Here is a 98,793-nt window from a genome sequence, read left to right as displayed (position 1 = left end):
AGGACCCCAAGCCGTTCACATGGACCAAGAGCGCCGATGAAATCCTGAACTCGTTATCGAAATATATTGCCAGGATTTCAGGCGCAGGACACTAGTGTGATGCGCCAGAACTCCTGAGGGTTAGTTCTGCTCTGTTTTCTGGCCGGTGGTTCCGACCTTGGTGAGGTAGTCGGCGAGAGAGTTGAGGATCTCGTCGGCTGTCTTGGTCCAGGTGAAGGGCCGTGGGTTCTCGTTCCAGGTGTCGATCCACGCAGTGATGTCGTCCTCCAGGGCCTTCACGGACCTGTGGACGCCTCGGCGGATGAGCTTGTCGGTCAGCAGGCCGAACCACCGCTCCACCTGGTTCATCCACGAGGAGCCGGTGGGGGTGAAATGGACGTGGAAACGGGGGTGCTTGCCGAGCCACGTCCTGATGTCGGCGGTGTTGTGGGTGGCGTAGTTGTCGCAGACGAGATGCACGTCGAGTCCGGCGGGCACCGCCTTGTCGATCCGGATCAGGAACTTCTTGAACTCGATCGCCCGGTGGCGGCGGTGCAGTGCTGATATGACGGTGCCGTCGGCGATGTTGAAGGCGGCGAACAGGCTGGTGATGCCGTGCCTCAGATAGTCGTGGGTGCGGCGTTCGGGCATACCCGGCATCATCGGCAGCACCGGCTGGGACCGGTCCAGAGCCTGGATCTGGCTCTTCTCGTCCACGCAGAGCACGACCGCCTTCTCGGGCGGGTGGTGGTACAGGCCGACAACGTCGACGACCTTGGCGACGAACTGCGGATCGGTGGACAGCTTGAAGGAGTCCTGCAGGTGGGGCTTGAGGTCGAACCGTTTCCAGATGCGCCCGACCGTCGACTTCGACAGGCCGGTGTGCTGGGCCATCGAGGCCCGCGACCAGTGCGTGTCCTGGCCCGGGACCGACTCCAGGGTGGCCACGACGACCTCCTCGACCTGGTCGAGGAGGATCGAGGGCGGCCGGCCCGAGCGCGGCTCGTCATGCAGACCATCGAGGCGCTTCGCGATGAACCGGGCCCGCCAGCGGTCCACGGTCGACCTGTCGATTCCGAGGTCGGCCGCGGCCTGCTGATTCGTCCCGCCCTCCGCGCAGCGCAGCACGATCCTGGCACGCAACGCGAGGAACTGAGCGGTCTTCGCCCGCCGCGCCCACTGCTGCAGCTGCCTGCGCTCGGTCTCGTCGAGGATCAGGTCGGGCTTCGGCCGGCCAATCCACCCGGCGTCCTCAAGCCCGGCCATCCGCTCCGCCGCGAAAGCCCGACGCCACTTGCCGACCGTCTTGGCCTGGACACCCACGAGCCGTGCGACTCCAGCGTTTGACATGCCCTCAGCGCACGCCAGGATGATGCGGGCCTTCTCAGCCGAGCGCCGGTGCGGTACCTCTGTCCGGCGCAACAACTCGGCACGCTCGGCCTCGGACAACGTGATCGCCACAGCAGAAGGCCCCGAATGCGACATGACAACAGGGTACTTACTAACCCTCAGGAGTTCTGGCGCATCACACTAGTGCCGTGGCAGGCAATGTTTGCCCGTGAAGGAGCGGCGTCCGGTGCGTGCTCTCGGTGCGCCGGCCGGAAGCCCTAGTACTGGACGTACTTGGGTTTTCGGCCGGTGCGGCGAGAGGACGTGCCGGGCGTCGCGACGGGGCGAACATTGCCTGCTGCGGCACTAGCCGCCCGCGCCGTCCGCCCGGACGCCGGCCCTCCGCCACAGCACGACGGCGGTGCGGTCGGCGTCGGCCGTCGTGGCGGGGACGCGGTGCTGGACCTGGCGCAGCAGCTCCGCCGGTTCGGGCACCGGGCCCTCGCCCCAGGCCGTCGCGAGGTACTCGCGGGTGAGCCGGTCGCCGTCGAGCGCCTCGGTGCCCAGGGCCAGGACGTCGCCGGGGCGCAGCGGCTCCAGCAGCCGGGCCACCGGCGGCCGGGCCCCGCCCCGCCCGTACGGCAGGCTCCCGGTGCCGGCGCCCGCCCCGGCACCGGCGTCCCAGATCCCTTCGCGCAGCCGTGCCGTGCCGCCCTCGCCGACGGCGATGAGCCCCGGGCCGCCGCCGTCCGGCTCCAGCGGTACGAGGAGCAGCCGCAGCGCCGTCGCGTACGCGCCAGGGGCGTGGCCGGCGCCGTGCGCGGTGTGTTCGAGGAGGGCGCCGACGGAGGTGACGGCGCGGTCCGCGAAGGCGCTGAAGGCGTGCGCGTCGCCCGCGCGCAGGGCGGCCGAGACGGTCGCGGCCTCGCGGACGACGTGGGCGAGGGCGAGGCGGCACGCCTGTTCGGCGCCGAGGTGCGCGCGGGCCGCCGTGCCCTGGCCCCGGGCCACGGCGAGCAGCAGCCCCGGGCCGTACCGCGCGACGCACACCGCGTCCCTGCGGGGCAGTCCGCGGCGGCGGGAGCGCTCGGCGCGCACCGACACGGCGCGGACGCTGAGCGCGCCGCTCTCGGCGGCGTCGAGCACGGTGTCGGGCAGCAGCGCGCCCTCGAAGTCCTCGGCGGCGTCCGTGAGGGTGCCGCGCGCGGGCAGCGGCGGGCGCTCGGGCCGGACAGGCCGCCGGGCGGGGGCGGCCGGGGGCGGTCCCAGGCGCAGGTCGAGGTCGACCTCCTGTCCGGCGGCCGGGTGGACGACGGCGATGGCGGAGTCGGCGAACGCGTCGAAGCCGCCGGCGGCGGGGCGGGCGCCGACGCCCCCCACGTACCCGGCCGCCCGGTCGCCCTTCCCCGCCGGGGCCCGGGCGGCCACGGGTTCCCTGGCGGGCGGCAGCAGCGCGTCGAGCGCGGCGTTGCGGCGTCCGGCGGGCGGGCGGCGGGCGTCGAACGCGGCCTGCCGTACGGCGACGGCCCTGGCCTGGCGACGCTCGCGCCGCAGCCGTTCCTCGTGCCGGGCCAGCGCCTCGTAACGGTCGGCGGGCCGGGTGGTGATGTCGTCCATCGGGACCTTCCGCAAGACGTGGGCGCCCCGGCGGACGCGCGCGGGGCGGGCCGGCCGGGGCGGGGCGAAGCGGGGTGCGGGGCGGGCGTCAGCCGAGCGGCGAGCTGATGGGCAGGGCGCTGAGCGGCAGCCCGCCGACCATCGGCGCGTTGCCCTGGCCGTGGCCCCCGGCGCGGGCCGCCATGAGCTGGCCGACGAGCGCGCCGCCGGTCTGCTCGACGGAGTGCACGACCTTGCCGACCTGCGGGTCGTCCAGCGGGGTCTCGTGCACCTCCCCACCGGAGAGCCCGCCGAGGGTCCCGCCGAGGACGGGCAGCGACTGGACGGGGGACGGGGCGGCGAACGCGGGGGCGGCGACGCCCGCCGCGAGCACCGCGCCGGTGACGACGGCGGCGGCCTTGGCGTACTGCGCGGTGTGCGAGCGCTTGGCGTGCTTGGCGTGCTTCACGGGGTTCCCTCTCTGCGACGGTCCGTACGGAGTGGACAACGCCGCGGCGGGCGCCTTGGACACGCGGCACCGGCGGGCAACCGGGACGAAGACGTGTGTACGGGGGTGGGACGGTGACCGGCGGGGCCTCACGCGGGCGGTGGACCGGGGCGGCCGGGAGCTGGTCGTGACGCCGAGGCGGCCGGGCCTGCGGCGGCTCGCGGCGTTCGCGTACGTCGCGGAGCTCCTCCTGTACGTGGCCTCGGGCCTCGCCCCCCCAAGTGGCCCTGGCGAGCGGCGGTGTGACGGCCGTCCTGGGACGGTCCTGTCGGCGGCCGCTCAGCGAGCGGTGGTCCCGGGCGCGCCCGGGGCCACCGCTTCACCACTCGGTCGTCGCGCCGTCGGTCAGGGCAGGTTGCGGGCCATGACGATGCGCTGGACCTGGTTGGTGCCCTCGTAGATCTGGGTGATCTTGGCGTCGCGCATCATGCGTTCGACGGGGTAGTCGCGGGTGTAGCCGTAGCCGCCCAGGAGCTGGACGGCGTCGGTGGTGATGTCCATCGCGGCGTCGGAGGCGTAGCACTTGGCGGCGGCCCCGAAGAAGGTCAGGTCCCCGTCCACACGCTCGGACTTGGCGGCGGCGGCGTAGGTGAGCTGGCGGGCGGCCTCCAGTTTCATGGCCATGTCGGCGAGCATGAACTGCACGCCCTGGAAGTCACCGACCGGCTTGCCGAACTGCTTGCGCTCGCGCACGTAGCCCTTGGCGTAGTCCAGTGCGCCTTGTGCGATGCCCAGGGCCTGGGCGGCGATGGTGATGCGGGTGTGGTCGAGGGTCTTCATCGCGGTGGCGAAGCCGGTGCCCTCGGCGCCGATCATGCGGTCGGCGGGGATACGCACGTTGTCGAGGTAGACCTCGCGGGTCGGGGAGCCCTTGATACCGAGCTTCTTCTCCGGGGCGCCGAAGGAGACGCCCTCGTCGCTCTTCTCCACGACGAACGCGGAGATGCCCCGGGAGCGCTGGGCGGGGTCGGTGACGGCCATGACGGTGTAGTAGTCGGAGACCCCGGCGTTGGTGATCCAGCGCTTGACGCCGTTGAGCACCCAGGTGTCGCCCTCGCGTACGGCTTTGGTCTTCATGCCCGCGGCGTCCGAGCCGGCGTCGGGTTCGGACAGGGCGTAGGAGAACATGGCCTCGCCCCGGGCCAGGGGGCCCAGGTACTTCGCCTTCAGTTCCTCGGAGCCGGAGAGGATCACGGGCAGGGAGCCGAGTTTGTTGACGGCCGGGATCAGCGAGGAGGAGGCGCACACGCGGGCGACCTCCTCGATCACGATGACGGTGGCCAGCGCGTCGGCGCCCGCACCGCCGTAGGACTCGGGCACGTGCACGGCGTGCAGGTCGGCGGCGGTCAGCGCGTCCCGCGCCTCCTGCGGGAAACGGCCCTGCTCGTCCACCTCGGCAGCGAACGGGGCGATCTTCGCCTCGGCCAGCGCACGGACCGTCTCCCGGAGCATGTCGTGCTCCTCCGCCGGACGGTACAGATCGAAGTCGGACACAGCTGTCTCCCTTGGCGCCGAGGTCTTCCCAGGTCTTCCCACGTGCTCACCGCGCGTACCGCGCAGCTGACTACCGTTGAGTAACCCCGATGATAGGCGGCCCGGCCCGCCCGGCCTACGGCCTCGGGACGATCGGCGCGTGAGCTTCCCGACAGCCCCTCGACGGCTGGGCCCCGGGCGCGGCGGGGGCGCACGGATATGCTCGGGCAGCGCACTTCGCCGTCCGATCAGGAGTACCCGTATGGCCACCCCGCCCAGGATCACCGTCATCGGCACCGGCTACCTCGGCGCGACCCACGCCGCCTCGATGGCGGAACTGGGTTTCGAGGTGCTGGGGCTCGACGTGGTGCCCGAGAAGGTCGAGCTGCTGAGCCGCGGCGAGGTCCCGATGTACGAACCGGGGCTGGAGGAGGTGCTGCGGCGGCACGTGCCCGGCATCGAGGGCTCGACGGGACGGCTGCGGTTCACCACCTCGTTCGAGGAGGTCGCGGACTTCGGTGACGTGCACTTCCTGTGCGTCAACACCCCGCAGAAGCACGGCGAGTACGCGTGCGACATGAGTTACGTCGACGCGGCCGTCTCCTCGCTGGCCCCGCACCTGAAGCGGCCCGCGCTGGTGGTCGGCAAGTCCACGGTCCCGGTCGGTTCGGCCGCCCGGCTGGCCGCGCTGCTGCGTGAGAAGGCCCCGGCGGGCGCCGACGCGGAACTCGCCTGGAACCCGGAGTTCCTGCGCGAGGGCTACGCGGTCAAGGACACGCTGCACCCGGACCGCATCGTCGTCGGCGTGGGCAGCGAGCGGGCCGAGGCCCTGCTGCGCGAGGTGTACGCCACGGCGCTCGCGGACGGCACCCCGTTCCTGGTGACCGACTACCCGACGGCCGAGCTGGTCAAGGTCTCCGCCAACTCCTTCCTCGCCACGAAGATCTCCTTCATCAACGCGATGGCCGAGGTGTGCGAGGCGGCGGGCGGCGACGTGGCGCGGCTCGCCGAGGCCCTCGGGTACGACGACCGGATCGGCCCCAAGTTCCTGCGCGCCGGGATCGGCTTCGGCGGCGGCTGTCTGCCGAAGGACATCCGGGCCTTCATGGCGCGCGCCGGTGAGCTGGGCGCGGACCAGGCGCTGACCTTCCTGCGCGAGATCGACTCGATCAACATGCGGCGCCGGGGCCAGATGGTCGACATGGCCCGCGAGATCGCCGGCGGCAGCTTCCTCGGCGTACGGGTCGGGGTCCTGGGCGCCGCCTTCAAGCCGGACTCCGACGACGTACGGGACTCCCCCGCGCTCAACGTGGCCGGGCAGATCCACCTCCAGGGCGGCCAGGTCACGGTGTACGACCCCCGGGGCATGGACAACGCGGCCCGGCTCTTCCCGACCCTCGGGTACGCCGACTCGGCGCTGGAGGCGGTGCGGGGCGCCGATGTCGTCCTGCACCTGACCGAGTGGCGCGAGTTCCGCGACCTCGACCCGGCCGCGCTCGGCGAGGTGGTGGGGAGCCGGATCCTGCTCGACGGCCGCAACGCCCTGGACCCGGACCGCTGGCGCAAGGCCGGCTGGACGTACCGGGCGATGGGGCGCCCGGGGGCCTGAGAGCCGAAGGCCGTCCGCCGCGACGGGCACTCACGCGAAGAGGCGACCGGGGCCGGGCCCCGGTCGCCTTCCGTGTGTGCGGGGAGGTCAGCTGGTCAGGAGGGTCAGCCCGTAGCGGCCGAGGATCTCGTTGACCGGCTGGAACCAGGTCTCACCGCCCGAGGCGCAGTCGCCCCAGCCGCCGGAGGTGACGCCCTGCGCCTGGTCGCCGCTGATGAACGAGCCGCCGGAGTCGCCGGGTTCGGCGCACACGTTGGTGCGGGTCGCCTCGTAGACCGCTCCGTCGGCGTAGTTGATGGTCTCGTTGAGGCCGAGCACGGTGCCGCAGTGCCAGTGCGAGGTGGAGCCGGAACGGCAGATCGAGGAGCCGGCCGGGGCCACGTTGGAGCCGCGTACGAGCTGGTCGGAGACGGTGCCCCAGCCGATCACGACGGGCGTGGTCCACCAGCCGCTGCCGACGTTGACCCAGGCCATGTCGTCACCGGGGAAGGTCGAGCCCTGGATGTTGCCGACGTAGCTGTTGTCCCAGCCGCGCACCTCCTGGCCGGGCCGGCCGCAGTGCCCGGCGGTGACGAAGCCGCCGACCACCGAGAAGCCTATGGAACAGCGGACGTTGCCGGTGTAGAAGGGGTCGCCGCCGACCGTGCCGGCCGCGAGCGGCCGGGGTCGTTCGGCGGCGCCCTTCGCCTCGGCGACGGTGACCGGGCCCGCGTCCTTCGCCTTCGCGAGGAAGGCGTGGACATCGTTGTCCGACTGCCGGGCGGGGAGCACTTCGACCACGACGCGGCTGGTACGGGGGTCGATGTGCCAGCCGGTGACTGCGGCGGGCGCCTTGAGCTTGTCGATGCGGGACTTGACGGCGTCGAGCTGCCGGGCGCTGTGCTCGGCGGTGGTGACGCGCGCCCCGGTGGCGCGTACGGCGGAGGCCGCGGCGCCCTTCGTGACGGCGACGGTGAGCTTCCCGCTGTCCGCGTCGAACCACGAGCCCGCGTACGCCCCTCCGGCCGCCTTGCGGGCGGCGAGGTCCACGCGGGCGGCGCTCTTCTCGGCCGCGAGCCTGGCCTCGGCCTGCGGGGCGGTGAGCTTGAAGTCCCGCTGCATGGCGGCGAGTACGCCGTCGGAGGCGGGCTTCGCGGACGGCTTCACGGCGGGGGAGGTGCTGGGGGTGTCGGAGGCGGCGGCGGTGGCCGCGCCGGTACCGGCGAGAGCGCCGAACAGGAGGAGGGCGGAGAGGCCGGAGCGCACAACTCTACTGCGGTGCATAGGGGTTGGCCCTTCGTTGTTCCAGAAGTGGGGGCGGAACAGTGGAGCCCCGAAGCCCTGCTGGGGCGCCGTGAAGGGGAGCCTAACGACGGTCGGGTCATAGGTACAGGCCAATGCGCGCCCGGGTTTACGGGCCGGGCGGAATTCGGCCAGCGCGACGATCAACCGGTCAGCTCACGCCGGAGGCCGGGCGCTTGACGGTGCAAGTGCCCGGCCTCCGGGGGAGGGTGGGGCGGGCGCTGCGGCCCGCTCCGGCCTCGGTGGTTCAGTCGCGCGGGCCGTCGAGCTGTTCGATGGTCGCGTTGGACGGGCCGCGGTGCTCCTGGATGGCGCGGGCGGCGGAGGCCGCGTCCCGCAGCACCCGGACCGGGTTCTGCCAGGTGAGCCTGGCGAGGTCGGCGCGCGACCAGCCCCGGCCGAGGAGTTCCGCGATCAGGTGCGGGTAGCCCGAGACGTCGTCGAGTCCCTTGGGGGTGAACGCCGTTCCGTCGTAGTCCCCGCCGATGCCGATGTGTTCCACGCCGGCGACCTCGCGCATGTGGTCGAGGTGGTCGGCGACGGTCGCGGCCGTCGCGAAGGGGCGCGGGTGCTCGGCCTCGAAGGCGCGGTGCGCGGCCATCGCGGCGGGCGTCGTGTCGAGGTGGTGGAAGCCCTGCGCGCGCAGGTTCTCGTCGGCGCGCAGCGTCCACTCCCCCGCCTCGGGCAGGATGAACTTCGGCACGAAGGTGGCCATCGCGACCCCGCCGTTGGCGGGCAGCCGCTCCAGGACGTCGTCGGGGATGTTGCGCACGTGGTCGCAGACCGCGCGGGCCGAGGAGTGCGAGAAGACGACCGGGGCCTCGCTCGCGTCGAGCGCGGCGTGCATCGTGCTGGGCGCGACGTGCGAGAGGTCGACGAGCATCCCGAGCCGGTTCATCTCGCGGACCACCTCGACGCCGAAGGCCGACAGGCCCCCGACCCCCGGCTTGTCGGTCGCGGAGTCCGCCCAGTCGGTGTTGTCGTTGTGGGTGAGCGTCATGTAGCGCACGCCGAGCGCGTAGAACGCGCGCAGCGTGGCGAGGGAGTTGGCGATCGAGTGGCCGCCCTCGGCGCCCTTGAGGGAGGCGACCCGGCCGGAGGTGCGGGCCCGCTCGATGTCGTCGGCGGTCCTGGCCTCGGCGAGGGCCTCGGGGTAGCGGGCCAGCAACTGGTCGACGAAGTCGATCTGTTCGAGGGTCGCGGCGACCGCGGCGTCCCCGCTGAGCGAGCTCTCGACGTACACGGACCAGAACTGTCCGCCGACCCCGCCCTGCCGCAGCCGGGCGAGGTCGGTGTGCAGGTACGTCCGCTGGTCCTCGGCGATGTCCCGTGCGCCGAGGTCGTAGCGGACCTGTTCGCGCATCGCCCAGGGCAGGTCGTTGTGCCCGTCGATCACGGGGTGGTCGGCGAGCAGCGCACGCGCCTCTTCGAGACGGTCGGTCGTCATCGTGTCCTCAACTTACCGGGCCCGCGCGGGGCCCTCGCGGCCTGCTGATGTACCCGGCGGCTCAGGGGTGTCCGGAGCGGGTCCCGCACGGCACGCGCGCGAGGCTCCGGACGCCCACTACCGCCGCCCTGTGTGCCCCGGCCTCACTTGCCGAAGCCGAAGCGGTCGCCCTCGCCCTGCGCCTTGGCGCGCAGCCGCTTGCCCTTCTCGGTGGCCTGGGCGTTCAGGTCCTGCTGGAAGTCGCGCATCCGGCCGAGCAGTTCCTCGTCGTGGGCGGCGAGGATCCGGGCGGCGAGCAGTCCGGCGTTGCGGGCGCCGCCGACCGAGACGGCCGCGACCGGCACCCCGGCGGGCATCTGCACGATGGACAGCAGGGAGTCCATGCCGTCGAGGTACTTGAGCGGTACGGGCACGCCGATGACGGGCAGCGGGGTGACGGAGGCGAGCATGCCGGGCAGGTGGGCGGCGCCCCCGGCCCCGGCGATGATCGCCTTCAGGCCCCGGTCGGCCGCGTCCTCGCCGTACGCGATCATCTCGCGCGGCATGCGGTGCGCGGAGACGACGTCCACCTCGTAGGGGATCCCGAACTCGTCGAGGGCCTTCGCGGCGGCCTCCATGACGGGCCAGTCCGAGTCGGAGCCCATGACGACGCCGACGAGAGGTCCGGTGGTGGTGCTCATTCGGTGATCGTCCCTCGGAGGTAGCCGGCTGCGTGACGGGCGCGCTCCAGCACCTCGTCCAGGTCGTCGCCGTAGGTGTTCACGTGGCCGACCTTACGGCCGGGCTTCACGTCCTTGCCGTACATATGGATCTTGAGCTGCGGGTCGCGGGCCATGCAGTGCAGGTACGCGGAGTACATGTCGGGGAAGTCGCCGCCGAGGACGTTGCCCATGACCGTCCAGCGGGCGCGCGGGCGCGGGTCGCCGAGCGGGAGGTCGAGGACGGCCCGCAGGTGGTTGGCGAACTGCGAGGTGATCGCTCCGTCCTGCGTCCAGTGCCCGGAGTTGTGCGGGCGCATCGCGAGTTCGTTGACGAGGATGCGGCCGTCCTCGGTCTCGAACAGCTCGACCGCGAGGTGGCCGACGACGCCGAGTTCGCGCGCGATGCGCAGCGCGAGGTCCTGGGCCTGCCCGGAGAGTTCCTCGGACAGCCCGGGCGCGGGCGCGATCACGGTGTCGCACACGCCGTCGACCTGCTGGGACTCGACGACCGGGTAGGCGACGGCCTGCCCGTGCGGGGAGCGCACGACGTTGGCGGCCAGTTCCCGGCGGAAGGGGACCAGTTCCTCGGCGAGCACCGGGACCCCGGCGTGGAAGGGCGGTTCGGCGTCCTCTACGGAGCGCACGACCCACACGCCCTTGCCGTCGTAGCCGCCGCGCACGGTCTTGAGGACGACGGGGAAGCCGTCGCCCTCCGCGGCGAAGGCGGCCACGTCCGCCGGGTCGCTCACGAGACGGTGGCGCGGGCAGGGCGCTCCGATCTCGGTGAGCCTGGCCCGCATGACGCCCTTGTCCTGGGCGTGCACGAGCGCGTCCGGGCCCGGCCGCACGGGGATACCGGCCGCCTCCAGGGCGCGCAGGTGCTCCGTGGGCACGTGCTCGTGGTCGAAAGTGATCACGTCGCAGCCCTGGGCGAAGGCGCGCAGGGTGTCGAGGTCGCGGTAGTCGCCGACCACCACCTCGTTCACCACCTGTGCCGCCGAGTCCTGGGGGGTGTCACTGAGGAGCTTGAACCTGATGCCAAGCGGGATGCCCGCCTCGTGCGTCATGCGCGCGAGCTGGCCACCGCCGACCATGCCGACTACCGGAAATGTCACCGCTCCAGGGTATCGGCCCGGCGCGGTGGGACGGGACGCGCCGGTGTCCGGCCGGGACCGGGCGTACTTTCCTCTCTTCCGGTTACCCGCGTCACACCTGCGCGTTCCCTCCGAGAGTGATCGGCCGTTGACCGAGTGCGTTCGTTCTTTGCCGTGGTGCCCGGGCGACGGGGGGCGGCGCTGGTTAGCATGGCGGGTATTCCATCGCCCAGACAGGGACCGAGCGCCATATGACGAACGACAGTGCCCTGCCCCACTCCTCGCGCCTGAGACGACTGGGCGCGGAGGTGGCCAAGTTCGGCGCGGTCGGCGGTGCGGGCGTCCTCGTCAATCTGCTGACCTTCAACATCGTGCGCCACGCGACCTCGGTGCCGGTGGTCCGGGCCAGCATCATCGCGACCATCGTCGCGATCGTCTTCAACTACATCGGGTTCCGTTACTTCACCTACCGCGACCGCGAGAAGACCGGACGGACCCGGGAACTGATCCTTTTCGCCGCGTTCAGCGTCGTGGGCCTGGTCATCGAGAACGGGGTGCTCTACCTGGGCACCTACGGCTTCGGGCTCGACACCCCGCTCCAGTCGAACGTCATGAAGTTCGTCGGGATCGGCGTCGCGACCCTGTTCCGGTTCTGGTCGTACCGCTCGTGGGTGTTCCGTACGCTGCCCGCCCCGGACCCGGTGGCGCAGGCCGAGTCCGTCCTGACCGTCGCCGAGCCGCACCGGGGGCTCGTGCACGGTTCGCTGACCCCTTCGCCGGTCGTCGCACGCGGCGGCGCCCCCGAGGGCCGCACCCCCGGCCGCCCCGGCGCGGGCCCCGGCCACGGCAGGAACGGCCGCCACCGCGCGGCCCGGCACGCGCGCGTCGACTGAGACGACTGAGCCGGCCGAGACGGCACGGCGGGCCGGACGGCGACGGCCCCGGCCGTCTACCGCACCGTCCCCGCCCCGCCCCCCTCGTTCCCCTCGTCCTCGCTCGTGGCCCGGCGCGGCTGGGTGCGGGCGAGGAACAGGGCGAAGACGGGCGGGCTGGACTGGATGAGTTCGAGGCGCCCGCCGTCCGCCTCGGCGAGGTCGCGGGCCACCGCGAGGCCGATTCCGGTGGAGTTGCGGCCGGAGATGGCGCGCTCGAAGATGCGGGCGCCGAGGTCGGCGGGGACTCCGGCCCCCTCGTCGGTGACCTCGATGACGGCCTGGTTGCCGATGACGCGGGTGCGCAGCGCGACGGTGCCGCCCCCGTGCATCAGGGAGTTCTCGATGAGCGCGGCCAGCACCTGGGCGACCGCGCCGGGGGTGCCCACGGCGCGCAGCCGCTGCCGGCCCGAGCGCACGATCGCGCGGCCCTCGTTGCGGTAGGCGGGCAGCCACTCCTCGACCTGCTGTTTGACGACCTCGTCGAGGTCGAAGGAGACGGCGGAGCCGGTGCGCGGGTCGCGGGAGTTGGTGAGCAGCCGCTCGACGACGTCGGTGAGGCGCTCGACCTGGGTGAGGGCGATCGTCGCCTCGTCCTTCACGGTGTCGAGGTCGTCGGTGAGGGTGATCTCCTCCAGCCGCATCGACAGCGCGGTGAGCGGGGTGCGCAGTTGGTGGGAGGCGTCGGCGGCGAGCCTGCGTTCGGCGGTGAGCATGCGGGCGATGCGTTCGGCGGAGGCGTCGAGGACGTCGGCGACCCGGTCGAGTTCCTGCACCCCGTACCGCTTGTGGCGCGGGCGCGGGTCTCCTGAGCCGAGGCGTACGGCGGTCTCGGCGAGGTCGGTGAGGGGGGCGGCGAGGCGGTTGGCCTGGCGGACGGCGAGCAGGACGGCGGCGACGATGGCGAGCAGCGCGACCAGCGCGATGATCAGCAGGGTCCGGCCGACCTCGCGGGTGACCTCGGAGCGCGGTTCCTGGACGGTGACGGACTCCCCGGCCTCGCCGTGCTCGGTCGCCTCGATCACCTCGCCCCGGGGTTTGTCGCCGATGGCGAGGGGCTCGCGGTTCCTGAGCCGTACGACGGCGTAGCGCTCGGGGTCGACCTGGTCGCGCAGGATCTCCGCGCTGATCCGTTCCTCTCCTATGAGCCGGCTGTCCACGATGGAGACGAGGCGGACCGCCTCGGACTCGACCCGTTCCTGGGCGGTGCTCGTGATGGTCTGGGTCTCCACGATGACGAGGGAGACGCCGAAGACGGCGATCACGACGAGCACCACGGCGAGGGTGGACTGGATCAGTCGTCGGCGCATGGACCCATTGTGCGGGGGCGCGGCGCCGGCCCCGGCCGATGCCCCGGCCCCGGCGGGGCGGTCCACCGGGGCCGCGGGCGCGGCGCCGGTGCCGGAGGCCGCCGTGGCTCAGCTCTTCTCGAAGCGGAAGCCGACGCCGCGCACGGTGGCGATGTAGCGCGGGTTCGCGGCGTCGTCGCCGAGTTTCTTGCGCAGCCAGGAGATGTGCATGTCGAGGGTCTTGGTGGAGGACCACCAGGTGGTGTCCCACACCTCGCGCATGAGCTGGTCGCGGGTCACCACGCGGCCCGCGTCACGCACCAGGACCCGCAGCAGGTCGAACTCCTTGGCGGTGAGCTGCAACTCCTCGTCGCCCATCCAGGCGCGGTGCGACTCGACGTCGATGCGCACGCCGTGCGTGGCGGGCGGCTGCGCGGGCTCGGAGGCGCCGCGCCGCAGCAGGGCCCGGACCCGGGCGAGCAGTTCGGCGAGGCGGAAGGGCTTGGTGACGTAGTCGTCGGCGCCCGCGTCCAGGCCGACGACGGTGTCCACCTCGTCGGCGCGGGCGGTGAGGATGAGGATGGGTACCGCGAGGCCCTCGGCGCGCAGCCGGCGGGCGACCTCCAGTCCGTCCATCCCGGGCAGCCCGAGGTCGAGGACGACGAGGTCGATGGTGCCCTGCACGCCCGCGTCGAGTGCGGTGGGGCCGTCCTCGCGCACCTCCACCTCGTAGCCCTCGCGGCGCAGGGCGCGGGCCAGGGGCTCCGAGATGGACGCGTCATCCTCAGCGAGCAGTACACGGGTCATGGACTGATGGTAGACCGCGCGTCAGCCCCCTCGCGGGCTGACGCCGCAGGCCGTGGGGCCGCTCGGGGGCCCCTGTGGATCTTCTGTGTGCCGCCGGGACGGGGCTGGGCCGGACCCACTGGAAAGCACGGAGAAAAGGGCGTGCGGCCTTGGAAAGAAGGCAGAGTTCCCTTGCTCACCTGTGATCGATGTCTCAAACGCTTCCTTGTCGCCCGGTTTCATGCCGTAGGGTGATTCGAGTCTGACGCACTTTTCCCGGACCTTTCGTGTGCTCTGCCCGCGAACAGGTCCTTTTGTGTCCGTGCCCGCCGGGAGGTCCGGGGGCCGGCACGTCCGGGCCGTCTCCTCATGGGCGGCCCTCTGTCAACGACCTGTGGCCGGGCCCCGCGCGCGAGGAAGCGCACAGGGCGTGGTTCCCGGGGCGCCGGTACTTCCTCGCCACCCTCCCCAACGGGGTGGACCGCGTCGGACGTGGGAAGTCTCCCGGTGTGCCGGTGCCGGCTGCCCCCCACCGCAAGGAACGACCATGGCGCCCAGCCTGACGAAGGACGCCGCCGGTACCGCCGGCGGCCAGAAGACCTTCTTCGGCCATCCCCGCGGACTGGCCACCCTCTTCATGACCGAGATGTGGGAGCGCTTCAGCTTCTACGGCATGAGGGCCCTGCTCCCGCTGTACCTCGTCGCCCCCGGCGGCCTGCACATGAACGCGGGCACGGCCACGGCGATCTACTCCATCTACCTGGCGATGGTGTACCTCCTCGCCCTGCCGGGCGGCTGGATAGCCGACCGGTTCTGGGGCCCGCGGAAGACGACCGCCGTGGCCTCGGGCGTGATCATGCTCGGCCACCTCACGCTGGCCCTGCCCGGCGAAGGCACCTTCTTCGGGGGCCTGGTCCTGGTCGCGATCGGTTCCGGCCTGCTGAAGTCCACGATCTCGACGATGGTCGGTCACCTCTACCAGGGGCCGGACGACCCGCGTCGTGACGGCGGCTTCACGGTGTTCTACATGGGCATCAACGTGGGCTCCTTCGCCGCACCGCTGATCATCGGCACCGTCGGCGAGAACGTGAACTGGCACCTGGGCTTCGGGATCGCCGCGCTCGGCATGGCGCTGGGCCTCGTCCAGTTCCTGCTGGGCAGCCGGCACCTGGACCCGGTCAGCAGCGTCGTACCGAAGCCGATCTCCGCCGAGGAGAAGCGGTCGGTCCTGCGCAAGGGCCTGACCTGGCTGATCGTGGCCGCCGTGGTCTACGGCGTGCTCGTGGCCACCGGCGTCTACACGCTGAACTGGGCGCTGGTCCCGATCACCGTGGCCGGTCTGGTCATCCCCGTGTGGGTGCTCGCCCGGATCAAGCGCGACAAGGACCTCTCGCAGGCCGAGCAGTCGAAGATGTCGGCGTACATCTGGTTCTTCGTGGCCGCCGCCCTGTTCTGGATGATCTACGACCAGGGCGGTTCCACGATGTCCCTGTTCGGGGACGAGAGGACCACCAACAGCCTGCTGGGCTTCCACTTCCCGACCTCCTGGTACCAGTCGGTCAACCCGGTCCTCGTCATGGCGCTGGCCCCGGTCACCGCCTGGATCTGGCTCGCGCTGAACCGGCGCGGCAAGGAGCCGAGCACGGTCACGAAGTTCGCCTCCGGCCTCTTCCTGATCGGCGTCTCCTTCTTCGTCTTCATGATCCCGCTCATGCAGACGACGGACGGCGGCCGGGTCAGCCCGATGTGGATGGTCGCCATCTACTTCGTGCAGACCGTCGGTGAGCTGTGCCTGTCCCCGGTGGGCCTGTCGGTGACGACGAAGATGTCCCCGGAGAAGTACAGCTCGCAGATGATGGGCGTGTGGTTCCTCGCCGTGACGGCGGGCGACTGCGTGACGAGCCTGATGTCGCTGGCCGGGGCCGACCTCAACAAGACGGGCATCGTGGCCGCCGAGGCGGCGCTCGCGGCGCTCGCCGGTCTCGCGGTCTTCATGTACCGCAGGCAGGTCAAGGCGCAGATGGGCGAGGTGCACTGAGCACCCTCGCCGACCGCGTCCGACGCGGTGCGCGACAACGCCGAAGGGGCGGGTCCCGGAACTCCGGGGCCCGCCCCTTCGGCGTCGGCGTACGGGCGGGGCCGGGCCCTCGCGGGCCCCTGCTCCTCCGCATCGGTCAGTCGGCCGGTTCCTCGACCGTGCGGGAGTTGGTGAGGCTCAGCGCGCCGCCCGCCGCGATGAGTCCGACGACGACCGCGAGCAGGGCGTAGGTGACCCGCTCGCCGTGGAAGAAGGACGCGACGAGGCCGCCGCTCCAGGTGCCCGCCGGGAGCTGGGTGGTGACCAGAGCGGCGATCAGGGTGCCGACCAGAGCGGTACCGACGCTGGAACCGACCTCCTGCGCGGTGTCGTTGAGGGCCGCGCCGATCGAGGTGCGGTTGCTGGGCATCGCGTCGACGAGGGCGACCGCGCAGATCGTCATCACGGTGCGCAGCCCCACGGTCATGAGCACCATGCAGGTGGCGATGGCGGCGTAGCCGTGGTCGACGCCCCACGAGAGACCCGCGAGCGAACCGGCCAGGCAGGCCGCGCCGACCAGGCAGGCGACGCGGTGGCCGAACCGGCGCCCGAGCCACTCGGACAGGGGGGTCGCGACGAGCATCGTCACGATGATCGGCAGGTTGGCGAGGCCGGCCCGCACCGGGCTCCATCCGTAGGCGTACTGGAAGTGGAGGATCAGCCCGAACATCACGCCGGCCATCGCGATGGAGGTCCCGGTCTGCGCGATGGCGGCGCCCCGGACCGTGCCGTTGGAGAAGAGCTTCAGGTCCAGCATGGGTGCCGCGCTGCGCCGCTCGTGCCACACGAAGGCGAGCGCGGCCGCGACGGCGCCGACGACGGACGCGAGGGTGGCCGCGGAGGCCCAGCCGTGGTCGACACCGCTGGTCAGCGAGTAGCAGGCGAGGCCGATGGCGCTCACGCTCAGGACGGAGCCCGGCAGGTCGAGCCGGTCCTTGGTCAGGTCCTCGGGCCGGTCGGCCGGGACGCCGAGCCGGACGCCTATGCACGCGATCACCGCGATCGGCGCGTTGACGACGAGCAGCCACTCCCACCGCACATGGGCCAGCGCGGTGCCGCCGAGCAGCGGCCCGAGGACGAAGCCGGACATGCCGACGACGATCATCACCGTCATGGCCCGCATCCGCAGGGCCTTGTCCTCGAACAGGCGGAAGACCAGCGAGTTGGTGATCGGGGCCATCGCCGCGGCGGCGACCCCGAGCGCGGCCCGCAGGGCGATGAGCTGGCCCGCCGTGGTGACGAGGACGACGCACAGGCTCAGCGCGCCGAACACGGCGAGCCCGACCAGCAGCACGCGACGGCGGCCGAGCCGGTCGGCCATCGAGCCCGCGGTGAGCAACAGGCCGCCGAAGGTCAGCGAGTAGGCCCCGGTGACCCACTGGAGCGCGGTCGTCCCGCTGCCGAGGTCGCGGCCGATCGTGGGCAGCGCGATCGACAGCAGCGTGTTGTCGACCATCTCGACGAAGAAGGCCAGGCACAGCGCCGCCAGCGGAATCCACGCCGCGCTCAGGGACGTGTAGGTGCGTGACGGGGTGGTGTGCGGCGTGGCGGTAGTAGTCATGAAAGCCCTCCAGTCGAACGCGGTTCGACTATCGAACAACGTACGATGAGTTAAGATAGAACAACGTTCGATACTGCGCAAGACGCACAGGGATGTGAGCCATGGCACGCGTGCAGAAACGTCCGGGCGAGGGGCGCCGACGCGCTTCGCACTCGATGGAGTCGGTGCTCACCGAGGCGGTGGCCCTGCTCGACGAGGCCGGTGCTCCGGCGCTGACGTTCCGGGCGCTCGCGCAGCGCCTCGGCGGCGGCGTCGCCAGCATCTACTGGTACGTCTCAAGCAAGGAGGAACTGCTCGACCGCGCCACCGACCACGTGATCGGCGAGGTGCTGGCCGACGTCGAGGCGCTGCCGGACAGCGCCGACCCGATCGACGACCTGCGCGCGATGGCCCTGACGCTCTTCGACGCGATCGTCGACCGGCCGTGGCTGGGCGCCTACTTCATGCGCAACACCAACGTCCAGGGCAACTCCCTGCGCCTGTACGACCGGCTCGGCCGGCAGACCCTCCGTCTCGAACTCAGCGCGCGCCAGCGGTTCCACGCCGTGTCCGCGATCATCGGGGTCGTCGTCGGCTCCGCCGTCGACATGGGCCAGGAGCCGCCCCAGGAGATCCTCGACGGCGCCACGGACCGCGACGAGTTCCTCGGCCGCTTCGTCAAGGCCTGGCGGGAGCTGGACGCGGAGGAGTTCCCCTTCGTGCACGAGATCGTCGACGAGTTCGAAGGCCACGACGACGTCGAGCAGTTCCGCTCCGCGCTGGAGCTGACCCTGACGGGCCTGCGCCTGGAGGCCGGGGCCTGAACGGGGCGGCCCTCGCGAGGACGGCGGCGGGCGGGCCGTCCGCGCGGCCGTCAGGGGCCACAGGGCAACGCCGAAGGGCACCACGGAACGAGTCCGTGGTGCCCTTCGGCGTCAGGGCGTGCGCTCGGCCACTCGGTCACCCGGCGTCACGGACGCCCGGGCCCGGTCGCCTCAGACGGGTGCGGCGACCTCGGCCCACACGCGCTTCCCGGCCTCTCCGGGGACGCGCAGGACGCCCCAGTCGGTGGAGAGCCGCTGCACGATGAACATGCCGTGGCCGCCGGGGCGCCCGGCCCGGTGCGGGGTGCGGGGGGCGGGTTCGCCGCTGCCGAGGTCGGAGACCTCGATGCGCAGGGTCTTGCCGTCGGTGGAGACGAGGATCTCCTCGGGCCCCTCCGCGTGCAGGCAGGCGTTGGTGACCAGCTCGGAGACGACGAGCAGGACGTCCTCGGCGGCCGCTTTGCGGTCGGCGCCCGTCGCCGGGGTCCAGCCCCACGCGCGCAACGCCTCGCGGGCGAAGTCGCGGGCCAACGGCACGACTCCGCTGGCGCCCACGAGGGTGAGCCTGCGGGTCTGCCGCCCGACGGCGGCGGCCGGCCCGGCCCCGTCGTCAACGCCGGAACCGCCCTGTTCCGGGCGGTCGTCCGGCAGTTGCGGCCGGGTGGTGCTCATCAGCGCTTCACCTCACCGATTCGCCAGTTCTGAGTGCACACACTTCGACAATTCGTGTTGTCGGGCCCGCGTGGGGTGCGGGCCCGGGTTCTGCCAGGGGCCTGGGTACTGCTTGGTCCGGTCCGCGGGACCCTCCGCCCGTGGGACGGGTGCGGTCCGTGGGGGCCGGGGTATCGGGGCCTCGGGGGTCTCCTGCCCGGCTGCTCGCCCGGGACACCTGCGGATCAGCCGCCGCGCGACCGGGCGCGCCGGGCCTGCCGCAGAGCGTGACCGTGCGTGTCCGCCGGGCGCGGGGCGGGCCCCGGGGCCGGGTTCAGCCGGTGAGCGCGTCCTCGACGGTGGCGTGCACCGTGAAGACGGCGTCCGCGCCGGTGATCTCGAACACCCTCGCCACCACGGGCTGCATGCCCGCAAGATGGATGCCGCCGCCCGCCGCCTCCGCCTTGAGGCGGGCGCCGAGCAGGACGTTGAGCCCGGTGGAGTCGCAGAACTCCAGACCGGAGCAGTCGATGGCGATCTTGGCCTTGCCCTCGTCGAGGGCGGCCTCCAGTGGCTCGCGCAGCAGCTCGGCCGTGTGGTGATCCAGCTCACCGGCCGGCGTCACGACGGCCCAGGGCCCTTCGGTGCGCACCTCGACGCGAAGCCGTCCCCGGTTCGCGCTGCCGACCGTCCCGCGGTCCATGCCGTATGTCTCCCGACCGTTGTCACGGCGGCCGGCGCACTGCCGCGCCCGCCGCTTCTCCACCTTCTCGCCGCCGCCCGTACGGGCGGCGGCGGCTCTGACTCGCGTGCTCACCGAGCGCTGACCCGGTGTCGACTCAGGGCCGACTCAGTGCTGACTCAGTGCTGACTCAGCGCTCATCCCAGCTGACTAACCGCTGTTGAGCGCACACCGCCGCCCTCGAACACTACGCCTTCGTTACCTGTCTCGGTACCCGAACATCACCCCGAAAAGGGACATTTGGCAACAATTGGCACTTGCGGCTGGTCAGTGCGAACCGGTAGGGCTAGAAGCACAGCATTCGACACGGCCGGCTTTGGAGGCGCCGCACACCGCAGTGCACGTATTGGCATCGGCAGCCATATGCCGAGAACGATGGAGGACATCATGTCACCCCAGCTCGACGCATCGCAGGCGAAACCGGCGACGTCGACCATCCCCACGCAACGCACGGAGAGCGCGGACACGGGGCCCCTCGCCCCCGCCGCCGGACCCCTCGCGGAGCTGCCCGGACTGGCAGACCTGCCGACGATCCCGCCGTTCGACCGGGTGGGGCCGCTGGACGCACGGGCCCTTTCCAAGACCCTTTTCGAGCGGCTGGAGCTGCTGGAGGAGGGCACGCACGCCCATTCCTACGTACGCAACACCCTGGTCGAGCTGAACCTGGCCCTGGTCAAGTTCGCCGCCTCCCGGTTCCGCTCCCGCAGTGAGCCGATGGAGGACATCGTCCAGGTCGGCACGATCGGGCTCATCAAGGCGATCGACCGGTTCGAGCTGACGCGCGGTGTGGAGTTCCCCACCTTCGCGATGCCGACGATCATCGGTGAGATCAAGCGTTTCTTCCGTGACACCTCGTGGTCCGTGCGGGTTCCGCGCCGGCTCCAGGAGCTGCGGCTCGACCTCGCGAAGGCGGGTGACGAGCTGGCGCAGCGCCTCGACCGGGCGCCGACGCCGAGCGAGCTGGCCGAGAAGCTCGGCATCGCCCGCGAGGAGGTCGTGGAGGGCATGGCGGCGAGCAACGCGTACACCGCCAGCTCGCTGGACGCGCAGCCCGAGGACGACGACTCGGAGGGCGCCCTCGCCGACCGGATCGGTTACGAGGACCACGGCCTGGAGGGGATCGAGTACATCGAGTCCCTGAAGCCGATGATCGCCCGGCTGCCGCAGCGCGACCGGCAGATCCTCAGCCTGCGGTTCGTGGCCAACATGACGCAGTCGGAGATCGGCGAGGAACTGGGCATCTCGCAGATGCACGTGTCCCGCCTGCTGTCGCGCACGCTGGTGAAGCTGCGCAGGGGCCTGACGCTCGACGAGTAGCCCACGCCCCGCTCTTTTTCCGTGCACTGCTGCTGTGCGTGAAGGGCCCGCCCCGAATGGTCTCGGGACGGGCCCTTCCGTGTACCCGGTACCCGCACGTGCCATGGGCATGTCCCGCGCGGCCGGAATTCTTCCCGGCCCTTCCCGTCGCCCCCTTTTTTGTTGACGCCGTCGCCGTCTCAGACCTCGCGGACTCCGGCGCGCCACACCTCGGTCACCAGCGGCACCCCGGGCCGGTAGGCGAAGTGGACGTGGCTGGGCGCGTCGAGGACGGCGAGGTCGGCGCGGGCCCCCGGGGAGAGCCGTCCGACGTCGGTGCGGCGCAGGGCGCGGGCACCGCCGGCCGTCGCGGACCACAGCGCCTCGTCGGGCGTCATCCCCATGTCCCGTACGGCGAGGGCGATGCAGAAGGGCATCGAGGACGTGTACGAGGAGCCGGGGTTGCAGTCGGTGGACAGCGCGACGCTCGCCCCGGCGTCCAGCAGCCGCCGGGCGTCGGGCCACGGGGCGCGGGTGGAGAACTCGGCGCCGGGCAGCAGGGTCGCGACGGTCGTGCCCTGGGCGAGGGCGTCGACGTCGGCCTCGGTGAGGTGGGTGCAGTGGTCGGCGCTCGCGGCGCCGAGTTCCACGGCGAGCTGGACCCCGGGCCCGTAGGTGAGCTGGTTGGCGTGCACGCGCGGGGTGAGGCCCTTCGCCGCTCCGGCGGTGAGGATCGCGCGGGCCTGGTCGCCGTCGAAGGCGCCCTGTTCGCAGAACACGTCGATCCAGCGGGCGTACGGGGCGCAGGCGTCGAGCATGGGCCCGGTGACGAGGCCGACGTAGCCGGCCGGGTCCTCGGCGTACTCGGGGGCCGGGATGTGCGCGCCGAGGTAGGTGACCTCGTCGGTGTGGCGGGCGGCGAGGCGCAGCGCGCGGGACTCGTCCGCGACGGTGAGGCCGTAGCCGGACTTGGTCTCCTGGGTCGTGGTGCCCTGGCGCAGCCCTTCGCGCAGGTGGCGCCGCAGGTTGGCCTCCAGCTCGGCGTCGGTGGCGGCGCGGGTCGCGGCGACGGTCGTCCGGATGCCGCCGGCCTGGTAACTCTCGCCGGACATGCGGGCGTTGAACTCGGCGGTGCGGTCCCCGGCGAAGACGAGGTGGGAGTGGGAGTCCACGAACCCGGGGACGACGGCGCGGCCTTCGAGCGCGTGGACGGTGTCGGCGGCGGGCGCGGCGGCGGCCGGTCCGGCCCAGGCGACGTGCCCGTCCTCGACGAGCAGCGCGGCGTTCGTGAGCAGCCCGAGCCGGCTGCCGTCGCCGTACTCCGGGTCGTTGGTGACGAGGCTGCCGATGCCGGTGAGGAGGGTCGTGCGGCTCATACGGGGTGGTCCTCCTGGGCGTACAGCGCGGTGATCGCTTCGGTGAGGGCGCGGGCGGGGTCCTCGACGCGGGTGTGGCGGCCGTCGCGGACGAGGTGGCGGCCGCCGACCACGGTGTGCCGGACGTCGGCCCCGGTCGCGGCGAACACGGCGGTCTCGGCGCCGAGCCGGGGCGGGGCCCCGGCGGTGCGGACGGTGTCGAGGGCGATGGTGGTGAGGTCGGCGAGGGCGCCGGGGCTGAGGCGGCCCGCGTCGTCCCGGCCGAGGGCGGCGTGCCCGTCGGCGGAGGCGGCGGTCAGGAGGGCGGCGGCCGGCCAGTGGCCCCGGGTGCGGGTGCGCAGGCGTTCGTCGAGTTCGAGGGCGCGGGCCTCTTCGAACAGGTCGATGACGGCGTGGCTGTCGCTGCCCAGCGACAGGGGGCTGCCCGCGTCCTGGAGGCGGGCGGCGGGCCCGATGCCGTCGGCGAGGTCGCGTTCGGTGGTGGGGCACATGCAGGTGCCGGTGGTGCTGTCGCCGAGGAGGCGGACGTCCTCGTCGGTGAGGTGGGTGTTGTGGACGCCGGTGGTGCGGGCGCCGAGGACGCCGTGGTCGGCGAGGAGCCGGGTCGGGGTGCGTCCGTGCGCGGCGAGGCACGCCTCGTTCTCGGCGGTCTGCTCGGAGAGGTGGACGTGCAGGGGCGCGGAGCGCTCCCGGGCCCAGTCGGCGACGGTGGCGAGCTGTGCGGCGGGCACGGCGCGCACGGAGTGGATCGCGGCGCCGATCCGCGTGTGCGTGTCCTCGGCGCCGAGGAGGGCGTCGGCGCGGGCGGCCCAGCGGTCGGCGTCGCCGTCGCTGAAGCGGAGCTGGTGGGCCTCGGGCGGGGCGCCGAAACCGGCGGACAGGTAGACGGTGTCGAGCAGGGTGATGCGGATTCCGGCGTCCGCCGCGGCGGCGATCAGCGCCTCGCCCATGGCGTTGGGGTGGGCGTAGGGCGTGCCGTCGGCCTGGTGGTGCACGTAGTGGAACTCGCCGACGGCGGTGATCCCGGCGAGCGCCATTTCGGCGTAGACGGCGCGGGCCAGGGCGTAGTAGCTGTCGGGAGTGAGCCGGGCGGCGACCTCGTACATCGTGTCGCGCCAGGTCCAGAAGGTGCCGCTGCCGCGCTGCACGCGGGAGCGCAGCGCGCGGTGGAAGGCGTGCGAGTGGGCGTTGGCGAGCCCGGGGAGGGTGAGTCCGCGCAGGGCGGTCGCGCCGGGCGGCGGCGTGGGGACGCCGGTGTGCACGGCGGTGATGCGGCCCCCGGCGGTGTGCAGGGCCACGCCCGGCTCGGTGTGGGTGCCGAGCCAGGCGTGTTCGAGCCAGTAGACGGTCTCGGGGGCGCCGCCGCGCGCGCCGGGGGGTGGGTTCAGCGGCACGCCAGTTCCTCCAGTACGTCGGCGAGGGCCGTGACCCCGGCCAGGCAGTCGGCCTCGTCCGCGTGTTCGGCGGGCGCGTGGGAGACGCCGGTGGGGTTGCGGACGAACAGCATGGCGGTGGGGACGGCGGCGGAGAGGATTCCGGCGTCGTGTCCCGCCCCGGTCGGCAGGACGGGCACGGCGCGCCCGTCGTTCTCCCGGCCGAGGACCTTGCCGAGTTCGGTGCGCAGGGCGTGCCCGAACTCGACCACGGGCGTGAAGGACTCGCGGACGACGTCGACGTCGACGCCCTCGCGCGCGGCGGCCTCGCGGGCGGCCTCCTCGATCGCGGTGACGACCGTGTCGAGGGTGGGCTGGTCGGCGGCGCGCGAGTCGAGCCAGCCGCGTACGAGGGAGGGGATGGCGTTGACGCCGCCGGGGACGACGGCGATCTTCCCGAAGGTCGCGACGGCCTGGGCGAGGGCGGCCTCGCGGCGGGCGGCGAGCACGGTCTCGGCGTACGGCAGCATCGGGTCGTGCCGGTCGGCGAGCCGGGTGGTGCCCGCGTGGTTGGCCTCGCCCCGGAAGTCGAAGCGCCAGCGGCCGTGCGGCCAGATGGCGCTGGCGATGCCGACGGGGTCGCCGGTGAGGTCGAGCGCCCGCCCCTGTTCGACGTGGAGTTCGACGTACGCGGAGATCCGGGCGAGCCGTTCGGGGTCGGCGCCGATCGTCTCCGGGTCGTGTCCGGCGGCCTCCATGGCCTGCGGGAGGCTGATGCCCTCGGCGTCGCGCAGCGCGTACGCCGCTTCCTTGGTGAGCGCCCCGGCGCTGAGCCGGGAGCCGACGCACGCGAGGCCGAAGCGGGCGCCCTCCTCGTCGGCGAAGTTGGTGACGGCGAGGGGCCTTACGGGCCGGGCGCCGCGTTCCTTCAGCTCGTCGAGTGCGGCGAAGGCGCTGACGACGCCGAGTGGTCCGTCGAAGGCGCCGCCGTCGGGCACGGAGTCGAGGTGGGAGCCGGTGACGACGGCCCCGTCCCCGAGCGGATCGCCGAGCCAGGCCCACTGGTTGCCGTTGCGGTCCTCCTCGTAGGCCAGTTCGCGGTCGGCGGCCTGCTGCCGGAACCAGTCGCGCGTCTCGGTGTCGGCGGGCGTCCAGGCGAAGCGGCGGTAGCCGCCGGAGCGGGCGTCGCGGCCGAGCGGGAGCAGGTCCCGCCACATGCCGGTGAAGCCGGTGGCGGGGCTCATGCGTCGGTGCTCCCGGTCTGTGCGGTGCTTCCGGCCTCCCGGGGGCTCCCGGCTTCTGCGGTGCTTCCGGTCTCGTCGGCGCCCTCGCGCATGGGGATGCGCACGCCCTTGGCCTCGGCGACGGCCTCGGCCTCCTCGTATCCGGCGTCGACGTGCCGGATGACGCCCATGCCGGGGTCGTTGGTGAGGACGCGGCGGATCTTCTCGCCGGCCAGCGGGGTGCCGTCGGCGACCGTGACCTGTCCGGCGTGCAGGGAGCGGCCCATGCCGACGCCGCCGCCGTGGTGGACGGAGACCCAGGAGGCGCCGGAGGCGACGTTGACCATGGCGTTGAGCAGCGGCCAGTCCGCGATGGCGTCGGAGCCGTCGCGCATGGCCTCGGTCTCGCGGTACGGGGAGGCGACGGAGCCGGTGTCGAGGTGGTCGCGGCCGATGACGACGGGCGCCTGGAGTTCCCCGGAGGCGACCATGTCGTTGAAGCGCACGCCCGCCACGTCGCGTTCGCCCTGGCCGAGCCAGCAGATGCGGGCGGGCAGCCCCTGGAAGTGGACGCGTTCCTGCGCCATCCTGATCCAGCGGTGCAGGGACTCGTTCTGGGGGAAGAGGTCGAGGATCGCCTTGTCGGTCTTGTGGATGTCGCTCGCCTCGCCGGACAGCGCGGCCCAGCGGAAGGGGCCCTTGCCCTCGCAGAACAGCGGCCGGATGTAGGCGGGGACGAAGCCGGGGAAGGCGAAGGCGCGCTCGTACCCGGCGAGTTGGGCCTCGCCGCGGATCGAGTTGCCGTAGTCGAAGACCTCGGCGCCCGCGTCCTGGAAGCCGACCATGGCCTCGACGTGGCGGGCCATGGACTCGCGGGAGCGGGTGGTGAACTCGGCGGGCTTCTCCTTCGCGTACGCCGCCATGTCGGCGAAGTCGACGCCGACGGGCAGGTAGGCGAGCGGGTCGTGCGCGGAGGTCTGGTCGGTCACGATGTCGACGGGCGCGCCCTCGGCGAGCATGCGGGGCAGCAGTTCGGCGGCGTTGCCGAGCAGCCCGATGGACAGCGGCTTGCGGCGGTCCCGGGCCTCGGTGGCCAGTTCCAGGGCGTGCGCGAGGTTGTCGGCCCGGACGTCGAGGTAGCGGTGCTCGATACGGCGGTCGATGGCGCGCGGGTCGCAGTCGACACAGATCGCGACGCCGTCGTTCATGGTGACGGCGAGCGGCTGCGCGCCGCCCATGCCGCCGAGCCCGGCGGTGAGTGTGATGGTCCCGGCGAGCGTGCCGCCGAACTTCTTCGCGGCGACGGCGGAGAAGGTCTCGTACGTCCCCTGGAGGATCCCCTGCGTCCCGATGTAGATCCAGGAACCGGCGGTCATCTGCCCGTACATGGTCAGGCCCATGGCCTCCAGGCGCCGGAACTCCTCCCAGTTCGCCCAGTCGCCGACGAGGTTGGAGTTGGCGATGAGCACGCGGGGCGCCCACTCGTGGGTCTGCATGACGCCGACGGGCCGCCCGGACTGGACGAGCATGGTCTCGTCCTGCTTGAGGGTGCGCAGCGTGCGGATCATCGCGTCGAAGGAGTTCCAGTCCCGCGCGGCCTTCCCGGTACCGCCGTAGACCACCAGCTCGTCCGGGTGCTCGGCGACCTCCGGGTCCAGGTTGTTCTGGAGCATCCGCAGCGCGGCTTCCTGCTGCCAGCCGAGGGCGCTGAGCCGCGTGCCACGGGGGGCGCGGACGGGGCGGGGTCCTGCCATGGGATGCCTCCTGGATAGGCCGGGGGACGGCGGCCCGCGCCCGCCCGGCCCACCGGACCGGCCCCGGGTCCCGGACCGCACTCATAAATCAATTCACATACTCGCCGCCTGAATAGGCTTAGTCAATGGGGAGCGCCGGGGGCCCAGCACTCTCCCGCTCACCACCTCTGCTCGCCCGGTGGGGCCGGTCCCGTTACCCACTGCCGCCGTTCTCGACACGCACCCGCGGACAGCCCCTAGTCGGCCAGCGCTTCCCACGCTGCGGCGATCCGGTCCGGAGCGAGGTGAGAGGTGTCGGTGCGACCGGCGTGCCCCATGGCGTCGCGCCGGTCGTGGTGGGTGAGGAGGTCGACAGCGGCGTCCGCGAAGGCTCGCTGGGTTTCAGGGCGGTCGATGTCGCCGTCGACGAGGATGCCGGTGCGGCCGTGGTGGACGCGTTCGGTGAGGGCGTCGACGGGGCTGGTGACGACAGGAGTGCCTGCGGCGGTGGATTCGGCTGCGGAGAGGCAGAACATCTCGGGGAAGCGGCAAGGGTAGAGGGTGAGGGCTGACTGCTGCTGGATCGCGATCAGTTGGGAGCGGGGGAGGGCACCGAGGAGACGCACGCCGTCGGGGAGGTCCTGATCGCCGAGGAGTTGGTGCCAGCGGTCGTCGGATTCGGAGTTGGTGAAGCCCCAGAGCTGCCAGCCGCTCGTGACCCAGAGTTCGGCGCCGGGAACGGCGGCACGGATTCGGGGCCAGAGGGCGAGGGTCGCGTCAAGGCCGCGGTTGGGCATGCTGGCGAACAGGCAGATGGGGCTGCGGCCTTCGATGGGCTCGGTGTAGCGGCCCGTCTCGACCGGAAGTGGTATGAGCTGGGTGGGAATGGCGACTGTGGCGGCGTCGAGTCGCTGTCGCATGGCCTGTGAGGCGAGGACGACCCGGCCGCCGCGGTCGCGGAAGGTCTCGGCGAAGGCGGCGGGGCCGCGTGCGCGGTCGTCGAGCATCCAGAAGAGGTGGTGTTCGACCGTGGAGTCAATGGGCCAGAGGGCTTCGTCGAAGCGAACCGCCACCGCGATGTCGGGTTCCGGCGCGGAGTCGAGTTCCCAGGTCATGCGCCAGGTAACGCCGTCGTACGTCCCGGGTCGATGACAGCAGTTGAAGACCTCGACGTCGTGGCCCCGGGCGGCGAGGGCTCGGGTGAGGAGTACCAGGGAGGCTTCGCAGCCGCCGAGGCCGGGGTTCTCGTAGTCGGGCGGGTGGAAGCTGGTGCGCTTGGGGTAGTGGAACTGCCATCGCATGGTGGGCTCCCTGGTCCGGGATGGGCCCCGGCGGGCGGGGTCAGTTGCGCCAGGTGGCTTCGCGGACCCTGGTCGGGTCGAGACCGAGCCGGTAGGCGGCGTGGACGGCGGCGGCGGACTGGAGCAGGCCGTCGATGCCCCAGTCGAGCAGGGCCGGGGCCTTGTTGAGCGGGGCGACCAGGCGGCCGTAGGTACGGCCGGTGTCGGGGTCGGGCTCGCGCGGGAGGAAGCCGGTGATGCCGGCGGCGAGGCGCAGCTGCGCGTACGGCGGCCGGCCCTCCTCGGTGACTTCCTGGTAGCCGAGGTAGACCGGTTCGCCGATGGTGATCTGACTCTCCTCGCGGCATTCGCGCACGAGGACGGCGGAGGCGTCCTCACCGCTCTCCGGCTTGCCTCCGGGCAGTCCGTAGCGCCCGGCGTCCTCGCGCAGCAGCACACGGCCGGTGTCGTCGAAGCAGAAACCGTAGACCTGACGGACCATGAGGCCGTCCGGGAGGGGCTCGCTGATCCAGCGGAAGGAGACCACTGCTTCTCTCCTGGTGGTAGGTCACGTGAGGGGACGGGCTTGCCCGGGAGAACCGCTGGGGTGTGAACTCCTGCGCATGCCCGTGGTGTTCTGCAAGCCTGACGCACTCCGAGGACCGCACAGTACGGTCGGCGGACGGCGTGCTGCCGGATTCTTCGCCGCTCTGGCAGCCCAGTGTGCCGGTAGTGGGCCGATGAGCCTGGTGGAGCCGTGGCGTACTGGTGCGGAGCGGGCCGCCACCCAAATTGCTGAACGGTCGCGGACCGAAGAGGGGTTCAGGGGCGCACTCGTGGGTCCAGAGGCAACCGCGGAACGGCTCCGGCAGGCGGCGCGGCTGCCGTGGGGCGGGCCGGAGCCCACCCGGGATGTACTGCGCAGAGCCGTACGGCAGCTGGGGTTCGAGGTGGAGGCCGAGCGGCAGCTGGTGCTCGGGGAGCGAGGAGTGGAAGCGGTGTATGCGGGAGCGACCGCTACGGTGCAGTTCGACCGGATCCGCGCCGAACTCGTGGAGTACCTCGCTTCCGATCCCGTAGAGGTGTGGCTGCTGTCCGGCAGACAGGCCGCGTGCGCCCTGCAGTGGTGGAAGACGTACGTCCGCCACATGCTGCTTGACCGCCAACCGGGTGAATACCTGCTGAGGAACCTGGTGCACGTGTGTGACGGCCCGGATGCCGGCTATCTGGCGGGCCTGGTACGAGGCTGATCTCACCGTCCGGCCTCCCAGCACGCGGCGGCGTGCAGGGCGATGCGCCGGGCGAGTTGGGCGGGGTCGGCGGTACTGCTGTCCAGATGGAGGACGTGCGGGACACGGGCGGAGATGACGCGGTCGAGAGCACGGTGCCAGGCCGCGAAGGCTTCGGGATCGGGGCCGAAGAACCGTCGCTCCTCCACCTTGGCGGTGCGGCCGGCGAGGACATCGGCGCGGTGCCGGGCCAGGCGGACGTCGAAGTCCGTGGCCAGCAGGGTGGCCCCGGCGTACCGGACGTGTACCGCGCGGGTGGCGTCGTAGCCGCCGGACATCCACCGGTCGTGCTCCGTTTCGGCGCGGGCCCAGGCCCGGAAGTGGGTGCTCACCTTGAGCGCAGGGTTCGGGCGGGGGCGGTGGAGGAGACGATCGAGGACCGGTTCCGCCACGTACAGGCCACGGCGTAACAGGTCGGTCGGGCTGCCCCGGCGGACGGCACCGGTGATGTTCGCGAGTCGCGCGTCGAGACGGCCGAGCCCGCCCCCGAGGAGGGGGCCGATCACGATGTCGGCTTTCAGCCCGTGGTCCCGGAGGTGCTCCTTGACCAGCTCGGTGATGGTCTTCTTACCGGAGCAGTCGAGCCCTTCCACCGCGTACGGTCGCATCAAGATCTCCCTTCAGCTCCATCCGCACCGGGGCGCCCCTGGCCACGGAGGCATCGATGAGGGCTTCGGCGGCCGCGTGCGTGTCGGTGGAGCAGGCCGCCAGCTCGATGAGGTGGAGGGGGTAGCGGCTGGTACCGCCGTCGGGCAGGTCTGCGTAGTGCCAGGAGTCCTCGTCGTCCGCGCAAGCCGGGATACGGCCCGTGTCCGAAGCGGGGAGCAAGGTGCTCAGGGTGTCGAAGTTGCCGTAGGTGTTGCCGAAGTGCCTGACGGTGGTGCCGCCGAGGTGGAGGGACGTCTCTGCGAGCGCGGTCAGCCGTGAGCCGGGGATCAGTCGGCCGGTGTCGAGGAGGTCGATCAGCTCCTCCCCGCCGATCAGGACGGGACGGCCCGAGACTGATGCGCTCTCGAAGGTGGGCAGCGGTGAGATGTCGAGGCGCCGGCTCCGAGCGTGCAGGCGGATACGCACGGGGACGCCTTGGGTACTGGTGGCGACCGCGAGCAGAGGCCACATGTGCCTTCCTTCCCGCTCCGCCCACCGCGCGAGTACGGGGAGCAGACCGCCGGGGAGCTGGGCAAGGGCCTCGGCGAGGGTATGCCGTACCGGAGACCGGGTCAGGCTGATGAGAGTCAGTGCGGGCAGGGACGGGACCAGTTCCCGGTGCAACACGTCGGCGGCCTGCCACAGGGCCTCGCCGATGGTCAGCCTGCCCTGCGCGCACCGAAGGCGGAAGCCGTCCCGTAGACGGGCCAGTGCGCCGCGTTCCGGCGCGGACGGTTCGGCGTGCAGCAGCGCCGCGTCGTAGACGGCGTCGACGAGCCGTACGGCAGTGGGATCGGAGGCTGGGAGCCACCATGGGGCGAACACGCTCTGCCCCGGGAGTTCGACGACATGCAACCGGCCGCCCCAGATGCGTGGAAGGCGGATGGTGGTGCCGCCCCGGTGGCGCGGGAACTCATTGAGCAGGCCGTCCGCGTGGCCGAGGACCGCGAGATGACGATGGTGGTGGACCGGCATGCGGGCGGAAGGGTTCACGGTGGGGTGCCAGGCGTCCGTGACATCGAGGGCCATCAGGGCATCCGCACCTGGGTCGCCTCCTGCCAGGGCAGGGCGGCGCGTTCGTGCAATCGGCGGGCGTACCGGCGGAGGTTGGCGGCCAGCTCAGCGTCCCGACGGGCGGTGCTGCCCGAGCGGGGCGGGTGTTCGCGGTGGAAGACCCCGGTGGACAGGACCGGTACGACGTACGAGCCGCGAGCGATGGTTTTGGCGGCAAAGCAGACGTCTTCAGGGCCCCAACCGGTGAAGTCGGGCGGGAAGCCCACGGAGCGGGCGGTCGCCGCCGGCAGGACGAGGTTGTTGCCCTTGACCATGAAGGGCAGGTCCACCGGACCGAGAAGCCTGCCGTGGCCGAAGTCCCGGAAGGCGCGTGTCTGCGCCAGCGGGTGGACGGTGACGGGCTCAGGGACAGGGACCAGGCCGAGGCGCCCGGGCGGATAGTGGGCACTCGTACGGGAGTCCCGGCTGCCGTCCGGAGCCCGGCTGGGCACCGGCGCGTGGGCGGGAACGTGTTCCCGCAGCGAGACGGTGACCAGGTTCGGGGCGAGCAGGTGGCGGACGATGTGCTCGGTCAGGTAATCGGGCGCGAGGTGGGTGTCCGCGTCGCAGAAGACGATCAGGCCGTATCGGCTGTGCTTCATGCCGTAATTGCGGGCGCCTCCGCAGTGGAGTTGTGTCTCCGAGCGGGCCAGGCGGATCTGTGGGGGCAGACCAGGCGGCAGGCTCAGAGGCGGATCGCTGGCGTCGTCGACGACGACTGCTTCCCACGGAGTACCAGGGCGGAGTCGGGATACGGCTTCCGCGAGTGCGTGCATGACCCCGGGAAGTACCTCGTGTCCTCCACGGGCGGGGATGACGACGCTGACGCCGGCCGGCCAGGGCATCGGGCCCGCGCGCGAGGTGTCCATGCGGTCGAGGCCGATGGCGCGGATGGCGAGGTCGAGGGCCCAGTAGTCGTTGCTCCGGGCTGCGAGGGCTTCGCTCGTCCGAGGGCCCTGGGCGCCGCCGGGCTTGATGTCCGGCCAGCCGAGCCACCCGGTCACTGCCCACGGGCGAGAGACCTCGGCCTCGGCCAGAATCGCCAGGCCGCGTTGGCGGCCGCGCTCCGCCAGGACCAGGCGCACGGGCCCGGCGGCCCGTTCGGCTCCGGCGAGCGCGGCGAGCGCTTGCCGCGCGGGCAGCTGTCGCCAGGTACTGCCGTGGCCGATCCAGCCCGGTCGTCCGGGTGCGGCAAGACGCACCGTCGCGTGCCCGAGCGGGACTTCGGCCAGCACTTCCAGCGGCACATGGCCGCACCGGGCCCACGGCGCGGCAGCTTCGCCGGGGCCGGCCACTTCCTGGGCGGGCAGCCCCTGCCCCGAGGTCCGCGCGGTCACGACGCGTACTCCGTGCCGAAAGGATCCGTCGTTCCGACGAGTTCCGTTGTCTCGGGCAGTCCTGGCAGGTCATGGCCCATACGGTCCCGTTTGGTCCGCAGGTACTCCAGGCTGTGGATGTTGGCCGCCACCAGCAGCGGCAGCCGCTCGGCCACCTCCACACCGAGCGTGGTGAGGGCCTCGGCCTTGTCCGGGTTGTTGGACAGCAGCCGTACCGACCGCACTCCGAGGTCCGCCAGGACGCGAGCAGCGATCCGGTAGTCCCGCGCGTCCGCCGGCAACCCCATCGAGGCGTTGGCGTCGACCGTGTCGAACCCGGCGTCCTGAAGCGCGTACGCCCTCAGCTTCGCCAGTAGTCCGATCCCCCGGCCCTCGTGGCCCCGCAGATAGAGGATCACCCCGGAACCCTCGGCGGCCACCGCGGCCAAGGCTGCGTCCAGTTGTGGCCCGCAGTCGCACCGCAGCGAGCCCAGCGCCTCGCCGGTCAGGCACTCCGAGTGCACCCGCACCAGGACCCGTGCCTCGCCCCGGACCCGGCCGAGGGTGAGCGCCAGATGTTCCCCGCCCTCCAGTACATTGCGGTAGCCCCAGGCAGTGAAGACGCCGTGGACGGTGGGGATGCGCGCCTGGGCGGCGCAGCCGAGGGCGTCCGCGATGTCGGTCGCCGGGGCTCCCGGCTCGTACCGCCCCGTGGCCGGGTCCTGCTCCCGTCTGGCCTGCTCCCGTACGGCCATGAGAATCAGCCCCATCGTGTTCTGGCCGTGTCCCGCGCACACGCCCCAGAACTCGTCACCCCAGTCATTGCCTTCGACCAGTTCGGCGGTTCCGGTGGCCAGGAGCCGCTCACGCAAAGCGGGATCCTGGAACTTCTGCCCCACCAGCGAACGCATCACAGTCACCTTCGCCTCCTCCCAGTCCGGGCGGTCGGCATGCCGGCGTCCCAGGCGTTTGGCCTCGTCCGGGTCGGGATCGCCGGCGATCCGGGCGCGTACGGTTCCGTCGAGGGACTTGGCGGCCTGGTAGGCGTGCTCGACGGTGGGGTACGGCACCCCGTCGAGCCGGACCGGTGCGGCCGAGTAGTTCGACAGGAACTCCCACGGGCCGGTGAACCGGTCGATGGCGCGGCGCACAACGGGCTTACTCGGTACCGGAGTCATGGCATGCTCCTCGGAGGCTGACGGCGGGGGAAGATCGGACACGGCCCAGCGGTGCTTTCCCGACGCGGGCGGTTCGGCACCGTGGCGGTCGGCGAACTCGGGGGTGAGCGGCAGCCCACGTCCGAACTCGGGGTCCGGTTCACCTGCCACGAGCTCGACCGCGCCCCACTGCGTCCCACCGAGCCGTATGCCCCAGGCGCGGATAGCGGTCATGACGTGGTGCCGAGCCTGCTGGGTGGCCACCGCCGCACCGGCGACGGGAACGTGAGCCGGTGGTGTGCTCCGTCCAGGAGCCCGGGGCCTTATCTCGCGTGTCGTGCACGGGGACCTCTCATCCACGCCGTAGGCCGTCGCGTTGTACTGCGGTGAGGACAGCCGTCGGCCGACCAGGATCGGCCCGGTTGGCCGAGACGCATGCGCATCTCGTGGGCACGGGACCAGACTGGCCGAGGAGCGAGCGCCTCCGGAATGTCCTCCCACCGCCTCAGGACCGAACTCGCACCGAACTCGGGCACTCTGTCGGACGCTAGTTCCGCAACGGCCGGCCGGGGCTGCCATGCTGGAGAGATGGCAGAGCTGAACGGAAAAGCGGTCGAGGTCGAGGCGCTCCAGAGCCTGGCCCTGACCAACTACGGGCACTTCACCTCGATGCGCGTCGAGGACGGTCGGGTACGCGGACTCCCGCTTCATATGGAGCGGCTCCAGCGCGACTGCGAGACGTTGTTCGGGGCCGAGCTGGATCCCGAACGCGTCCGCGACCTGGCCCGCAGAGCAGCGCCCGCCAAGGGAGCGGCCGTCGTGCGAGTGACGGTCTTCGACCCGAATCTGGACATGGGACATCCCGGCTCGGCCGACGAGCCTCACGTGCTGGTCACGTCGCGGCCGGCCGCCGATCTGCCGCTGCCCCCGCTCCGGGCTCAGTCGAGGACGTACACCCGGGACCTGCCCAGCGTGAAGAGCGTCGGGCTGTTCTCCAGCCTCCGTCACCGCCGTACCGCACAGCTCAACGGCTTCGACGACGCGCTCTTCGTCGACGGACAGGGAACCATCTCCGAGGGGGGAACCTGGAACATCGGGTTCTTCGACGGTGACCAGGTGATCTGGCCGGAGTCCGACTGCCTTCCCGGCGTGACGATGCGCCTCCTCCAGCAGTCCCACGAACATGACACATGTGCCGTGCGCCTCGCCGATCTCCCGCACGTGCAGGCGGCTTTCGCGACCAACGCGGCCGTGGGTGTCCGGGCCGTCAGTGGAGTGGACAGCATCGTTCTGCCCGAGGCCCACGCGGTGATCGACACCCTGCGCAAGGAGTACCTGGAGGTGCCGGGCGAGCTGCTGTGAACACCCTGCGGCGCGGCCCTCCTGGAGCTACGCTGGCCCGTCACCGATTCTCAGATACGGGGAGTTGCAGGGTGGCCACGGTTGAGCAGTGGACCGGCCTGGAGGTCCGGGCCTTACGTGACGCGTCACGGATGAGTACGACGGAGTTCGCCGCACGTCTGGGCGTCAGCGACCGCATGGTCTCCAAGTGGGAACAACGCAGGGACACCATCAGACTGCGCCCCGTGAACCAGGCGGCTCTCGACACCTTCCTCGCTGGATGCGCCCCGGACGTCCACACGCGGTTCGCCAGTCTTTCCCGTTCTCTGGACACCGTGCTGCCGGCCCAGACAGATTCGGAACACGGGGCACAGCTCACGCAGCAGTACACGCGGCATCCGCACGACGGCAAGAGGATGACCCTCGTGGAGGCCGGGACCTTCCTGTCGGGCGAGGAGAACCGGCCGATCTGGTTGCCGGTCTACTCCATCGATGTCTACCCGGTAACGAACAGCGACTACGCCCGCTTCGTCACCGCCACCGGTCATCGAGCGCCCCGGCACTGGCCTCGCGGCAAGTGTCCGGAGAGCATCCTCGACCACCCGGTCGTCTTCGTCACGTGGCACGACGCCACCGCCTACGCGTCCTGGTCGGGGAAGAAGCTTCCAACGGCCCAGCAGTGGGAGAAGGCCGCGCGCGGCCCGCGCGGCAGTATCTATCCATGGGGCGATCAGTCGACGCCCGCCAAGTGCAACTCCCGTGAGAGTGGGGTCGGTTCGACGACTCCGGTCAGCAGATATCACAGCGGCGTCTCGCCCTACGGGGTGTACGACCTGTGCGGAAACACCTGGGAATGGTGCTCGACCCGGACCGAGCCAGGGCGCTATGCGCTCAAGGCCGGCGCCTGGACGAGCCCTTTCGCAAGAGCGACGCCCTCCGCCTTCAACGACGCCTCGGCATCGATGCTCGACGACGACACCGGATTCCGCTGCTGCGTCCCCGAGTCCGGCGTCCCCGTCGGGAGCGAGCGTCGACAAACATGAAGTCCCGGGTGGTGCGGGCGACCGACGCCTGACTGCCTCCGGCGCGTGGCACGCCCGACCGCTCCCGGGGACTCAGCCGTTTCCGCTCGCCGTCCCCTTCAGTACGGCGGTCAGCCGCACCGCGCAGACCCTCGGGTTCTCGTTGGCGGAGATCGCCCGGACCGGCGAGGAGTTGCGCGGGGTGCCGGACGCCGCGGAGGCGCTGTCCGCGCTGTTCGCGGAGAAGATCAGGCTGGTCGACGCGCGCATGTCCGAACTCGCCTCCCTGCGCGCCGAACTCACCGAACGCGTCGGCACCGGGTGCCCGCACAGCTCAACGACGGCTTCGAAGCCGGCCCTCAGGGCGGTTGGCGCTCGCCGGGGCTCAGCACCCGATGCCCGCCACATGGCTCGACGCCATGGTCAGCCGCCCGCCAGGGTGTCGGTGCCCATGTCCTGCCGCATCACCGTCCGGAGCTCTGCCAGGGCTCTCATCACCTCACGGAAAGTCTGCTCGTACTCCTCCTCTCCCTCCTCCATGCCCACGGCTGTCGCGTCCCGCAGCGCGCGCACGCTCCGAAAATAGACGAGCGCCCGCTCGACCACTGCGCGAGGCGCAAAGACCTCCAGCTGGTAACGCAGCTCGTAACACCCGTCGAACGCCTGCCGTGCCCTCACCACGCGCTCGGCGGTCTCCAGAGAACGGTTCAGCGCAAGGAGCGCCAGATCGCCACGCGTCTTGGCGAGCTTCGAGAGGTAGGCGCCGTACAGCTCACGCCGACCGCGCCTGAACTCAGCGAACGTCTCGCGCCGGTCCTTTCGCAGCTCAACGAGGAAAGACGAGCCCATGGCGATCAGCGCGCCGAGAGACGTGGCCGCCAGCGTTGTCCACTGCATCCCCGCACGGTACGAACATCCTTCCGCCCCGGGTAGACCGCCTGACGGTCAGCAGCCGCCCGATGGCGTCGTCCTCGCCGTGGGGCGCGCGACGACGAGCCGCCGTACTCCTCCGGTCATGACCGCGGCGTCCGGGTGCTACGCGTGCGAACAGGAGGGCGCCCTGGCGGGGTCGCCGCTCAGTGAGCGCGTCGCTCTCGACCGGGACTGGCGGGTGGCCCACGCCTTCACCGCGGCCCTCCCGGGCCGGCTGGTCCTGTGCCCCGTCACCACGTCACGGCGGGCGGTCGAAGCATATGTGCGGCGCCGGGCTCATCCGGACCAGGCCGCGGACGTGGTGTCCGAATTCTTCCTGGTCGCCTGGAGGCGGCTGGACGAGGCCCCGGCCTCCCGCGAGCTTCCGTGGCTGTACGGGGTGGTGCCCGCCGGACTCTGGCCAACGCGTACCGGGCGGACGACCGCCGGAACTCTCTGCTGAGCGTGCTGGCGGCGCAGCCACAGGGCACCGTCGAGGATCCTGCGGCAGAGGTCGCCGAACAGCTCCATCTCGCGCGGGCGTTCGATGCCCTGGGCGATCAGGACCAGGAGGTGCTGCGTCTGACCTTGTGGGAGGGGTTGCCGACCAGCGAGGCCGCACGCGTCGTGGGCTGCTCCGTTCCCTCTGATCAGCTGCGATGCACCTCTTCACAGATCGCTCCCCGACATGCTGGTGATCGTTCCCCGATTATTTCGCCAGCAGCACGGGCGCCCGTCAGGACGCGCATACCTCCATACGGGGGACGCGTTCACCCTTCAAGTGGAACTCTTCCTCCCGCTTCCAGCCGAACGGCAGCGCCGCGTCAAAGACTGACCCGGACTGCCGCATCCGCAAGATGCGGCCCCGCGTGTTCTCACGGAACGGAAAGTCATGTCGAACCAGAAACTCCGCCGTACCGTCATCGCCGCACTCACTGTCCTGATGGTGGGTGGCACATCCATTTCCGCGACCGGTGCTTCCGGTCACGAGAGCCGCCAGGCGAGTGGCCCCACCCCTCAAGTCTCCTCCGCAGAGGCCGAGCCCGGCATCGCTCCGCCCGACTCCGACGAGACAGCCGTGTACTTGGACAAGGCCGGCCAGGTGATGGGCATGTCCCCGAGCACAAGCACGACCCCGAAAGCCGGCGGGCTCCGCTGCACACCGGAAAGCGGAAGGGACAATCCCCACGTCTCCAAAAACAAGGTCGACATGTCCGGGCACGGCTGGTGGGATAAGGGCGACTGCTCCAACAACCGGGCCAAGGTGTTCAACTGCGTCTACGAATACTTCACGGACCACAGCTGGCGGCAGCAAGCGTGCTCACCCGCCAAGGAACTCAAGCCTGGCGGCGGTAGCTCGAATCGCACGGTTGCCCGCTTCAAGTGCCGCACATGCGCACAGACTTCATGGCGTGATCACGTAGAAGTCGACGTCATCGGCGAGCTCGACACCGCGGAGAACCTGTGAACCAGGCCAAAGCCCCATGCCGAGCCCAGTAACGAAAGCCCCTGGCTCCCTGTGACGTGAGGGTCGGCCGATGGAAGCCGCAACAGAACGGAGGGGCTGGGTTGTCCGAGCGACCAGCCATCGCCCAGCCCGGAATCGACCCTGCGGGCTACGGCACGGCGGGCCCCATGTTTGCCGCCTTTCATGGCGGACTCGCCCCGCACCCTTGGCGCGCCCCGGAGTCCGAGCACGACGCGTACCAGCTCTTTTACCAACGGTCGGTCGCTATGGGCTGGCTGGACGACCAGTCCAGCGGCGCTGGAGGCGGGCCCGCGGCCACGGCACCCGGTCTATGGGCCATGAACGACGCCACCGCCAGCACCCACCATGCCGATGCCGAGCCCTTCGCATGGTTCCAGGTCGAGTGCAGTACGCCAGCGAGTGACCGGCCACTGCCCGTGCAGCCGTTCCTGCGCTGCGCCGAGGACACTCTCGCGCGCATCGGCACGGCACACCTGTCCGCAGTGCAGATCCTCCTGCCCCTCCAGGGGCTCGCCCCCGCCTCCCGCCCTCGCAACGCACTCGTCCCCTCCATGAACACCTGCGCTTGGTTCGCTGAACACAACCCGCAGGACCTGACGCCGGTAATGATCAGCGTTAACAGCGGGCGCGACCCCTCAATCTCCGCCGTCACTCAGCAGCTCACCAGCCGACTCGGCAGCTTGGAGCAGGGAGTATTCCTCCCAGGCAGATCGGGAAGCACCGGCGATGACGACACTCCGGCCCCGCCGTTCGCCGACGAATTCTGGAACGGGCCGCCTCTGCACGGCATGACCCTGCGAGGCGAACTCGCCGAGTGGTCCTGCGACGCGGTCGGCTGGCTGGCCGCGACCATCGCCGACTCCGCTGCCCAGCTTGGTGTGCGTACGCCGCTGCTGCTCACTGTCGTGCGAGATTGAACGACAATGAGTGACTGCCCTCCCAGCAATGCCCAGGAGAAGGCAAGCCAGTGGACCTGGAAAGCGGCGGACACTCGGGCGCCTGACGAGGTGCCCCTCCCCCTGCTGCCCGGCTCAGCCGGGTCCGCCCGCCGTCCCCTTCAGTACGGCGGTCAGCCGCTCGGCGGCGGGGAGGTCGAGGCCCCCGAGGGTGACGGCGGGCCCGCTGTCGCAGCGTACGCAATCCGGGTGAAAGAAGGTGTCGAGGAACGCGCCGTCCGCGACCGCGCGCACGGCCTGTGTCAGGCGTCCGGCGACGACGTGGGCGGTGCGCCAGTCGCCGAGGTTCACGCCGGGACCGAGCGGCGGCGCACCGAGGAGCCCGCCGAGCCGGGCGACGGTCACGACGTCGGCCTCACCGAGGACCAAGGAGCCTGCCACGGGGCGGAGTTCGGGTAAGGCCAGTCCGTGCGAGGCGAGGGCGGCGCGCAGAGCGGTAGCGGGGGCAGCGGGGTTCACAGGGTCCTCCAGTGGACGCAGAAAGGGTCGGTCTCGTTCTCCAGCGAGGGCAGTACGCGCACGGGATGGACGCTCCAGAACCAGGTGCCGCACCCCGCGCGCACCGAGTGGCGGTACGGCCGGCCGGAACGCAACACACAGGCCGCGAGCTCGCGTTCACGATGGTTGCCGAGCCAGGCCCAGGCCAGCTCGAAGGCCTCCCGGTCGAGTTGCGGGGTGACCGCACGGACCGACTCCCGCATCCAGTCGACGGCGGCGGCGGGCGCGACGGCCGTACCGGACACCGGGGCGCCCGGCCCCTCGCGCCGACACCAGTAGGCCCGAGGCAGTAGCAGCGTCATGAACCACCCTCCTGACGGCAGTCGAACTCGGCCCAGACGGACTTCCCCCGGCCGTCCGCGTCGAGGTCCACGCCCCATCTCGCGGCGATCCCCGCGACCATGAGCAGTCCCCGCCCGCCTTCGGCCGTGTCACCGGGCGTGACGAGGCACGGCCGTACGCCCTCACCGTCCGCGACCACGAGCCGCACGGTATCGGCGTCACACCCGAGGGTCAGCACACAGTCCCCCGCCTCGGTGTGCCGTTCGACGTTCGCGAGCAGTTCGTGCGCGCAGAGGGCGACCTCCCGCGCCAACTCGGCCCCGCACCAGCGGCTTACGACCCCGGCGACGAGGCGGCGCAGAGCGGCCAGATCCTCCGGTCTGACGGTGACCTCGCGCCGGAAGCCGGCGAGGGGGACGAGAGTTTCCACGACTCCTCCAGGGCAGGACAGAGAGACCGCCATCGACGCGGAGTGACGACTCCATTGCCGAAGGTGAGGGGTACAGAGTGGCCCCCTCACAGCACCCATCGCAAGCGCTACGCGTAACAAAGTTGGAGTTTGATGAACTTGCGAACGAGCGTTCGAGGTGTGCACCACTGTTGAGGTAAGGCAGACTGGGGGCTCGAAGTCACCATGAAGGGGGCAGGAGTTGGCAGGTCACCCGCGTCCGACCGTCCGGCGGCGCAAGCTCGGCTCGGAGTTCAAGCGCCTACGGGAAGCAGCCGGCGTCAAGATGGACGACGCGGCCGAACGAATCGGCGGCGACAAGTCGAAGATCAGCCGCCAGGAGAACGGCCGCCAGGGCATGAACAAGCTGGAGGCCGAGGCGCTGCTGGACCTCTACGGAGTCGAGGACGAGCGGCTGCGCACGGCGCTGATCACGATGGCGCGGGAGGGGCGTCGGAAGGGGTGGTGGGCGCAGTACAGCGACATACTCCAGGCCCGACTTGAGGAACAGATCTCGATCGAGTCGGACGCTGCCAAAATCCTTGCCTTCCAGTCGTTGGTGATCCCTGGGCTCTTCCAGACAGCTGAGTACGCGACAGAGGTGATCCGCTCGTACGACAAGGGAGCGTCTTCGGACGAAGAACTGAATTCACTGATCTCTGTTCGCATGACACGTCAGGAGATCTTCCAGCGCGTCAACGCACCGCACCACGTGTGCATCCTCGATGAGGCAGTGTTGCGCCGCGAGGTTGGCGGGCCCGAGATCATGGCTGCCCAACTCGACAAGCTGATCGAGGTCAGCAACCCGCCGAAGCTCACCATCCAGGTGATCCCGTTCGGCCAGGGCTGGCACCCTGGTCTGAGCGGGCCCTACACCATCTACTCATACCCGGACCCGATGGAACTCGATGTGGTGAAGATCGGCTATCTGGATGGTTCGCTGTTCCTGGAGGAGGACGCGGCAGTCGAGCGCTTCCGGCTCGCGTTTGACGAACTCCGCGCCTCCGCGCAACCCGTGCGACAGTCCCTGGAGCTGATCCGTACAGTGGCGCGAGAATACCGCCAAAGAACCTGAAGGACGGAAGCACCATGATCCGGCACAACCTCCCCGCTCACGCTTGGATCAAGTCTTCGTACAGCGACGACGCGGAGGGGCAGTGCGTGGAAATCCAACCCACTGCCGATTCCCACATCGCCATCGGCGACAGCAAGAACCGCCCCCTCGGCGCCCACCTCTTCACTCCTGCCGCCTGGCAGACCTTCGTCAGCGACGTACGCGACAGCCGCACCGGCAGGTGACCGGTCGGACGCGGGGCGGTGACGACTGGCTCGCGGACACCCGCGCGTCCTACGACACCGTCGCCGCCGACTACGCGGAGCTGACACGGCACCTGCTGGACGAGACGCCGGAGGAGCGCGCTGTCCTGGCCCACTTCGCCCACCTGATCCGCACCGCCGGTGGTTCGTCGGTCGCGGACGTCGGGTGCGGGCCGGGGCGGGTCACGGCCCACCTTGGCGGGCTCGGCCTGGACACGTTCGGGATCGACCTGTCGCCGGGGATGGTCGAGGTGGCCCGGCGGGATCACCCGGGGCTGCGGTTCGAGACCGGCTCCATGACGGATCTCCCGCTGCCCGACGCCTCGGTGGACGGGCTGATCGCCTGGTACTCGCTGATCCACGTACCGGACGAGGAGATCGGCACGGTCCTCGCGCAGTTCCGGCGCGTGCTGCGGCCCGGCGCCCCGCTCCTGCTCGGCTTCCACGTCGGGGACGGGTCGCGGCTGAAGACGGAGGGCTACGGCGGGCACCCGATGAAAGTGCACGTCCACCGCCGCAGGCCCGGCCAGGTGGCCGACTGGCTCAACGCGGCCGGTTTCACGGCCGATTCGCACCGGACGCTCAGCTCGGCGGAGAGCACCCTCGGCGGCATCCTCCTCGCCCACCGCCGGGCCGACCCCGGCACCGGCCCCCGTGCGGGAGTCTCCTGAACGCTCGCGGGCCGGGGCCGGGGCCGGTCAGTGACGTACGTGCGCAGCGGGCCGGCCGTCGATGTCACGCCTTCGGGCGCTGCGGAGCGGGGGTGTCCGGCGGTTCACGCACCGGCCGTGTGGCCCGTTCAACGAGACCGGCTTGGGGCGGGGAGAAGGACGGGAACGGTCTCTGCCAGGCTCTCGCACAGCCGAACGGCCCCCGGTCACTGTCCACCACGGATTCGCCCACCACTCCCCCGAGGCCGATCGAAGTATCCCCGATGTGCCCTGCCGGGCTATCGCCGGAACCGGTCCCAGGTAACTCCCCCGAGGCGTCGGAATGGACGAGCGAGCGACCAACAGGCAACCGCCACATACCACTTCATCGCCATAAAGATGAGTCACCGTAAAGGTGATAAACCACCGCACCCCACCTCATCCGGCGTCTACTCTACGAAGGACATGCCGTGCTGCCCCGCGCAGCCGTCCGAGGAGGCTTCCTGTGTTATCTCCCTGCGGCCCTCAGCACGCTCCGGCCGGTGATGTCGGCGCGGCGCTCATGCTGCTCGACCACCGGAGCAAGACCATCCACGCGGACAGGACCAAGGCGGATCCCGAAGCCGAGGCGCTGATCGACCAGTTCATCGAGTCGCTGGGCCCCGGCGGGGCGGACGACCTGCTGGACGGCACGTGCACGCTCATCTACATGTTCATGACGTGGCTGCGGAAGGCCCACGAGGACCACGACAAGGACGTCATCGAGTACGTGGTGCCGACGTTCGTCGCCTCGATGCGCATGATGCCCAAGAGCTGTCCGCCCGAAGTGATCCCCACCATGACGGGCATGATCGTCGCGGCGGGCATCGGGCTGAGCCCCAGCCTGTGGCGCAAGCAGTACGGGGACTGGACCAAGCAGGAGATGAACGCCCTGGAGGCCGCCACCTTCCTGCTCTCGGAACACATCAACCGCATGACCGAGGACCAGGACTTCGCCATCCGCCTGATCACGGACGCCCTGACCCGCTCGGAGTCGGAAGAGGACTGAGCTACCTGTCAGAGAACCGAGGTGCGGGGGAAGACCGCCGGGCCTCGGGTGGTGAAGTGGATACGGCCCACAGACAGCCGCCGGTCCGCTCGCCGGCTGTTCCGGCACCCGGGGCGTCGGCGGCTCGGGTGGCGTTCGTCAGGTGATCTCCCGGGCGTGATGGGCAAGTTGAGCCCATCAGCGTGTCATCGCCTCCGTGATCGCCAGGACGCTGTCGGCGGCTCTGGCGTGTGCCCGGCCTCGTGCGCCGGTGGCGGGGGCGTCACGGGCCGGGCAAAGAAACCGCGGATCAGGGGCGTCCGAGGGTGCGGACGGTCCGTCCGGCGTCGCGCCAGGTGTCAGCGCCCAGGGTGTCGCGGCCGTCGATGACGCGCGGGGTGGCGGTGCGGGCGGGGGCGGTCACAGGACCTCCCGCCCGTCGGACTCCACCGAGATCACCGTGGGCAGTTCGGCGACGCGCAGGCGGGCGCAGCCGTAGGGGACCAGGTCGCGGTCCACCACCGGGGAGCCGGTGACGACGGGGCTGTCCGGCAGCTCGCCCGCCGAGCCCTCTTCAAGGAGCCAGGACCGCACCCTGGCCCCGCGGCCGTGGATCGTGACGGGCACCTGCTCCGGCCCGAACGGCACCTCGGGGACAGGGGTGCGTTCGACGCGCCAGTTCTCCAGGCCGCCCTGACCGCGTACGTGCAGCGCGTAGTTCCAGGAGGACAGCGGCAGCACCTCCCACTCGCCCAGACCGACCGGCCTGGGCAGCGGACGCCACTCCTCCTCGATCGGCAGGACCATGACGAGCGGGCCGAGCCGCACGCCGACGGCGTTGCGCTCGCGCCGCACCCGGCGGACGGCCATGGGCAGCCGGAGCTCGACGAGGTCACCGGTGGTCCAGGTCCGCTCCAGCGCCGCGTATCCGTCCGGGCCGGGTGCGACGGTGACGCTTTCGCCGTTCACCCGGGCCTCCGGTGCCTCGCACCAGCGAGGGATGCGCAGCCGCAGGGCGAAGGCGACCGGATCGGAGACCGTCAGGCCGAAGCGGATCGTGTCCTCGAACGGGTAGTCGGTCGACTCCTCGATCGTGACGTCCGCCCCGCCGAGCCGGGTGGCCAGGGTGCTGGGCGCGTACGCGAAGACCGCCAGCCCGTCGTCCTCCCGGGTACGCATCCACAGGGAGGCCGCGAACTTCGGCCAGCCCTGGTGGACGTTGGCCAGGCAGCAGCCGTAGTGCGGCTCGAAGCCGAAGATGTTGGCGTCGTCGGAGCTGTGGGTCCACCGGCGTTCGGTGACCGACGCGGCGATCTGGTTGGCCTGCTGGTGGTACTGGTGCGCCTTCATGTGCGGGTCGCAGCTCGCCGCCAGGTGGTTGAAGGCCACCAGCTCCGCCATGTCCCCCAGTTCGCCCTCGCCGAAGGCGAGTCCGGACTGCTCCAGCGTGTAGAGGTACTCGACGACCTGGCAGGTCTCGATGCCCTGGTACGCCTCCCGCCCCGCGAGCCACTCGTCCCCGGAGAACATGCCGTGCACCTGGCCGTGCCAGCGGTCCAGCGCCTCCTGGCAGGCCCGCAGGTCGTCCCAGTGGCGGGCGTTCCCGTCCAGCATCGCGCGCACGGCGGGCACCTTGAGGCCCATGGCGACGTTCGGGCCGTGCGTGAGGTGGTCGAAGACGGTGGCGCGGCCGGTGATCAGCTCCCCGGTCAGGTACCCGACCCAGTCGGCGTTCTGCGCCATCAGCTGCTCGGACAGCTTCAGCCAGTTCGGGTCCGGGTCCTTGCCGTACAGCCACAGGGCGGCGAGGACGTTCTCGGTGGCGCGGTAGGCGCCCCAGCTGTGCAGCGGGCGGTCGGCCAGATGCGCGAGCTGGAACGTGAAGTACCGCGCCAGGAAGCCCGGTACCCGGTCGTCGCCGGTCGCGTCGGCGTGCTGGATCAGCACCTTGAGCGCGACCATGCGCGGCCACCAGTCGTCGTTCGTGCGCGGCCCGAACTGGCCGTCCGCACCCTGGCTGCCGAGGATCCACTCGATCCAGGCACCGGCCTTGCGCAGCAGTTCCTCGTCGCCGAGCAGATGAGCGAGGGGCACCAGGCCGTCGAGGTAGTACGGCCCTCGCTCCCAGTCCTCACCGTCGCCGCCCCGCCAGGCGGAGGACGGACCCAGGTCCGGCCAGACGTCCTCCACCTGGCCGGTCAGGCCGGCGGCCTGAAGTTCGAGTTGACGGCGCAGCCAGCCTTCGGGGCGTATCTCGCCGAGGCGTACCGGTTCGTAGCGCATGCCCATGTGTGGTGTGGATTCCTCTCGCGTGTCGTTCGTCTCGGGAGTGAGGCGTCCGGGGGTGTCAGTCGCCGGAGATCGTAGAGCCGCGGACCACGAGGCGCGGCGGGAGGAATTCGACGCCGCGGTCGCCGAGGACGTCCGGATCGGCGTCCCGCCCGCGCTCGATCTCGGCGAGGAGCCGCTCCGCCGCGCGGCGGCCGAGGTGCTCCAGTTCCATGTCCACCGTGGTCAGCGGGGGTCTGCTGGCGGCCCACATCACTTCCCAGTTGTCGTAGCCCGTGACCGCCACGTCGTGCGGAACCTGAAGGCCGCGCTCCCGCAGCCGGTCGGTCACCGCGCGGGCGAGCTGATCGGAAGCACAGACGACGGCGGTGACGGGCGGTCGCCCGTCCTCGCGCAGCAGCAGGTCGACCGCCTGGCGCCCCCAGGGCTCGCTCCACTCGCCGAACAACGGCTCCCCGACGAGTTCCATACCGCACTCGGCAAGGGCGCTCCGCAGCGCCGCGAGGCGGACCCGGGAGGTGTTCTGCTCGGCGCGCCCGCCGACGTGCGCCACCCGGCGGTGGCCCAGGGTGCGCAGGTGGCCGACGACGAGACGCATGCCGGCGGCGTCGTCCGGCACCACCGAGATGTCCTCCGGCGCGGTGGAGGGCGCCAGGGCGTACACGACCGGGACGGGTACGTGGATCGGCGCGCGGGCGTCGGTGGTCTTGCCGGTGACGATGATCCCGTCCACGCGGCGGGCGATGAGCGTGCGCAAGTGGTGCTGCTCGCGTACCGAGTCGTGCCGCGCGGTGGCCACGAGCGTGGAGATCTCGCCCACGGTCAGCGCGTTCTCCGCGCCGAGCATCACCGGCAAGCTGAAGCGGCCGACATCGTCGGTGCTGAGCAGGCCCACGATGAACGTGCGGCGCATGGACAGGGCGCGGGCGCCCGCGTCGGACACGAAGCCGAGCCGGTCGGCCGCCGCGCGTACCCGGTCCCGGGTGGACTCCCGCAGCGAACCGGAGTCGTTGAGTGCCTTCGAGACGGTGCTGGGGGAGACGCCGGCGGCACGTGCGACATCGACGATGCGCACGGACCGGCCATCCTGCTTCATTTTTCCTCCAGTTTTCCGATAATTCCACGAGACCCTACAGGGGCCAGGGCGCACTGCCCAGGGGTGGAGTCAACTACCAAAACCCTGCAGTGCACGAAGGGTTGACGCCCTCAGAGGCGAATCCTAGGGTTCCCGGAAACCGATTTCCCAATTTTCCGTTTCGGGATTCGAGGCAACAGATGAGACTCACCCGGAGCCGGTTCCTGGCCCTGCTCGGCGCGGGAGCGGCCGCTTCCGTACTGGGCGGCTGTGCCGAGACGCCGCCGCCCGTCGACGTGACCGGGCCGGAGTTCGACGGGCAGGCCCGCGGCACGGTGCGACTGTGGGCGCGCGGTGGTCTGTCGGCCACCGTCCAGCAGAACGTTGACCGCTTCCACGCGGCACAGGACCAGATCCGCATCGAGCTGACCCCCGTCCAGGACGGTCAGTTCGTCACCAAGCTCGCCACCGCCATCCGCGGCGGCCGCATGCCGGACCTCGTCGACGCGGACGACATCAACTCCGCCCTCTTCATCCACCGCGGCGTCTTCGCCGACCTCACACCGCTCGTCGAAGAACTGCCGTTCCGCCGCCTGCTCAGCCCCGGCCACCTGGCGGTCGGCAGGCGCGACGGGCGCTACTACGCCGTCCCCTCCCTCGCCGACAACTCGGCCCTGTGGTGCAACCAGGCCCTCCTGGACCGGGCGAAGGTCGACATCGACGACGCGACCGGTTCGTTCGAGGGCTACCTGGAGGCGGCCCGGGCCGTCTCCGCGCTCGGCAAGGACACCTACGGCTGGTCGCTGTCCGGGAACGGCGCCGGCGCCCTGGCGTTCACCGTCCTCCCGCACATCTGGGCCGGCGGCGGCGAACTAGTCACCGGGCCCGTCGGCCGGCAGCACGCCGACATCACCGGCAACGAACCCCTGCGCCGGACCCTGACCTTCCTGCACACCCTGTGGTCCGAACGGCTCGTCTCGCGTGCCTGTTTCTCCGACGACGGCGTCCGCTGGACCACCGACTTCTTCGCCGGAAAGGTCGCGATGCTGCCCTCCGGCTACGGAATCGCCTACTCCAACGCGCCGAAGGGCCTCCGCGACGACCTCGACGTCCGGCTGCTGAGCGGCCCCGACGGCGGCCGTGCCTTCTTCGACGGCGGCACCAACTTCAGTATCCCCAACGGCTCCGGGAACCCGGCCGGAGCCTGGGAGTTCGTCCGCTTCTGCCTCGACATCCCCCAGCAGACCGCGCTGCCCGAAGCCGGGTACATCCCCGTGCGTTCCGACGCGGCCACCCCCGCCTTCCGGAAGAGATTTCCCCTCGCCGCCGCGACGCTCGCTGACATCGATGCCGGACGGGCGCCGCTCACCCTCGCCTACAACCGCATCTTCAACCAGAGCGACGGCGCCTGGCTGGCCATGGTCCGCCGGGCCGCGTTCGGCGGCGACATCGAAGGGGCGATGAGCGACGCCCAGCAGAGCTTCGACGAGATCCTTCAACAGGGGAACAGATGAACACGACCCTCAAAGCCGCCAAGCACCCCGGCCACCGCACCCGCACCGGCGCCCGCCCCCGCACCGGCCCCCGCACCGGCGCCCCACGCCAGTCGGGCACGCTCACTCACCCGCCGCGCACGGGCCTGCTGCTGGTCTCCCCGGCCGTGCTCTTCGTACTCGTCTTCGTCTTCGCGCCCCTCGTCGTCGCCCTCTTCATCTCGCTGACCGACTTCCCTCTCATCGGCCCCTACCACTTCGTCGGCCTGAAGAACTACGCGACCGCCTGGTCCGATCCGGTCTTCGGCCGCTCCATCCTCTACACCCTGCTCTACACGGCGCTCGTGACGCCGCCCATTCTGGCCCTCGGATACGGACTGGCCGTCCTGGTCCGCTCCAACCGGCGCGGCGCCACCCTGCTGCGCACGATCTTCTTCCTGCCGTTCGTGATCGGCCTCAGCACCATCAGCTTCGTCACCTTCCTGGAGGCTCAGCCGACCAGCGGCACGCTCAACACGATCCTTGAGTCGCTCGGCATCACGGACGGCACGACGCCCTGGCTGACCGACGGGCCGCTGGCCACCGGGCTCATCGTCGTCATGGTGATCTGGGGTACGTCCGGGCTCACCATGGTGCTCCTGATGTCCGCCATGCAGGGCATCCCGCAGGAGGTCTACGAGTCCGCCGAACTGGACGGCGCCGGCTGGTGGCGCACCGAACGGCACATCACGCTGCCCATGGTGCGCCGGGCGATCGCCCTGAGCACCGTGATCTCCGTCATCGGATCGCTGCTGGCCTTCCCCCAGTTCTACGTCCTCACCCAGGGCGGCCCCGGGTCCGAGACCACGACCGCGGTGATGTCCCTCTACCGGCGCGCCTTCGTCGACCTGCAGTTGGGCGCCTCCTCGGCGATGTCGCTCATCCTCGTCGCGATCATCGCCGTCATCGCCGCCCTGCAATTCTGGCTGCTCCGCGAAAAGGACTGAGACTCCATGACCACGACCGTCACCGACCAGGCCACGCCACGGCCGCGCACCGAACGGCGGGTGCGGAACCTGCTCTACCTGCTCGGCGGCGGGGGCGCGGCGCTGGTCTTCCTCGTACCGCTGGTATTCGCGCTGCTGCGCTCTTTCCAGCCCTCCGACGTGGTCATGAACAGGCCCAGCGCCGACACCTTCTTCGACTGGACCAGCAGCAACTTCAGCCGGATCCTCACCGACGGGGCGCTGGCGCGGTCCATCCTCAACAGCATGATCGTCTCGCTGTCCACAGCGGCCCTCACCGCGCTGCTGGCCACGCTCGCCGGCTACGGCTTCGCCCGCTTCCCGTTCCGCGCCCGCGGGGCCCTCTTCAGCGTCATCGTGCTGACCATGATGGTGCCCTTCCAGGCCATCCTCACCCCCCTTTACCTGGAGCTGAACACGCTCGGCCTGACCGATTCGCTGCTCGGCCTCGTCCTCTTCTACACGACCGTCAACCTCCCCTTCGGCGTCTTCGTGATGCGCAGTTCCTTCGCCGCCGTCCCCATCGAACTGGAGGACTCCGCGCACGTCGACGGGGCGGGGACACCGCGCATGCTGCTCTCGGTGCTGCGGCCGATGATCACCCCCGGCGCCGCGACCGTGGCCCTCTACGCCTTCCTGGCCTCCTGGACGGAGTTCCTCGGCGCCCTCACCTTCCTCACCGACCAGGACCTCTACACCCTGCCGGTCAGCCTCGCCAACATGCAGCAGGGCACGTACGGACAGATCGACTTCGGCCTGCTGGCGGCCGGCGCGGTGGTGGCGATGATCCCGTGCGTGGTGCTGTTCGTGGCACTCCAGCGCTTCTACGTCGCCGGGCTGGTCACGGGCGCGGTCAAGGGCTGACGCCGGCGGTTCACCGTGGCTCCGGGTGAAGCCGCCCCGCGACGGACATGCTCCGGGGACCCGTCGCCGTCGCGGCCCACGGCCCGGCTGCTCCTCGAACTGTGGTGGTACGCCGGAACCGGGCCTCGATCCCTGATGGTGGACACACGCGACGCCGGCGCGTAGAGCCGGCGTCGACGGTGGCAGAGGTCCCGCGGGTTCGGGGTCTCGGTCCCAGCTGAAGGGTCAGTGGTCGTCGGTGATGCGGGTGGCGATGCCGTTGCTGATCTTCACCTCGGCGGAGACGCCCTTCTGCGCGGCGGCGGTCAGCTCCTGCTCGGTGCACTTGGTGGCGGACTGGCCGTTCTCGTCGCCGCAGATGTCACCCGCACCCCAGATCTCCGTGTTGTCGGCCACGAGGAATGCCTGCTCCTCACCCTTCGGGCCGGAGACCGTGTACTTGCCGGGCGCCAGGTACGACACGTTCCCGAACCACGTGCCGTTCACGCCCTTGCCCCCGTCGCCCTGGCCGGCCCCGTCGCCGGCGCTCTCGGGGGTGGATCCCGAACCGGCGCCACCGGTACCGCTGGAGTCGCTCTCCGGGGCGGGCGCCTTCGTACCGGAGGAGGCCGGTGCGTCGGCGTCGCTGTCCGCACCCGACGAGGCCGGTGCGTCGGCGTCGCTGCCCGCACCCGACGCGTCCCCAGCCTCGGCAGCGGCCTCCGTCGATGAGGCGCTGGCCGACGCGGCCGAGGACGCCTTGTCGCCCGTGTCGCTCTGGCAGGCCGTCAGCAAAGCGGTCCCCGCGACGAGCGCGGCGGCGAGCAGAACGGAACGGGTACGCAGGGAGGCCATGAGGGCGGTCCTTCGAAGAGGTGGAGTAGCTGACGTCTGTGCACTGCTTGTTCGTTCACCATGCACCACGTCGTACGCCGAGAACGGGATGTCCTTGATCCACGACGTTCCTGTGACCAATCCCGGACACGCCGGAGGACCGCCGTCCGGAAGGCGGATACCTTCGTGGCAGGTCCGAACGGGCAGTGGGGCTGGCTGGAGACCGAAACCGGCCTTCCCATGTCCTCCGCCTTCGCCGACCTGCTCGCACGAGGAGATGGCTCATGAACGATTCCGGGCGCCTGCGCCGACGGCTCGCCGAGCAGCTCGTGCGGGACGGGGTTCTCAGGTCTCCGTTGCTGCGTGCGGCTGTTGAGGCCGTGCCGCGTGAGGTGTTTCTGCGACCGGGTGTGTTCCTGGACGGGGGCGATGTCTGGAAGCCGGTCGTGGCAGGCGGCACCGATCCGGGCGAATGGCTGGAGATCGCGTACCGGCGTGACACCCTCACCACTCAACTCGACGGGTACCTCAGCGCCGATCAGGTCGACGGGCCTGTCGCGGGCGTGCCCACGTCCTCCTCCACGACCCCGGACACGGTCGTCGGCATGATCGAGCACCTGGAAGTGGAGCCCGGCCGGCGCGTGCTGGAGATCGGCACCGGCACCGGGTACTCGGCGGCCCTGTTGTGCCACTGCCTCGGCGAGGACGACGTGACCACGGTCGAGGTGGACCCGGACGTGGCGAAGCGGGCGGACGACGCTCTGGAGACGGCGGGCTTCTCCACGTGGACCGTCACCGGCGACGGCCTGCTCGGGCATCCCCGGAACGCGCCGTACGACCGTGTGATCGCCACCTGCGCCGTTCGCCGCATCCCGCACAGCTGGGTCCGGCAGACCAGGCCCGGTGGCATCATTCTGAGCACCGTGGGCTCCTGGCCGTACGGGACCGGTCTGGCCAAGGTCATCGTGGACGCGGACGGCAACGCGGAGGGCCGGATCATCGGCCGTTCCTCGTTCATGCAGGCGCGGGCGCAGGCGGTCGTACCGGTGGCCGGCGACCTGTCGGCCCGGACCGCCCATGCGGACAGCGAGCGGGAGACGGAGGTACCGCCCACCCTGCTGGAGGAGTGGATGCCCGCCTTCCTCGCCCAGCTCGCCGCCCCCGGCGCCCAGTTCGTACGCGCCACCCGGAGTGACGGGACCCGGCTGCGGTACCTGTTCGACCCGGCCCGGGAGTCGTTCGCCGGGTTCGGCGCACGTGGTGACGACGGATGGACCGTCCGGCAGGGCGGTCCGGTGGCCCTCTGGGACAGGGTCGAGGAGGCTCTCACCGCCTGGCTGGCCGCCGGGAGCCCGGAGATCGAGGCCGTACGGCTCCGTGTCACGCAGGACGCGCATCTCTACTGGATCGACGGCACTCCGGCGCTGCGCTGGCGGCATCGTCTCGTCTGATACGTCTTCCTCCGGCCCCGCCCTGTACGTCACCGGGTCGCGGGCCTCCGCGACCCGGTGACGGGCGTCGTGGTGACGGGCGTCGCGGGTGTGGGCGTCGCGGTCACGGGCGACATCACCCCCTGAAAAGACGGGAGAAGAAGGACCCTTCCCACCCTCCCGCCCGGCCCCCGGCCACACCTCAGCTGTAGGGCGCGCGCACTCACTCGTAGGGGTGAAGAGGAACGTTCAGGCAGGTACCGGACCGACTGGGCGGACATAGGCTCGGCCCACACAACCCGTCCGAACCACCACAACTCCATACGCAACGCGCTTACGCCATACGCAAATATGGCCCCCGCAGGGACGGGCATCCCGGCGAGGGCCTGACCAATTCGGAAGAGAGAGCCTTCCTCATGGCTGGGACCCAGCTTAATCGGCTGTCCGCGCCCTGTCGCGGAGTCACGCACTCCAACCGCCGACACACCGCGCACTTCACCGTGATCGGCAACCACCTCGCACAACACGCCGAGTTGAGCCTCATCGCCATCGGCCTCGCCGTCTACATCCAGTCCCTCCCCGCCGGAGCCGACGTCAGCATCAAACGGCTGACCTCCCGCTTCCCGGAGAGCGAGGCCCGCATCGCCACCGCCCTGCGCGAACTGGAACACCACGGCTACTACCACCGCGAACGCGTACGACTGCCCAGCGGCGCCATCGTCACCCGCACCACCTCGTACAACCAGCCGAAGGGGGACACCGCCCCCACCCGCCCCACCGTCGTCACCCGCGTCGCCCGGCTGTCGCGCACCAAGGCCGTACCGCAACAACCACAGCCACAGCCACAGCCGCCCGAAGACCCGTACGACGACCACCGCGAACCCACACCACCGACACCGGCACCCGCACCCGCACCCGGGATCAGCAGCGACGCCGACACCGAGGCCGAAGCCGATACCAGCGCCGAGGCCCCACCGGCCACCCCCACCCCGCTCTCCCCCGTGCACGCGCGAGCAACCCGCATCCTCACCGCACTACGCCACGCCGACCCCCGACTCCTCCTCTCCGAAACAGAAGTCGCCCACCTCACCCCAGCCGTCGCCGAATGGCTCACCCGCGAAGCAGGCCCCGAAGCCATCCGCACCGCCCTCACCACCAACCTCCCCGAACCCCTCCACCGCCCCGCCGCCCTCCTCACCCACCGCCTGCGCACCGGCCTGCCACCCATGCCCCCACCAGGCCCCCGCCCCACCCCGTACGAAACACCCCGCCCCGCACCACGCTCCACCACCCGCTGGACCCACAGCTGCGACACCTGCGAACGCGCCCTCCCCACCAAAGCGTCACAGTGCAGGGACTGCGCGGCGGGCACGCTCTGACGGGGCCGGCCGGAGGAGTCGTTCCGTCACGTCGATCCGCGCGGGGCGTCCTCGGTCCTCCTCGTCCCCGTGTGGTGTGCGGGGCGGCGGGTCAGCGCGTCCGAGAGCTTGACGAGCTGCTGTACGTCGGCGTCCAGCCCCTGTGCGTGCGGCAGAGCCACGGCGATCGGGCCGTACGGTGCCTCGCGGCCTTCCGACTGGGCCCGGAGGGCGTCGCGCAGCCGGTCCGCCAGGGCCTCGGCCGAGACGTCGGAGAGGTCCGTGGCGGCGGCCTCCGGCTGCCCCAGGTAGGGGCTGATGCGCACCAGGCCGTCACGGCACTCGATGGCTCTGCGGTAGTAGAGGTGGTGCACGCCGCGCGGACGGCGCAGCAGACCGGCCCGACCGGCGTGATCGGGGTAGAGGGCGTCCTGCGGATAGGTCTCGTGCAGCAGGCTCCACAGCGGATACAGGCGGTGGTACATGCCGCGCCGCTGGCGGCGTACGCGCAGGACCGCCAGCCGGCCGCGGGCCGCCGGGTATCCGGCGCCGATGAGGAACAGGGGCAGCGCCGCGGCGATCAGGTGGCCGGAGACGGTCGTGACGGCCGGGGCGACGGAGGCACCGCGCCAGCGGACCACGGTCAGCACGGCCCGGACGGCGCTCACGGCCGCGATGACGGCGAGGGCCGCGGCCATCAGCCACAGGCCCACCGCCAGGTCCTGCCGTGCGGCCCGGGCATAGCGCCAGGTCCAGCGCAGCGCCATGGCCAGGGCGTAGACGAGGTACAGGTCGGCGATGACGTAGAAGGCGGCGACCGCGCCGAGCCGCATGTCCACGCTGTCGTAGCCTCCCCCGCCGTCGCGCCCGGCGGCGGCGACCGTCGTGGCCGAGAGGCCCAGCACCGCGAGGCCGAGGGGGAGCAGCTCCCACCGGGCCCGCACCCGGCCGCGGCGGTGGTCCGTCGCGGAGTACAGGTAGAAGCACATCAGCCAGAACACCATGCCGAACGCGAAGACGTTCTGCACCAGCCGTGGCGCGCCGTGGCCCCCCACGGAGTCGATCGGCCCGGACAGGGGCGGCAGCGCCAGGCAGAAGGAGGCGGCCGCGCTCGTCAGGCACAGAGTGACGGCGCGCAGGGGCGCGTCGCGCGGTGACCGGAGGAGCTGGCTGATCTTCCAGCCCAGCAGCAGGGCGAACGCGGTCCCGACGACGACCGCCAGCTCCGTCACTGCCAGCCCCGCCGGTCACCGAGCGCGGCCTGGAGACGGTCGACCGAAGGTTCCGTCGCCGCGGGCGGCGGCACGCTGTCCAGTACCGAGGCCCATTCGAGGATGATGGTGGCGACCAACTCGGCCTCGCGCTCCCGGTCCTCGTCGTGCGAGGAGCGCCACAGGGCACCTTCGACCACCTCGGCGTCGAGGGCGGGCAACGGGTGCCGGAGCACCTCGCCGCCCGTGTCCTGACTCTGGTGATCCGCCATGATGTGGCCGATCTCGTGCAGGATGATGTGGTCCTGGTGGACCTTGCTGGTCTCGCGCTGGTAGAAGATGTAGTCGGCCGAACCCGAGGCGATCCACAGCCCGGACGGGCCCGGAACCGGCAGCGAGTGCGGCATCAGCCGGATGGGTCTGCCCCGTTGCTCTCCGAGCAGTCGGCACAACACCTCGACTCTGAGAGGCGGTTCCACTCCGAGTTGCTGGAGCGCGCGCCTGCAGCGCCGCCGCAGCCTCCATTCGTGCACGGTGTTCCCCCGGACTTCGTGTTCCTACGGTCGGAGCCTGTCGCGCGCCGTCACGTGGTCACGGAGAGCGGTCGCGCACAGACGCGGTACCGAGGCGGTCGGGCGGGCGGGAGCGCGGCAGTTCATTCATCGGCCGTATTCTGACGCTCCGCCTGCTCCAGGCGGTAGACGACGTCGAGCAGGTCCATGACCTGACGGCGCCGCTCGTCCGACAACTCCCCGGCGCGCATGGCCATCAGCCGCACGTCGCTGGGCGCGGACCCCTGCACCGGGTGGGCTTCGGCCAGCCGCTTCAGCTGTTCCCCGACGCGGTCGCCGGTCTCGTTGTCGAAGAAGTAGGCGGCGGGCACCCCGAAGAAGTCGGCGAGCGCCTCAAGGTGCCTCAGCGTCGGATTGGTCTTGGTGCCCTTCCGCAGCTGCCAGATGTAGCTCTGGGAGATCGTGACGCCCTTCAGCCTGATCGCGGCCGCGACCTGCTCGTTGCTGTACTCACGCCCCGCCTCGGACCGGACGGTCGAGAAGAGCTGGTTCAGCCTGCTCGCCAGGGTGTGCGTCGTCCCGTGTGCCATCACCCCTCCTTGCCGCGAGTCCGGCAGCGCCGGTTCCACCCGGATGAACGCAGGCCGAGTGTACTGGGAGCTACGGCAGTTGAAACGTCTGGGCGGCTGGGGTAGCGTCCCCCCGCGACGATCTCAACTGTAGAAAATCAGCCATTGGTTGATACATACTCGTGAGTCCATGGTCAGCTCCGTGTCGAAGTCACGCGCGAGGTGGGGGACGGTATGCCGACGGGCCAGCACGAGCTACGCACACCCCGCCACCGCGCGAAAACGCCGGAGGGCGGCCTCGGACCGGAGATCCACCGGGTGCCCGTCGCCGACCTCGCGAACGCGAGTTCCCCGCGCACCTCCGGGGCGGATATCAGCCACGTCCGGGCGCTCGCCGAACTGCACGTGGCCCTGCCGCCCGTCGTGGTCCACCGCGGCACGATGCGCGTTCTCGACGGCGTGCACCGGGTCCAGGCCGCCGTGCTGCGCGGCCAGCAGGACGTCGAGGTCCGCTACTTCGAGGGCAGCGAGGACGAGGCGTTCATCCTCGCCGTACGGCTCAACTCGGCTCACGGAAAGCCGCTTTCGCTCGCCGAGCGGGCCGCAGCCGCGGAGCGCATCATCGCCGCTCACCCCGAGTGGTCGGATCGGCGCATCGCGACCGTGACCCACATGTCGCCCAAGACCGTGGCGGCCGTCCGGGGGCGTTCGACCGCGGACGTTCCCCAGTTGAACGGGGAACCCGGCGAGCGACTCGGCGCGGACGGCCGCGCCCGCCCGGTGAACCCGGCCGAACGACGGCTACGAGCAGGGGAGTTGGTGGCCCGGGAGCCCGAAGCGCCGTTGCGGCGGATCGCGCGGGAGGCCGGTGTCTCCCTGGCGACGGCGAGCGACGTGCGCCGCCGCGTCCTCCAGGGACAGGACGTGCTCCCGCCGAGGCTCAGACGCGAGGGGGAGGAGGGCGGGGGCGGGGCCACCGGGGGCGCACAGCCCGGGGACGGCCGCCTCCCGCGCCACCCCTCGCCGCCACCGGCCTTCCCAGAGACGCCCGCTGTACTGGAGGGCATGCGGCGAGACCCGTCCGTGCGCCTCTCCGCGTCGGGGCGCAGCCTTCTGCGGCTGCTGAACGCCCACCCGTCCGGGCCCGCCGAGTGGCGGCGGCTCGCGGGCGCCGTCCCCGCGCACCGGGCCGCGCCCATGGCGGAGATGGCGCGGAGCTACGCGGAGTCCTGGCTCCAGATCGCCCGCATCCTGGAGCAGGATCTCTGATCCCGGTCCTCTGACCCCCGCCCTGCCCCCTTGGTCCCCGTTGTCCGGTTTCCCCGTTGTCCGGTTTCCCGGTTGTTCGGCAGACGCGTCTTGCCGACAGCCGGGTTTCGTGTTTTTCGCCCCGCCCGAGCCCGGACGTGGGCCACAGGCACTTCCGCGAGAATGAAGGATTCCAGTTTCCCGTCCGCGATTCGCGTTCGGGAACGCGTTCGGGAACGCGTTCGGGAACATGCTCCGGGATTGCCGTTCAGGTTCTGTTCGGGGAATCCGTTGAGCCGCCGAAGGGCCCCGCTTACTGTTCAGGAGTCCACCTGTCCGGCCGAATTCCGGGGGCGATTCACCGGTGCCCGGTCCGGCCTATAGACAATTCGTATCCGAAAGGGCGTGAACCAAGTATGACCGTTGCAGCGGACTATTCCGTGCTGCGTGAAAGCGGCAGCTCCATCGTGGCGATGGCTGTCGCTCGTGCGTGGAAGGACGAGGAGTACCGGAACGACCTCGTCGCGAGACCGAAGGCCGTTCTCGCGGAGGAGGGCTTCGAGTGCCCCGAGGGCGTCGACCTGGCGATAGTCCAGGACACGCCGGCCGCGAAGTACGTGAGCCTGCCGCCCGACGCGGCCGACAGCACCACGGCCGTCGCCCTGGTCGAGCAGGCTCTCCCGCTGGAGGCCGGCCGCGAACTGCGGCTCGTGCAGTCCACCGACACCACGTGGTACGTCGTGCTGCCCCTCGCCCCGGCCGGTCTTCAGCTGGACGGGACGCCGGAGCTGGTGCTGAACCGCGCCGCGGCCGTCGAGAACGGCTGGGTGTGGACCGTGGCGGACGTGGTCGTGGCGGCGGAGGCCGCCGCCGCGGCCGTCGCCGTCGTCGTGGTGACCTGAGCGGGCGCGGGATCGAGGGTGAGCGCCGCGGCTGATCGATTCGAGCCGTAACGGCGTGCCGGGGGCCGGCTTGGCGCCGGCCCCCGGATTCCCCTGGGATACGGGCCACCGAGGTACCTGGCCGCTTTTCCACGCGGCCGGTCCGCGACGCACGCCGCTTTCCGGTGTGCCTTCTTTCATGCTTTTTTCCTTGAGGAAATGAGGGGTCATCATGTCCACGAGCATTCCGGCCGAAGAATTCCACGCGCTGCTCGGAAATTCGTCCGGAGTCCCGGCCGACTACCTGAGTGACGTCGCATGGACGAAAAGGACGCTGGAGCGATGGCTCGTGGACAAGGCGTTCCGGGAACGGTTCGAGGAGGACCCGGCCGGGGCGCTGAGAGCCATCGGGTCCCCGCTGTCTCCCCCTCAGGTGCTGCCTTTCCTCGGCGACGAGGACGACCGGGCGCCCGGCGCCCGGCCCGAGCTGCCGCTGTCCGCCCGCCGCTACCGGGCGTTCCTGCAGGAGAAGCTGGCCCACCGCGCCGAGCTGCGGGCCCACGGCCAGACGACCTCGGACCGGCGCATGGCCGTGTGGCGGGCCCGGCAGATGAAGCGGTGCGTAGGGGAACTCGGCGCCTCCCGCTCGCAGGCCATCGTGCACGCCCCCGCCGCCTTCGAGCTGTCCAAGGGCTGCACCGTCGGCTGCTGGTTCTGCGGGGTCGCCGCCCCCAAGTTCGACCACACGTGGCCCTACAGCGAGCAGAACGCGGCACTCTGGGACGAGACCCTGGAGGTGATGCGGACGACCATCGGGGAGCCGATGCGTGACGCCTTCCTCTACTGGGCCACCGATCCGCTGGACAACCCTGACTACGAGCACTTCCTCACGGCGTTCCACGACGTCTTCGGGCAGTGCCCGCAGACCACCACGGCCATCGGGCAGAAGGACGTGGAGCGAACCCGGGGGCTGCTGGAGCTGGCCCGCGCGCGCGGCTCCAAGGTCGACCGTTTCTCCATCATCGCCGTCAGCGCCCTCAACCGGCTCCACGAGGCGTTCAGCGCCGAGGAGTTGCTGCACGTCGAGTGCATCCCGCAGAACAAGGGGGCGGCCAAGTCGTTCCGGAAGTCCAACTCCGGGCGGGCCCGGAAGTTCGCGCACAAGCGCGGTGACGAGATGGTGCCCGAAGAGGCCAGCTCGACGATCGCCTGTGTGTCGGGGTTCCTGTTCAACATGGTGGAGCGCAGCGTCCAGCTGATCACCCCCTGCGACGCGTCCGACCGCTGGCCGCTCGGCTACTGGGTCCTGGACCAGGGCACGTTCGACACCGGCGCGGAGCTGGGCGAACTGGTCGAGGGGATGATCGCGCGGAACATGCGCACCCGGCTCCGTCTGGAGGACCCGGTGCGCCTGCGCCCGGACGTGGCGGTGACCGTGGCGGACGGGGAGCTGCGGGCGGTCTCCCGCGGGCAGCGTCTGGCCCTCGTCCAGGGAGATCTGGACGACCTCGCCGAGTGCCTGACCCAGGGGGTGAACAGCGCCGAGGACCTCGCCGTGCGGCGCGAGAGGCGCGCCGGGGTGCCCCGCGTGCAGACGCTCTCCTGGCTCAACTCGCTGTTCGAGGAGGGGCTGCTCGACGAGGAGCCCGAGCCTCCCGCCGTCGAGCCGGTACCGGTGGCGCTGGGGATGCCGACCCGGGCAGCCGCGTCGTGACGGACACGTACCGGGCGGCGGAGCACCCGCCGGGGGCCGGCGGCCGTGCGTCCGGGCGGGCCGCCACCGGGGTCCGCCCCGCGCTCCCGCCGGTCGTCGAGCCCGCGCTCATGCACTTCGACACCCCCCTTGAGCTGAGCTGCGGTCGCACACTGCCCGCCTTCGACCTGTCGTACGAGACGTACGGGCAGTTGGCCCCGGACGGCGGCAACGCGGTGCTGGTCTGCCACTCGCTCACCAAGGGGGCGCACGCCGCGGGCCGCCGTACCCCCCAGGACCGGCATCCGGGCTGGTGGGACGCCGCGATCGGTCCGGGCCGCATGCTCGACACCGACCGCTACTTCGTCATCTGCTCGGACGTCCTCGCGGGCGCCGGGGCCTCCACCGGACCGGCGAGCACCGACCCGGCCACCGGCCGCAGGTACGCGGGCGACTTCCCCGTCGTCACCATCGAGGACATGGTCAACGCGCAGTTCCGGCTCGTGGAGCGCCTGGGCGTCACGCGTCTGCACGCGGTCGTCGGCGGCTGCTTCGGCGGCCAGCAGGCGCTGCAATGGGCCGTCTCCCATCCGGACGCCGTCCGCAACGCCGTCGTCATCGGCACCGGGCCCGACACCTCGGCGCACACCGTCGCGATCTTCTCCGTGATGCGTCACCTCATCCGCAGCGATCCGCGTTTCGCCGACGGCGACTACTACGACGGCCCCGGTCCGGTCCAGGGCCTGGCCGGGGCCCTCGTGGCCGCCGTACCCGTCTGGATGAGCCGCGAGGCGATGGGGCAGCGGTTCGCCCGCCGCACCGTCACGGGGCGGCAGCGGCGCTACACCCTGGGCCCGGAGTTCGCCGTCGAGGCGTTCCTCGACCAGATCGCGCACCGGCAGCACGCGGACATAGACCCCAACGCGCTGCTGCACCTGATGCGCGCCGAGGAGTACTTCGACCTGCCGGGCCAGTACGGCGGTCTGGAGGCCGCGCTGCGGCCCGTCCGCGCCCGGACCCTGTTCGTCAGCTACGGCTCGGACTGGCGCTATCCGCCCGAGGAGACCGACGCCCTGCACCAGGTGCTGCGGCGGCAGGGAAAACCGTCGCGGCACACGGTGCTGGACAGCGCGCTGGGACACGGCGCGTTCCTCTACGAAGTCGACGCACTCGCCCGGGAGGTCACCCCCTTCCTGGCCGCAGCCCCGGGAGAGGGCCGATGACGACCGCCGCACCACACGCGCTGACACTGGCCTGGGAGCAGGTGTGCCGCCACATCGACGGACTGTCGATCGGCACCACCGTGGTCGCCCTGCACGAGCACGGAGTGCTGAAGGAACTCCTCGACGGGGCACCCGCGACCGTGGACGAGCTGGCCCGTCACACCGGTGCCGCCCCCGGCTACCTGCACGTGGCCCTCGGCCTGCTCGCCAACCAGGGCTGGCTCACCCCGCACGCCCCCGAAGGCCCGCTCGACACGCTGAGCTACCGGCCCACCCGGCACGGGCGGGCCGTACTGTCCACGCTCGCCGGCCACTACGCGGCGGCGGTCGCGTTCCTGCCCCTGGCCCAGCGACTGGGCCGGGTCCTGTTCTCGGACCGCGACCCGGAGGGCGAACGGGAACTCGTCGCGGCCCGCGACCACCTGCGCGCCGAGTGGCAGGTGCCCGCCGGTCTGCGCCCCGTCGCCCCCCGCCTCCAGGTGGTGGCCCACCTGGACGGCCACCTCACCGCCCCGGTCATGGCCCACCTGGCCAAGCACGGGCTTCTGGACACGGAGCGGGGCGTGCCCCTCACCGCCGACGGGACCAACCACCGCGCGCTCAGGACGATGTGCGAGATCCTCGCGCTCCAGGGCTGGGCCGTCCTGGACGAGGACGGCGACCGGGCCCGGCTCACCCCGCTCGGCCGCGCCGCGGCGACCTGCGCACGCCAGTACTGGCACCCCGTCAGCTATCTGCCCGCCTTCCGGGTCGTGGACCAGCTGCTGTTCGGCGATCCGCTCGCGGTGGACACCGCCACCGACGAGGACGCGCACCTCGACCGGGAGCTGGACATCGTCTTCAGCGGAGACGTGTTCACCGCGACGTGCCGCGACCCCTTCCTCGACGTGTGCCTGCCCCTGTTCGACACGGCGGACCCGGCGCGGCAGCCCGCGCTCGTCGTCGACTCCGGCTGCGGAGACGGAAAGCTGCTCCACGCGCTCTACACGGCGATACGCGACCGCACGCGGCGGGGCCGGCAGCTCGCGGACCATCCGCTGATCATGGTCGGCGTGGAGCCCAGCCCGGTGGCGCGCCGCATCACCTCCGAACGGCTCGCGCGGGCGGGCATCCCCCACCTCGTCATCGACGGCGACATCACCGCGCCCGAGGAGACGGCCCGCGCCCTGGCCGCGCACGGCCTCGACGCCACCGACGCCCTGCACGTCAGCAAGTCCGTCGTCCACGACCGCGACTACCGTCCCCCGCCGCCCCGCCGCCCCGGCCCGGGGGATCCCGTACCGCCCCGCATGCTGCGCTTCTTCCCGACCGCCGACGGGCAGGCCATCACCCCGGACGCCATGGCCCACGACCTCGCGGAGCACTTCCGGGGCTGGCGCCGGCTCGCGCACCGGCACGGTCTCGTCGTCATCGAGGCGCACGCCATGGACACCAGGCAGGCCGCCGCGCTCAACGGCCGGACCCTGGCGACCGATCTCGACGCGACGCACGGCTACTCCCACCAATACCCCGTCGAACCACAGGTGTTCGCCTGGGCGGCCGAGGCGGCCGGTCTCCGCGGCGTTCGACATCACGCCCTTGGCACCACGAGCGCCGGACATACGATGCTGACCATCGACCACTTCACCACGCGGGGGAATCCATGACGGTGCTGTCCGCCGACGGGGTCCACGCCGGGTACCGGGGACGACCGGTGCTGCGGGACGTGACAGTGGACCTCGGCCCGGGCGTGCACGTCCTCCTCGGCCCCAACGGCGCGGGAAAGACCACGCTGTTCCGCGTCCTGGCCGGGGTGCTCAGGCCCACGTCCGGACGGGTGCTCATCGCGGGGCGGGACCCGCACCACGACCCGGGGGCCAAACGCCTCATCTCCGTGACCGCGCACCGGGCGGCGCTCTCGCCCCAGCTGACCGTCGCCGACAACCTCGGTTACTGGGCCCGCGTCCTCGACCTGCCCGGCCCGCTGCGTACGCGACGCCTCACGGAGGTCAGCGACGCGCTCCAGCTCCACGACCTCGCCGGCCGCGCCGCCGGGACCCTCAGCCGCGGGCAGACCCAGCGCGTCGCCCTGGCCAAGGCCCTGCTCTGCGATCCGCCCGTCCTGCTGCTGGACGAACCCACCACCGGAATGGACCCCACGGCGACCGCGGACCTGCGGGAGCGGTTGCGGCACCTGGCCACGGACGGCCGCACGATCCTCGCCTCCACCCACAACATGGACGAGGCCCAGACACTGGCCGACGACGTCGTCGTGCTCAGCGACGGCGGCGTCGTCGCGCGCGGCACCCCCGCCGAACTGCGCGAGGAGATGCTCGGTCACGGGCTGCGGCTGCGCGTCCGGGCCCGGCTGGACCCCACCGGCGTACTCCGCGGACTCGGCCACGAGCCGGTCCCGTCCGGCGACGGCGCGGTGCTGGTCGAGGTCGGCGACGAGAGCGAGAGCGAGACGCTCATCGAGCAACTCGTGCGCAGCGGCGTCGGCCTGAGAGAAGTGGCGCACGCGGGCAACACCCTGGAGGACATCTTCCTGCGCCTCGACAAACGGACGCACGAAGAACCGCCCGCCTACCGGACCTGGGAGCAGCGGTGACCGCGCCGACCGGAGTCCCCCGCCCCTTCGCGCTCACCCGGGCCCTGCTGTGGCGGCTGCTGCACGAGGGCAGACGCCACCTGCTCGCCCCGGTGCTGCCCTTCGTCGCGGTCCTGGCCCTCATGCTGTTCACCTCGCTGCGCGGCAGCGGCGCCGTCAACGGGGCGGGGTCCTTCCTCGACGTGGCGGCGCGCTACACGAGCGGCGGCCACGCGCTCACCGTCGGCATCCTGCTGACGCTGGGCCCGGCGCTGGCCGCACTCTTCAACTCCGTGTCCGTCACCCGCGCCGTGCAGGGGCTGGTGGGCGCCGAGGTCACCCGCGGAGGGCTGGAGGAACTGCTCGCCTCCCCCTACACGCCGCGGCGCATCTCGACGGCCGTCCTCGGCTACATGGCGGCCGCGGCCACCGGGTTCTGGGCGGCCTACATGGCGATCCTGGTCGCGGCGATCAGCCTCGTCGTGGGCACGACCTCGGCGCACCTGCGCCTGGACACCGCCTACACGGTGCTGTCCCTGGTCTTTCCGCTGCTCATCGCCCTCACGAGCGGCAGCCTCGCGCTGCTCGTCAGCCTGCTGTTCCCGCGGCTGACGCAGGTCGGCGGCGCGGCGGGGCTGTCCGGGGGCAACCTGGGCAACCTCGTCTCCATGGTGCCCGCGGTCGGTTCCCTGTTCGTGCTGACGTACGGGCTGCCGCGCCTGGGAGCCGGGCGGCTGCTGCTGGCCGCCGGAGGCGGCACCCTCCTGATCGCCGTCGTGTCCGTGACCCTGGTCGCGGCACGCTTCAGCCCCGAGAACGTCCTCGACTCCTGACCGGGCCACGGCCCGCACCCTCCCCTCGTCCCCCTCGTCCCCCTCGTCCCTCGTCCCCCTCGTCCCTCGTCCCCTTCGATGACGTCCGTGAGTTCCGTCTCGACGAGTTCCATGAGTTCGACGAGTTCCACGAGTTCCATGAGTTCCGCGAGTTCCCGCAAGCAAGGAGACGCAGTCAATGGCCGGCAACGCAATCGTCCGATGCTCCGCAGGACACCTGTTCACCGCGACCTGGCTCCCGATGATCGGCCTGCGGTCCCTGCGTGTCTCGCCCCACCGGCGATACGCGCGATGCCCCGTCGAACGCCACTGGTCCATGGTGACCAAGACCGACCCCGCCACGCTCAGCGAGGCCGAACTCACCGAGGCCCAGGCCCACGACGCGGGACTGCAGTGAGACCGCGGCCGCCCGCCACAAGCGCCGAGGGGGACTCGCCCCGTGCGTGAGACAGGCGACGAGGAGCGGCCCGCGCCGGGACCGCCGCGGTGGTACCGCCCTCGAAGGGCCCGGCGGAGCGCTCCCGGACTCGTCGGCGAACTCCTGCGCGGCAGGGGCACCGCGCTGTCACTCGCCCTGGGGCTCGCGCTGCTGTCCACGGTCGCCTCACTCGCGGTGCCCTGGTTCGTGAAGGAGCTCATCACCGCGCTCGGTCGCCACGAGTCGCTGACCTCCACGGCCTGCCTGATGGCCGGCTGCGCTCTGGGGGGCGCAGCCGCTTCGGCGGGCAGCTCCTACCTGTTGCAGCGGGCGGGCGAGGCCATGATCCTCGGCCTGCGGTCGAAGGCGATGTCACACGGCCTGCGCCTGCCGCTGAGCACGGTCCGGGAGCAGGGCGCGGGAACGCTGGTCGCGCGCGTCACGTCCGACGCCGTCCTGCTGCGCTCACTCGTGGACACCGGGGTGGTGCAGCTCCCGGTGGCGGCCACGACCGTCGTCCTGACGCTGGGCGTCATGGGGTACCTGGACTGGGCCCTGGCCGCGCTCACGGTGGGCGCCTTCGCCGGGGTCGGGATCGCGGTCGGCTGGATCGTGGTCCGCGTCCGGCGCAACGTCATCGCCCAGCAGACCTCGCTGGGCGTCCTCTCGCAGCGGTTCACCGCCGTACTGGCCTCACTGACCACGATCAAGGCGTACCAGGCCGAGGAACGCACCGCGCGCGCCCTGCACGAGGACGCGGCCGAACTCGGGCAGCGCGCCCTGACCGGCGCCCGCCTGCAATCCTGGCTCAGCCCGGTGATGGGCCTCGGGCAGCAGGTCGCGCTGGTGGGCGTCATCGTGGTCGGCGGGGCCCGGCTCACCTCGGGCGCCCTGGACATCGCCGCCTTCGCCGCGTTCCTGCTGTACCTGCTCCAGCTCACGGGCCCCGTCATGCTGTTGGTGACCGGCGTCAACCGGCTCCAGTCGGGGTTCGCGGCCCGGGAGCGCTTCACCTCCCTGCTGTCGCTGGAACAGGAGCGCGAACAGGCCCAGGACCACGGGGAGGGCCGGTCCCTCGCGGTGGCGGCGGCCGACCGTCCCGCGCTCGTCCTGCGCGACGTGCACGCCGGGTACGACGGGAACCCGGCTCTGCGCGGTGTCTCCTTCGGCGTTCCCGGGCGCGGACTCACCGCGCTCGTCGGCCACTCGGGCGCCGGCAAGTCCACGGTCCTCGCGCTGGTGGAGCGGTTCCTCGACACCGACTCGGGTCAGGTGGAGGTGTTCGGACGGGACGTACGGCGATGGCCGCTCAGCGCGCTGCGGTCCCAGGTCGCCTACGTCGACCAGTCCTTCACCCTGCTGGAGGGGCGCATCCAGGACAACGTCCTCCTCGGGCACCGGGACCCCGGCGCCGTGCCGAGGGAACAGGTCCTGGCCGCACTGGACACGGTGGGGCTGCGCGCGGACGTCGAGGAGCTGCCGCACGGCCTCGACACCGTGATCGGCCGTGCGACCGACCTGTCCGGCGGCCAGCGCCAGCGTCTCGCCCTCGCGCGCGGCCTGCTGAGCCCCGCGCCTCTCCTCCTGCTGGACGAACCGACCTCGCAGCTCGACGGCATCAACGAACAGCGTCTGCGCACCGCGATGACGGCGGCGTCCCGGCAGCGCGCGGTCCTCGTCGTGGCCCACCGGCTCTCCACGGTGCGCCACGCGGACCAGGTGGTCCTCCTGGACCGCGGACGGGTCGTCGACGCGGGACGGCACGAGGTCCTGATGGAGCGGTGCGGACCCTACCGGGAGCTGGTCCACTCGCAGTCCTGGGCGGCATGACGACGGCGGCTCCCCGGCGGACGCGTCCGCCGGGGAGCCGAGGGGCGGGGGGCCGGTCCGTGGAGAAGAGGCATCCCGCGCCCAGCACGAGGGTCAGTTCGCGCAGAACAGGGTCAGTTCGCGCAGAACGGGGTCAGCTCGCGTAGAACGGGGTCAGCTCGTAGGTGTTGGGCTTGGAGCCCACCATGCAGGCCCAGTCCACGATGATTCCCTGGGCCTTCATGGCCTTGCCCCAGTTGGTGCAGTCGTCGAGAGTGCCGACGCCCTGGATGTCCTCGCCCTGGCGCGGCGCCGCCTGAGCGGCTCCGGCGGCGACACCGGAGAACGCCAGGAGACCGGCGCCGACGACCGCGGCCTTCTTGAGGGTGTTGCGCATGATTCGCTCCCTTTCGCCTGTGGCACGCGCGCCGGAAAGCGCACGGCCGTTGATGGGGGGAGACGGACGCGGTGACACCACGCGAATCCGTCCAGCCGTCCTGGACCGCGATGACAAGGGGGCTGCCACCGGCCCGGACGGGGCGACGCAGGTGTTGCGTCTCGCACTCGGGACGGCCGTGGGTTGCGGCCGTGCGGAGTACTGGTGCGCTCCGGGGGTCCCCCGGGCTCTTGATCATCTGATCACATGGGCAACCGCTGTCTCCACCGGCGTGAAGCCTTGTTACAGGTCCCTGACGAACCCGGGAAGGGGCACTACCCAGGCCGTTCGCCCCGGATCGGCCGACCGCACGGACCCGGCCGACCGCCGCGCGGATTGCGATCGGGAAGGCCACGGCGGCCCGCACTGCCGGTGACCGGGCCACCGCCCCGCCCCGCCCCGTTCCGGACGTACGACAGCACCGAGCCCCGGCCGGCGCGTCAAGGCCGGACGGGGCTCGGTGCTGTCGTACGTCTGTCTGTGCGGTTTAGAAATAGTGCTTTCGCCCGCCGACCGCGCGGCCGGTCGCGCCGAGGATCCACAGGACGGCACCGACCACGAGGAGCACACCGCCGATCGTCGTGAGCAGCGGAATACCGACCAGCAGGCCGATGATGAGCAGAATGACGCCAAGAATAAGCATGACAGTTCCGACCTTCACGTCTCTTAGGTGCGTACGGACTCTTCAACGCCGAACCCGCAGCACCCTGTTCTCCACGCTGGACAACTCGGATCAAGGTGCAGTCCGGCCGCCCCGGCTGGGCGGCGGCTGTTGGATCACGGCTTCACAACCGCCGTGTGCCCCGGTCCCCGCCACCCATGCACGCGCTTGTCGGCGACCTGTCATCGCTTACCGGGAAGCCCTCGTCCGGGCCTCCCGTCCCGTACGTCAGCCGTGCTCGATGTCCCCCGAGCGGGAGGGCACGGCGTCCAGTGCGGCGAGCGTCGGCGCGTCCAGCTCGACCGAGCCCGCCGCGACGTTCGCCGCCAGGTGCTCGGCGTCCGCGGTGCCCGGGATGAGGAGGACGTTCGGGCCGTGGTGCAGCAGCCAGGCCAGACCGACCTGCGCGGGGCTGACGCCGAGCGACTTCGCGGCGGTGAGCACGGCGGGCTCGTCGGTCACCTTGGGCAGGCCGGGGAAGGCGCTGCCGAGCGGGAAGTACGGCACCCACGCGATGTTCTCCGCCACGCACAGGTCGAACAGGTCCTCGTCCCCGCGCGACACGAGGCTGTAGGCGTTCTGCACGCAGGCGATGCCCGCCGGGAGCGCCTGGCGCAGGACGTCCAGGCTCACGCTGCTGAGGCCGATCGCGCCGATCTTGCCCTCGTCGCGCAGCGCGGTCATCACCGCGAGCTGGTCGTCGAGGGGCACCAGCTGGTCACCCTCGGCCTTCAGGCCGGGACCGGAGTCGGGGCGCCGCAGGTTCACCAGCGGGATCTGGTCGAGGCCGAGGCTGCGGAGGTTGTCCTCGACGCTCGCCCGCAGCTCCTCGGGCTTCTGCGCGAAGCGCAGCGGGACCGGGCCGGGGTCGGGGGTGGCGCCCACCTTGCTGACGACGGTGACGCCGTCCTCGGGACGGATCGCCTCACGGATCAGCTCGTTGGAGAAGCCGTTTCCGTAGAACTGGGCGGTGTCGATGTGGTCGACGCCGAGCTCGACCGCGCGCCGCAGGACCGCGAGAGCCGAGGCGCGGTCCTCGGCCAGCCGAGGGAGCTGCATCGCGCCGAAGCCGACGCGCGAGACGGTACGGCCCGCGAGCGCGAACGCGCCTCCGGGGCGCGGGACGCCGGTGGCCGTGGTGGTGGACTCGGAGGACGAGGAGGAGGGGGTATTGGACGTCATCAGCGTGCTGCCCTCGTGAGACGATAGGAGAAACGGAGGTACCTCCGTTCTTACGACACTAGCACTACCGGAGGGACCTCCGTTTTGACTGGGTCCACCTCGACGCCGCCCGGCAAGCCACCCGAGCGGCCCAGCGGCACGGGCACCGGAGCCGGCAACGGGCCCGCCACGGGCAAGGGCGCGGCGGCCGGGCGTCCCGCGCGCGCCGACGCCCGGCGCAACCGCGAGAAGCTGCTCACGGCCGCGCGGACCGTCTTCGCCGCCGCCGACGGCACCGTCCCGCTCGAAGCGGTGGCCCGGGAGGCGGGGGTGGGCATCGGCACGCTCTATCGTCACTTCCCCACCCGCGAGGCGCTCGTCGAGGCGGTGTACGGCGCGGAACTCGACGACGTCACGGGCAGCGCCCCCGCCCTGCTCGCCGAGCTGCCGCCGGAGGCCGCGCTGCGGGCGTGGATGGACCGGTACGCGGCCTTCGTCGCGACCAAACGCGGGATGGTCGACACGCTGCGCGCGGGCATGGCCTCGGGGAGCATCGCGACCCCGGCCACCCGGGAACGCCTGACCGCCGCGCTCGCGGCGATCCTCGCGGCCGGAGCGCGTACGGGCTCGCTGCGCGCGGACGTCGAGCCCGAGGACGTCACCACCATGCTCCTGGGCGTGTTCCTCTCCACGGCGAACGCCGGCACCCCGGAACGGGCGGGACGCCTGCTCGACCTCCTCGCCGACGCGCTGCACGCGGGGGCGGGGCGGTAGCGCCCCGGCCGCACGGCCGCCTCGCACCACCGGCCCGGCGGGCGACCGCCTCGGGGGCGGTCCTGGTCCGGTCCTGGTCCGGTCCCGGGCCGCACGGGGCCGCGCTCCGCTCAGACGTTCGCTCCCCCGTCCACGCGCAGGATCGTGCCCGTGACGAAGGACGCGCGGTCGCTCAGGAGCCAGGCCGCGGCCTCGGCGATCTCGGCCGGTCGCGCCGGCCGGCCCAGCGGGGTCCGGGACTCCAGGCGGTCGAGGAGGCCCGGGGACTCGGCCGCCCACGTGCGGATCATCTCGGTCAACGTACCGCCGGGGGCCACCGCGTTGACGCGGATGCCTTCCGGGCCGTACGTCACGGCGGCCGACTCCGTGAGGCTGCTGACCGCCCGCTTCATCGCCCCGTAGGCGGGCAGCGCGGGGTTGCCGCCGAAGGCGCCGACGCTGGAGTTGTTGACGATCGCGCCCGTCCCCGCCGTGGCCCGGATCGCGGCGATCTCAGCGATCATGGCGAGCCACGGGGTGGGCCTCGCACGACGTGCCCGGCGGGCACACACCGCGCAAGACCTTCCGGCATCCGCGGGTCGGCCCGGTCACCGTCAACTGCGATGTCCTCGACATCGCCGACCGCGACCAGCGTGTGGTCATCTACACGGCCGACCCGGGTTCGTCCTCCGAGGAGGCGCTGCGGCTCCTGTCCGTACTCGGCACGCAGCGCATGGACGTCGACGGCTGACGGGACGGCGAACCGCCCGGGCCCGGCCCTCACCGGGCGGCCCCTGCCGGGGTATCAGCTCTCCCACGCACCCCGGCGCATCACCAGATGCCCCCGCCGGAACCGCTCCCCCTCGCCCGGCTCCCGCAGCATCCGGCCGACCTCGGTGAAGCCCGCGGCGGCGGCCAGCTCCGCGAGGCCGTCGACGGGCCACCGGTAGGCCGTCGTCACCTTGTGGTCGAACGCCGACACCGGACCGCCCCCCGACTCGAAGAAGCCGAGCAGGAGGTGGCCCCCGGGGGCCAGTACGCGCCCGAACTCGGCGAAGTAGGCGTGCAGTTCCCCGGGCGGGATGTGGATGAGGGAGTACCAGGAGACGATGCCGCTCAGCGCGTCCCCGGGCAGGTCCAGCGCGTGCATGGAGCCGAGCTCGAAGCGCAGGCCGGGGTGGGCCGCGCGGGCGATCTCGATCATCGCCGGGGAGAGGTCCACGCCGAACACGTCCAGCCCGAGGTCGCGCAGGTGCGCGGTCGTCTGCCCGGGGCCGCACCCCACTTCGGCGACGGGCCCGGAGCCGCCGCTCCGCGCGTACTCGGCGAACGCGGCCAGCACCGCGCGGTCCAGCGGGAACCCGGCGAGGGCGTCACGGGCCAACTCGGCGTAGAGGACGGCGACGGCGTCGTAGGCGTCCGCCGTCACACCCAGGTGCGCGGCGGGTCCGGCCGGGGCGCCGGACACCGGGAACGGCTGTGCGGGGGCGGTGGGTTGGGCGGCGTGGGAGGGCTGACTCATGAGGCAGCACAGTACCTCCGGACGCCCTCGCGGTCCCACGCCACCGTCCCGGGTGCGTCCGCTCATGACGAGAGGGAGGAGCTGGTGGTGACGGGCGAGGGACGGCGGTCGCGAGGGGCCCAACTCCGCTGTTAAGCGGGACTGTTGGACCTCTCGACCCCCGCGCGCGATCGACCCGACGAGGCCGGCCATCCAGCCGGCCATCCAGTGGTGCCGCGTCGGTCGCGGCTGACCCGCGTGCCCACGTGCCCGCGTGTCCGCCGCTCACGCCTCGGCGGACGCGCCCGTCGCCGCCGCGACCAGGGCGGTCGCCGCCGCGCGGGAGGTCGCGGCCACGGTGGAGTCGTGGTCCATCAGGGCGGAGATACCGGCGCCGTCGTACAGGAGTTGGAGCTGGCAGCCCAGGGCCTCGGGGTCCGCGGCGCCCGCCTCGGCGGCGAGGCGGGTGAAGAGTGCGCGCATCCAGCCACGGAAGGCGTCCGCCGCTTCCTGGACCAGCCCGCCGGGGCTGGCCTCGGCGCCCACGCGGATGAAGGCGCAGCCCCGGAAGTCGGGCCGGTCGAACTGCCGCCCCTGGGAGTCGAAGACCGCCAGGATCTGCTCGCGGGGCGTGTCGTGCTCCGCGACGGCCCGGGTGATCCGGTCGGCGGTGCCCGCGTGCCGGGCGTCGAGGTACGCCCGGACGAGCTGCTCCTTGCCGCCGAAGGTGTTGTACAACGAGGCCTTGGCCACGCCCGCGTGCTCGATGACCCGGTCGATCCCCACGCTCTGCACGCCCTCGGCGTAGAACAGTTCGTTCGCGGCGACGAGCAGGCGCTCACGCGCCGACGGCTTCGCGGTGCTCCGGCCACTCGCCATGACGGCCACCCTTTCAGACAGATCTGTCTACATTATGCCCCGGCAGACTCCTGGCCGAGTCCCGGCCGAGTCCGGTCCACAAGCCCCCGCTCAGGTGTTGCCGGCGACCCGCTCGCCCGGCAGGGCCGCCGCGCCGTCCCGGCCGCCGCGCCCCAGCCCGAGCAGCGCGAAGGCCGCGAGGACGATCACGGCGAGGCCGTACTCCTGCGCGGTGGCGGTCAGTCCGCCCGCGTGGACGACGAGGAACCCGGCGATCACGGCGGGCACGCCCATGCCCAGGTAGGAGACGACGAAGAGCAGCGACAGCACCCCGGAACTCTCGTGCGGCCGGGCCAGCGGCATCACCGTACGGATGCCGCCCTGGAACCCGCTGCCGAAGCCGACGCCCGCGATGGCGGTGCCGACGAAGAAGCCGGTGGCGGAGGAGTCGCGGACCGAGACGAGGGTGAGGGCCACCCCGGCGATCAGCGCGAGGATGCCGGTGAGCATCACCGTCCGGGTCGCCGCCCTCCGCAGGACCAGTACCGACACGGCGGCCACCCCGGCGAGCACGAACAGGCTCAGCCCGCCGAGGACTTCGGAACTGGAACCGGTCAACTGCCGTGCGAGAGACGGGCCGAGCGACCCGTACAGTCCGGCCAGCGCCCAGACGGCGAACAGCACCGGCACGGCCACGAGCATCGGTCGGCGTACGGCGCGCGGCAGTTTGATCTCCGGCACCAGGCTGGCCATCGCCCCCGGCTTGCGGGTCACCGTCTCCGCCGTCAGCGCGACGGCGACGGCCTGGAGGACGAAGACCGCCAGCAGCCCGAGGTAGACCAGATGCGTGGGCGCGGGCAGGAACTGGACGACGAGGCCGGAGACGAGCGCGCCGGCCGCCGTGCCGATACCCGGGACGACCGCGTTGGTGATCGTGCCGCGCGGCCGGTCTATGTCCATCATCCCCGCCCCGATCGCGCCGAGCGCGGCACCGGTCGACAGCCCCTGGACGATCCGGGCGACCATCAGTCCCGATACGCCGCCGGCGGTGGCGAAGACGACCATCGAGGCGGCCTGCGCCGCGAGCGCGGCCAGCAGCACCGGCCGCCTGCCGACGTGGTCGGAGAGCTTGCCCATGGTCAGCAGCCCGAACAGCACGGCCACCGCGTAGACGCCGAAGACCACGGTGGTGGTGATCGGGTCGAACCCCCATTCGGCCTGGTAGACCGCGTAGAGCGGGGTCGGCGCACTGGAGGCCGCCAGGAACGAGATGGTGATCGAGGCGAGTACGTACAGGGCCACGTTCGGCGGCAGCCGCCGGCCCCGGGCGGACCCGGCGGCGGAGCCGGGCCCGGAATCGGATGCGGAGCCGGCGGGCGCCGCGTCCGGGGCGCCCGCCCGTGTGGACGCCGGTGTGGACGCCGGGACGACCGAGAGCTTCGTCATGAACATTCCCGTCCGAAGTATGAGTAGACCTGTCTGTCTAATCAAGAGGCAGATTAGACAGACAGGTCTACTCAGGTCAAACGGAAGCCCCTGGGACTCGCGGGCTCGCGGCCCGCGAACTCGTGGGTCCTCGGGCCCTCGGAACGCGCGGCTTCACGGACCCGCGCGCGCCGACCGGACCCGCGCGCACCGACCGCCTGCGACCACCGCCCCGGGGACCGGCCGCTGCGGCGCCCTACGCCTCGCCCGGGCCCGGGTCCCGCGCGTCCAGGCCCTGTCCGACCTCCCGGGCGACGTGTGCGAAGGCGCGGTTGCGCGAGCCGTTGCCGGATCTGAGCCAGGTGGCGGCCCACTCGATGGGGGGCGCGTCGCTGAAGGGCACGTAGACGAGGTCGGGGCGGCGGTAGAAGCGGGTCACCTGCGCGCCGACGATGACGCCGCCGCCACCCGCCCCGGCCTGGAGCAGCGCCTCCTGGAAGGTCTCGGCCTGCGGGCCCGCGGCGATGGGACGGCCCGAGGGGGTGCGTTCCGGTGTGCGGTCGGAGGGCCAGTCCCCCGGCAGCGCGTCGGCCAGGCGCACCAGCGGGATGCCGGCCAGGTCCTCCATCGTCACGCTCGGCCGGGCGGCGAGCGGATGCCGCAGCGGTACGGCCAGCATGCGCGGTTCGGAGACGAGGACCGGGCCGACGACGATGTCCGCCTGGCTGAGCGGCAGACTGAGCACGAGCACGTCGACGTACCCGTCCCGCAGCCGGGCGAGCGCCTCACCGACCTGTATCTCCTTGACCTGGACCACCGCACCGGGCACCCGGCGCGGGTACACGGCGGCCGTCCGGTGGACGACCTGGCCCGCGAGCGCGCCGACGAAGCCGGCCTTGAGCGCGTCATGGGTTCCGCGCACGGTGTCGGCCGCGCGCGCGAGCCCCGCCCTGATCTGCTCGTACGCCGGCTGAAGGTCCTCGTACAGCTGATGCCCCAGCGGGGTGAGCCGCACGCTGCGGTTGGTGCGTACGAAGAGCGGGCCGCCGATCCGGCCCTCCAGCCGTTTGACGACCTGGCTGATCCGGCCGGTCGTCACGCCGAGCCGCGCGGCGGTCCGGCCGAAGTGCAACTCCCCGGCCAGGGTGAGGAAGGCCTCCAGTTCCACGCGTTCCAGCACGGCCGGGCCCCTCCACGTTGAGCAGGACTAAACGAGGGTTGCAGTATGACCGGTTGTTCGCACGCCACCGCCCGGACAGCATGGTCCAGCGGCCAGGGAGACGGCGACATCCTCGGGCATCGCCCCGACGCGTGCGCCGGCCTCCGGGCCCCGCACCGCCCTGCCGGCCATCGGGGGACGGCAGGGCGGCACCCTGCGGCGGACGCCTGGCCAGGGGGTGCGGACGGGCCGGGCCCTCGCCGGTCTCAGCGGCCTGCGGGGACGACCGGTCGGTACACCGCCCCGGCAGTCATCAGGCGGCCCCGTCCGAAGCGTCCTGCGCGGTGCCCGCCTCGCCCGTGCTGTGCGGGTTCGCGGGGCGCACGGTCAGGTGGGACCGGGCCGAGCGGCGGAAGGCGGTCAGGAGGCGGCCGTGGTCCTCGGCGCGGGTCGCGAGGACGACGTGGCTCGGTTCGACGTCCAGGAGGGGGATCGCGACGAGGTCCGGGCGCAGCGCTCCCGGGCGCTGGCTCGCCGTGACGATCACCGCCTCCCCGGCCGCGACGCTCTCGAACTTGTCCTCAAGGTTGTCGATGTACGGGCCGTCCGGCGGGCGGCTGCCGTCCGGGCGGGGGTCCAGGCGCCAGAAGGCGCTCCAGGCCGGGTCGACGCCCCGCATGCGCGGGATCGGCTCCCCCGCGAAGTCGTCGAGGCGGACGACGTCGCGGCCGGCCAGCCGGTGCTCGCGCGAGACGACCAGGACGCGCGGCTCGTCGTAGAGGACCGTGACCCGCAACTGGTCGGTGGCGAAGGGGAGCCGGGTCATGACCGCGTCCGCCCGGTGCTCCAGCAGGGCGGCCCGTGCGTCGAGCCAGGCCAGGCTCACCGTGCGCACCTCGGCGTCCGGGTGCCTGCGTCGCACCTCGCGCACCGCCGGAGTGACGATGAGACCCGAGGTGTAGCCGACGACGAGCCGGGCGGGCCGCGCCGCCGCCCGCGCCTGTCCCATGGCCTGCGCGGCCGCTCGCAGCAGGGCCTTCGCGCGCGGCAGGAAGACCTCCCCGGCGTCCGTGAGCCGGGTGCCGCGCGGGGTGCGGTCCAGGAGGCGGGCGCCGACCTGCTCCTCCAGCCGCCGGATCTGCCGGCTCAGGGAGGGCTGGGTGATGTGCAGTTCCCCGGCCGCGCGGCCGAAGTGCAGGTGCCCGGCGACGACGACGAAGTAGCGGACGAGCCGCAGATCGACGTCGGGGCGCACGGTCGCCGGGAGCACCGGGCCGCGCGGGGCGTCCTCGGCCGCGCCCCGGCGCACCTTCTCCTGCGCGCCCCGGCCCACCTCCTCGCCCGCGTCTTCCTCTGCCGGAGCCGCCGGAGCCGCCGCGTCCCGCGCGCCGCCGTGCGAGCCTGACGGGCCGCGCGCGCCTGCGACGTCTCGCGCAGCGGCGGGGCCGGTCGGTTCCGTCGGGGGTTTCGCGCCTGTCATGCTTCGAGTGTAGGGCGCTCCCGGGCCGAACATGCAGGAGATGTCTGCTCTGAGCTGCGGCGATGCCTTGAATGCAACGCGATATGCGAAACAGGTCTTGGACAGCGGTACGGCGGATTCCTAGCGTGGAGGTATCGAAACCGTCGCTCGCGGCGCCCCGGCCGGGCTCTCTCCGGCAGGTGGTTCGCGGGCGGCCCAGCGTCCGGAAACAAGGGATTGCACCATGCGCGTATTCGTCACCGGGGCGACCGGATTCATCGGTTCGGCCGTCGTCCGCGAACTCCTCCAGGCGGGACACGGGGTCCTCGGCCTCGCACGCTCCGACTCCTCCGCCGCCGCCCTGACGGCGGCCGGGGCCGAGGTCCACCGGGGCGACCTGGAGGATCTCGACAGCCTGAGCGCCGGGGCCGCCGCCTCGGACGGCGTCATCCACCTCGCCTTCGACCACGCGTTCACCGACTTCGCCGGGGCCGGCGCGAAGGACCTGAACGCCGTCCGGACGCTGGCGGGCGCCCTCGAAGGCAGCGGCAGACCGCTCGTGATCACCTCGGGCACGCTGCTGCTCGCCGGGATCGCGCCGGGCCGGACCGGGACCGAGGACATCGTGGCGCCGCCCGGGACCGACGTCCCCCGGCTGGCCTCCGAGGCCGCCGCCCTGGAGTGGGCGGAGCGCGGGGTGCGCACCAGCGTCGTACGGCTGTCCCCCTCCGTGCACGGCGACGGGGACAAGGGCTTCCTGCCCGCACTCGTCAACGCGGCGCACGAGAAGGGCGTGGCCGCCCACGTCGGCGAGGGGGACAACCGCTGGCCCGGCGTCCACCGGCTCGACGCGGCCCGCCTGTTCCGCCTCGCCGTGGAGTCCGCTCCGGCCGGTTCCGTGCTGCACGCAGCGGGCGAGGAGGGGGTGCCGATGCGCGAGATCATGGGCGCCATCGGCCGCCGGCTGAACCTGCCGGTCCGGAGCGTCACCGCCGAGGAGGCGAAGGAGGGCGGGTACTTCTCGTTCCTCACCGACTTCGTCCAGCTCGACAACCCGACCTCCAGCGCCGTCACCAGGAAGCTGCTCGGCTGGCACCCCGAGGGGCCCACCCTGCTCCAGGACCTCGCGGACGGCCACTACTTCGACCACCTCGACGCCTGAGACCGGCCCGGACCGGGGGCCCGGACGGGGGCGCGCGGGCGTCCTCGCACTGGCGTCCGCACCGCCCGGGGCCCCGTTGACAACTACTGCTTGTTGATCGACAGTTACTCCTTGTGGACCATATGGACCTTGACCTGACGCTGGTGCGGTCCTTCGTGGCCACCGCCGAGGAACTGCACTTCGGCCGGGCGGCCGAGCGGTTGTCGGTGAGCCAGCAGGCGGTGTCCCAGCGGGTGCGGCGCCTGGAGGACGCCCTGGGGGCGGCCCTGTTCCTGCGCGGCGGCCGGGGCGCCGAACTCACCGAGGAGGGGCGGCGCTTCCTCGCACCGGCCCGGCAGGCGCTCGACGCGGCGCGGGCCGCCGTCGCCTCGGTACGGCCGGCCCAGCCGCCGGCGCCGCTACGGGTGGACGTGGTCGACGGGCGACTCACCCCGGTGCGGTTCGTACGGCGGCTCACCGAGGAGTGCCCGGGGCTGCCGGTCCACCTCGGCATGCGCCAGACCCTCGCCGCCGCGCTCCCGGCCCTCGTGCGCGGAGAGATCGACGCGGCCTTCGGCCGGGTCCACGACGTCCGGCCCTGGCCCGCCGAGGCCACCCACCGCCTCGTCCGCCTCGAACCCCTGCACGCCCTCGTCCTGCCGGACCACCCCTGGGCCGGCCGGGAGGCGCTGCGCGTGGAGGAACTGCGGGCGGACGGCGTGTGGCTGCCGCACTACGGACAGGCCTCCGAGTGGGAGCAGTACGTGCGCCGCCTCGCGGAGGGCTTCGCCGTGCCGCTGACCCGCTGCGGCCCCGCGTTCAGCGAGGAGCACTTCGTGCACCTCATGCGCGAGCGCCCCACGCAGGCCACCCTCGCGGGGGCCGACGTCGACTACGCGCACGGGGCCGCCCTGCGCTCCGTACCGCTCCTCGCCCCGGCCCCGCTCTACCCGTGGTCGCTCGTACGGCACCGGGACCGGCGGCATCCGGCGGTGGAACTGCTGGCCCGCCTCGCCGAACGGTCCGCCCCGGAACTCCTGCGCTACGACGCGGACGCGCACTGGCTGCCGGACGCCGATCGCACACTGCTCGAACAGTCCCCGCCACCGGCCCGGCTCGCCCACTGAACCAGCCATCGTGCGCCGGGCTCCGTCCGGCGGTCACGTCGTGAAGTCGCGCGTTTACTCACAGCGACATTCGGGTAACCCGGCGTGCCCGCGTGCGGCGCGTCGGCGGGCGGCGGGAGCGCGCGGTGAGCGCGGAGCGCGGGGTTCCCGCGACTGACGGACGTCACCCACGGTAACCGAACGGGGATTCGTGGGAATTCCACGTTTGGGCCGCCTTTCCGCCCCCCTTCCGGCACCCGTCCACCTCTCGCGCACACTTCTCGCGCACTCCGATCCGGACAGGGCGGAAACGGCCGTAAAAGCGCTGCCGCCATTGACCGGGGACGCCGGCCCTCGTGATGATCGGAGCGGAATTCCGGGGGTCACTCCTTCACCAGCCGCACCACAGGTCCGGCCGCCGGACCTTCCCGGCCCCGGCGGACACCAGCCGTGGCGCCCGCCCCGTCCCGCCCGCGTTCGCCCCGCCACCGTCGAGCCGACCCTCACGTACCGGGAGTCAGCCTGTGTCCCCCGCCCCGAGCCGCGCCCGTCCCCCCACCGCCGCCCGCCCCACCACCGGCCGCCGCCCTGTTCACGCGCGGTTCCGGCCGGGGTTCGCCGTCACCGTCCTGGTGCTCGCCGTGCCGGCCGCCGCCCTGAGCCCGGCACCACGCGCGGTCCCCGCCCCCGCGCAGGCCGTCACCCGCACCGCTGAGTCCCGGGCGGCCCCCGGACCCGCGTCCACGCCCGCGCCGCCCGAACTCGCCCGTGTCGAACGGCATGTCGAGGAATTCCAGCGCGTCGCGGACCGGAACGGCGGGCGCCGCGCCTCGGGAACCCCCGGATACGACGCCTCGCTGCGTTATGCGGAATCACTGCTGAAAGCAGCCGGATACCGGACGCGGCGCGAGGAATTCCCTTTTCTCTACACCGAGACGTTGAAAGAGGAACTGATTCTGGGGACCGGGCGGTCACCGGACGTGGTCGTCGCCGGGTACGCGCCCTCCACCCCCGCCGCCGGCCTGCGCGCCCGTTTCGCCGTCCTGACGGGAGGTGCGGAGCGGGCCCAGGGGTGTGCCCCGACCGCCTACGAAGGCGCGCGGGCGGCGGAGGGGTTCGCGGTCGTACGGGCGGGCGGCTGCGGTCTCGACCGTAAGGAACGGCTCGCGGCCGGGGCGGGCGCCCGGGCTCTGCTCGTCGTCAACGAGGCCCCGGGCCCGCCGCACGGCTGGCTCACGGCGGACGGCGGCGCCCGGCTCCCCGTCGGCGGGGTGAGCCCGGAGACGGGCCGCCTCCTGGCCCGGGAGGCCGCCGCCGGGAGACCGGGCCTGCTGACGCTGCGCTCGCGCACCGAGCGGCGCCGTACCGCGAACCTGCTGGCCACGGCCGGGCCCGCCGCGTCCGGCCGTACCGTCGTGGCGGGCGCCCACCTCGACTCCGTACCGGACGGGCCGGGGATCAACGACAACGGCGTCGCGGCGGCCGTCCTGCTGGAAACCGCCCTGCACGCCGCCCCCTTGACGGGTGCGGGAGGCGGCGGGGCGGGCGCGGAGCTGCGGTTCGCGTTCTGGGCGGCGGAGGAGTTCGGGCTGCTCGGCTCGCGCCACCACGTCGCCTCGCTCGGCGTCCGGGAACGGGCGCGGGTACGGGCCTACCTCAACCTGGAGATGGTCGGCAGCCCCAACTACGGGCTGTACGTGCTGGGCGCGGCGGCCACCGCGCCGGGCCCGGGGCAGACCCCGGCCCCCGGTTCGGCCGGGATCGAGCGGCGTTTCCGCGCGGCCTTCGCCGCCCTCGGCGCGCGGACCCTCCCCGCCCCGGCCGACGGGCGCTCGGACTACGTGCCCTTCGTCGCCGCAGGGATCCCCACCGGGGGCCTGTACGGGGGCTCGTTCGAGCCCAAGACCGCCGGGCAGGCCCGCCTGTGGGGCGGCCGGGCCGGGGCGCCCCACGACCCGTGCTACCACCTGCCGTGCGACCGGTCCGGGCAGTACAGCCGCCGCGCCACCCGCCTCAACAGCGCCGCGTTCTGGCGCGTCTGGTCCTCCTACGCGCTGACTCCCGCGGCGCGGTCCGCCCACCCGGGGCCGCCCTCCCCGCCGGTGCCCGCGCCCCAGGGCCCCCTGACGCGGGGCCGGTCGTGACGGCGGGGCGGCCCGTCGTCGGGGCGCTCGTGGTGGACGGCCTGGGCCGGGTCTTCGTCCAGCGGCGCTCCCCGGACCGGCGGCTGTTCCCCGGCTGCTGGGACGTGGTCGGCGGCCATGTCGAGGACGGGGAGCGCCCGCTCGCGGCGCTGCGCCGCGAGATCGAGGAGGAGACGGGGTGGCGGCTGCGGCGCGTGCTCGGCCTGCTGTCCGTGCGGGACTGGGAGGCCGACGGGCTCACGCACACCGAGCACGACTACCTGGTCGAGGTCGACGGGGACCTCGCGGCGCCCCGGCTGGAGCCCGGCAAGCACACGCGCGGCGCGTGGCTCGGGCCCGGGGACCTCGGCCTGCTCGACGAGAACCTGCGACTGAGCGGCCCCTTCGTCCCCGACCTCGTCCGCGCCGCGCACACCTGGCTCGACCGGCACCGGACGCCCGGCCCGGCCCGCACCGGGTCCGGTGCGCCGCCCTGACCCGGCCCGCCCCTGATCCGGTTCACCGGACACCTGCCCCGCCCCGCCCGTACCCGCCGTCGATCCCGTCCTGTGCACGCCGCCCGTCCCCGTCCCGTCCCCACCGTCGAAGGAAGGAGCCCTACATGCCCCCTCATGCGCCCGTGTCCGTGCCCATGTCCTTGGCCGGGCCTGTGGCCGTGCCCGTGCGGCGCCGCCGTGTCCTGCTCGTCGGCTTCGCGGGCCATCAGGGCCGCGAGTACCTGGGGCCCGTACGCGAACAGGCCGAGGTCGTCGGCGGCGTCGAAGTCCGTTCGGACGCAGTCGCGTTGGCGCAGGGCTCCGGGTTCCCCTGTTTCGGCAGCGTCGGCGAGGCGCTGCGGGAGGCCGAGTTCGACACCGCTCTCGTCACGGTCCCGCACCACGCGCACTTCGCGGTGTGCGAGGAGCTGTTGCGGCACGGCAAGCACATCGTCAAGGAGAAGCCGTTCGCGGTGACCGTCGCCGAGGCCGAGCACCTCGTCTCCCTCGCGCACGCCGTGGACCGCAGCGTCCTCACGCTGCTCCAGCGCAACTTCAACCCGGTCTTCGCCTTCGCCCGCGAGCAGCTGGACCGGATCGGTTCGCCGTACTGGTTCTCGTACGACTACCACCTGGCGCTCGGCCGGGCGACGAGCGGCTGGCGGGCCTCCCGGGACCAGGCCCTCGGCGGGGTCCTGCTCGACATGGGCTACCACCTGGTCGACGTCCTCGCGGGGCTGTTCCCGCCGCCCTCCCGGGTCGACGCGATCTTCACGCACCGCTACGAGGAGATGCGTGACCGGCGGCTGGAGGACCTGGTGTGCCTGCTGTGCGGCTTCCCCTCGGCGACGCTCGCCGGTTCGCTGCGGGTGTCCCGGCACCACTACGAGAAGACCGAGCGGCTCCTCGTGCTCGGCACGGTGGGGGCGCTGAGCGTCGAGCCGGACCGGGCGCTGCTGCACCTGCCGGGCGATCCGCCGCCCGTGCGCCACACGCGTCCCGGGACCAAGGCGGACATCGTGCGGGCGATGTTCACCGAGTACTTCGGGCGGCTCGACGACCGCGCCTACCGCTCCGCGCACCTGCGCCGTCAGCTCAGCACCGTGCGGACGATCGAGGCGGCGTACCGGGGGCGGGCCGGGGAGAGCGCGACGGCCGCGCTCCCCCGTCCCGCCCCGGCCGACCCGGTGGAGAGGAACGGCCGTCCGTGACGATCCTGCTCGCGCGCTCCCCCGCGCAGTACCTCGCCGCCGCACTGGCCCGGCCGGGCAGCGGCGGCCGGGAGGTGCCCGCGCTCGACACGGCCGGTGCGCACGTCTGGCCGAGGCGGATCGCGGCGCGCCTGGGCCACGAGCCGGCCGCCGCCGGGGCGGGGGCCGCCGAACTCGCCGAGGCGGTCGCGTTCCTGGCGCGGCACGGGCGCGCGGACCACGTGGTCGTCGCGGCCGGGCCCGAGGAGTTCGCGTACCCGGCCGCCGTGTTCGCGCTCGCCAAGGGCGCCCGGCTGGCCGTCCTGCCCGGCCCGGGGGCGGACGCGGTGTGCGCGGCGCTCGCGCGCGAGCCGGACGCGCGGTACGTGACGCTCGCGGGCCCTTCGCCACTCCTCAGTTTCCGGCTCACCACCGCCGTCCGCGCGCGCTTCCCCTCGGTGGACCTCGGGGTGCTGTGCGCGGGCACGGTCGAGGCGCTGTCCGACCTGGTGTGCAAGACCCTCGCGCACCAGGCGGCCCCGGCCGCCTCCGACGTGTTCCTCGCCCCGCTGCTCAAGGGCGCCGAGCCGCTGCGGCAGGGGCGGCTGACGGTCTACCCGCAGGACGCGGTGGACGCCGCGCTGTTCGCTGACCCGGGCCCGGAGTACGACCACGGGGGCGAGGGGGCGGGCCAGGGCGGGGGCGGGCAAGGCGCCCCGCCCGGCACCGCCGCCGTCCCCGGCACCGCCGCCGTCCCCGGCGCCGCCCTGGACCGGCCGCTGCACCGCGTGTTCAGCCTCCTCACCCACGGCAGCGAGGACTACCTGCGGCTCACGTCCGGGGATCTGCTGTGCGGACTGACCGGGGACCCCGGTCAGCGGGCCGCCGCGCGGCGGGAGTTGTCGACGGCGCCCGCGTGCCTGCGCGGCGACGGGTGCGTGTACCCGCAGGCGCGGCGCTGGGACCCGGCGAGCGTGCCCGCGCAGATCGTCTTCGTCAACGCGTGCCTCACGCTGAAACTCGGCACGCAACTCTTCGGCGGCAACGAGCGGTTCACCGTGGGCCGCCGTTTCCTCGACGCCTGGGCCGGTACGTACGTGGCGAGCCCGCTGCTCAAGGACGGCTCCCCGGCCGAGAACCTCCTGTTCCACCAGCTCCTGGACGAGGGGCTGCCGGTCGCGGCGGCCGTGCGCGTCGTCAACGACAACCTGCGGCGCTGGGGCGTCGACGCGCCCGAGATCCTGGTGATCGGCGACCCGGAGGCGGTGTACGCGAGCCCGCCGCCGACCGCCCCCGACCCTGGCGTACAGGTGCGCGGTTCGTCGGGGGGCGAGACGCGGATCGAGTTCACCGGGACGCTGCCCGCGCGGGTCCGCGTCCCGCTTCCCGGACCGGGGCCGCGCGAGGCCCACCGCGCGGGGCGGCTGCGGATCACGGCGGGGGCGCCGTTCGGCGGGCGGCTGCCGGTGTACGGGGCGCTCGGCGAGGTGGACGGCGAACTCTCCGCGTTCGTCCTCGGCTTCCGCGAGCGCCCGATCGCCCCGGACGGCCCGCCGTGCACCGTGACCGTCACCGCCCGGCCGCAGGTCACGGACGCCGAACGGATCGTGCGGGCCGTCGAGCGCTACGACAACCTCGCGAGCCTCGACATCAAGCTCGACAAGACCCGCTCGGTGCTCGCCGACGCCGCCAACAGCCTGCCCGCCGTGGCCCGCCGCACCCGCGCCCTCGCCGCCGAACTCACCCAGTCGCAGCCGCTGCACAAGGCGACCGCCCGGGTGCTCGACAACTGCGCGCGCCTGGACCGGCACCTCCTCGACACCCTGCTGCGGCTCACCGAGACCCGCGAGTACCACTTCGTGGAGGCGTACCGGCCCACGTACGCGGTGCGGCACGTCGACAGCCCCTGCGGCGCCTGCCCGTACTGCGGGGAGGCCCTGCACCGGTACCACAGCGCCCACGTCCTGCGGCCCGCGCTGCGCCGGATCCTGCTGTCCTGCCCGGTGTGCGGGGCGGTGCAGGACACCGAGGACGACTCGGTGCGGCTGCGCCTGTCCGGCGCGGGGCTCCTCATTCCGGGGCGGTCCACCGAGGTGAGCGCCGAACTCGCCAACGACGGGGCCGCGCCGCTCGACGTGCTGCTGGGCGCGCGGATCACCCGGGGGAGGCCCTACGGCTTCGGTTTCCGGCTCGAACCCGGCCGGCTGCGCGTGGCCCCCGGCACGTCCGCGACCGCCCGGCTGACGGTGACGACCCCCGGCCCGCTGCCGCCCGGCGCGGTGCGCCACGCCGTACTGCTGCGGCTGTACGCCGTCGGCATGGGCCGCATCGACTTCGCGGGCCGCGACCTGCGGTTCGGGGAGACACCGGGGACCCCGGGGGCCGGAGGTCCCGGACCGTGAGAGCCCCGGGCCCCGGGCACCGGACCGTTCGGCCCGCGAGCCCCTCCCCCGCGAACACCGCGAACACCGCGACCACCGCGACCCGTAAGGACGACGTCCCGACCATGAGCACGCGCACCGATCCCCGTACCCGTACCCACGCCGCCCCGGACGCGCTCGCCCTCCTCGGAGGCGCGCCCGCCGTCACCCGCCCGCTGCCGCACGAGGTGTGGCCGCCGCCCGCCGGGGAGGCCGAACTGGCCGAACTCGCCCGGCAGCGCGACACCGACATCTCCATCAAGGGCAGCAGCGGCCCCGTCAAGGCGCTGGAGGACGCGTTCCTCGCCTTCCTGGACCACGGCGCCCGCTGGGCCGTGACCTTCAACTCCGGTACCAGCGCGCTGCTCGCCGCCTACTTCGCGCTCGGTGTGCGCGAGGGCGTCGAGGTCGTCGGGCCCGCGCTCACCTACCACGCGGCGCTCAGCCCGGTGTTCGCGCTGCGCGGCGACGTCGTGCTCGCCGACATCGACCCGGTCACCCGCTGCCTGGACCCGTACGCCCTGGAGGCGGCGATCACCGAGCGGACGAAGGTCGTGACCCTCGTCCACCAGTGGGGCCACCCCGGGGACGTCGACGCGGTGCTCGCCCTGGCCGGGAAGTACGGGCTCAAGGTGGTCGAGGACTGCTCGCACGCGCACGGCAGCCGCTACCGGGGCCGGCCCGTCGGCACCTTCGGGGACGCCGCCGTCTTCTCCCTCCAGGCGAACAAGGCGGTGTACGCGGGCGAGGGCGGCATCCTCGTGACGAGCGACGCGGGCGTCCACGACCGGGCGACGCTGCTGGGCCACTACCGGGACCGCTCGCGCGAGGAGGTGACCGAGGCCGCGCTGCGCGCCCACTGGGTGACCGGGTTCGGGCTGAAGCTGCGCATCTCGCCGTTCAACGCGATCGTCGCCCGGCACGCGCTCGCCGCGTTCCCCGCGCGCATGGCGGACCGCCACCGCTGCCTGCGCCACCTCGGCGAACTCCTCGCAGACGTGCCGTATCTGGAGCCGGTACGCGTCGCCGGCCACGTCGACATGGGCGCCTGGTACGGCTACAAACCGCTCTACCGCCCCGAGGCGCTCGGCGGGATCGACCGCTCCGTGCTCATCGCCGCGCTGCGCGCCGAGGGCCTGGAGACCGGCGCCCCCTCCGGCCCGCGCCTGGGCACCCTCCCGCTGTACGCGGCCGCCGACAACCCGCTGTTCCCCGGCACCCCGAAACGCCCGTCGGGGCCGATGCCCGGCTCGCACGCCGAGCACGTGGAGCGGCACGCCCTGTCCCTGCCGACCTTCACCGACTGGCCCGCCGACCGGCCCCTCATCGAGGAGTACGCGGCCGGTTTCCGCAAGATCGCCCGGCACGCCGACGCCCTCGCCCGGTACGCGGCCGGCGAAGGACGGCCCGCCGCACAGCCCCAGCCCGCCTGAGCCCCACGTATCGAAGGGCGCATGGCGCTCAACGCACCACGGAAGTAGGACACATGACCGTCAAGGAATCCCCCGAGGCCGCCGCCCAGGTCCTGCGGCACGCGATGGAGGGCGAGGACCTGCCCGACTCCTTCACCCTGCTGGGCCGGGAGTGGGACCTGCACCGGGGCGTCTTCCCCGGCACCCTGACCGCCGCGACCGAGGTCATGGCCTCCGTCGTGCCGTACCCGGTCGGCGGCTCCTTCCTGGAGGTCGGCTGCGGGACGGGCGTCGTCGCCGTCACGGCGGCCCTCGCGGGCTGCGCCCACGTGACCGCGCTCGACATCAACCCGAAGGCCGTCGCCAACACCCGGGCCAACGCGCGCCGTCACGGCGTCGGGGACCGGGTACGGGTCCTGCACAGCGACCTGTACGGGGCGCTCGGCCCCGACGACCGGTTCGACGCCGTGTTCTGGAACGTGCCGTGGACGTACGTCGAGGAGGGCTTCGCGCTCAGCAGCGAGCTGCACTCCGCCGTCTTCGACCCCGGGTACGGAGGCCAGGCCCGGTTCGTGTCCGGCGCGGCGGAGCATCTCGCGCCGGGTGGCCGGCTGTTCATCGGCACCGCCGACCTCGGCGACCGCGAACGCCTCGACGCCTTCGCCGCCGAGGCCGGCTACCGCGTCGAACTCCTGCGCCGCGTACGGCGGATCGAGGTGGTCCGCGTCATGGAGTACCACCTGCTGGAGCTGCGGGCGGCCACGGCGTGAACGCGAGGAGGACACGCCCGTGACCACCGCCGCAGGCCCCTACGCCGCCGACGGGCCGTACGCCGACGGCCCCTACGCCGCCGATCTCGCGCTGGCCCTGCGGCTGGCCGGGCGGGCCGACACGCTCACCCTGTCCCGGTTCCGCGCGCGGGACCTGCGGGTGCGCGGCAAACCCGACCGCAGCCCGGTCACCGACGCGGACCTGGCCGTGGAGGACGTGCTGCGGCGCGCGCTGGCCGCCGCCCGGCCCGCCGACGCCTTCGCCGGTGAGGAGGGCGGCGGCGAGGCGGGCCCCGGGCGCACCTGGCTCGTGGACCCCGTCGACGGGACGAAGAACTTCCTGCGCGGTGTACCCGTGTGGGCCACCCTGATCGCCCTGCTGGAGGACGGCGTCCCGGTGCTCGGCGTGGTCGGCGCGCCCGCGCTGCGCCGCCGCTGGTGGGCGGTGCGCGGCGGGGGCGCCTGGCTGAGCGAGGACGGCGCCCCGCCCCGGCGGCTGGAGGTCTCCCGGGTGACGGAGCTGGCGGAGGCGTACCTGTCGACGACCCGCGTCGACACGTGGCGCGTCTTCGGCCGGGCCCGCTCCTACGCGGCGCTCGCCGCCGCCTGCTGGGAGGACCGGGGCTTCGGTGACTTCCTCCAGCACTGTCTCGTTGCGGAGGGCGTGCTCGACCTCGCCGCCGAACCCGCCGTCGCACCGTGGGACATCGCCGCCGTCCAGATCCTCGTGGAGGAGGCGGGCGGGCGCTGCACGGACCTCGACGGCGGCGACCCGCAGCACGGCACCGGCGCGGTGTCGGCCAACCCGGCCCTGCACGCCCGCGCCCTCAGCACCCTGGCCGCCGCCCACCCCCCGCACCACTGACACCACCCGGCTCACCCCCACCACGACTCACCCTCACCGCAAGGAGCACGCCATGACCGCATCGACCCCGGTCACCTCGACGCAGCCGCACGGGACGCGGGTGCGCCTCGCCCGCCCGGACGACGTACCACGCGCCGTACGCACCCTGGGCGCGGCCTTCGCCGACTACCCGGCGACCCGGCACACCGTCGACGCCAGGGACCACGCCCGGCGGGTGACCGAGGTGCAGGAACTGCTGCTGACCCGCGTGGGACTGGCGGCCGGGGAGGTGTGGGTGGCCGACGACGGGGACGCCGTCGCCGTCTGGACGACACCCCGTCGCGACCACGTCGGCGCGGTGTTCGCCGAGATCGGCCCGCGGCTCGCCGAACTGTCCGGGGACCGGATCGGCGCCCAGGCCACGATGGAGGCCGCGCTCGCCCCGCACCGGCCCACCGGACCGGTGTGGTTCCTCGCGACGGTGGGCGTCGCCGACGGCCGCAGGGGCTCCGGTCTCGGCAGCGCCGTGCTGCGCCCCGGGATCGAGGCGGCCGGGCGGGACGGCGTCCCCGCCTTCCTGGAGACCTCCGACCGCCGCAACCTGCCGTTCTACACGCGCCTCGGCTTCGGGATCACGGCCGAGGTCGACGTCCCGGACGGCGGCCCCCGCACGTGGTGCCTGACCCGGCCGCCGCGCTGACCGGCCCCGCGTCCCGCCACCCCCGCCCGTTCCCGCCCACGGAAGGACGTACGCCGCCATGACCGACCCCGGCCTCCGGCCCGCACCGTCGTCGCCCCCGTCCTCGCAGCCCGCCTCGGCCGGTCCCCCCGGGGAGGGAACGACGCACCCGGAGCGGTTCGCCGACCAGGTCCTGCTGCTGCGGCTCATCTGGGGCTACATGTCCTCGGACCTGGTGGACCTCGCGACCCGGCTGCGGGTGCCCGAACTGATCGGGGAGGACGGGGCGGGCGCGGAGGAGATCGCGCGGCAGGTGGGCGGCAGGGAGCGGGGGGAGACGGGAGGGGCCGACGGGGTGGAGGACGGCGCGCACCCGCTCTCCGTCCTCCGCTTCCTGCGGGCCCTCGCCTCGCTCGGCCTGCTGACGGAGGACGGGCCCGGCCACTTCCGGCTGACCGGCGCGGGCGCCAGACTGCGCCCCGACGCACCCGACTCCCTGTACGCCTTCGCCCGCCAGGGCACCGGGGTGTTCCGGCAGGCGTGGAGCCGGCTCGACCACAGTGTGCGCACGGGGGCGCCCGCCTTCGACGAGGTGTTCGGCACCGGTTTCTTCCCGTACCTGCGGGAGCGGCCCGGGCTGTCCGCGGCCTTCGCCGCCTCGATGCGCGAGGCGACCCGCACGCTGAGCACGGCGCTGGCCCGGGAGTACGCGTTCCCGCAGGCCGGGACCGTGGTGGACGTGGGCGGCGCGGACGGCACCCTGCTGGCCGCCGTACTCGGGGCGCGGCCCGGCGCGGACCGCCTCACCGGCGTGGTGTTCGACTCGGCGGAGGGCGCCGAGGACGCGCCCGCGACCCTGCGCGCGGCGGGGCTCGCCGGCCGGGCCCGCGTCGAGACCGGCGACTTCTTCACGGCCGTCCCCGAGGGCGGCGACCTCTACGTCCTCAAGAGCGTCCTGCACGACTGGGACGACGACAAGTGCGCCGCGATCCTGCGCGGTTGCCGGGCGGCCGTCCCGGCACGCGGGCGGCTGCTCGTGGTGGAGGTGCTGCTCCCGGGACGCGTCACACCCGGCACGGACCCGCTGGCGTACCTCAGCGATCTGTACATGCTGGTGAACATGGGCGGCCGGGAGCGCACCGAGGAGGACTTTCGCGCGCTGCTGGCCGCGACCGGATTCCGCACCCTGGGCGTGACCTCACCGCCGGCGCTCGCACCGTTCTCCCTGATCGAGGCGGAGCCGGTCTGAGCCGCGAGGAACCGGGCCGCGCACGGCCTCACCCGCCCGCTCCCGGCCGCGCCCGCCTCACCCGACAAGCAACCCTTGTCACCACAGGTCAGGTCATTGTTGGACAGTCCGCCGCGCCTCCTGGTGTGCTGGTGCACGGTGGCGGCGGGCACGCTTCAGCGCTCCCCCCGGCTCGCCGCCCCACCCTCCGTACGCGTGTGAGCCCCAGGAGACCGTATGGCCGCCGCCGCCCGTGGCCCCGCCCCCACCGTGCCGCGCCCCGAGGCGGTGGCGCCGGACCCCCGCCGGTGGTGGGGGCTCGCGGTCATCGGCCTCGCGCAACTGCTGGTCGTGCTCGACGCGACCGTCGTCAACATCGCGCTGCCCTCCGCGCAGCGCGACCTCGGCATGTCGGACACGGACCGGCAGTGGGTCGTGACCGCGTACACCCTGGCCTTCGGCGGGCTGCTGCTGCTCGGCGGGCGGATCGCCGACCTCGCGGGCCGCCGGAGGCTGCTGGCCCTCGGGCTGGCCGGGTTCGCGCTCGCCTCCGCTTGGGGCGGCCTGGCGCCGGACGCCGGATCGCTGTTCGCGGCCCGCGCGCTCCAGGGCGCCTTCGCCGCGCTGCTCGCCCCCGCCGCGCTGTCCCTGCTCACCACGCTGTTCCCCGAACCGGCCGAGCGGGCCCGGGCCTTCGGCGTGTACGGGGCGCTCAGCGGGGGCGGGGCGGCGGCCGGGCTGCTCGCGGGCGGAGTGCTCACGGAGTACCTGGACTGGCGCTGGTGCCTGTTCGTCAACGTCCCGCTCGCGGCGCTCGCCCTAGCGGGCTGCCTCCTGCTGCCGCGCGACCACCGCGCGGGACCGGCCCGCCTCGACCTGCCGGGCGCGCTGCTCGGCTGCGGCGGACTGCTCGCGCTCGTCTACGCGTTCGCCGAGGCGGAGGGCGGCTGGACCGAGCCCCCGGTCCCGCTGCTGCTGCCCGCCGGACTCGTGCTGCTGCTCGCCTTCGTCGCGGTGGAACGGCGCGGCACGCATCCGCTGCTGCCGCCCCGGCTCCTCGCCGACCGGCGGCGCGGCGGCGCGTTCCTCGCCGTGGGGCTGCCGCAGGTCGGCCTGTTCGGCCTGTTCCTCTTCCTGACGTACTACTTGCAGGAAGTGCTGGGCCTGTCCCCCGTCGTCACCGGGCTGGCGTTCCTGCCGCTGTCGGCCGCGATGGGCGTGGGCGCGACGGTCGTCGCCGGGCGAGCACTGCGCCGGGGCGTACCGGCGAGGACCCTGATCGTGGCGGCGCTGACCGTCGCCGCGTTGGGCATGGCGCTCCTGACGGGACTCGAACCGGACACCGCCCACGTCTACCTGACCCGCCTCCTGCCCGCCCAGCTCCTCATCGGTCTCGGCATCGGCTGCACGATGATGCCCGCGATGATCACCGCCTCGGAAGGCGTGGCCCCCGGGGAGGCCGGCGTGACGGCGGCGATCGTCAACAGCGCCCAGCAGGTGGGCGGTTCCCTCGGCCTGGCCCTGCTCAGCACGGTGTCCACGACGGCGGCACACACCTACCTCGTCCACCACGGGGGCTCCGGAGCCGACCGGGCGGCGGCGACCGTCCACGGCTACACGACGGCGATCACGGCGAGCACCTTCGTCCTGCTGCTCACGGCGGCCCTCGTGTGGGGGCTGCTGGGGGCGGGGCCGGTGAAGTCCCCGGCGCCGCGCCCGTCGCCGGGGGCTCCACCACCGGTGCGCTGAAGGCCGCGAGTGAGTGACGGACTCCGTCGTCCACGCCGTCTCGGCCACGAGCGGGAGCGGGGAGCAGGGGCAGAACCTCACGCCCCGCTGACGGCCGCACCGCACCCGTCAAGTGGCTGAAATCCGGGTGCGGCGCCGGTAGCGTTGCTGGTCAGGAAGGGCATTCCCCGCGTGCGCGGGGGTGGTCCCGCGGCGCACCTGCACCTGTCCCAGTTCCGGAAGCATTCCCCGCGTGCGCGGGGGTGGTCCCGACCAGACGGAGTCGAGCGTCCTGCGCCACATGCATTCCCCGCGTGCGCGGGGGTGGCCCCTTCGCCAGCATCGCCCCGTGCTCCTGGCTTCCGCATTCCCCGCGTGCGCGGGGATGGCCCCAACCCGCGGACGGTCGCGGAGGCCATCGCCTGGTCTTCCCCGCGAACGCGGGGCCCGCTCCCCTCACCGCCCCGGGCGGCTCTTCGCGCGGTCGAGGGCGGCGACGCCGATGGCCGCGAGGACGGTCTGGATGGCGAGTTCGACCCAGTCGATGCCGTCGGTGTCCGCCACGTCGAAACCGGCGGCGATCGCCGTGCCGATGAAGGCGGCGACGATGCCGACCGCGATCGTCCACAGGACGCCGATCCGCTGACGGCCCGGGACGACCAGGCGGCCCAGGACGCCGATCACGATGCCGATGACGATCGCGCTGATGATTCCCGATATTTCCATGGCCGCACAGCCCCTCTCCCGATGGCGCGGCCGTGCTCCACGGCCGCTTCTACAGCTCTGTAGATTCATGCTGCCCGGGATCGCGCCGCGCAGTCCCCCGGATACTCCCCCGGTGCCGTCCCCGGGGACGTCCGCGTCCCTCCCGGCCCGGGCGCCCCTCGGGTGGTTTGCTGAGCGGATGACCGAGCGTACGGAAACCGGGGCCGAGGACGAAGCCGTCACCGAGGCCGCCGCCGAGGCCGTCGCGCGGCGGGACCTCGCCGTGCGGGCCGCCGTCGTGCAGGGGATCGTGGGCGAGCGCAAACCGCTCGCCGGGCTGCTCGACGTGACCGGCATCCGGCGCGCCACCCGCGCGCTCCAGTCCGCGTTCGCCGCCGTCGTACCGGACCCGGCCCTCGTCCAGCACACCTTCGCCGTCAAGGCCACGCCCCTCGTGCCCGTGCTGCGGCTCCTGTACGAGGACAAGATCGGCGCCGAGGTCGCGAGCGCCGGGGAACTCGCCCTGGCGCGGGCCGCCGGGGTGCGGCCCGCCCAGATCGTGCTGGACTCGCCCGCGAAGACGGTGCCGGAACTGCGCGAGGCGCTGGACGCCGGCGTCATGGTCAACGCGGACAACGCGCTGGAGCTGGAGCGGATCGACGCCCTGCGCGCCGAACTGCCCGACTCCGCTTCGACGTTCGGCCTCCGCGTCAATCCGCAGACCGGGACCGGCACCATCGCGGCCACCTCCACCGCCGGGGCCACCTCCAAGTTCGGGGTGCCGCTGCGCGACGAGGGCGCGCGGGAGGCGGTGCTCGCGGCCTTCGCGCAGCGGCCCTGGCTGACCCGGCTGCACGCCCACTCCGGTTCGCAGGGACTGGAGTTGGCGGCGCTCGCCGAAGGGGTGCGGGTCGTGCACGAACTCGCCGAGGAGATCAACGCGGCGGCCGGACGGCCCCAGGTGGACACCGTCGACATCGGCGGCGGGCTGCCCGTCGACTTCACCTCCGACCGGGCCCTGCCGAGCCACGCCCAGTACGCCGCGCTGCTGAAGGAGACCGTGCCCGGGCTGTTCGAGGGGCGGTACACGGTGATCACCGAGTTCGGCCGCTCGCTGCTGGCCAAGCACGGGCTGGCCCTGGCCCGCGTCGAGTACACCAAGACCTCCGGCGGCCGGTCCGTCGCGCTCACCCACGCCGGGGTGCAGATCGCCGTCCGCACCGTGTACGCGCCCGGCTCCTGGCCGCTGCGGATCGCGGCGTACGACGCGCAGGGCCGGCCGAAGGAGGGCGAGGAGCGGGAGCAGGATATCGCGGGGCCCGCGTGCTTCGCCGGGGACCTGCTCGCCGAGCGGCGCGCGCTGCCGCCACTGGAGCCGGGCGACTGGGTCGCGGTACTCGACACGGGGGCGTACGGGTTCGCGCACCACTACTCGTACAACAGCCTCACCCGGCCCGGCGTCCACGGGTTCGCGGCCGGTCCCGAGGGGGTGCGGTTCGCGACGGTACGGGCCGCGCAGACGCTCGCCGAGATCGTCGCCGAGTCCGGGGGCGAACACACCCGGGCGCTCACGGACGACCTGTGATCCCCCCGGCCGTCCACCGCCTCGGAGTCCCCCGCGTCGACGCCCTTCGCGCCCGCGTCGGGACACGGCTGTTTCCCGCCGGAGCGGCCTGAACCTACCCCAGCACGGGGGACCTTGTCCCGTCTCTCCGGAAAAGCACCCAAGGATCCCCTCCCGGCACCCACTCTCACCTTCACGGCGACTCCCACCGCCGCACTTCCGGACGCATCGGAACATTCGGCGCGTTCGGGACGGGATGGTAACCCCGGCCCGCATGTTCCGCTGGAAAATGCCAGAACTCCTGTCGCGGGTGCGGGCGTTGCGTAATCTCACCCTCACAACCCGTACGCCACACCGGGGAAGGGGTAGTTCCGCGTGCCCGGAATCGACGAGTGCCTGCTCGACGCCATGAGGCTGCCCGGTGCCCGGGGGGCCTCCGTCGTGGACTGGATCAGCGGGCTCGCCCTCGGCACGATCGGCGACTCCCCGAACGGGGACCACGAGGCCACCGCGGCCGAGTCCGCGGAACTGGCCCGGATGGCCGCCGAGCACCGGGCGTTCGCGGCGAGCACGGAGGTGCCGACGTCCCCGGCCCCCGGCTCCGGCCCCCGCCCCGGCGGTACGTCCTTGGGCGGCCCGGCAGCAGGAGGCCCGGCCTCTGATGGTGCGACCGATTCGCTCCCGCCGGTCGAGGACGTCATCGTCACCAACCGCGACAGCTACCACGTGGTGCGTTTCGTGCGGACCACCTTCGACAGCAGTGTCTTCCTCCACCTGTGGCTCGACCGCGCCGAGGGCAACCTCGCCCTCGCCCGTATCCGTCTGGGCGAGATAGCCGAACGGCTGGTGCTGTGACCATGAGCGCGACCCGGACGACGCCGCCCGCCTCCCCAGGCTCCCCGCCTTCCGCGGACTCCCCCGCCTCCCCCGTCTCCCCGCTGCTGCGCCGGCTGGCCGCCGAGCGCGCGACGGGCGCCCTGATGCGCGACCGGGGCACCCTCTACCTGGCCGACGGCCGGGTCGTGCACGCCGAGGCACCCGACGCGCCGACCCTCGACGTGCTCCTCACCACGGGCGGTCCGCTGGCGGCCGAGGGGTGGTGGGCGGCGGTCGCCGAGGCGGGCGCGGACAGCAGCGTCGCCCGCCGGCTCGTCGACTCCGGCCGGGTCCCCGGCGGCACCCTGGAGCTGTGCCACCTCGGCGCGCTGTACGACGCCGCGTTCTTCGCCCTGGGCCCGTCCAGCTCCCCGACCCGCTTCCGGTACGGCGTCTCGCACTGGCTGGGCGACCTGCACCCGGTGGAGGCGCGGGCCCTGGAGCGCGAGACGGTGCGCCGCCGTGAACTGCTCGACCGGATCTGGCCCGAGGACGACGTGGACACCGCGCCGCTCAGACGCCTCGGCCCCCCGGCGGGAGCGGACGCCCCGCCGGTCTCCGCGCGCCAGCAGCCCGTACTCGACCTCGTGGACGGGGCCCGCGGCGCCCCGGAGATCGCCCGGCTGCTGGGGCGCCCCGCCTTCCACACGCTCGTGGACCTGCGCAGGCTCGCCGCCGCGGGCGTCGTCGCCGCCGTCCGCGCCCCCGACCACGCGGGTCAGCTCGCCTCCTGCGTACGGGAGTTGCTGCCGGCCGTCACACCCGATCCGGACGTCGCCCTGTTGCGCCGGCTGCGTGACGCACTGGAGGCGACTCTGTGATCCGGGGCCTGCGACAGCGCGCCGAAAGGAGACAACTGATGTCGGCGGAGGCCGAAGTCCTCGACGAACTGCACCGGCTGCGGGCGCGCGTACCGCAGTTGACCGGGGCGCTCGCCGCGAGCATCGACGGGCTCGTCCTCGCCCAGGACACCCCCGGTGTGGAGGCCGAGGGCGTCGCGGCGCTCACCGCCGCCTCGCTCGGGGTGTCCCTGCGGATGGCGGAGGTCACCGGCCGGGGCGAGTTCAGGGAACTGCTGGTGCGGGGCGAGCGGGGCTACGTCGCGACGTACGCGGCGGGCGGCTGTGCCGTCCTCACCCTGCTGGCCGGCGAACGTGTCAACGTCGGCCGGCTGCACCTGGAGGGACGGCGCTCCGGGGCACGCATCGGCGAACTGGTCGACGGCGCACTGGAGCGTGTCGACCAACGGGAAACGGCACGGTCACCTCGGCCGGCCACAGAAAGGACGTAGCGACTCATGGCCAACACCGAAGCCTCTCTGAAGGAAGCGATGACCTCGATCGAGGGGACCCTCGGGGTCGCCCTCGTCGACTACACGAGCGGAATGGCGCTCGGCACGCTGGGCGGCGGCAAGGACTTCAACCTGGAGGTCGCCGCCGCCGGGAACACCGACGTGGTCCGCGCCAAGCTGCGCACCATGGAGCACCTCGGCCTCCAGGACGACATCGAGGACATCCTCATCACCCTCGGTACGCAGTACCACCTGATCCGGCTGCTCAAGGCGAAGGGCGGCAACGGCCTGTTCCTGTACCTGGTCCTCGACAACCAGCGGGCGAACCTCGCGATGGCCCGCCACCAGCTCAAGAAGATCGAGAACGAGCTGGAGGTGTAGGGCCCCGGGCCGACGGCCCCATGTCAGCGGCGCCGTGCCCCGCCGGGCGCGGCGTCGCCCGCTCTCGGGCCGGTGGTCCGGTAGCCCTTGACGCGCTTGCCGGCCGGGTTGCCGAAGCGGGGGCCGAGCCAGTCCACGCGCAGCCACACCAGGACGTCGGCGGCGCGTTCGCGGCGGCCGATCCAGTGGGCCTTGAGCCACAGTCCGCTCCCGCAGCCGGCGAGCAGCAGGCCGCCCGCGGCGGGGGCGGCGAAGGCGCTGCCGAGCGCGGCGAGGAAGGCGAGCACGAGCCACCAGCGGTGCCCGCGCCGCCAGCCGCGCACCGTCACGGCCCGGTCCTGGAGGATGTCCCCGCGCGCGGCCTTCGTCGCGGTGTCCAGGCGGTGCGTGTAGCGGGAGCGGTGGACGGTCGCGACGACGAGGGCCGCGAGGACGTACAGCACGACGCCGCCGAGCAGGCCGATGCGGCGCCCGGTGAGCCCGCCGACCGCGAGCCCCGCCGCCGCCGCGAGAACACCGCACCAGAACAGGGGCGCCGCCCCCGCCCGTACGACGACCGCGACCCGCGCGAGCCCCTGACCACCTCGTACGCCGTTCCGTGCGCCACCCGCCATCGACCTGCTCCTCCCGTTCCCCGGTGTCCCGTCGTCACCGTCCGCCGCGCGGTGAGCGGGAGGCTAGCGGCGCTTGATGAGGAGACCGTGAGAAGCCGGGGCGCGGCCCCTGGGATCAGTCCACGAAGAGGCCGCGGGCGGCCGCCTTGCCGTCGAACTCCTCCAGCCGGGCCTGCGCGTCGGGCAGGTGGTCGCACATCGCCTCCAGCAGGACCCGGCCGAGCAGCATCGGGCCGCAGGCCGTGTCGAAGGCGAGGCCGGTGCCGACGGCGGCGGGCAGCAGGAGATCGGTGTGGGCGGCGACCGGGGCGAAGGCCGAGTCGGCGACCGTCACGACGGTCAGCCCGCGTGCCCGCGCGTGCGCGAGGGCGTCCACGACCTCGCGCGGGTGGCGCGGCAGCGCGAAGCACAGCAGGGCGCTCGCCCCGGCCCGTACCGCCCCGTCGATCCTGTCCTCCAGCATCGTGCCGCCCTCGTCGAGCAGCCGGACGTCGGGGTGCACCTTGGCCGCGAAGTACGAGAAGCCGAAGGCCTGGGAGGCGGCGGCGCGCAGGCCGAGCACGGGCAGCGGACGGGAGGCGGCGAGCAGCGCGGCGGCGCGTTCGACCGGTTCGGGGTCGGCGAGGACCTCGGCGAGCCGGCGCAGGTTCTCGATCTCCCCGGCCACGGCCTGCTGGTACTCGTTCGGCTCGCTGTCGGCCGTGCCCGTCGCGGGCGGGACGGTCTCGCGCAGGTGACGGCGCAGGGCGGGGTAGCCGTCGAAGCCGAGGGCGACGGCGAAACGGGTCACCGAGGGCTGGCTGACCCCGGCCAGTTCCGCGAGTTCGACGCTGGACAGGAACGGGACCTCGTCCGCCGCCCGCACCATGCAGTGCGCGATCCGCCGCTGGGTCGGGGTGAGCCGCCGGCCCTCGAACAGGACCTGGAGCCGGGCTGCGGGGCTGTCGCTCATGCCATTCAGTTAAGCAGAGTCCTGCATGGATGTATGCGGAACCGGAGAGGAACGGGAGGGGGCGCGGAAAATCCCTGAGGCCGAGGGGATTGGACGGGTCCGGAAGCGGGCAGGGGTCGGAGCGGCAAAGAATTACCAACCGGCACAAATCCCGCACTCTCGACCAGTACGGGCTGACGGAAGGAGACCGCATGTCCTCGAAGCGACGCCGCAAGAAGAAGGCGCGCCGCAAGAACGCGGCCAACCACGGACGCCGGCCCCAGAGCTGAGCGAAGGGCCCCGGGCGGGCCCGTTCGGGAGAGGGGCGGTGCGGGATCCCTCCCGCACCGCCCCTCTCGCGTACGCGTCACCGGGCCCTGTCGCGTACGCGTTACCGGGCGGGCACCGCGAGGAGCCGGTCACCGGGAGGAGCCGGCCCTCACCCCGCGAAGGGCGAGCGCGGCGGGGAGCACACTCGCGGTCACGGCGAGCAGCGCGCACGCGCCGGCCGTCGTGGCGAGCGCCGCCCACGGGAGGGTGAGGGCGACGGGCGCCGACTGGAGCGCCAGCGCGCCCCACAGCCCGGCGAGGCCCAGTACCGCGGTGAGCGCGCCGAGCACGGCGCCGACGGCGACGACCGCGAGGGCCTCGGCGGCCACGATCCGCAGGATCTGCCCGGGGGTCGCTCCCGACAGGCGCAGCACGGCGAGTTCGCGGAGCCGGTCGGTGGTCGCCATGACCGTCGTGGCGACCAGGGCGATGCCGGTGTAGAGCAGCGCGATACCGAGGACGAGGTACAGGCCGGTCCGGGTCGTGCGCCTGCTGTCCGGTGAACTCGCCCGCACCCACTGTTCCTTGGTGAGCACGCGCCCGCCCGCCGCCCGCGCCGCGCGGCCGAGTCCAGCCGTGACGGCGGCGCGGTCGGCGCCCTTCGTGAGGGTGATCTCGGCGCGGTCGACGTGCGCGCCGGGGGCGTTGCGCGGGGTGACGTAGGCGCCGTTGTCGCCGGTGCCGGTGGTCATGACGGCGGCGACGCGCAGCGTC

At 72.5% G+C, this 98,793-nt stretch carries 91 protein-coding genes, 3 pseudogenes and 1 CRISPR repeat array (1 of these 95 only partly in view); of the genes and pseudogenes, 48 read left to right on the top strand and 46 right to left on the bottom strand.

From position 1 onward, the window contains the following. Nucleotides 1-120 precede the first annotated feature (120 nt). The 4 genes from AB0J21_RS06520 to AB0J21_RS06505 form a co-directional block, all read right to left on the bottom strand. Nucleotides 121-1,440 carry an IS630 family transposase gene (locus tag AB0J21_RS06520; protein WP_363144722.1) on the bottom strand — a complete coding sequence of 440 codons (1,320 nt, stop codon included), beginning with the start codon at nt 1,438-1,440 and terminating at the stop codon, nt 121-123. A gap of 234 nt (nt 1,441-1,674) precedes the next feature. After that, nucleotides 1,675-2,925 (bottom strand): protein phosphatase 2C domain-containing protein, encoded by a 1,251-nt coding sequence (locus AB0J21_RS06515; RefSeq protein ID WP_363144676.1) that lies wholly within the window; start codon nt 2,923-2,925, stop codon nt 1,675-1,677. A gap of 88 nt (nt 2,926-3,013) precedes the next feature. Next, nucleotides 3,014-3,373 carry a hypothetical protein gene (locus AB0J21_RS06510; protein WP_363144675.1) on the bottom strand — a complete coding sequence of 120 codons (360 nt, stop codon included), beginning with the start codon at nt 3,371-3,373 and terminating at the stop codon, nt 3,014-3,016. A 384-nt stretch (nt 3,374-3,757) separates the two neighbouring features. Continuing rightward, a complete protein-coding gene (locus tag AB0J21_RS06505; RefSeq protein WP_363144721.1) occupies nt 3,758-4,864 on the bottom strand; it encodes an acyl-CoA dehydrogenase family protein in 1,107 nt (368 codons plus the stop codon). Nucleotides 4,865-5,147: 283 nt separating this feature from the next. Here AB0J21_RS06505 and AB0J21_RS06500 point away from each other — a divergent pair, with 283 nt between their 5' ends. Further along, nucleotides 5,148-6,494 carry a UDP-glucose/GDP-mannose dehydrogenase family protein gene (locus AB0J21_RS06500; protein ID WP_363144674.1) on the top strand — a complete coding sequence of 449 codons (1,347 nt, stop codon included), beginning with the start codon at nt 5,148-5,150 and terminating at the stop codon, nt 6,492-6,494. Between the two features lie 87 nt (nt 6,495-6,581). On the opposite strand, the gene AB0J21_RS06495 is transcribed toward AB0J21_RS06500, so the two are convergent. From AB0J21_RS06495 to AB0J21_RS06480, 4 genes are all read right to left on the bottom strand, one after another. Continuing rightward, nucleotides 6,582-7,757 (bottom strand): S1 family peptidase, encoded by a 1,176-nt coding sequence (locus AB0J21_RS06495; protein WP_363144673.1) that lies wholly within the window; start codon nt 7,755-7,757, stop codon nt 6,582-6,584. Nucleotides 7,758-8,022: 265 nt separating this feature from the next. Then, entirely contained in the window at nt 8,023-9,222 is a 1,200-nt protein-coding gene (locus tag AB0J21_RS06490; RefSeq protein WP_363144672.1) for a dipeptidase, read from the bottom strand. A 143-nt stretch (nt 9,223-9,365) separates the two neighbouring features. Next, nucleotides 9,366-9,902 carry a 5-(carboxyamino)imidazole ribonucleotide mutase gene (gene purE, locus AB0J21_RS06485; protein ID WP_363144671.1) on the bottom strand — a complete coding sequence of 179 codons (537 nt, stop codon included), beginning with the start codon at nt 9,900-9,902 and terminating at the stop codon, nt 9,366-9,368. Further along, nucleotides 9,899-11,017: a 5-(carboxyamino)imidazole ribonucleotide synthase gene (locus AB0J21_RS06480; protein ID WP_363144720.1), complete on the bottom strand. Its 1,119-nt coding sequence runs from the start codon at nt 11,015-11,017 to the stop codon at nt 9,899-9,901. The genes purE and AB0J21_RS06480 overlap by 4 nt, the downstream gene beginning before the upstream one ends. A gap of 251 nt (nt 11,018-11,268) precedes the next feature. Here AB0J21_RS06480 and AB0J21_RS06475 point away from each other — a divergent pair, with 251 nt between their 5' ends. Next, complete coding sequence (locus AB0J21_RS06475; RefSeq protein WP_363144670.1) at nt 11,269-11,910, top strand: GtrA family protein; 642 nt, start codon at nt 11,269-11,271, stop codon at nt 11,908-11,910. A gap of 56 nt (nt 11,911-11,966) precedes the next feature. Here AB0J21_RS06475 and AB0J21_RS06470 read toward each other — a convergent pair whose 3' ends face one another. Both AB0J21_RS06470 and AB0J21_RS06465 read right to left on the bottom strand, forming a co-directional pair. Further along, the gene (locus tag AB0J21_RS06470) at nt 11,967-13,259 is read right to left on the bottom strand and encodes an ATP-binding protein (RefSeq protein ID WP_363144669.1); all 1,293 of its coding nucleotides are present in this window, start codon (nt 13,257-13,259) and stop codon (nt 11,967-11,969) included. 108 nt (nt 13,260-13,367) lie between these two features. Beyond that, complete coding sequence (locus tag AB0J21_RS06465) at nt 13,368-14,045, bottom strand: response regulator transcription factor (protein ID WP_363144668.1); 678 nt, start codon at nt 14,043-14,045, stop codon at nt 13,368-13,370. 526 nt (nt 14,046-14,571) lie between these two features. Between AB0J21_RS06465 and AB0J21_RS06460 the strand changes: the two genes are divergently transcribed. Further along, nucleotides 14,572-16,062, top strand: coding sequence for an oligopeptide:H+ symporter (locus AB0J21_RS06460; protein ID WP_363144667.1), 1,491 nt, complete (start codon nt 14,572-14,574; stop codon nt 16,060-16,062). A 136-nt stretch (nt 16,063-16,198) separates the two neighbouring features. Here the strand turns inward: AB0J21_RS06460 and AB0J21_RS06455 are convergent, their stop codons facing one another. Continuing rightward, a complete protein-coding gene (locus AB0J21_RS06455; protein WP_363144666.1) occupies nt 16,199-17,662 on the bottom strand; it encodes an MFS transporter in 1,464 nt (487 codons plus the stop codon). A 155-nt stretch (nt 17,663-17,817) separates the two neighbouring features. Here AB0J21_RS06455 and AB0J21_RS06450 point away from each other — a divergent pair, with 155 nt between their 5' ends. After that, the gene (locus AB0J21_RS06450; RefSeq protein WP_363144719.1) at nt 17,818-18,465 is read left to right on the top strand and encodes a helix-turn-helix domain-containing protein; all 648 of its coding nucleotides are present in this window, start codon (nt 17,818-17,820) and stop codon (nt 18,463-18,465) included. Nucleotides 18,466-18,636: 171 nt separating this feature from the next. Here the strand turns inward: AB0J21_RS06450 and AB0J21_RS06445 are convergent, their stop codons facing one another. Together AB0J21_RS06445 and AB0J21_RS06440 are read right to left on the bottom strand one after the other, a co-directional pair. Next, nucleotides 18,637-19,137, bottom strand: a complete 501-nt coding sequence (locus AB0J21_RS06445) for an ATP-binding protein (protein WP_363144665.1) — start codon at nt 19,135-19,137, stop codon at nt 18,637-18,639. A gap of 313 nt (nt 19,138-19,450) precedes the next feature. Continuing rightward, complete coding sequence (locus AB0J21_RS06440; protein ID WP_363144664.1) at nt 19,451-19,819, bottom strand: STAS domain-containing protein; 369 nt, start codon at nt 19,817-19,819, stop codon at nt 19,451-19,453. Between the two features lie 414 nt (nt 19,820-20,233). Here AB0J21_RS06440 and AB0J21_RS06435 point away from each other — a divergent pair, with 414 nt between their 5' ends. Further along, a complete protein-coding gene (locus tag AB0J21_RS06435; protein ID WP_363144663.1) occupies nt 20,234-21,175 on the top strand; it encodes an RNA polymerase sigma factor SigF in 942 nt (313 codons plus the stop codon). 179 nt (nt 21,176-21,354) lie between these two features. Here the strand turns inward: AB0J21_RS06435 and hutI are convergent, their stop codons facing one another. From hutI to AB0J21_RS06405, 6 genes are all read right to left on the bottom strand, one after another. Continuing rightward, on the bottom strand, nt 21,355-22,530 hold the full coding sequence (gene hutI / locus AB0J21_RS06430) for an imidazolonepropionase (RefSeq protein WP_363144662.1): 1,176 nt from the start codon (nt 22,528-22,530) through the stop codon (nt 21,355-21,357). Then, entirely contained in the window at nt 22,527-23,924 is a 1,398-nt protein-coding gene (locus AB0J21_RS06425; protein WP_363144661.1) for a formimidoylglutamate deiminase, read from the bottom strand. Before AB0J21_RS06425 ends, hutI begins: the two co-directional genes overlap by 4 nt. After that, on the bottom strand, nt 23,915-25,120 hold the full coding sequence (locus AB0J21_RS06420; RefSeq protein WP_363144718.1) for an allantoate amidohydrolase: 1,206 nt from the start codon (nt 25,118-25,120) through the stop codon (nt 23,915-23,917). Before AB0J21_RS06420 ends, AB0J21_RS06425 begins: the two co-directional genes overlap by 10 nt. 23 nt (nt 25,121-25,143) lie before the next feature. Next, nucleotides 25,144-26,880 (bottom strand): urocanate hydratase, encoded by a 1,737-nt coding sequence (gene hutU, locus AB0J21_RS06415; RefSeq protein WP_363144660.1) that lies wholly within the window; start codon nt 26,878-26,880, stop codon nt 25,144-25,146. 236 nt (nt 26,881-27,116) lie between these two features. Then, nucleotides 27,117-28,160 (bottom strand): glycosyltransferase family 4 protein, encoded by a 1,044-nt coding sequence (locus tag AB0J21_RS06410; protein ID WP_363144659.1) that lies wholly within the window; start codon nt 28,158-28,160, stop codon nt 27,117-27,119. A 40-nt stretch (nt 28,161-28,200) separates the two neighbouring features. Next, nucleotides 28,201-28,686: an NUDIX hydrolase gene (locus AB0J21_RS06405; RefSeq protein WP_363144658.1), complete on the bottom strand. Its 486-nt coding sequence runs from the start codon at nt 28,684-28,686 to the stop codon at nt 28,201-28,203. 289 nt (nt 28,687-28,975) lie between these two features. Here AB0J21_RS06405 and AB0J21_RS06400 point away from each other — a divergent pair, with 289 nt between their 5' ends. Next, nucleotides 28,976-29,389 carry a hypothetical protein gene (locus tag AB0J21_RS06400; protein ID WP_363144657.1) on the top strand — a complete coding sequence of 138 codons (414 nt, stop codon included), beginning with the start codon at nt 28,976-28,978 and terminating at the stop codon, nt 29,387-29,389. A gap of 2 nt (nt 29,390-29,391) precedes the next feature. On the opposite strand, the gene AB0J21_RS06395 is transcribed toward AB0J21_RS06400, so the two are convergent. Genes AB0J21_RS06395 through ribA form a run of 4 tightly spaced genes read right to left on the bottom strand, consistent with a single transcriptional unit; the run spans nt 29,392 to nt 33,836 of the window. Beyond that, a complete protein-coding gene (locus AB0J21_RS06395; protein WP_363144656.1) occupies nt 29,392-30,036 on the bottom strand; it encodes a hypothetical protein in 645 nt (214 codons plus the stop codon). Continuing rightward, nucleotides 29,996-31,105: a hypothetical protein gene (locus tag AB0J21_RS06390; protein WP_363144655.1), complete on the bottom strand. Its 1,110-nt coding sequence runs from the start codon at nt 31,103-31,105 to the stop codon at nt 29,996-29,998. Before AB0J21_RS06390 ends, AB0J21_RS06395 begins: the two co-directional genes overlap by 41 nt. Next, on the bottom strand, nt 31,105-32,466 hold the full coding sequence (locus AB0J21_RS06385; RefSeq protein ID WP_363144654.1) for a glycosyltransferase family A protein: 1,362 nt from the start codon (nt 32,464-32,466) through the stop codon (nt 31,105-31,107). Before AB0J21_RS06385 ends, AB0J21_RS06390 begins: the two co-directional genes overlap by 1 nt. After that, nucleotides 32,463-33,836, bottom strand: a complete 1,374-nt coding sequence (ribA, locus tag AB0J21_RS06380) for a GTP cyclohydrolase II (protein WP_363144653.1) — start codon at nt 33,834-33,836, stop codon at nt 32,463-32,465. The genes AB0J21_RS06385 and ribA overlap by 4 nt, the downstream gene beginning before the upstream one ends. A gap of 354 nt (nt 33,837-34,190) precedes the next feature. Between ribA and AB0J21_RS06375 the strand changes: the two genes are divergently transcribed. The 3 genes and pseudogenes from AB0J21_RS06375 to AB0J21_RS06365 form a co-directional block, all read left to right on the top strand. After that, nucleotides 34,191-34,964, top strand: a complete 774-nt coding sequence (locus AB0J21_RS06375; RefSeq protein ID WP_363144652.1) for an aminotransferase class IV family protein — start codon at nt 34,191-34,193, stop codon at nt 34,962-34,964. Nucleotides 34,965-35,095: 131 nt separating this feature from the next. Then, complete coding sequence (locus AB0J21_RS06370; protein WP_363144651.1) at nt 35,096-35,986, top strand: SUMF1/EgtB/PvdO family nonheme iron enzyme; 891 nt, start codon at nt 35,096-35,098, stop codon at nt 35,984-35,986. An 82-nt stretch (nt 35,987-36,068) separates the two neighbouring features. Continuing rightward, nucleotides 36,069-36,293 (top strand): annotated as a pseudogene (locus tag AB0J21_RS06365) (MerR family DNA-binding protein); the annotation flags it as partial. 95 nt (nt 36,294-36,388) lie between these two features. Here the strand turns inward: AB0J21_RS06365 and AB0J21_RS06360 are convergent. Next, the gene (locus tag AB0J21_RS06360; RefSeq protein ID WP_363144725.1) at nt 36,389-36,862 is read right to left on the bottom strand and encodes a hypothetical protein; all 474 of its coding nucleotides are present in this window, start codon (nt 36,860-36,862) and stop codon (nt 36,389-36,391) included. A 907-nt stretch (nt 36,863-37,769) separates the two neighbouring features. Between AB0J21_RS06360 and AB0J21_RS06355 the strand changes: the two genes are divergently transcribed. Next, complete coding sequence (locus AB0J21_RS06355; RefSeq protein ID WP_363144650.1) at nt 37,770-38,345, top strand: hypothetical protein; 576 nt, start codon at nt 37,770-37,772, stop codon at nt 38,343-38,345. Nucleotides 38,346-38,683: 338 nt separating this feature from the next. Then, nucleotides 38,684-39,283, top strand: coding sequence for a hypothetical protein (locus AB0J21_RS06350; protein ID WP_363144649.1), 600 nt, complete (start codon nt 38,684-38,686; stop codon nt 39,281-39,283). A gap of 114 nt (nt 39,284-39,397) precedes the next feature. Here the strand turns inward: AB0J21_RS06350 and AB0J21_RS06345 are convergent, their stop codons facing one another. The 3 genes from AB0J21_RS06345 to AB0J21_RS06335 form a co-directional block, all read right to left on the bottom strand. Next, on the bottom strand, nt 39,398-39,703 hold the full coding sequence (locus AB0J21_RS06345) for a hypothetical protein (protein ID WP_363144648.1): 306 nt from the start codon (nt 39,701-39,703) through the stop codon (nt 39,398-39,400). Between the two features lie 74 nt (nt 39,704-39,777). Next, nucleotides 39,778-40,122, bottom strand: coding sequence for a hypothetical protein (locus AB0J21_RS06340; protein WP_363144647.1), 345 nt, complete (start codon nt 40,120-40,122; stop codon nt 39,778-39,780). Continuing rightward, entirely contained in the window at nt 40,119-40,532 is a 414-nt protein-coding gene (locus AB0J21_RS06335; protein ID WP_363144646.1) for an ATP-binding protein, read from the bottom strand. Before AB0J21_RS06335 ends, AB0J21_RS06340 begins: the two co-directional genes overlap by 4 nt. Before the next feature lie 220 nt (nt 40,533-40,752). On the opposite strand from AB0J21_RS06335, the gene AB0J21_RS06330 reads away from it, so the two are divergent. From AB0J21_RS06330 to AB0J21_RS06315, 4 genes are all read left to right on the top strand, one after another. Next, entirely contained in the window at nt 40,753-41,625 is an 873-nt protein-coding gene (locus AB0J21_RS06330; protein WP_363144645.1) for a helix-turn-helix transcriptional regulator, read from the top strand. A 14-nt stretch (nt 41,626-41,639) separates the two neighbouring features. Then, on the top strand, nt 41,640-41,849 hold the full coding sequence (locus AB0J21_RS06325) for a DUF397 domain-containing protein (protein WP_363144644.1): 210 nt from the start codon (nt 41,640-41,642) through the stop codon (nt 41,847-41,849). Then, the gene (locus AB0J21_RS06320) at nt 41,846-42,538 is read left to right on the top strand and encodes a class I SAM-dependent methyltransferase (RefSeq protein ID WP_363144643.1); all 693 of its coding nucleotides are present in this window, start codon (nt 41,846-41,848) and stop codon (nt 42,536-42,538) included. The genes AB0J21_RS06325 and AB0J21_RS06320 overlap by 4 nt, the downstream gene beginning before the upstream one ends. A gap of 484 nt (nt 42,539-43,022) precedes the next feature. Beyond that, a complete protein-coding gene (locus tag AB0J21_RS06315; protein WP_363144642.1) occupies nt 43,023-43,565 on the top strand; it encodes a hypothetical protein in 543 nt (180 codons plus the stop codon). Nucleotides 43,566-43,964: 399 nt separating this feature from the next. Here the strand turns inward: AB0J21_RS06315 and AB0J21_RS06310 are convergent, their stop codons facing one another. Beyond that, nucleotides 43,965-45,833, bottom strand: a complete 1,869-nt coding sequence (locus tag AB0J21_RS06310; RefSeq protein WP_363144641.1) for a beta-L-arabinofuranosidase domain-containing protein — start codon at nt 45,831-45,833, stop codon at nt 43,965-43,967. 58 nt (nt 45,834-45,891) lie between these two features. After that, complete coding sequence (locus tag AB0J21_RS06305) at nt 45,892-46,908, bottom strand: LacI family DNA-binding transcriptional regulator (RefSeq protein ID WP_363144640.1); 1,017 nt, start codon at nt 46,906-46,908, stop codon at nt 45,892-45,894. A 200-nt stretch (nt 46,909-47,108) separates the two neighbouring features. On the opposite strand from AB0J21_RS06305, the gene AB0J21_RS06300 reads away from it, so the two are divergent. From AB0J21_RS06300 to AB0J21_RS06290, 3 genes are read left to right on the top strand one after another with little or no spacing between them, the layout of a single operon-like run. Continuing rightward, nucleotides 47,109-48,422 (top strand): sugar ABC transporter substrate-binding protein, encoded by a 1,314-nt coding sequence (locus AB0J21_RS06300; RefSeq protein WP_363144639.1) that lies wholly within the window; start codon nt 47,109-47,111, stop codon nt 48,420-48,422. Beyond that, complete coding sequence (locus AB0J21_RS06295; RefSeq protein WP_363144638.1) at nt 48,419-49,387, top strand: sugar ABC transporter permease; 969 nt, start codon at nt 48,419-48,421, stop codon at nt 49,385-49,387. Before AB0J21_RS06300 ends, AB0J21_RS06295 begins: the two co-directional genes overlap by 4 nt. A 6-nt stretch (nt 49,388-49,393) precedes the next feature. Then, nucleotides 49,394-50,269, top strand: coding sequence for a carbohydrate ABC transporter permease (locus AB0J21_RS06290; protein ID WP_363144637.1), 876 nt, complete (start codon nt 49,394-49,396; stop codon nt 50,267-50,269). Nucleotides 50,270-50,494: 225 nt separating this feature from the next. On the opposite strand, the gene AB0J21_RS06285 is transcribed toward AB0J21_RS06290, so the two are convergent. Further along, complete coding sequence (locus AB0J21_RS06285) at nt 50,495-51,103, bottom strand: hypothetical protein (protein WP_363144636.1); 609 nt, start codon at nt 51,101-51,103, stop codon at nt 50,495-50,497. A 263-nt stretch (nt 51,104-51,366) separates the two neighbouring features. Here AB0J21_RS06285 and tgmC point away from each other — a divergent pair, with 263 nt between their 5' ends. Both tgmC and AB0J21_RS06275 read left to right on the top strand, forming a co-directional pair. Then, on the top strand, nt 51,367-52,533 hold the full coding sequence (gene tgmC, locus AB0J21_RS06280; RefSeq protein WP_363144635.1) for an ATP-grasp peptide maturase system methyltransferase: 1,167 nt from the start codon (nt 51,367-51,369) through the stop codon (nt 52,531-52,533). A gap of 395 nt (nt 52,534-52,928) precedes the next feature. Continuing rightward, complete coding sequence (locus tag AB0J21_RS06275) at nt 52,929-53,891, top strand: helix-turn-helix domain-containing protein (RefSeq protein ID WP_363144634.1); 963 nt, start codon at nt 52,929-52,931, stop codon at nt 53,889-53,891. Between the two features lie 26 nt (nt 53,892-53,917). Here AB0J21_RS06275 and AB0J21_RS06270 read toward each other — a convergent pair whose 3' ends face one another. The 3 genes from AB0J21_RS06270 to AB0J21_RS06260 all read right to left on the bottom strand — a co-directional run bounded on the left by AB0J21_RS06270 (nt 53,918) and on the right by AB0J21_RS06260 (nt 56,183). Further along, nucleotides 53,918-55,102: an MAB_1171c family putative transporter gene (locus AB0J21_RS06270; protein ID WP_363144633.1), complete on the bottom strand. Its 1,185-nt coding sequence runs from the start codon at nt 55,100-55,102 to the stop codon at nt 53,918-53,920. After that, nucleotides 55,099-55,488: a hypothetical protein gene (locus tag AB0J21_RS06265; protein WP_363144632.1), complete on the bottom strand. Its 390-nt coding sequence runs from the start codon at nt 55,486-55,488 to the stop codon at nt 55,099-55,101. Before AB0J21_RS06265 ends, AB0J21_RS06270 begins: the two co-directional genes overlap by 4 nt. Before the next feature lie 248 nt (nt 55,489-55,736). Next, nucleotides 55,737-56,183, bottom strand: coding sequence for a helix-turn-helix transcriptional regulator (locus tag AB0J21_RS06260; protein ID WP_363144631.1), 447 nt, complete (start codon nt 56,181-56,183; stop codon nt 55,737-55,739). Between the two features lie 213 nt (nt 56,184-56,396). Between AB0J21_RS06260 and AB0J21_RS06255 the strand changes: the two genes are divergently transcribed. The 9 genes from AB0J21_RS06255 (at nt 56,397) to AB0J21_RS06215 (ending at nt 66,857) form a co-directional block, all read left to right on the top strand. Continuing rightward, a complete protein-coding gene (locus AB0J21_RS06255) occupies nt 56,397-57,431 on the top strand; it encodes a ParB/RepB/Spo0J family partition protein (RefSeq protein ID WP_363144630.1) in 1,035 nt (344 codons plus the stop codon). Nucleotides 57,432-57,883: 452 nt separating this feature from the next. Beyond that, nucleotides 57,884-58,312 (top strand): hypothetical protein, encoded by a 429-nt coding sequence (locus tag AB0J21_RS06250; protein ID WP_363144629.1) that lies wholly within the window; start codon nt 57,884-57,886, stop codon nt 58,310-58,312. A 211-nt stretch (nt 58,313-58,523) separates the two neighbouring features. Further along, entirely contained in the window at nt 58,524-60,005 is a 1,482-nt protein-coding gene (locus AB0J21_RS06245) for a radical SAM family RiPP maturation amino acid epimerase (protein WP_363144628.1), read from the top strand. After that, on the top strand, nt 60,002-61,207 hold the full coding sequence (locus AB0J21_RS06240) for a homoserine O-acetyltransferase (protein ID WP_363144627.1): 1,206 nt from the start codon (nt 60,002-60,004) through the stop codon (nt 61,205-61,207). Before AB0J21_RS06245 ends, AB0J21_RS06240 begins: the two co-directional genes overlap by 4 nt. After that, nucleotides 61,204-62,853, top strand: coding sequence for a hypothetical protein (locus AB0J21_RS06235; RefSeq protein ID WP_363144626.1), 1,650 nt, complete (start codon nt 61,204-61,206; stop codon nt 62,851-62,853). Before AB0J21_RS06240 ends, AB0J21_RS06235 begins: the two co-directional genes overlap by 4 nt. After that, a complete protein-coding gene (locus AB0J21_RS06230) occupies nt 62,850-63,797 on the top strand; it encodes an ABC transporter ATP-binding protein (protein ID WP_363144625.1) in 948 nt (315 codons plus the stop codon). The genes AB0J21_RS06235 and AB0J21_RS06230 overlap by 4 nt, the downstream gene beginning before the upstream one ends. Then, nucleotides 63,794-64,609: a hypothetical protein gene (locus AB0J21_RS06225; RefSeq protein ID WP_363144624.1), complete on the top strand. Its 816-nt coding sequence runs from the start codon at nt 63,794-63,796 to the stop codon at nt 64,607-64,609. Before AB0J21_RS06230 ends, AB0J21_RS06225 begins: the two co-directional genes overlap by 4 nt. 178 nt (nt 64,610-64,787) lie before the next feature. Then, nucleotides 64,788-65,006, top strand: a complete 219-nt coding sequence (locus tag AB0J21_RS06220) for a hypothetical protein (protein WP_363144623.1) — start codon at nt 64,788-64,790, stop codon at nt 65,004-65,006. 42 nt (nt 65,007-65,048) lie between these two features. Further along, nucleotides 65,049-66,857 (top strand): ABC transporter ATP-binding protein, encoded by a 1,809-nt coding sequence (locus AB0J21_RS06215; protein ID WP_363144622.1) that lies wholly within the window; start codon nt 65,049-65,051, stop codon nt 66,855-66,857. Between the two features lie 133 nt (nt 66,858-66,990). Here the strand turns inward: AB0J21_RS06215 and AB0J21_RS06210 are convergent, their stop codons facing one another. The 3 genes from AB0J21_RS06210 to AB0J21_RS06200 form a co-directional block, all read right to left on the bottom strand. Beyond that, complete coding sequence (locus AB0J21_RS06210; RefSeq protein ID WP_363144621.1) at nt 66,991-67,233, bottom strand: hypothetical protein; 243 nt, start codon at nt 67,231-67,233, stop codon at nt 66,991-66,993. 526 nt (nt 67,234-67,759) lie between these two features. After that, the gene (locus AB0J21_RS06205; RefSeq protein WP_363144620.1) at nt 67,760-67,915 is read right to left on the bottom strand and encodes a hypothetical protein; all 156 of its coding nucleotides are present in this window, start codon (nt 67,913-67,915) and stop codon (nt 67,760-67,762) included. A gap of 246 nt (nt 67,916-68,161) precedes the next feature. Then, nucleotides 68,162-69,115, bottom strand: a complete 954-nt coding sequence (locus tag AB0J21_RS06200) for an aldo/keto reductase (protein WP_363144619.1) — start codon at nt 69,113-69,115, stop codon at nt 68,162-68,164. Nucleotides 69,116-69,199: 84 nt separating this feature from the next. Between AB0J21_RS06200 and AB0J21_RS06195 the strand changes: the two genes are divergently transcribed. Continuing rightward, the gene (locus AB0J21_RS06195) at nt 69,200-69,868 is read left to right on the top strand and encodes a TetR/AcrR family transcriptional regulator (RefSeq protein ID WP_363144618.1); all 669 of its coding nucleotides are present in this window, start codon (nt 69,200-69,202) and stop codon (nt 69,866-69,868) included. Between the two features lie 110 nt (nt 69,869-69,978). Here AB0J21_RS06195 and AB0J21_RS06190 read toward each other — a convergent pair. Next, nucleotides 69,979-70,380: pseudogene (locus tag AB0J21_RS06190) on the bottom strand (SDR family oxidoreductase); the annotation flags it as partial. 5 nt (nt 70,381-70,385) lie between these two features. Between AB0J21_RS06190 and AB0J21_RS06185 the strand changes: the two are divergent. Continuing rightward, nucleotides 70,386-70,598: pseudogene (locus tag AB0J21_RS06185) on the top strand (transcriptional regulator); the annotation flags it as partial. A 54-nt stretch (nt 70,599-70,652) separates the two neighbouring features. On the opposite strand, the gene AB0J21_RS06180 reads toward AB0J21_RS06185, so the two are convergent. From AB0J21_RS06180 to AB0J21_RS06160, 5 genes are all read right to left on the bottom strand, one after another. Further along, complete coding sequence (locus tag AB0J21_RS06180) at nt 70,653-71,369, bottom strand: class I SAM-dependent methyltransferase (protein ID WP_363144617.1); 717 nt, start codon at nt 71,367-71,369, stop codon at nt 70,653-70,655. Between the two features lie 264 nt (nt 71,370-71,633). After that, complete coding sequence (locus AB0J21_RS06175) at nt 71,634-72,227, bottom strand: TetR/AcrR family transcriptional regulator (RefSeq protein ID WP_363144616.1); 594 nt, start codon at nt 72,225-72,227, stop codon at nt 71,634-71,636. A gap of 90 nt (nt 72,228-72,317) precedes the next feature. Beyond that, complete coding sequence (locus AB0J21_RS06170) at nt 72,318-73,652, bottom strand: MFS transporter (protein ID WP_363144615.1); 1,335 nt, start codon at nt 73,650-73,652, stop codon at nt 72,318-72,320. 235 nt (nt 73,653-73,887) lie between these two features. Continuing rightward, nucleotides 73,888-74,811, bottom strand: a complete 924-nt coding sequence (locus AB0J21_RS06165; RefSeq protein ID WP_363144614.1) for a LysR family transcriptional regulator — start codon at nt 74,809-74,811, stop codon at nt 73,888-73,890. A 292-nt stretch (nt 74,812-75,103) separates the two neighbouring features. Beyond that, nucleotides 75,104-76,270, bottom strand: a complete 1,167-nt coding sequence (locus tag AB0J21_RS06160; RefSeq protein ID WP_363144613.1) for a LysR family transcriptional regulator — start codon at nt 76,268-76,270, stop codon at nt 75,104-75,106. Between the two features lie 223 nt (nt 76,271-76,493). On the opposite strand from AB0J21_RS06160, the gene AB0J21_RS06155 reads away from it, so the two are divergent. The 12 genes from AB0J21_RS06155 to AB0J21_RS06100 all read left to right on the top strand — a co-directional run bounded on the left by AB0J21_RS06155 (nt 76,494) and on the right by AB0J21_RS06100 (nt 91,408). After that, complete coding sequence (locus tag AB0J21_RS06155; RefSeq protein ID WP_363144612.1) at nt 76,494-77,411, top strand: SDR family oxidoreductase; 918 nt, start codon at nt 76,494-76,496, stop codon at nt 77,409-77,411. Nucleotides 77,412-77,533: 122 nt separating this feature from the next. Beyond that, complete coding sequence (locus AB0J21_RS06150; protein ID WP_363144611.1) at nt 77,534-78,517, top strand: LysR family transcriptional regulator; 984 nt, start codon at nt 77,534-77,536, stop codon at nt 78,515-78,517. Nucleotides 78,518-79,020: 503 nt separating this feature from the next. Beyond that, nucleotides 79,021-80,640, top strand: coding sequence for a M28 family peptidase (locus AB0J21_RS06145; RefSeq protein ID WP_363144610.1), 1,620 nt, complete (start codon nt 79,021-79,023; stop codon nt 80,638-80,640). Further along, complete coding sequence (locus AB0J21_RS06140) at nt 80,637-81,116, top strand: NUDIX domain-containing protein (RefSeq protein ID WP_363144609.1); 480 nt, start codon at nt 80,637-80,639, stop codon at nt 81,114-81,116. Before AB0J21_RS06145 ends, AB0J21_RS06140 begins: the two co-directional genes overlap by 4 nt. Before the next feature lie 125 nt (nt 81,117-81,241). After that, nucleotides 81,242-82,327 carry a Gfo/Idh/MocA family oxidoreductase gene (locus tag AB0J21_RS06135; RefSeq protein ID WP_363144608.1) on the top strand — a complete coding sequence of 362 codons (1,086 nt, stop codon included), beginning with the start codon at nt 81,242-81,244 and terminating at the stop codon, nt 82,325-82,327. Beyond that, entirely contained in the window at nt 82,324-84,708 is a 2,385-nt protein-coding gene (locus AB0J21_RS06130) for a hypothetical protein (protein ID WP_363144607.1), read from the top strand. Before AB0J21_RS06135 ends, AB0J21_RS06130 begins: the two co-directional genes overlap by 4 nt. 104 nt (nt 84,709-84,812) lie before the next feature. Next, the gene (locus tag AB0J21_RS06125) at nt 84,813-86,159 is read left to right on the top strand and encodes a DegT/DnrJ/EryC1/StrS family aminotransferase (protein ID WP_363144606.1); all 1,347 of its coding nucleotides are present in this window, start codon (nt 84,813-84,815) and stop codon (nt 86,157-86,159) included. A 53-nt stretch (nt 86,160-86,212) separates the two neighbouring features. Then, nucleotides 86,213-86,908 (top strand): methyltransferase, encoded by a 696-nt coding sequence (locus tag AB0J21_RS06120; protein ID WP_363144605.1) that lies wholly within the window; start codon nt 86,213-86,215, stop codon nt 86,906-86,908. Between the two features lie 19 nt (nt 86,909-86,927). After that, a complete protein-coding gene (hisN, locus tag AB0J21_RS06115; protein ID WP_363144604.1) occupies nt 86,928-87,773 on the top strand; it encodes a histidinol-phosphatase in 846 nt (281 codons plus the stop codon). 52 nt (nt 87,774-87,825) lie between these two features. Further along, a complete protein-coding gene (locus AB0J21_RS06110; protein WP_363144603.1) occupies nt 87,826-88,452 on the top strand; it encodes a GNAT family N-acetyltransferase in 627 nt (208 codons plus the stop codon). Nucleotides 88,453-88,510: 58 nt separating this feature from the next. Beyond that, nucleotides 88,511-89,680, top strand: a complete 1,170-nt coding sequence (locus tag AB0J21_RS06105; RefSeq protein WP_363144602.1) for a methyltransferase — start codon at nt 88,511-88,513, stop codon at nt 89,678-89,680. A gap of 216 nt (nt 89,681-89,896) precedes the next feature. Beyond that, complete coding sequence (locus AB0J21_RS06100) at nt 89,897-91,408, top strand: MFS transporter (protein ID WP_363144601.1); 1,512 nt, start codon at nt 89,897-89,899, stop codon at nt 91,406-91,408. Nucleotides 91,409-91,568: 160 nt separating this feature from the next. Beyond that, a CRISPR array of direct repeats spans nt 91,569-91,837; the repeat unit is 25 nt; unit sequence GCATTCCCCGCGTGCGCGGGGGTGG. A gap of 6 nt (nt 91,838-91,843) precedes the next feature. On the opposite strand, the gene AB0J21_RS06095 is transcribed toward AB0J21_RS06100, so the two are convergent. Next, a complete protein-coding gene (locus AB0J21_RS06095; RefSeq protein ID WP_363144600.1) occupies nt 91,844-92,113 on the bottom strand; it encodes a GlsB/YeaQ/YmgE family stress response membrane protein in 270 nt (89 codons plus the stop codon). Between the two features lie 178 nt (nt 92,114-92,291). Between AB0J21_RS06095 and AB0J21_RS06090 the strand changes: the two genes are divergently transcribed. The 5 genes from AB0J21_RS06090 to AB0J21_RS06070 all read left to right on the top strand — a co-directional run bounded on the left by AB0J21_RS06090 (nt 92,292) and on the right by AB0J21_RS06070 (nt 96,204). Continuing rightward, a complete protein-coding gene (locus AB0J21_RS06090) occupies nt 92,292-93,677 on the top strand; it encodes a diaminopimelate decarboxylase (RefSeq protein ID WP_363144599.1) in 1,386 nt (461 codons plus the stop codon). Between the two features lie 354 nt (nt 93,678-94,031). Next, complete coding sequence (locus tag AB0J21_RS06085) at nt 94,032-94,511, top strand: hypothetical protein (RefSeq protein WP_363144598.1); 480 nt, start codon at nt 94,032-94,034, stop codon at nt 94,509-94,511. Nucleotides 94,512-94,636: 125 nt separating this feature from the next. After that, on the top strand, nt 94,637-95,353 hold the full coding sequence (locus AB0J21_RS06080; RefSeq protein WP_363144717.1) for a transcriptional regulator: 717 nt from the start codon (nt 94,637-94,639) through the stop codon (nt 95,351-95,353). Between the two features lie 38 nt (nt 95,354-95,391). After that, a complete protein-coding gene (locus AB0J21_RS06075) occupies nt 95,392-95,823 on the top strand; it encodes a roadblock/LC7 domain-containing protein (protein WP_363144597.1) in 432 nt (143 codons plus the stop codon). Between the two features lie 6 nt (nt 95,824-95,829). After that, entirely contained in the window at nt 95,830-96,204 is a 375-nt protein-coding gene (locus AB0J21_RS06070) for a hypothetical protein (protein ID WP_363144596.1), read from the top strand. 23 nt (nt 96,205-96,227) lie between these two features. On the opposite strand, the gene AB0J21_RS06065 is transcribed toward AB0J21_RS06070, so the two are convergent. The 3 genes from AB0J21_RS06065 to AB0J21_RS06055 form a co-directional block, all read right to left on the bottom strand. Further along, complete coding sequence (locus AB0J21_RS06065) at nt 96,228-96,818, bottom strand: hypothetical protein (RefSeq protein ID WP_363144595.1); 591 nt, start codon at nt 96,816-96,818, stop codon at nt 96,228-96,230. 115 nt (nt 96,819-96,933) lie between these two features. Then, on the bottom strand, nt 96,934-97,770 hold the full coding sequence (locus tag AB0J21_RS06060) for a MurR/RpiR family transcriptional regulator (protein ID WP_363144594.1): 837 nt from the start codon (nt 97,768-97,770) through the stop codon (nt 96,934-96,936). Between the two features lie 398 nt (nt 97,771-98,168). Continuing rightward, on the bottom strand, nt 98,169-98,793 hold the end of the coding sequence (locus tag AB0J21_RS06055; RefSeq protein ID WP_363144593.1) for an FtsX-like permease family protein. The gene runs 1,841 nt beyond the window's last position; the window shows 625 of its 2,466 coding nt (coding positions 1,842-2,466); its start codon lies beyond the right edge, outside the window — the gene reads right to left on this strand; it ends in the stop codon at nt 98,169-98,171.

The sequence above is a fragment of the Streptomyces sp. NPDC049954 genome, from assembly GCF_040656295.1.
Taxonomy (GTDB): Bacteria; Actinomycetota; Actinomycetes; order Streptomycetales; family Streptomycetaceae; genus Streptomyces.
The sequence above is the reverse complement of the archived record's forward strand: the minus strand, read 5'-3'. Positions and strand labels throughout refer to the sequence as shown.

Bases quoted from the DNA above. Each gene is read 5' to 3' on its own strand.
- AB0J21_RS06255 (WP_363144630.1), top strand. From the start codon at position 56,397: ATGCCGACGGGCCAGCACGAGCTACGCACACCCCGCCACCGCGCGAAA.
- AB0J21_RS06490 (WP_363144672.1), bottom strand. From the start codon at position 9,222: ATGACGACCGACCGTCTCGAAGAGGCGCGTGCGCTGCTCGCCGACCAC.
- AB0J21_RS06205 (WP_363144620.1), bottom strand. From the start codon at position 67,915: ATGCTTATTCTTGGCGTCATTCTGCTCATCATCGGCCTGCTGGTCGGT.
- AB0J21_RS06265 (WP_363144632.1), bottom strand. From the start codon at position 55,488: ATGCCGCACTCGCTGCCGGTTCCGGGCCCGTCCGGGCTGTGGATCGCC.
- AB0J21_RS06410 (WP_363144659.1), bottom strand. From the start codon at position 28,160: ATGCGATGGCAGTTCCACTACCCCAAGCGCACCAGCTTCCACCCGCCC.
- AB0J21_RS06060 (WP_363144594.1), bottom strand. From the start codon at position 97,770: ATGAGCGACAGCCCCGCAGCCCGGCTCCAGGTCCTGTTCGAGGGCCGG.
- AB0J21_RS06210 (WP_363144621.1), bottom strand. From the start codon at position 67,233: ATGCGCAACACCCTCAAGAAGGCCGCGGTCGTCGGCGCCGGTCTCCTG.
- AB0J21_RS06470 (WP_363144669.1), bottom strand. From the start codon at position 13,259: ATGCGCCGACGACTGATCCAGTCCACCCTCGCCGTGGTGCTCGTCGTG.
- AB0J21_RS06445 (WP_363144665.1), bottom strand. From the start codon at position 19,137: ATGAGCACCACCCGGCCGCAACTGCCGGACGACCGCCCGGAACAGGGC.
- AB0J21_RS06500 (WP_363144674.1), top strand. From the start codon at position 5,148: ATGGCCACCCCGCCCAGGATCACCGTCATCGGCACCGGCTACCTCGGC.
- purE (WP_363144671.1), bottom strand. From the start codon at position 9,902: ATGAGCACCACCACCGGACCTCTCGTCGGCGTCGTCATGGGCTCCGAC.
- hutU (WP_363144660.1), bottom strand. From the start codon at position 26,880: ATGGCAGGACCCCGCCCCGTCCGCGCCCCCCGTGGCACGCGGCTCAGC.
- AB0J21_RS06155 (WP_363144612.1), top strand. From the start codon at position 76,494: ATGCGCGTATTCGTCACCGGGGCGACCGGATTCATCGGTTCGGCCGTC.
- AB0J21_RS06465 (WP_363144668.1), bottom strand. From the start codon at position 14,045: ATGACCCGTGTACTGCTCGCTGAGGATGACGCGTCCATCTCGGAGCCC.
- AB0J21_RS06495 (WP_363144673.1), bottom strand. From the start codon at position 7,757: ATGCACCGCAGTAGAGTTGTGCGCTCCGGCCTCTCCGCCCTCCTCCTG.
- AB0J21_RS06505 (WP_363144721.1), bottom strand. From the start codon at position 4,864: ATGCTCCGGGAGACGGTCCGTGCGCTGGCCGAGGCGAAGATCGCCCCG.
- AB0J21_RS06370 (WP_363144651.1), top strand. From the start codon at position 35,096: ATGAGTACGACGGAGTTCGCCGCACGTCTGGGCGTCAGCGACCGCATG.
- ribA (WP_363144653.1), bottom strand. From the start codon at position 33,836: ATGACCGCTATCCGCGCCTGGGGCATACGGCTCGGTGGGACGCAGTGG.
- AB0J21_RS06275 (WP_363144634.1), top strand. From the start codon at position 52,929: ATGGCTGGGACCCAGCTTAATCGGCTGTCCGCGCCCTGTCGCGGAGTC.
- AB0J21_RS06355 (WP_363144650.1), top strand. From the start codon at position 37,770: ATGTCGAACCAGAAACTCCGCCGTACCGTCATCGCCGCACTCACTGTC.
- AB0J21_RS06095 (WP_363144600.1), bottom strand. From the start codon at position 92,113: ATGGAAATATCGGGAATCATCAGCGCGATCGTCATCGGCATCGTGATC.
- AB0J21_RS06300 (WP_363144639.1), top strand. From the start codon at position 47,109: ATGAGACTCACCCGGAGCCGGTTCCTGGCCCTGCTCGGCGCGGGAGCG.
- AB0J21_RS06475 (WP_363144670.1), top strand. From the start codon at position 11,269: ATGACGAACGACAGTGCCCTGCCCCACTCCTCGCGCCTGAGACGACTG.
- AB0J21_RS06440 (WP_363144664.1), bottom strand. From the start codon at position 19,819: ATGGACCGCGGGACGGTCGGCAGCGCGAACCGGGGACGGCTTCGCGTC.
- AB0J21_RS06480 (WP_363144720.1), bottom strand. From the start codon at position 11,017: ATGGTCGGCGGTGGCCAGCTCGCGCGCATGACGCACGAGGCGGGCATC.
- AB0J21_RS06375 (WP_363144652.1), top strand. From the start codon at position 34,191: ATGGCAGAGCTGAACGGAAAAGCGGTCGAGGTCGAGGCGCTCCAGAGC.
- hutI (WP_363144662.1), bottom strand. From the start codon at position 22,530: ATGAGCCGCACGACCCTCCTCACCGGCATCGGCAGCCTCGTCACCAAC.
- AB0J21_RS06105 (WP_363144602.1), top strand. From the start codon at position 88,511: ATGACCGACCCCGGCCTCCGGCCCGCACCGTCGTCGCCCCCGTCCTCG.
- AB0J21_RS06350 (WP_363144649.1), top strand. From the start codon at position 38,684: ATGAACGACGCCACCGCCAGCACCCACCATGCCGATGCCGAGCCCTTC.
- AB0J21_RS06245 (WP_363144628.1), top strand. From the start codon at position 58,524: ATGTCCACGAGCATTCCGGCCGAAGAATTCCACGCGCTGCTCGGAAAT.
- AB0J21_RS06340 (WP_363144647.1), bottom strand. From the start codon at position 40,122: ATGACGCTGCTACTGCCTCGGGCCTACTGGTGTCGGCGCGAGGGGCCG.
- AB0J21_RS06070 (WP_363144596.1), top strand. From the start codon at position 95,830: ATGGCCAACACCGAAGCCTCTCTGAAGGAAGCGATGACCTCGATCGAG.
- AB0J21_RS06295 (WP_363144638.1), top strand. From the start codon at position 48,419: ATGAACACGACCCTCAAAGCCGCCAAGCACCCCGGCCACCGCACCCGC.
- tgmC (WP_363144635.1), top strand. From the start codon at position 51,367: ATGAACGATTCCGGGCGCCTGCGCCGACGGCTCGCCGAGCAGCTCGTG.
- AB0J21_RS06285 (WP_363144636.1), bottom strand. From the start codon at position 51,103: ATGGCCTCCCTGCGTACCCGTTCCGTTCTGCTCGCCGCCGCGCTCGTC.
- AB0J21_RS06125 (WP_363144606.1), top strand. From the start codon at position 84,813: ATGAGCACGCGCACCGATCCCCGTACCCGTACCCACGCCGCCCCGGAC.
- AB0J21_RS06075 (WP_363144597.1), top strand. From the start codon at position 95,392: ATGTCGGCGGAGGCCGAAGTCCTCGACGAACTGCACCGGCTGCGGGCG.
- AB0J21_RS06515 (WP_363144676.1), bottom strand. From the start codon at position 2,925: ATGGACGACATCACCACCCGGCCCGCCGACCGTTACGAGGCGCTGGCC.
- AB0J21_RS06175 (WP_363144616.1), bottom strand. From the start codon at position 72,227: ATGGCGAGTGGCCGGAGCACCGCGAAGCCGTCGGCGCGTGAGCGCCTG.
- AB0J21_RS06200 (WP_363144619.1), bottom strand. From the start codon at position 69,115: ATGACGTCCAATACCCCCTCCTCCTCGTCCTCCGAGTCCACCACCACG.
- AB0J21_RS06080 (WP_363144717.1), top strand. From the start codon at position 94,637: ATGCGCGACCGGGGCACCCTCTACCTGGCCGACGGCCGGGTCGTGCAC.
- AB0J21_RS06150 (WP_363144611.1), top strand. From the start codon at position 77,534: ATGGACCTTGACCTGACGCTGGTGCGGTCCTTCGTGGCCACCGCCGAG.
- AB0J21_RS06260 (WP_363144631.1), bottom strand. From the start codon at position 56,183: ATGGCACACGGGACGACGCACACCCTGGCGAGCAGGCTGAACCAGCTC.
- AB0J21_RS06160 (WP_363144613.1), bottom strand. From the start codon at position 76,270: ATGACAGGCGCGAAACCCCCGACGGAACCGACCGGCCCCGCCGCTGCG.
- AB0J21_RS06460 (WP_363144667.1), top strand. From the start codon at position 14,572: ATGGCGCCCAGCCTGACGAAGGACGCCGCCGGTACCGCCGGCGGCCAG.
- AB0J21_RS06220 (WP_363144623.1), top strand. From the start codon at position 64,788: ATGGCCGGCAACGCAATCGTCCGATGCTCCGCAGGACACCTGTTCACC.
- AB0J21_RS06235 (WP_363144626.1), top strand. From the start codon at position 61,204: ATGACGACCGCCGCACCACACGCGCTGACACTGGCCTGGGAGCAGGTG.
- AB0J21_RS06325 (WP_363144644.1), top strand. From the start codon at position 41,640: ATGATCCGGCACAACCTCCCCGCTCACGCTTGGATCAAGTCTTCGTAC.
- AB0J21_RS06230 (WP_363144625.1), top strand. From the start codon at position 62,850: ATGACGGTGCTGTCCGCCGACGGGGTCCACGCCGGGTACCGGGGACGA.
- AB0J21_RS06170 (WP_363144615.1), bottom strand. From the start codon at position 73,652: ATGACGAAGCTCTCGGTCGTCCCGGCGTCCACACCGGCGTCCACACGG.
- AB0J21_RS06390 (WP_363144655.1), bottom strand. From the start codon at position 31,105: ATGGCCCTCGATGTCACGGACGCCTGGCACCCCACCGTGAACCCTTCC.
- AB0J21_RS06110 (WP_363144603.1), top strand. From the start codon at position 87,826: ATGACCGCATCGACCCCGGTCACCTCGACGCAGCCGCACGGGACGCGG.
- AB0J21_RS06250 (WP_363144629.1), top strand. From the start codon at position 57,884: ATGGCTGTCGCTCGTGCGTGGAAGGACGAGGAGTACCGGAACGACCTC.
- AB0J21_RS06290 (WP_363144637.1), top strand. From the start codon at position 49,394: ATGACCACGACCGTCACCGACCAGGCCACGCCACGGCCGCGCACCGAA.
- AB0J21_RS06135 (WP_363144608.1), top strand. From the start codon at position 81,242: ATGCCCCCTCATGCGCCCGTGTCCGTGCCCATGTCCTTGGCCGGGCCT.
- AB0J21_RS06120 (WP_363144605.1), top strand. From the start codon at position 86,213: ATGACCGTCAAGGAATCCCCCGAGGCCGCCGCCCAGGTCCTGCGGCAC.
- AB0J21_RS06395 (WP_363144656.1), bottom strand. From the start codon at position 30,036: ATGCGACCGTACGCGGTGGAAGGGCTCGACTGCTCCGGTAAGAAGACC.
- AB0J21_RS06420 (WP_363144718.1), bottom strand. From the start codon at position 25,120: ATGTGGCGGGACCTGCTCCCGCTCGGCCGCGACGCCCGCTCCGGCGGC.
- AB0J21_RS06180 (WP_363144617.1), bottom strand. From the start codon at position 71,369: ATGAGTCAGCCCTCCCACGCCGCCCAACCCACCGCCCCCGCACAGCCG.
- AB0J21_RS06100 (WP_363144601.1), top strand. From the start codon at position 89,897: ATGGCCGCCGCCGCCCGTGGCCCCGCCCCCACCGTGCCGCGCCCCGAG.
- AB0J21_RS06360 (WP_363144725.1), bottom strand. From the start codon at position 36,862: ATGCAGTGGACAACGCTGGCGGCCACGTCTCTCGGCGCGCTGATCGCC.
- AB0J21_RS06450 (WP_363144719.1), top strand. From the start codon at position 17,818: ATGGAGTCGGTGCTCACCGAGGCGGTGGCCCTGCTCGACGAGGCCGGT.
- AB0J21_RS06065 (WP_363144595.1), bottom strand. From the start codon at position 96,818: ATGGCGGGTGGCGCACGGAACGGCGTACGAGGTGGTCAGGGGCTCGCG.
- AB0J21_RS06090 (WP_363144599.1), top strand. From the start codon at position 92,292: ATGACCGAGCGTACGGAAACCGGGGCCGAGGACGAAGCCGTCACCGAG.
- AB0J21_RS06455 (WP_363144666.1), bottom strand. From the start codon at position 17,662: ATGACTACTACCGCCACGCCGCACACCACCCCGTCACGCACCTACACG.
- AB0J21_RS06310 (WP_363144641.1), bottom strand. From the start codon at position 45,833: ATGGGCATGCGCTACGAACCGGTACGCCTCGGCGAGATACGCCCCGAA.
- AB0J21_RS06435 (WP_363144663.1), top strand. From the start codon at position 20,234: ATGGAGGACATCATGTCACCCCAGCTCGACGCATCGCAGGCGAAACCG.